This window comes from Mannheimia granulomatis (assembly GCF_013377255.1).
GTDB lineage: Bacteria > Pseudomonadota > Gammaproteobacteria > Enterobacterales > Pasteurellaceae > Mannheimia > Mannheimia granulomatis.
In genome coordinates this window covers 867,843-983,185 of the sequence record NZ_CP016614.1, presented here as the reverse complement: position 1 = coordinate 983,185, position 115,343 = coordinate 867,843, and the positions used below count along the sequence as shown (strand labels likewise).

Genomic DNA, 115,343 nt, shown 5'->3' with positions numbered 1-115,343 from the left:
TTTATATAACATTCCAAAAATATTGGGTAATCACAAATTTTTATTGTAGAATCCATAAGTTTTTTTAATTCAAACACAATAGGAAAAATTATGCAATTTAGAGAAATTAACCCTTCCCCGCGTTTATTAATGTGCCCCGGACCGACAGATGCTGATCCGCGTGTATTGCGTGCCATGTCAGCCCCGATTTTAGGGCAATTTGACCCGGAATTTACTTCTCTTATGAATGAAACCATGGAAATGGAACGCCGCCTTTTCCAAACCAAAAACGAACAAACCTATGTGGTAAACTCTACCTCCCGTGGTGGTTTAGAAACCGTTTTAACTGCGGCAATCTGCCCGGGTGATAAAGTATTAATTCCGGCATTTGGTCGTTTCGGTTATTTATTAAATGAAATTTTATCTCGCAGCGGTGCGGATATTACCGTGATTGAAAGAGAATGGGGAACCGTTTTCGAGCCGGAAGAAATTGAAGCAGAATTGAAAAAAGGCGGTTATAAAGCGGTCGCAATTATTCATGGCGAAACCTCAACCTCAATGATGCAGCCGTTAGAAGAAATCGGCAAAATCTGTAAGCAATATGATGCGATGTTAATTGTGGACACCGTTGCAACCTTAGGCGGTGTGGATATTCGCGTGGATGAATGGGGTATTGATGCTTGTATCGGCGGTACACAAAAATGTATTTCTGCCCCGTCAGGCACAGCATTAATTACTTATAACAAACGCATTGAAGAAATTATTGCAAAACGTAAACGTGTAGAACAAGGCATTCGCTCGGATTCTGATGTAGATGGCACCTTACCTCAAATTCCAAGTAACTACTTAGACTTAGCACAGTTACAAGATTATTGGAGTCCACGCCGTTTAAACCACCATACCGAAGCGACCAGTGCTCAGTACGGTATTCACGAAGCCTTACGCATTATTTTACAAGAAGGGTTAGAAAACCGCTTTGCCCGCCATATTTTAAACGATAAAGCCTTATGTGCAGGCTTAGAGGCAATGGGCTTAAAAATCTTTGGTGATCGCAAACACAAAGCTCCGGTTGTGACTGCATTCCACATTCCGGAAGGCATTACCGGCCCGGCATTACGTAGCGATATTTTAAACCACTTCGGCATTGAACTTGCGACCTCATTCGGCCCTCTAGACGGCAAAGTGATTCGTATCGGTAATATGGGCTTCTCCAGCCAAAAACGTAACGTGCTATTAACCCTCGGGGCGTTAGAAGCGGTATTATTAAGCCACAAAGTAAAAGTGCCTTCGGGCGATGCAGTTGCCGCAGCGTTAGCAGTGTATAAAGACGCGGAGAAATAATTCCCTCATAAACAACAAAACGGCTAATATTTTTAATACTAGCCGTTTTTTAATACTCAATTATCTTAATACAAGCGGTAAATTTTCATAAAATTTTACCGCTTGTATCGGTTATTTATGCTCTAAAATCGTGCCTTTACGGAAAGATTCTGAGCTTTTTAATGATTTCATTAAGATGTAGTAGCTTAAACCTGATGGAATCAAGCTGATATACCAAGAAAGATCAACAATGATAAGTGAGCAGAGCGAGCCGATAGCTATCGCAATAATCGCCGCCCAGTTGATACCTTTGAAGATGCCTTCTTTGTTGTAGAGATCGTTTACATTGAGTTTTTGTTTTCTCAAGATGTAGTAATCGACCACCATTACCGCGAAGATTGGGCCTAAGAATGCTGAATAGATTTTAATAAATAACGACAAACCATCAGCCGATTCTGCGGTGACTAATTTCCACGGCATTACACACATTGAAAGAATACCGACTAAAATGGTTGCGTGTGACCATTTCATTTTGAATGAGTCCATCAAAATGTAAGATGGCGGTACAATATTGTTTAGTACGTTGGTGGTGATTTGAGCAAAGGCAATAAATAATAAGGTGATAACGGTGAGAAATTTGTTATCCATTGCGGTCGCAAACACTTGGATTGGGTCACTGTTGCCTGTTGCTGCCGTGACTAATAAACCGATTAAACCCATAAAGAGGGTAACAGGTAAAATAGAAAGCACGTAGATAACCCCTGTGGTTACAGAGCCTGTACCTTCTTTAACATGGCGAGAATAGTCAGAGGCATTTAAGATCATGGTTGAGTAAATACCTAAGAACGCCGTGGTTGCTGCCCAGAATGGCATTCCCCATGAGCCTTCAATACTTGAGAAGCGGTTGCCGATTTCCACAGAGAATTGGGTTTGTACCACATAAAGCATATAGGCAAGAATACCGATTAAGAACACGCAAGAGACGTTTTCTAACCATTTAATGCCTTTGAAGCCATTAATTGATAATGCCACTTGTAATGCAGTAAATAGCACATAAACAACCGGTAAATTGTCAAAACCGAACAGAAGTTTTAAACACATATTGATTGCACCGGCACCAACCCAGCTTTGGAAGCCGAACCAAACAATCGCCGGCACACCCCGCAAAATGCCCGGAATTTTCACCCCTGTCGTACCAAAAGAGCTACGTAACTGAACCGGGAATGGAATACCGTATTTATGACCTCCATTACCAATTAGTACTAAACCGATAGCAATAACCACGCAGCCAATTGACATTGCCAAAATTGCTTGTGTTACTGTTAATGCCCCGATCAAACTTGCTCCCATTGAGAATGTCCCGATAGATACACAGCCTCCTAAGAAGCTTGCCCAATAGGAGAAATTATCCATAATTCGCTCCTTGGTTGGCTGAAGATCAGAATTCACGCCTCTAGCCAACTCAGGATTGAGTTCTTTGTTATCCATCATAGTTATACTCCTTGTTGTGTTTTGCGGATGAATTTACCAAAACCTTTACTGTCGGTTAATTTACCGTCTTGGGCGATGACTTTACCACGCACTATGGTGCAAACTGGTAAGCCTTTCCCTTTTTTACCCACATAAGCAGATATTTTATTAGCATACTGCAAATCTTCCGCTTTGATTTCCCACTCTTTATTTGGATCAATAATAGTGAAATCCGCATCAAAACCGATTTGAATATCGCCTTTTTGTCCATAAATGCCGAATGCTTTTGCCGGTAATTTTGCCATTGCATTGGCTAATACCGTTGGGGAAACACCGCGTTTTATGCAGCCTTCGTAGAAAGCAACTTGCACACAGCTTTGAATACCGCTGATTCCGCCCCAAACATCAAATACGTTTTCAATTTTTTGACCTAAAATTTCATTGTGTTTTTCATCGTAAGAGCATGGCGAATGGTCGCTCCCAATACCACTAAATGTGCCATCAACCACATAATCCCAAAGGCGATCTACATCAGATTTAGAACGTAATGGCGGAGCACATTTGAATAATGGACCTTTTTCAATCACATCATCTTCGCTAAAACAGAGGTAATGAGCACAGGTTTCGGCAGTAATATCATAACCTTCTTGTTGAGCTTCTTTAATTTTTTGGGCAACATCAGGGTGGCTAACATGACAGATGTGGGCTTTACAGCCGGTAGCTTTTGCAATTTCGATAATATTAATGGTTGCCAGCATTTCTGCGATAAGCGGGCGGGAATCTAAGAAAGCTCTCCAGTCTAAGCGACCTTCTTTTTTCATTCGTTGCTCTTGCCATTTAATCGTTGAGAAATCTTCACAATGGAAACCGGCACGGCCGCCGAATTTTTGGATAATTTCCATTGCTTCATAGGTTTGACCGTAGTTAAGAGAGGCATAATCAGGAGAGACAGGTCCGATAAAGGATTTTAATGCTACACAACCTTTATCGTTTAATTCACTTAAATATTCAAAATTCGTTGGAACCAAACCGCCCCAGAAACAGTAATCCACATAAGCATTTGGCGACACTTTGGCAATTTTGGCATCAAAAATTTTGCTGTTAGTTAAAGCCGGCTCATTTTGTAACGGCATATCAATAATGGTTGTATAACCGCCGACTGCCGCTGCTGCCGTACCGTGTGCATAATCCTCACGCCATTCATAGCCGGGATCATTTAAGTGTGCGTGGGTGTCAATCGCCCCCGGGAAAACATAGTTTCCTTTTACATCAATCACTTCCTTCGCATCAGGTACAGAACCATCTTCTAAGATCGCAGCAATTTTTCCTGCTTTGACCGCAATATTACCGTCAAAAACGGCATCGGATAAGACTATCTTCCCATTTTTTATGACGAGATCGTACATAGTCGAATACTCCTTATAGTTATGTTTGTATTAAATTTTTATTTAAGGGAAATTTGCAAGCTGTTAATTTTCCGAAAAAATTTGCAAATCCCCCTTACTTGAATACTACTCGTCCAACAACTTCTCTGCTAATTCTTGCTGCAACACTGCCGCTTTCGCAAAATAGTGATATTCAGTAAACTCCACCGGCGTATGGCTTCTGCCCTCTTTACTTGGTACGAAAATCATCACAGTTGGGATTTTTTGCCCGATTTCTAAGGAATCGTGCCCTGCTCCACTCGGTAAGCGTTTATAGCTGAATTGGTGAGCTTTGGTAGATTCTTCTAAAATACTGAGCATTTTTTCACTTAATGCTACCGGTTGAATAATCAATTTAGTTTCTTTCTCAAAAGTTGAACCGATTTTTGCTGTTTCTTCGGCTAATGCTTGCTCAATTTTAGCGGTAATATCTTCAACATTTGCCATATTTAGTGAGCGAATATCCACGCTGAAAACCACTTTTTCTGCAACAATATTAATCCCACCCGGCAACACACTCATATAGCCAACAGTTGCCACCGTACCATCATTTTTCTCTCTTGCCCAGTCGGCAATTTTTGAAATCACTTTTGTAGCAACATCAACCGCATCTAAACGCATATCCATTGGGGTTGTACCTGCGTGATCGGCACGTCCGTGAACTGTAAACATATGGCGGTGTAAGCCAACAATACCCGTTACCAAACCAATTTCAATGCTGTGCGTATCTAACACCGGACCTTGCTCAATGTGGGTTTCGATAAAATGACCGATTGAACCTTCTTCCCATTTCGCATTTTGTACTTTTTCCGGATCTAATCCGTAATTACGCATTGCTTCGTAAATTGAAACACCATCTTTATCTAGAAATTTTTTACAATACTCCGTATCGCGAAGACCTAACATTGCACCAGAGCCGAAATAGCCTGTGCCGAAACGCATTCCTTCCTCATCGTTAAAACCTACAACCACGAAATTGCGTTTAAATTTTTTGCCACTTTCTTTTAATAAACGGGCTGTTTCTAATGCTGTGATTACACCTGCAATACCGTCATAATCGCCACCGTGCAATACGCTGTCATAATGAGAACCAGACATTACACAAGGCAAATTAGGTTGTTCGCCCTCCAATACGCCGAAAATATTGCCTGCTTCATCTTCTTTCACTCGCAAGCCGGCTTCCACCATCAAATCTCTTAAATAATTGACCGCACTTCTGGCTTCTTGAGAGAACGGCAAACGAGTACAACCATTGCCTGGTGTAGCAGTAAATTGTTTCAAAGCTTCTAAATTTTGCGTAATACGTTGTGTAATTTGTTCCATTTTTGGCTTCCTCTTTCTATGAGCGAATAGTCATTCGCCCTGACATCATTTTTTTCGATTTAGAATAAATACATCAATAGGTGAATAGACCATAGCAGCTACCATCAATATAAATCCAATATAGATAAACATATTATTAGCTTGATCAATCCCAAACATAATCAATGCAAAGGCAAGCATCGTTACAATAAAAGCTAAGGTCATTTTACCTGCTTTGGTTTTAAAAAAGTTCATTAATCTAATCCTCTACTAAAGCGATGCAAAATACGCCACAACGCCGATTAATAAAGTCGGCAGTAACGTAATCCAAATAATAGCTTTCATTACATCACCTTCTTTACCTAAAATATTGGCGGTTGTGGTACCTAAAATAATTTTACTTGGGCTAATGGCACTACCAATTGCCCCACCTGTTGTTTGTGCCCCTAAAATTGCCGCTGAGTTGGCGTTCAGTAATTTTGAGGTGGTCATTTGGAAATCACCAAATAAAATATTTGAACTCATATTACTGCCGGTCATAAAGGTGCCGAGGAAACCGATAAATGGGGAAAGGATCACATAAGATTTACCTAACACCGCCGCCATTCCTTGTGCTAACACCGCCGTTTGCCCTGTTCCGCCCATAATTTTAGACATAATCACTAAGCCGACTACCGCAATACCGGATGGCATTGTCATTGAAATTGATTTTGCAAATACCGCTTTCGCACCACCTTTGCCGATCCAGCCTTTATATTGATAATAGAATAAGCCAAGAATAGAAGAGACAAATAAGAACATACTGGCATGAGTGAAAATCGCAATCGGCGAATAAGAGCTATGAGCCTTATTCACAAAGCCGTAACCTGTGACTGTTTCAGGGAAGGCAAAACCAAATTTAAATTGTGATAGGAATTGATTTACAGGGGTAATCACCAAAATCGCTAAAGTCATTACAGACAGCACAATATAAGGAATAAAGGCTTGTAGTAAATTCATATTTGGCAATTCTTCTGTACTTTCGGTGGTTTTGCTTCTATCCATAATTGGGCTGTCTTCCACACGCCAGTTGTCTTTATACATACTCATTTTGCTGATGAATACGATAGCTAAAATGGATAAACAGGCCGGAATAAAGGCAGAAATCGTGGTATTGACTTGGCTTAATACCAACTCGCCACCGCCTTGAATGGTGGCAATAATCACCGTTGCCAATAAACCTTTTTTCAACGCTTTGCCACGACCGTAAAACCAAGAAATCGCTAGCCCTGTGACGACAATCCAAAACCATAAAAAGGCAGCAGACCAAAGTGAGGTTAAGAAGTAATCTTCACTACCCACCTCTAAGCCAGCCGATACCGCCAATGCGTCCCAAGCTGCGGCTAAAGTACCGAACGTATTCCCCCAAGCCTGACCGAGCAACGGCAATACCACCGCCCATAACGGACGAACGCCAATACCGATTAATAACGGAGCCCCGACTGCCACTGGCACACCAAAGCCTGTGATACCTTGTAAGAAACTTTCAAAAATCCAGCCCATTGTCATCACAAGCAAAAGTTCATTTGGGAATAATTTACTCATTCCCGTGCGGATAACTAAAAAGGCTTTTGCCGCATCACTGACCTGATACATCAAGACAGCAGTCCAAACAATCAGCAAAATGACTAACGCATTCCAAATGCCTTTGGCGGATTCAATCGCAATGAGTGAAATATCTGCCTGATATAAGAAAAGACCACTAAAAATAGTGATGAGCAAACCAACAGGTGCTGCTTCAGTTGCTCCCCACTGGAATTTCACCATCAAAATAACTAAGGTGATAATTGGCAATAACGCCATAAACCACATAAAAAAATTAACCGGAATATCCATTTTTGATTGAAAAACCTAATTGTAAAAAATTTAAAAAATATGACCGCTTGTATATACCCCATACGAACCGTATGGGGTTAAATCAACCGAGCCACTCTGTGGCTCTCATTTCAAAAGTCGCAGAGCGACTTAGTTTATTTATCCTAGCACGGCTCGTGCTAGGTATTTTATGAATAAATCACCGTACCGGTTTCACCGGCAATACCTTCTGCCGCTTTATCCAATAAGGTAATTAATGCTCTGCGGTTTGCACCACTTTCTGCAAATTTCAGTGCAGCTTCTACTTTTGGTAGCATTGAGCCTTTGGCAAATTGCTCTTCTGCGATATATTGGCGAGCTTGTGCAGTGCTTAAATCTGCCAACCATTCTTGGTTTGGTTTGCCCCAGTTAATCGCCACTTTTTCTACTGCAGTTAAGATCACCAAATAATCTGCACCTAATTTTTGAGCTAATAGCGAGCTTGCGTTATCTTTATCGATCACCGCATTCACTCCGTTTAGACGACCTTGTTCGTCAGCCACCACCGGAATACCGCCACCGCCGCAGGTAATCACAATATGCCCTGCATTGACGAGAGTTTTGATGGTTTCTAACTCACAAATACGTTGTGGTTTTGGCGAAGGTACCACAATGCGATAACCACGTCCGGCATCTTCCATCGTGCGAATACCTTTGGCTTCCAACTCTTGAGATTCAGCTTCAGTTAAGAAACGGCCAATCGGTTTATCCGGATTTTCAAAGGCAGGATCTTTAGCATCCACTTCAATTTGCGACAAAATAGTGCTGACTTTTTGGTCAATGCCACGAGCAACCAATTCATATTTGATCGCATTTTGTAAATCAATACCGATATAACCTTGGCTCATTGCCACGCTGGTTGGCAATGGAATTTGATCACCTGAGGTTTTGAAAAAATCGTCCATTGCACGTTGGATCATTCCTACTTGCGGGCCGTTGCCATGGGTGATCACAATATTTTTACCTTGCTCTAAAATATCCACAATCACTTTTGCCGTTTTAGCTACCGCTTCACGCTGTTCTTTTAAATTATTGCCCAAGGCATTTCCACCTAAAGCTAATACGATGGTTTGTTTTGACATTATTCCTCCTTAACCGCCGCCCCATACGAGCCGTATGGAGTTCTATTATCTGAGCCACTCTGTGGCTCAGTAAAGTTCCATAGGGACTTGGCTTATACAGCCTAGCACTACTTGTACTAAGTCACGAAAGGTTATTCTTTAAACCCTACTTTTCTAGCATAAGCTAACACTGCTTTTTCAAAACAAGCAAGTGGCGGACGCACCGTACCCGCACCAATTTGACCGAAGCCGGCGACTTTGTGTGCAATACCGGTGTTAATAACAGGCGTAATGCCTTTTTCTACCACTAAACGTGCATCTATGCCTAAGCAAGCTCCTTGGAAGTTCCAGTTCGGCACAACGTAGTTCGGGTTACGGTCGATACAAATTTCCATCATATCGTTACTGGTACGAAGAGCATCTTCATAACCACCCGCTCCCACAAAGCGAGTTACCGCCGGAGCCGCAATCATCGCCATACCACCTACACCCACAGTTTCAGTAATAGCAGAGTCGCCAATATCCGGACAAGCATCTTCGCCGTCATAGCCTGTGAAGTATAGACCTTGTGGCGTATTCACCGGCCCAACGAACCATTCATCACCCATACCGGCAATGCGAATACCGAAATGCACACCGTTACGGCACATTGCTGTAACAACCGTACCATCAGTTACCGTTCTTGCACCGTCCATAATCGCTTTACTTGCCGCCATCATTATGTTCAAGAAGAACTGTTCTGTGTCGGCTAAGAATTTAATCACATCATATTTATCGTTTTCAGATAAATCGCTCATTGCAGTAATGCGTGGGGCAACCTCTTTAAAGAATGACATTGAAGCAGCAATGTTACGTTGGTGGAATTCATCACCCATCGCGATTGCTTTTGCCACAAGCGGATTTATTGCTAAGCCGTTTTCCATAGAGCGAATCGCTTTACCTAAAGTCGGGCCTAACACATCACGCATCCACTCTAAACGAGTGATCACTTCCTCAGAGTAAGCACCAAAACGCAATACCTTGCCGATACCTTCGTTCATCGTACAGTAAGCAAAGTTGCCGTCTGTGGCATTTTCCACTACCCAAACCGGCATATTAGCTGTAGTAATACCGCCCATTGGGCCAACTGCATTGACGTGGTGACAAGGCATAAATTTGATTTCGCCACTTTCTAATAATGCACGAGCTGAAGCTTCATCTGTTGCCCATTTTTCAAATAATACTGCCCCCACACAAGAGCCTTGTACTGTATGAGGCATATCTTTGTATTGAATCGGCGGGCCGGCGTGTAAAATCACTTTACCTTCGTTAAGCTCTTTAATCACGGTTTTCGCTAACACGTTATCACGAATGATTGGAGCTGCTGCTACCACTTTCGCAATCACTTTACGGTTGGCTTCATCAATATCCACCGCCTCATATTCATTTAAGAAATTCAACGCTTTGATTAGCTGGATATTACCGCCCGCCGGTGGTTGCCAGTTAAATTGCACCACTTGGCAGCCGAATTTTTCTGCCACGTCCGCAAAACTTTTCAGACCGATGTTAATAATTTTCGGTTTTTCAGATAATAAGCGTAACAACTGAGTTGAAGCAGGTGTGTTTTCACCTTGTATCACTGTTTTCACTTGGATTGTTTTTTCTGGCTCATCGAATTGTAAACCTAATAAGGCTAATGATTTTTCCACCGCAATTTTATTGGTTTCGCATACATCCACACCGGCTTCTTTTAATTTACGTACGGTTTCATCGTAGCCTTGATAGTCGCTGCGAGTACCGCATACGGTTGCCACAAAAGCCACATCACGATTTTGAGCTTTCGCCTTTTGTTGTAACTCTTGAATGGTTGGAATTAATGCGGTTGCCATATCTTCGTGCGAGCCGTAACCTAACACGATATCAAATAAAATCACGCCTGTAGTGGCATCATCTACTGCCTCACGCATACATTCGATACGTTTGGTTGGGTCGATCATCGGGTGCGGTTTGCCTTGGGTGTAAACATCGTCCCCTAAATCTACCACAATGTGACCGTCTTGTTTAAACATAAAGCCATCTGCTTTCGCACTTGAGCCTTCAACATTTAACGCATCTTTCAGCAACATTGCTGCTTCGCCCGCCAATGTACCACCTGAATAGTAAGCTTTTAAAGTCTTACCACAAGCGGTCGAATTTATATTATTTTTTGTAAAGGTTGGGATTGGCTCGTTACGCACTAAGGCTACTGCTAAACGAGCGGCCTCATCTAAAGTATAAGCGTGATAGAAATTTTCTTCGTGGAAAGTCGGTTTTTCGCCTAGAAATAAAGTAATTACCGGTTTGGTGTAACGACTTAAACGTGCAGAGATCTTTTCACGCACTGCTTTTGCAGGTGGTTTAGAGATCACAATCAGCACTTTCACTTTGTCGTTTTGCTCCATCGCTTCGATGGTGTCTAACATTGTGATACCACCGATGTCTTCATACAAGTCACGACCACCTGTACCGATAGCGTTTTCTACCCCTTCGCCTAGACGGTCAATAATAGTGGTTAATTCTTGGATACCTGTACCGGATGCACCAATAATACCGATAGTACCCGGCGTCACGCTATTAGTAAATGCAACAGGTACACCTTGGATAATGCCCGTTCCGCAGTCTGGTCCCATTACCACTAAGCCTTTGCTGTGAGCTTTTTCTTTTAACGCTTTTTCGTCTTCCACGCTCACGTTGTCGCTGAACATAAAGACGTTCAAACCTTCATCCAACGCACGATTTGCTTCTAATGCTGCATAAGCCCCCGGGATAGAAATCACGGCAAGGTTCGCATCCGGCAATTTAGAGGTCGCTTTGTCCCAAGATTTTACGATTTCAGTACCGGCTTGAGCGGAGCTTGCTTGTGATTTTTGTTTTAAAAATTCTTCTACTTTTTCCATTACGACATTGATCAATTCTTCTTGCTCAACGTCTGCCACCACCACCATATCATTGGCAGTCGCTTCTAATAATTCGGGGGTATCTAATCCGCTTTGGGCAAAAATATCTTTATTCGCTGGGGTTGCCATCATAACAGAGACTTTTTTAACCCCCTCTAAGCCTGAAATGGCATTGGTGAGTAACATTAATACCACCGAATCATGGTAGCTACCTTTTTTTACTACGGTTTTTAACATTCTATTTCCCTACTATTTCCCTATACGAGCCGTATAGGGATAAATGAACCGAGCCACTTTGTGGCTCTTGTTTATTTAACTAGGCAATAATCTGCCTAGTTATCCGATTAATCCGCAAAACGGTTTTTGTGGTCGTATCTATCAAAGTGGATATCATCACTAATTAAATATTCATACACTTTGTCTACAATTTCAATACCACCGGTTGCATAATATTTATCACGACGCATTTCGGCTCGTTGCCCCGGGTAATAAACCTTATCATTGCCAGGTGCAGGGGCCATTTCATTTAATTCATTGATAGATTGCGTCATATTTTCGCGGAATTGTTCTGCACCACAGAAACGTGCCGGGTCAATAACTATGTGCATTTGACCTAAACGGCGACCTTCCGATAAATCGTGGTACATAGATGAAACGTGCTTACCAAACGGCACACCTAATAAAATACCGGAGAAAATATCCACCATCATCATTAAGCCGTAGCCTTTCGCCCCGGCAATTGGCACTAACGCATTGACTTTGTTTGGATCAGTAACCGGATTACCCTCAGCATCTACTGCCCAATCATCTGGAATAGATTCACCACGAGAGCGTTTATCTAGAATTTTACCCCATGCCTGAACCGTTGTTGCCATATCAAATACCACATTTCGTCCTTCATCAGCAGGAGCCGCAAAAGAAATCGGGTTGGTACCATAATAAGGCTCAGAGCCACCATAAGGAACCGCCATTGGGTCAGATTGGCAGAATGAAATCGCTAGCAATCCCTCTTTTGCCGCCATTTCAGTATAGTAACCAATCGCACCACTGTGAGAGATATTACGGATTCCCACAATCGCAATACCTGATTTTTTCGCCATTTCAATGGCTTTTTCCATTGCAAAGGTTGCCGCAACATAACCACAACCGTTATCGCCTTCAAAAATCGCCGATGCTGGGCCGGTTTCTTTCCACTCAAATTTAGGATCGTGTGTAATCCCCCCTTTGAAGATACGCTCACAGTAATATTCCATACGCACCGCTCCGTGGGAGTGGTAGCCTCTCTCATCCGACCAAGTTAAAATTTCTGCCGTAATCTCTGCGTGTTGATCGTTTAAGCCGGCTTTCATTAATTTGGCTTTCATTAAGTCTTTTAATTCTTCTCTTGATAGTTTCATAGTCAATTCCTCAACGTTAAATTAAAGTTCTACATCACGATTACACTCTTTCGAGTAAATATAGACAAAATCTTCATCGCCAACGGCATAGCAGGCTTGTGGGCAATAGGAATCCATAAAGACATAATCATCTTTTTTCACCGGGATCCATTCATCGTCTAACCGGTACATGCCTTTACCGGAAAGAAATAGCATTCCGTGTTCTTGGAAATGGGTTTCAATGTAACCGTGTGAAGCACCCGGCTTAAATAATAAGATGTGCATATTCATATCAAAACCGAAATCGGTGGCAGAAGGGAGTAAATCTTTAATCAAGCAGGTTTTCATGCCTTCATATTCACTATATTCTATTTGATTTACATTGCCGACGTAGGTTTTCGCTTGCTGGCCTTCAAGCGGAGTATAACGGCGGCGGTGAATATAAATTTTAATCGGACTAGAAGAATGGTTAATAAAACTGAGTACTTTATCAGCAGGTGAGAAAATATAGCCTCCGGTTTCAAGAGTCGCTTCAGTATCGCAATTTTTTACCGATAATTGACCGCTTACACAGTAGACAAATACCTCAATGCCATTACCCCCTAATTGTGTACAGCCACCCGTTGGATGAACTGTTGCGATATAATCCGCAAAAGATGCACCTAATGCTGGTGAAGATAAAATACTAATATCGCAATGATGGTAGTTTGGAATACTGTTTTTCACTAAACCGTCCGTTTCCAAAATCACAAAGTTATTCTTACGAACTACCGAACGTGTTTCAAGTAATCCTTTGCGATAGCCTGTTTGAGCATTCAAATATCCCATGACATTCTCCTTTACCTTAAGTGAGTTTGATAACTTGAATTTATCTTGTACTATAATGCACAAAACCGTTGAGGATCCTTATGCTGAAAAAGACACAAATCACCCTAAACTCTATTGAAATTCAACACACTGTACTGCCTATTGAGGCAACACTTTACCAAGATGATGAAACCCAACCTGTAGCCAATCTTATCTATTTGCACGGGGGCGGTTTGCTGTATGGCAGTAAAGAGGATTTACCTGCACTTCATCTTAACCAATTTACTCAAGCAAGTTTGCAAATTTTTGCGATAAATTACCCGCTTGCACCACAGGCTCAGCTTGAACAAATTATGCAATCCATTTTATTGTCTTTAAAAACGTTACAAAATCAATTTGCAACTGAGCTTCCCTATTTTCTTTTCGGGCGTTCTGCTGGTGGCTATCTTGCTTTATTAGCTGCCACCAAATTAAGCCAACAAGATGAACTGATTCAGCCCAAGGGCGTGATTTCTTTTTACGGCTATGGTTTCTTAACCGATGGATGGTTTGATAGTCCAAGCCCTCATTATTTAAAATTGCCATTAGTGAGTGAAAGCACCTTTCAATCACTGATAACAACTCCCAGCCAAGAAGCCGCATTAAATACTCACTTCAGCACCTATATTTATGCCCGTCAAACAGGCAAATGGAAATCGCTTATTTATCAAGGCAGAGATAAATTCTTCTACCTTGATTACAGCTTACGCTTGGCTGAATTGAACCTACCGATATTTGCTGCTCACGCAACCAATGACCCCGATGTGCCATTTGCTGAATTTCAGGCACTGTGTGAAAAATTCAATCCAACTCGCTTTGTGATTGCTGCCGACCTCCACGATTTTGATCGTGATGAACAATCTGTGCATACGCAGGAATTGTTGAAGGCAACCATCGAGTTTATTCAAAATACCTAGCACGAGCCGTGCTAGGCTAATTAAACCAAATCCCGCAGGGACTTATTTTTCTGAGCCACAAGGTGGCTCTGTCTATTGCCCCCATACGGCTCGTATGGGGTTATTCAGAGATTACTTCTCCAAAATCGTCCCTTTTCTAAAACGTGCACTTGATGCCATATATTTCATACCGAAATAATAAACTAATGCAGTTGGAATCGTTGCTGTTAAGAATGAAATATCTGCATTAAATAAACCAATTACTGCACCAACCGAAATAGCCATAATTGCCGCCCAGTTAACGCCTTTGCGATTACCGTTTTCATCATACAACTCAGCAATATCAATTTTGCCTTTGTGTAAAATGTAATAATCCACTAATAACACAGAGAAAATCGGACCAAAGAACACCGTATAAGTTAAGACGAAAATATCCACGCCTTTTGAAGAGGCATCGGAGGTAATTAACCAAGGGCAAGTTGCAATTGCTAATAGCCCAATAAGAATAACGGAAGTTTTATGTTTGATCTTAAATGCATCCATTAATGCATAAGCAGGCGGTACTACATTACTCGCTAAATTAGTCGTCATTTGAGCAAATAAAATGAAGATTAATGTGATAACTACTAAGAATTTATTATCTGCTGCTTGTGCAAAGGCATTAATTGGGTTAGCAATACCTGTTGCAGAAGAAATCATTAAGCCTATAACCCCCATAAATACGGTAGTTGGCACCATTGCTAAGAAATACACTACACCACGTTTTACTGTAGAATAGCCCGGTTTTAATTCACGAACATAGTCGCCTACGTTTAACATTACCAGTACATTTACACCGAAGAATGCTACAATTGCACTCACAAATGGCAAGCCCCAAGTACCTTCTTTATTGATGAGGTTTTCTTCAATACGCCCACCAAACTTAGTCATACAAACATAGAACATATAAGCAAGAGAAGCGATAATAATAACCGCACCGATATTTTCTAACCATTTCAAACCATGGAAACCAGTGGTTGAAATCCAAATTTGCAATGATTGGAATAATAAGAAATAAAGAACTAAGTTATCATAACCAAATAAAAGAATAGAAATTTGGTTAATTGCTGAGCCACCTAGCCAGCTTTGCACCCCGTACCAAACAATTGCCGGAACACCTCGTAACATTGCCGGTAAAATACCGCCTTTTGTGCCAAAGGCACTTTTTAATTGAACTGCATAAGGCACGCCGCTTTTATAGCTCATTTGATCGTTTAAACATAAACACACAATCAGCAATAACGAACCAATTAACATTGCGACAAAAGCCTGCGTTAAATTTAGCCCTTTTTCTAGTTGACCCGACCCTAGGGCAAAGGTGCCGATAGATACACATCCTCCAAGCCAAAGAAAGAGGTAAGAAAGTAGATCCATAATCCGCTTATTTTCCGGAATAGGTTGTAGATTGTTTTTTTCAGACATGTTGTTGCTCCTGTAAATCGTATAATGTTATTTTTAATAATAAAAGTGCGGTCAGTTTCAAAAATTGACCGCACTTAAATCTTTAACGTTTGACCGGACGAATAAATTCACCGTATCCCATTGCATCTTGTTTATACATACCGTTTTCTGCCACTAAACGCCCACGAATAAAGGTATGGGTTGCTGCACCTTTTCCTTCTAAACCGTTAAAGCAAGTCACATGACCTTTAGTGAAGAGTTTTTCTTGCTCGACTTTCCACGGTTTTTCCGGATCGACAATCACGATATCCGCATCAAAACCAATTTCAAACGCCCCTTTACGACCGTATAAACCGAATAATTTTGCCGGGTTCACACCCATTACTTTCGCAATCAAAGTTGGGCTAAGTTTGCGTTGATGAACGACCATATCAAACATCATCGGTAAGAAGAATTGAATACCGTTTAAACCACCCCAAGCCTCCCAGATATCGTGAGTCTCGTTATTTTTTTCTTCATCCGCTGCCGGCGAGTGATCGCTACCCACGCAAGAAAGCGTGCCGTCAATCACATAATCCCAAAGTTTTTCCATATCTTCTTTTTTACGCAACGGAGGGGTACATTTTGCCGGACCGCCCTTTTCAAACACAAAATCTTCGGTAAAGCCTAAATAGTGTGGGCAAGTTTCACCCGATACCGGCAAGCCTTCATAAATCGCATCTTTAACAAGTTGTGCCACCATTGGGTGTGTTACATGGCAAATATGCACACGCCCTCCGGTTGCACGTGACATATCAATAATATTTTTAGTTGCGACATACTCCACCCACACATCGTGAGCATCTAAAAATTCACGGATCTTTTCTTGATTGGTTAAGCCTGTTTTCGCCTTTGCCTCTTTAACACGCTCTTTTACCTGACCAAATTCTTCACAATGAAAACCCGACAACGCATTAAACGGTTTTAAAATTTCCAATGCTTTACGCACGTTGCCTAAATTTACGGTTGGAAATAAATCACCGTTCGGGCAAGTAAAGCCTTTGAAGGCAGCAACACCGCAAGCTTCAAGATCGACTAAATCGGCAGAGTTACTTTTAATTGAAGTAGGGCTGTCATCATAATCACCGACAATACCGCCCCAAAGGGCAAAGTCGATAAAGGAATGTTTACTTACGTTGGCGTGTTTTAATTTAAAGACATCTTTATTGATGAGGGAAGGATCGTTATTCAGAGGCATATCGATGAGCGTCGTACAACCGGCGGCAACTGCGGCACGGGAACCTGTTTCAAAATCTTCTCGATAATCAAAGCCAGGTTCATTTAAATGGGCATGGCAGTCAATAATCCCGGGATAAACAAAATTACCTTTAGCATCAATAACTTCTTTGGCTTGAACTTCTATATCAGGCGAGAAAAATGCTGCAAACTTTCCCTCTTTCACTGCAATAGTAGCAGGATAAATTCTATCCGGCGTTACTAATTGTCCGTTTTTAACAATTAAATCATACATAATGAACCTTCTTTTTATTGACTTTTGATAGTTTGAAAGGAAAATGCAAAATATGAAACATCATTCCAAGCTTTGTTTATACTAAAGAATAAAATCATACGAAATCAATAGGTATTTTACAAACATGAATATAAAAGAACAAATAATAAACATCTCCCTTTCAGCCACCTCTGATTATGCCCAAGAGTTAGTTGGAAATATGCCGATTGTATATATTCATTCCATCTATAACAAAACTATTAACCTATTGATTCACAATAAAATTTTTGCTTTACAGCCCAAAGGCAGCTATCTTTCACCGGTTAGCTTGATTACCGGTTTATCGGTAGCACAATTTCAACAACTTTCACTATTTCCACAACAACAATATCGGCTTAATCTGCATTATCAAAATTGTGCAATTTTTTGCTCAAAATTGACCGCTTGTATTCCATCAGAAAAGAACTTACTTTCCCTGTATTCTAATACTGCACAACAAATTCTACAACAAACAAATACAGCAGGACTCACACAGATACTAAAAGGTAGTTCTGATGATCTGATTTTGTTCAGTTGCCAAAAATATCTATACGAGGTACAAAACCTCTACCACAACAAAGATATGTATAATGCTGCTTACAAACTGGCAAAATTTATTGGCTTAGGAATTGGACTAACTCCTAGCGGAGATGATTTTCTTTGTGGATTTTTAGCAATTTTTCAACGTATGAACTTGACGCAAAACGTTTTTTATCAAACTCTTACAGAGCAGATCCAACAAAACCTAGATAAAACAAATCTTATTAGCGCAAGATTTCTAGAATGTGCGTTAATGCAACAATTTTCTGCTACTGTTTTAGACTTTTTAAACTTAAATGAAAGCAAATCTATCAATATTTCTCACATCCAAACACAATTTGAAAAGATTGGTCACTCCTCAGGTATGGATACGCTTTTTGGTATTTATTATGCCTGTGAGTTATTGACTCATTCAGCAAAATAGCAAACAAAAAACCCAAAAGAATATCACTATTCTTTTGGGTTCTTCTTAACTAAATGGTGCCAGTGGTCGGACTCGAACCGACACGCTTTATGGGCGGCGGATTTTGAATCCGCTGCGTCTACCGATTTCGCCACACTGGCTTAAATTTTGCGAAATTATAGAAAAATATAACCGCTTGTGCAAGCATAAAAAGGGGCTTAAAAATCGGTTGATTTAAAAACCAGCAGTCAGTTCATCTTTACAAAAATAGTTATGCACACACTCTGTGGATAACTAAGTGCACAACCCTGTTTATAGATATTTAACCTACTGATTTTCATATATTTAATTTTCAAAATTCAGGGCGTTCAAAATTTCCCCTACAAAAAATCCACTACTTGACTTATTATTTTTCCTGTTTTTAGCTGGGTAGTAATTTTATCTCCCCGTTTCAAATCAGTGGTGGAAGTCAACATTTTTCCGTCTTCCGTTTGAGTGATGGAATAGCCTCGAGTCAGGATTTTCAATGGACTTAGCCCATCTAGCTTAGTGCATAATGACTGAAAGCGTTGACTATCTGTCAGCATTTTCTTCTCAATTGCATAATCTAAACGCTGAGAAAATGTAGTGAATAACGCTTGCTTTTCTTTAAGTTGATAAGGAAATGGATTTTTCTCAAACCTTTTGGCGCAATACGTCCACTGCTGTTGTTTTTTAAGTAACAATTGTTCTATTTGCCACTGTAAATTTTTCATAGCTTGGCTTAAAGTTTGCTTCTGACGCTCAATCTGCTTTTTAGGATGCTGACTCGCCAAGCGTAAGCCAAGCTCTTTGCTATACTGTTTTTTAGCGGCTAAAAGAGAGTTAATCGTATATTCCAAGCGGAATTTAATATGAGCGAATTTTTGCTGCTGCGATTGGAGCTGTCTGGTTGGATGCTGAGCATTTAAGCGTAATATTAACTGTTGGAAATGCCCAACTTTTCGACTCCAAACACGATCAAAAGCTAAATTAACTTTATCGAATTGGTGCTGCAATTGGCGTAATAATTCTCTTTGATCTCGGCTTACTAATTCTGCCGCTGCAGAAGGAGTCGGTGCACGAAGATCTGCCACAAAGTCAGCAATAGTGATGTCTGTTTCGTGTCCAACGGCACTAATGGTTGGAATTTGAGAACGATAAATCGCTTGAGCAACCACCTCTTCGTTAAAACACCAAAGGTCCTCCAATGAACCTCCAGCACGCCCTATAATTAATACATCGCACTCATTGCGACGATTTGCTAATTCAATCGCATTAACAATATCTTGTGCAGCCTCTTTACCTTGCACTAAAGTAGGATAAATAACCACAGATAAACTAGGATCACGGCGTTGTAGAATATTCAAAATATCTTGCAGTGCTGCACCACTTGATGAGGTAATAATCCCCACTCGTTTAGCAAAAGATGGAATCGTTTTTTTATGCTCTTGAGCAAACAAACCTTGAGCAGCTAACTTTGCTTTAAGTTGCTCGAATTGCTGTTGCAGTAAACCTTCTCCAGCCGGCTGCATACTTTCAATAATAATTTGGTAATCCCCTCTTGGTTCATACAAGGTAACACTTGCTCGTACCAAAACCTGCATACCGTTTTGCGGGCGAAAATGCACTTTGGCATTTTTCATTTTAAACATCGCACAACGTACTTGAGCCTTATCATCTTTTAACGTGAGATACCAATGGCCGGAAACAGGCTGGCTGAAATTGGAAATCTCACCGGTTAGCCAAATTTGGCTAAGTTCCATTTCAAGTAAATGACGGACAGAATAGTTCAGTTGAGTGACGGTTAAAATATTGCTCATAATCGTAAAATTGAAAGAATTTTTATGCAGTGTAGCGAGAAATTAAGATGAGAGAAAGGGCCAATAAGAAAACAAGCGGTTATTTTTTATGAAAAAATTGCAAAAAGAAAGCCTCCGATAAATCGGAGGCTTGAAATTTGGTTGCGGGGGCTGGATTTGAACCAACGACCTTCGGGTTATGAGCCCGACGAGCTACCAAGCTGCTCCACCCCGCGTCTGATGGAAGCTATAATATAGCAATACAGAATAATAACAAGTAAAAAAGTAGATATTTAGTTTAATTGATTTAAATTAGCACAAAAATAGTATAAAAATCCATTTATTGAGCTAAAATCATACAAATATATTCTTGTTTTATTTTAACTGCATTTTTGCTATTCTTCACCTTTATTTCAGATTTGATAGTTTATGAAACAAGGATTTTACATGAGTTGGAAAGCATATAAAAAAGCCATTGCATTCGCAACAATAGCAGTAGCTACTACTATTTTAGTCGGATGTTCATCGCCATCCGGTACCAAAACAAAAGCCGGTGGATACGATAGCGAAAAAATAAAATTTGGGGCTAAATATAGTGGCCGACAATTTATGCCTTATGGTATCCATTTCCAAAGCGGACGTTTAATTTTAAATACCGCACCGGTTAATCAGCGTGATTTTTTACAGCAGCTATCAAATGTTCGCGCTTATAGCAGCCTAGCGGATTCTCACTCTATTGCTTATGGTAAAGTAAGTCGCTGGATCGCCTCAGGATCGAATATCAACGATCTGGCAAAACATGGCATTACTACCCGTTTAATGCGTGGTGAAGATGGCTATCAAAATGTGCTGATGACCGGTTATTATTCACCGGTTATTAATGCACGCCGCACACCACAAGGAAAATATCAGCATCCAATTTATGCTATACCGGCTAATAAACGCTTCTCACGTGCTGACATTTATGCCGGTGCATTGCAAGGTCAAGGCTTAGAGCTAGCTTATAGTGATTCTATGCTTGATAATTTCTTATTAGGCGTACAGGGAAGTGGCTATGTCGATTTTGGTGATGGACGTTTAAATTATTTCGCCTATGCTGGTCAAAACGGCTTTAAATATGCGAGTGTTGGGCGTTTGTTAGTAGAAGATGGTGAAATTCCAAAAGAGAAAATGTCTGTGCAAGCCATTCGTGACTGGGGTGAGCGTAATCCAAGCCGCGTGCAAGGGTTGTTAGAACGTAATCCATCTTATGTTTTCTTTAAAAATGATCCTACCGGTCAAGTAAAAGGCTCTGCCGGTGTACCATTAGTTGCATTAGCCTCTGTTGCTTCAGACCGTAGTATTGTGCCTTCCGGCAGTGTCTTATTAGTGGAAATGCCACTTATTGATAAAAACGGAAACTGGACAGGAAAACACGAAATGCGTTTAATGATTGCTCTTGATGTGGGCGGTGCGGTAAAAGGTCATCACTTCGATTTATATCAAGGTATTGGCGATAAAGCAGGTCATGTAGCCGGGCTAATAAAACACTATGGTCGTGTTTGGGTACTAAATTAATTTTTAAGTAGGTAAATATGTTGAAAAAAGTCTTAGTTATTTTATTGCTCTGTTCAAATCTTGTATTTGCAAATGATCCGGAAAATACAACCGCTTCAACAGAGCCTAAATATAAAATATCCGATATGGATATGAAGATTTTTATCCGACAGCTTAACAATATTGAACAATGTATTTACCCTGACTTAGGTAAACATAATTATAAAGAGATTTACAGCAAATGGAGTGTCGCTGAGACACTCACTATCCAGTATTTTGAACACCAAATACTGAAAGAATTGTTAGGTGAGAAACATTTTAATATGATGCAAACAGATGACTCTTCAATGAATTATTTCAATTTATTGCATACTAAATTAAATCATCAAAAAGCAAATGTTGATAAAGAACTCTGTGAGGATTTTAAGCTTACTTATCAAGATGTGTATACACGAGTGCAAAATACACTACCTAAAGTCTATAAATAACAAAAAACTCGCAATATCTATTGCGAGTTTTCTTTTTATATTTGGCGTTTAGCTTTCGTTATGAATTTCCAAATTAGTGGCTTGTTTTGCCGCTTTCGCTTTTGCTTGGTCATTACGGGCATTGGCAATCGCATCTAAATAACATTTATCCACATCGCCGGTAATATATTCACCGGTAAAGACTGAAGCATCAAAGTGGTGGATAGTTGGATTTTCCATCTGTACCGATTGATATAAAGCTGATAAATCTTGGAAAATCAGTTTATCCACCCCAATCATTTCCGCTACTTCATCAACTGAACGATCATAGGCAACCAGCTCTTCACAAGTTGGCATATCAATACCATAAACATTTGGGTAGCGAATTTCCGGAGCGGCTGAAGCAAAATAGACTTTTTTCGCTCCTGCGGCTCGTGCCATTTCAACAATTTGCTCTGAAGTTGTGCCACGCACGATAGAATCGTCAACTAACAGTACACTTTTACCTTTAAACTCCGAAGCAATCGCATTAAGTTTACGGCGAACCGAGCTTTTACGTTGAGATTGCCCCGGCATAATAAAGGTACGGGCAACATAGCGATTTTTAACAAAACCTTGGCGATAAGGTTTATAAAGCACATTAGCAATACGCACGGCAATATCGTTTGACGTTTCCGGAATTGGGATAACTACATCAATATCATCAATAATACGACCCCATTCACGTTTGATCTTCTCACCTAATAACTCTCCCATATGCACACGGGCTGCATAAACGGATACTCCATCAATCACAGAGTCAGGACGGGCAAAATACACATATTCAAAAATACAAGGATGGAGTTTTGGATTATCTGCACAAATTTGCGAATATAATTGACCGTCAAAAGTGATATAAATCGCCTCCCCCGGTAATACATCTCGAACGAAATCAAAACCAACAACATCAAGAGCGACACTTTCTGAAGCAAACATATATTCGGTTCTGCCCTCAACTACCCGCTGACCTAATACCAACGGGCGAATACCAAACGGATCACGAAACGCTACCATACCATGCCCGATAATCATTGCAATACAAGCATAAGCACCACGAATAGTATTATTCGTTTTACGGATCGTTTCAAAAATATTATCTGGGCTTAAGTGTTGAGTTGAGTAAAGATCTAAAAAGTAGGCAAAAATATTAAGAAGAGATTCAGAGTCGGAATTCGTATTGACATGACGGCGGGCTTCATTAAACAAACGCTCTTTTAACTCGGCATTGTTAGTTAAGTTTCCATTATGCACTAAAGTAATGCCAAACGGTGAATTCACATAGAAAGGTTGAGCCTCCGATACGCTAGAGCTACCTGCAGTTGGATAACGGACATGGCCAACCCCCGCATTTCCTTGCAAGCGAATCATATGTTCTTGCTGGAAAACATTACTTACCAAGCCATTTGCTTTACGTAAGCGGAAGCGATTTTCATCATCTATTGTTACGATCCCTGCGGCATCTTGTCCTCGGTGTTGTAGTAATGTTAAACCATCATAAATCGCCTGATTCACCGGCGAGTTCCCAATAATACCGACAATGCCGCACATATAGAAAGACCTCTTTATTTAGTCGTTTGTAAAAAACTTGAATTTGTTTGTAACTGTTCAAAGAACCATTTCACAATAAAGTCAAAGTGCGGAATCAATAACGATGATTTCCATAATTCTGTCTGACTTGCTTGGGTAAAGGTATCTAAGAAAAATAAAATGGCTGAAACAATTAAAATACCACGCAATGCACCAAAAGCACCGCCCAAAATTCGATCCGTAATAGATAGCCCACTTAAATCAATAATTTTACTAAGCAAACCGTTTATTACACCGCATACAATTAAGGTTAAAATAAAAAGAATTGCTGCTGCCAAGCCATTACGTAAAAATTCCGAATTTTGCAGGTAAACCGAATTTATCTGGGTAAGATAACTACTGAGATAAGGGTAAAAAGAGCTTGCCACAAAAAATGCAATTACCCATCCAAGCAGCGATAATGCTTCATTAGTAAAACCTCGCCATAAACTGACTAATACAGAAAAAGCAATGATCCCGATAACAATTAAATCAACCATAAAACACCTTAAAGCTTAAAGCTCTCCTATTCTACAAAAAAAGAAAACGTTTGCGTAGCCCTATTTTGTTAAAATTTAGCAATCTACGCAAAATAACAAGCGGTTGCATTTCGCAAAAAATTTGCAAAATATGACCGCTTGAAAAGACTGTTTATTCTACAATATAGCCAACATCATCTAAAGTTGGATTATTCGCTCCATTTTTCGCCAGTTCATCACAAATTTCATTTTCCCGATGCCCTGAATGACCCTTAACCCACATCCACTCAATTTGATGACGTTGAATTTCTTTATCTAAAGCTATCCATAAATCTTTATTTTTAACCGGTTTTTTATCGCTCGTTTTCCAATCATTTTTTTTCCAGTTAAAAATCCATTTTTGAATACCGTTTTTCATATATTGGCTATCGCTATTCAATTGCACTTTGCAAGGCTCTTTTAGCATTGACAATGCTTCAATCACCGCACGCAATTCCATTCGGTTATTGGTGGTTTGAAAATAACCTTTGCTGACAGTTTTCTCGTGCCCATTGTAGCGAAGCAAAATACCGATTCCGCCTTTACCGGGGTTTCCTAAACAAGAACCATCTGTAAAAATTTCAACTAATTTCATCACTTTAATCTTTGAAAACAAAAGCCCCAAAGCATTAACTTTGGGGCAGCTTTTGTTAAATTCTAAAAGTTATTAGAATTTCGATCAACTTATTCTTTTGATCTAACTATTTTTTGCCTAATTGAGGAATAACGCTATTGTTAGCCGCCAATAAACCGGCATCGGTATAAACCGCTAATTTACCGCGAGTATCCACAATATCTAAATTACGCATGGTTAATTGACCAATACGATCAGCAGGTGTAAACGGTGCATCTTCCACTTTTTCCATACTTAAACGCTCTGCCTCGTAAGTTAAGTTTGGAGACTCTGTGTTCAGAATAGTGAAATCATTACCACGGCGTAGCTCAAGCGTTACTGTACCGGTAATCGCTTTCGCTACCCAACGTTGAGCCGTTTCACGTAGCATTAACGCTTGTGGATCAAACCAACGACCTTGATACAATAAACGACCTAAACGTAAACCGTTAATGCGGTATTGTTCAATCGTATCTTCGTTGTGAATACCGGTAACTAAACGCTCGTAAGCGATGTGTAATAACGCCATTCCCGGGGCTTCATAAATACCGCGAGATTTCGCTTCAATAATACGGTTTTCGATTTGGTCTGACATACCTAAACCGTGGCGACCACCAATGCGGTTCGCTTCCATAATTAATTCCACCGCATCATCAATACGTTTACCGTTTAATGCTACCGGCACACCTTCTTCAAAGGTCACAGACACAGTTTCTGCTTTAATTTCCACAGATTCATCCCAGAACGCCACACCCATAATCGGTTTTACGATCTTCATACCGGTGCTTAATTCTTCTAAATCTTTCGCTTCATGCGTTGCACCTAACATATTTGAGTCTGTTGAATAAGCTTTTTCCACTGACATTTTATAGTCGAAACCGTTGGCAATTAAAAATTGTGACATTTCTAAACGACCACCAAGCTCATCAATGAAAAGTTGGTCTAACCAAGGTTTATAGATTTTTAATTTCGGGTTGGTTAGTAAACCGTAGCGATAAAAACGCTCAATATCGTTACCTTTAAAGGTTGAACCATCACCCCAAATGTTTACATCATCTTCTTTCATCGCTGCAACCAGCATTGTACCGGTTACCGCACGGCCTAGTGGCGTGGTGTTAAAATAAGGAATACCGCCGGTTGAAATGTGGAATGCGCCGCACTGAATCGCTGCAATACCCTCGTGAGCTAATTGTTGGCGACAGTCGATTAAACGCGCATTTTCTGCCCCGTATTCCATCGCTTTTCTTGGAATTGCGTTATAATCATCTTCATCCGGCTGACCTAAATTTGCCGTGTAAGCATAGGGTACTGCACCTTTTTTACGCATCCAAAGTAATGCTGCTGACGTATCTAAACCACCTGAAAATGCAATACCTACTTTCTGACCTAATGGTAGAGCTTCTAAAATTGTTGCTGACATACGAATTCCTATAAATTTTGACTTGTAAGTTTTAAGATAACTAAACGCAAACAGTTGCATTCAAATAAAATATTCTAGCTGAAATACACTAAAAATTCATCTAAAATTTACTGACTCAATTTGCAAAGTTTTGATAAAATTCAACCGCTTACCCAAATACTTTAAATGAGTCAGACTGAGGTTCAAAATAGAGAAAAACAACAATGAAAAAACTGCTAGTTATCCGAAATGATAAAATTGGGGATTTTATGGTCTGTTTTCCGGCATTTGCGATGCTAAAACAATCCCTACCCGATGTTGAAATTACCGCGCTTGTGCCAAATTATACCGCACCTCTTGCCAAGCTTTGCCCTTCTATCGACAAAGTAATTATCGATACTGCTAATAAAAAAGATAAAACTGAATTTAACCGCATCTTACAAGCGGTCAAAAAAGAGCAATTTGATGCAGTAATTTGTTTTGTGTCGGATTGGTACAATGCTAAACTCACGTTCCTAAGTGGAATAAAATATCGCCTAGCTCCGGCAACTAAATTGTTTCAATTCTTATACAACCATCGCTTAACCCAACGCCGTTCGCAATCAGCAAAAGCGGAATCAGAATATAATTTAGATTTAGCTCGTGCTTTCTTAACCAAGCATAACATTCAAATTATCGAACCAAGGACACCTTATTTGCAATTTGGCGCAGATATCCTGCAAGCACAAAAAGCCAAATTATCCGAACAGTTAAAGATCTCATCAGATAAAAAATGGTTGTTTGTGCATAGCTCCACAGGTGGTTCTGCCAATAATCTCTCGGTTGAGCAATATGCCCAATTAATTCAGGGTATTTTGGCGGAATTTGATTGTTATGTGGTTTTAACGGCAGGTAAAGGAGAAAGTGAAAAAGCGAATGAACTCGCTCAGAAAATCAACCAACCGAATGTGGTGGTTTATGATAAAAATGAGGGATTAGCGGATTTTTCCCGCTCGCTTGCCTGTGCCGATCTCTTTATTGCCGGCTCAACCGGCCCACTTCATATTAGCGGTGCGTTGAATATTCCAACCGTGGGTTTTTACCCAAGCCGTTTATCGGCTATTCCACGCCGATGGAGACCTATTAATGATGCGGATAAGCATATTGCTTTTTGTCCTCCATCAGATAAAGCATCGCAAATGAACTTAACGCTAATATCTATTTCAGAAACATTAAAAACAGTCATTCCTTTTATTGAGAAAATGTGGAGATAAATCCCTCTCTCCCTTTGTGGGAGAGAGAAATTTTTCTTCGTTTAGAAGAAAAATCAGCGAGAGTGGAAAGTCCTATTTTCGAGTGCGATTCCATAAATCCGCATATTTCACAAAGGTAGAATGAGCAGAAAGCACCGCTAACAGAAAGCCTTGTTTTCCATCTAAAAAGCCGGCTTTTAATAAATACATTTTCACAAAGCAGCCTATAGCGTGGCTTACACCATCAAATAAAGTTGCGGTTTTACCGACATTTGCCCGTTGTATTGCCCATGCTTTGGCATAGCTTGCAGATTTCACTAAATAATGATGAATATCTTTGTAGGTAAAATGCAGCAAATCGCCCTGTAACTTCTCTACTTTAGCTTCTTTCGGGAAATGTACTTTTTCGTGAACCAACTCATCGCCATATTTTGCAAAGCCTGTTGGATACAATCTCACCACATAATCCGGATACCAGCCCGAGTGGCGAATTTGCTTGCCGAAAACTTCGCTTAAACGACTGACTTTATAAACGGTATTTTTTTCATCATTTTTGACCGCTTGTAAAATCGAATTTTTCAGCTCTTCGGTCACTCGCTCGTCAGCATCCAGCCATAACACATAATCGCCTGTAACATATTGCTGTGCAAGCTGCCGCTGCTTACCGAAGCCCGGCCAATCAGTATTAGTATAAAATTTCGCATTGTAGTGAGCCGCAATTTCAGCGGTTTCATCGGTACTGCCGCTATCTAAAATCACGATTTCATCCACCCAACCTTTTACGGTCTCTAAGCAAGCGGCTAAATCTTGGGCTTCATTTTTTACAATCATTGTAACACTTAACGTTGGCATAATCTTTCCTTAATCTTTTAATGAGATTCTCGCATTTTACTTTAAAAATAACTGTTTTTGTGCTATTTTCTACGCCAAATTTTATCAACGAATCAATGAATGGAAAAAATAATGTCAATTATATTAACAACCAAACAAAAACAATATTTAAAAGGCTTAGCCCATCATTTAAGTCCTGTCGTAATGCTAGGTGGCAATGGCTTAACCGAAGGTGTGCTGGCTGAAATCGACAATGCCTTGGAATATCATGAGTTAATTAAAGTAAAAGTTGCCGGTGCCGATCGTGAAACCAAACAACTTATCATTGATGCGATTTTGCGTGAAACTAAAGCGGCAGAAGTGCAAACTATCGGGCATATTTTAGTGCTTTATCGCCAAAGCGAAGAGAAAAAAATCAGTTTGCCAAAAGCGAAAAAAGCTGTTTAGTTGCAAATTTTTCTATTAATCCAACCGCTTGTATTCAGGCGGTTTTTTATATCGGTAACCTATTATGTTTAAAAAATTTTCTGCCTATACTTTAGCTATGCTCCTTATTCCTGTAGTCACCTGGCTGGCAAATTGGCAATGGTCTTTGGCGATTGAATACCCTGAATATGGTTTTGATTACTTTTTATTTTTAATTACTGAAACCGGTTCTGTGCCTTACGCTATAGCCACTTGTGTTATCTTTACTTTATTATTGACTTGGGTAGTCAGAAAGCACTATTCTTTGTTTTTTGTCATTACCGTTTGTGTTGCCTCAATGGTTGCAACACAAGTGATTAAAAGTGGAATGAAATCGGTGTTTCAAGAGCCTCGTCCTTTTGTTTCGGCACATTTCCAAGAAAAATCATTAGACTTTTATCAATTAACACGCGAGCAGCGTGGCATTGCCGTGATGGAAAAAATCGGGGCCAACCAAAACTTCGTAACCGTCCACCAAGCAAAAGAAGTCGGCTATTCCTTCCCTTCAGGCCACACAATTTTTGCCGTGTCTTGGTTATTATTAGTAGTGGGATTCTGCCGAAATATGCGTGGACAAGCGGTTATTTTTGCACATATTTTTGCAATTAGCTGGGCAGCCTTAATGCTTGTTAGCCGCCTACGTTTAGGAATGCACTACCCGATTGATTTGTTCATCAGTAGCTTACTTGCATTTGTGACAAATCTTGCGCTGTTTGTTTGGTTTGTGCCTTGGTTAGAAAAACGCAATCCATTTAACTTATTTCATAAGAGAGTCTAATTATGGCGATTTATTACGGTTTAGATATTGGTGGTACCAAAATTGAGCTGGCAGCATTCAGTGAAAAATTGGAAAAACTGTATAGCGAACGTGTGCCAACCCCACAAACTAACTATGATGATTGGCTTAATACCGTTGAAACTTTGGTGAATGATGCCGATAGCAAATTCGGTGAAAAAGGCTCAGTCGGCCTAGGCTTGCCGGGCTTTGTAAACCGAGAAACAGGCATTGCAGAAATTACCAATATTCGTGTTGCGGACGGTAAAGCCATTATTAAAGACTTGAGCACACGTTTAGGACGTGAGGTAAGAGCAGAAAACGATGCCAACTGCTTCGCCCTATCTGAAGCGTGGGATGAAAGCAATAAGTCTTTCTCAACCGTATTAGGCTTAATTATCGGCACAGGTTTTGGCGGTGGTTTTGTGTTTGACGGCAAAGTTCATTCAGGCAGAATCGGTATGGCGGGTGAAGTCGGTCACATGCAGCTCAACTACCATGCTTTAAAATTACTCGGTTGGGAGAAAGCGCCGATTTATGACTGTGGTTGTGGTAATCACGCCTGTTTAGATACCTATATTTCAGGGCGAGGTTTTGAGTTATTGTTTGCTGATCTGGTTGGCGAAAAGGTATCCGCAAAAGAGATTATCGAACGTTTTTACACTCAAGACACTAAAGTCGTCGAGTTTGTTGAAAAATATATTGAATTAATGGCAATCAGCATTGGTAATCTTATTACGATTTTAGATCCGGATATGATTGTTTTTGGGGGTGGTTTATCTAACTTTGATTATATTTATCAAGCCTTACCGAAAGCATTGCCGAAACATTTAATGCGTTCAGCTAAAGTGCCGGTCATTAAAAAAGCCATTCACGGCGACTCCGGTGGTACGCGTGGTGCAGCCGCATTATTTCTGAAATAATATCTATAAAGCTACATTAAAATATCCCCTTCTTTAAACTAAGAAGGGGATATTTTTTAAGATCATTTCTCTTCTTTCGGCAATTTGTATAATTGGTTTTTATATAAATAGCTACCTAACAAAGCATGAGCTAAGGCTTCTTTTTTAAATTCCTCAGGTAACGTTTTCGGTGTTAATTTATGCGTAGATTGATCATACTCAAAACCTTCAATCGGTAAATTAGGACGCATCACCACAACATCATTGCCCCTCATCATTGCCTGTGTGGCATCATATTGCATAAAAGCACGATTAGGGTCGATATTTTGAGTTAAATCGTAACCTATCATCGGATATTGACCGCTTACCCCCGCTACCGAAAGCAATGTTGTTGGCATATCCATTTGACTGACTAAGCGATTATCCGCTCTTGGTTCAATATGATCTGCTAATAAAAGTGCCGGAATATGGAAATGTTGAATCGGAACTAAATGTTCACCGACTGCACGAGAATCGTGATCGGCAATCACTAAAAATACTGTGTCTTTCCAATAATCTGATTTTTTAGCTAAGTCAAAGAAATGCCCGATAGCATAATCGGCATATTTTGCCGCATTATTGCGAGTCTGTTTTGGCTGTTCGTATAATTCAATTTTACCGTCCGGGAATTCAAAAGGATCATGGTTACTTGAACTAAAAACTAAACTAAAGAAAGGCTTACCCTGTTGATGAAGCTCGTTAAAAGTTTCATTGGCTTTATCAAATAAATCCTCATCGCTCACGCCCCAGGTTGCGGTGAATTTTGGATTCTTGTAATCCTTTTCATCAATAATTTGTTGAAAACCGTTGCCATAGAAAAAGCTTGCCATATTATCAAAATGCTTTTCACCACCATAAATAAACGAGGTGTGATAACCTTGGTGTTTCAACAATTCTGCAATGCTGAAAAAATTGTTTTGGCTTTTAGTCAATTTCACCACTGCACGAGCCGGTGTTGGGGTAAATCCAGTTGTGACGGCTTCAATCCCTCTGACAGAACGGGTTCCTGTTGCATAAAGATTAGTGAAATACCAGCCTTCTTTTGAAAGCTTATCCAGATTTGGCGTAAGATCCTTTCCACCTAATGAGCCGACAAACTGTGCGCCTAAACTCTCTTCTAGAATGATCACAATATTTTTTGCTTTGCTTTGATAGCTCGCCTTATTTTCGGTCAAGGTGGGAATTTCATCTGAAATATAATCAGACTCCGCTCGATTACGACTCTGCTTAACAATACTTAACATCTCCTCAACTGACATTTTTCCGTATTGTTCTGAGGATTTATCTTCATCTTTTAACTGCTGAACCGCATAAAGCACGGAATATCCGGAATTTAATACCAATGAGTTGACAAGAGGATCGCTTGAAAATGCCACCATTGCAGGATTAATGCCACGATGAGCAAAGCTTGAACGACCGCCTAAAAATACAATCGCTGCTATTAATAATGCAAGTAGCGGACGCATTTTCCAATTAGGAAAACGTAAATTCTGAGTTGCCCAGCCAGATAGCTTCCAATAAATAACCGATGAAGCAATCAAAGCCAATATACCACAAACTACACTGACTAAATGCCCGTTAATCAACATAGTAAAAACTTCTTTTGGATGAACAAGATATTCAATAAATAGGCGATTAGGGCGAAGGTCGAAGGTTTCAATAAAGTTAGGAGTTGCCACCTCCATAAAAAGAATAAAGGCACTGCCAACTGTCAGCCATATTCTTAGAATAGTACGCCAAATTGAGCCAATCTTATTTTTTTGAAATAACAATATACTAAGTAATGCCGGCAAGCCAAATAACCAACAAAGTGCTGAAATATCAATACGAATGCCCTGCAACATTAAGGGCAACCAGCCATTCACAGCAGATACTCTCTCAGCTTGCCAAACAGCCAGCCCTAAGCGGGCAATAGAAAATATGAGCAGATTGATCCCTACAAACACCAAAATAGGGAATAGCACAGTTTTTGATTCACTGCGTTGATTCATTAAAATTCTCCTTTTATATTTAAATATTATATTGTTATGCTTTTATGCTAATCACATCGCCAACTCTAATTACTCCACTATTTTGTGGCACAAGATGAATACCAAAAATCGGTTTGCCTTGTTCATTGGTATGCTTTTGTTTTAGAGTTCTAAATGGTTCTGCTTGAGGATCTAGCTCTAAAGTGGTTAAATCTCGGGTAATCAATACGCAACGGGTACACAATTCGGATTTGGTAAATAAGACTTCGCCTATTTGAATTTGTTCCCACTGCTCTTCTTCAAAAGCTACATTTCCATCGATAACAATATTCGGGCGAAAACGTGCCATTTCAAGCTTAATCGGCGACCATTGCTGAACTTGTTCAAGCGATTTCTCCGACATCAATGTTACCGGATTACTATCAGCAAAACTCAGCGGATTTCCCGGAAAACGATTAACCTCTCTTTGACTTTTAGCCCCGAGCCAACGAAGTTGTACAACCCTGTCAAAAATTTTACTCAGCCAAGCATTTACTGAATCTGCTGCAACTTTAGAAGCAAAATGTGTTCCCCAAACCTCACTGCTCTGTTCTTCTACAAAGTCTTGATAAAGTGCAACGCATTTTTCACCGCTTACATGACTAATCACTAAACCACTTGCAATCGGCAAAGCGGTTAAACGGTATAACTCCTTATCTTTACGGGCAGTAATAAATTTGCCGTCTGGCTCGGTAAGCATAAATTCACGGTCAAAGTTCAGCCCCTTGGCTTCCACAAAAGCTTGTGAAACAGCAGTACCAAGGGTGGATTTAATCGGGTAAATATTTAGTTCTGTCACCTTCATAGAAACTCCTTATATTGAAATAGATGCTACCATAACCGCAAGCGGTCAAAAAGTAAAAGGAATTTGCAAATCCCCTTACAGAACGGTAAACTTGAGCAACTTTAGACAATCAATAGAGAACACCAAATGGCTAAAAAACCCACTCAAGATTTTGAAACCACACTCAAAGAATTAGAAGAAATTGTAACCCATTTAGAAGCTGGTGATTTGCCGCTTGAAGAAGCATTAAATGAATTTGAAACAGCCATTAAATTAGTACAACAGGGGCAAGAACGCTTACAAAAGGCTGAACAACGTATTCAAATTCTATTGAATAAAGATGAAAACGCAGACTTATCAGATTACGAAAGAGAATAATACTATGAGCTATGATTTAGCCTACGATCTAAATACCCTACAACAGCGTATTAATCACTTTTTGTCTGATAAATTAAATCAATACCAAGAGGTAGGCTCCCCTTTGATTGAAGCCATGTCTTATGCTGTTTTATTAGGTGGTAAACGGGTTCGTCCCTTTTTAATCTATGCGACAGGCAGAATGCTTGGTGTTTGTCTTGAAAAATTAGATCATAGTGCCGCAGCCATGGAATCTATCCATGCTTATTCACTGGTTCATGATGATTTACCGGCAATGGATGATGATAAATTACGCCGTGGTAAACCGACCTGTCACATTGCCTTTGATGAAGCAACAGCTATTCTAGCCGGCGATGCCTTACAAAGTTTTGCTTTTGAGTTACTGGCAACCGATCCTCATTTAACAGATAGAGAAAAAATCACCCAAGTAGGTGAACTAGCCATAGCTTCCGGCGCAAAAGGAATGTGTTTGGGGCAAAGCTTAGATTTAATTGCAGAAAATAAATCAATTGGTTTGGAAGAACTTGAATTGGTTCATCGCAATAAAACCGGCGCATTAATTTTATCTTCTGTGATGATGGGCTTTAACCTTTCCGAGCATTCGCAAAATTTAGCGATAAAACAACCGCTTGAAAGCTATGCAAAAGCCATAGGTTTAGCTTTTCAAGTACAAGATGATATTTTAGATGTTATTGGCGAAACCGATAAAATTGGTAAAACAGTCGGCTCAGATGAAAATCTTAATAAAAGCACTTATCCCAAACTACTAGGATTAGAAGGAGCGAAACAAAAAGCAGAAGCACTTTATCAACTAGCATTAACTTCTCTTGCCAAGCTTCCCTTTGATACAACAGCATTAAAAGAGTTGGCCTCCTTTATCGTAAAACGAGAAAGTTAAGAGAAAATACCCGACACTAAGTGGTTTGCCCCAAAAGTTAAACTTATACATTATTACTATGGCAATGAACTTACTCCAAATAACATTAAGCTCTGTGGACATTGCAGAATTTAGCCATTGAATTATTTTGGGAAACATTTAATATTCAGTTTTTAGCTATATTTTCTCAACTAATTTCGACAGCAATCCGGCAAACCACAACTATTCTGCGGTGTGAGATAAATAGATTTAGAATGAAACTGCTGCAATGTGCAGCGATGTCCCACACTGATAATAATACTCTCCGGCAAAGTATTTCGTACTGTTTGATAAAGCAAAGCTTCCGTTGGTTCATCAAGAGCGGAAGTGGTTTCATCTAGAAAAATCAGCTCCGGCTTGCTGAGTAAAATCCGAACAAAGGCAATACGTTGTAATTCTCCCGGTGAGAAAATCACTTGCCAATCATTTTCTTGAGCTAAAGCGTGCTGATATTTTTCTAGACGACATTGGCTCATCACCTGTTTAATCTCATTATCACTTGCTTGAATATGCGGATAGCAGATCGCTTCTTTCAGTGTACCTTGTGGTACATAAGGGCGTTGTGGCAAGAAAAGTGGCTGCTCTACGCAAGCACGTTCGGCAATACCAATAGTTTCAAATGGATAAATCCCTGCCAACGCTTTAAGCAAAGTAGTTTTACCCGAACCGGAATCGCCTTGAATCAGCAGGGCATCACCTGCATTTAATTCAATATTTATCTGCCCAAACAGCACTCTGCCTTCGCTATCTTTCACACCAAAATCTTTCAGATAAAATCCTTTTGAACAAGCTAAAGGTTGATGCACCGGCATTGCATCAAGTTTATCCAGTGTAGTGAAAAAGCCATAAAGACGATTAAGTCGTGCTTGGTAGAGAGTAAAATCGTCATAAAATAGGCGGAAAAAGGATAATGCACGCATTAAACGATTGAAAGATTGCACGGTTTGGTGCATATCTCCAAGGGTTACTTGCCCTGTGAAAAAGCGAGGGGCTTGTAACATCAGCGGCAAAATCATCGCAATTTGAGTCACACCTGTGTTAAAGCCATCTAACCCTAACATTTTACGCACAATTTGCCAGCGGTTGGCAATCATAGTACGAAAACGCAGCTGTAAATGTTCCCGCTCACGGGCTTCGCCCGAATAAAAAGCAATACTTTCCGCATTCTCCCGCACCCGAATAAGTGAATAGCGGTAATTCCCCTGATATTTTTCTTTGTTGAAATTCAAGCGAATAAGCGGTCTGCCAATCACAACAGATAAAAGTGTTGCAAGAAGAATAAAAATATAGATAAAGAAAACCACGCCTTTCGGCACTTCAATACCAAATACTGCCAGAACTCCTGATAATCCCCAAAGAATAATGGTAAATTCAATGGTCGAAACAATCGCATTGATCACACCACGCACTGCATCAAGCGTGCCATGAATAAATTCCGTAGCATCTTGTTCAATCCGTTGATCGATGTTATCAGGCAACTCTTTTTCATACTTCACCAAATAGTAATTCTTATTGGCGAGCCAACGCGCCAGCATTTCTGAATTTAACTTTTCCAACCAGCGAATTTCCAGCACTTGTTGTAAAAAATAGTTGATGACCGAATGAACAATTTTAACGATCACCAACATTAAATTGATTAAGGCAAAAAACCAGAAAGACTCTACTTCCATTTTCTGCATTGAACTATACAGCCCATTATAGAAAAAGGTGTTCAGCACACTGATCCGCACTTCTGTCAGTACCATAAAAAGCAGCAACAAAATTAGTCCGATGATTTTGACTTTATTCGACTTTTGCCAAACAGGACGAGTGATATGCCAAAACCGCTGTCCAAATTCAGTAAATCCCAATAATCGACCAAAAAGATACAGCCCCAAAGAGGTACAAAAAAGTGCGGTGATTAACCATAAAAAACTATTATTTAATTCGGTTTGCCAGTTCATAATTTATAAATCAATGATTGCTTTTAAATTGCGACTCTACCGAGAATCGCCATTTAAAAACAACATAACAAGCGGTCATTTTTGCAGATTTTTTTGCAAAAATGACCGCTTGCTTTAGGCTTTAATTAGAATGAATATTCCACTTTTGTCCAGTAAGTACGAGGCATACCAACTACAGCAAAACTGCGGTCGTACTGACCACGTTGAATTTGCCAATAATGTTTGTTAAACAGATTTTCCACCCCCGCACGCAAAGTGAGTTCCTGTTTTCCAGCAAATTTCAGACTATATTTCCCGCCTAAATCTACCGTGGTGTAAGAGGGTAAGCGGTAAATTGCAGCAGTATCTTGGTAAGACTTGCCATAGTGTTGTAAGCCTGCATTCAACGTTAAGTTTTGAATGAATGGCGTATCCCACTCCACAGCTGCTTTGGCAATCCAGCGTGGGCTGGTCACTTGCACACCGTTTACGATAGTGTCGGCATAGGTTGGAAAATCAAACACTTTACCTTGATTATAACTGATGCCTAAACTTGGACGGAGCGTGTTTTTCAGCAATTTGGCATAAAGATTTATCTCTACACCACGATTACGTTCTTTTCCTTGCTCTTTACCTGCACTTGACGCAAGTGCCGCCGTATTACCACGAATAATCCCCGGACGGCTTAATTCATAAACACTTAAACTTGAACTAAAAGTTTCATTCCAATTTTTACGCATTCCTAATTCAATTTGCTTGGTTACGCGTGGGCTATTCATTTCACCTGTATCAGGGTCGGCATTACCCGGTTCTAAATCTTCCAAATAGTTAGCGTAATAAACCAGATCATTATTCGGTACATAAGCAATCGCTGCCATCGGGCTGAAGCGATCCGCTTTTAAACGTACATCGGTAGCACGGTTAAGTTGCTCAATCCATTGGAAGCGTCCACCAAGTGTTAAGCGAATTTGGTTATCAATCAAGCCGAGTGTGTCAGAAAAAGCGATACTTTGGGCAGTAAATTTATTATCAGCGGCTTGCTCAAGGCTACCGTGATTCGGTTCATTAATAAACTCTGGTGTATAGATATTGCTATTAAATCTGCCACCACGTCGTGTGGTTGGATTACTATCGTGATCTCGTTGGCGTTGAACTAAATCGTAAGCAATACTCCACGCATGAGAAATTGAGCCGGTTTCAAGCTCTCCTTGTAGTTTTAAATTGCCACTGGTAGTACGAGAGCGGAAATCCATTGCCGTCGCATTAACGGCTCGATAATTCCCTTTGCTATTTAGCATCGTTAATTGGGTAAAATTGCCGTAATATTTGGACTCCATATGCCCAATGCCCCCTGAGAGCATCATTCGCCAAGGTAAGTCGTATTCAAAGGTGATTAATGCGGTTTCATCATCAGTTGTTTGGCGAGACCAACTAGGCACTAAATTAATTTTACCATTCGGTGCAACCGGTAAAGCAAAAGTTAAATTTTGCATATCTTGTACCCTTGCACGTCCGCCTTTAGTCGCTCGTTTGCTTTGGAAATAATCCACACCGACACGCAATTTCTCACCGCTATAATCTGCACCAAGTGCAATTTCTTTTGCCAGTTCACTGTAATGTTGACGAGCAGTATTGCCATCACGATAAAGCCCACTAACACGTACGCCCCATTCGTTATTTGTCCCAAAACGTCTGCCAAAATCAAAGCTCTCTTGCAAACGACTATTTGAGAACCACGCCAAGCCGATTTTATTGATCGGCCCATCTGTTGCTCGTTTGGTTTCAATATTTACTGCCGCCCCTGCCGCACCTTCAGGATCCATGCCCACCGTTGCAGTTGAAGCCCCTTTGATTAACTGTACCGAACCTACCGCTGAAGTAGTAGTATTGTATGCTCCGTATAAACCCGACAAACCATTAACACTAAACTGACGGGCATCCAGCTGCAAACCACGTACATAAATGCCCCCCAGCGTATTGGTTTCACCACCAAAATTTATAATTGATGCATCCGTTTTTGCCAAGGCATCCACTACATTACGCGGCAATTTATCCGCAAACGCTTGTTCATCGTAATTCACAACTGTAATAGGTGAGGTAAAAGCCAGCTGTTTGCCGAGCAAACTTAAATCCACCACGGCTTTTTGATTATCCGTTGCTTTAATTTTTTCTAATTCAGCAATAACCTTAACCTCATCAAGTTGAACGTCTTTTTCTTGGGCAAAAGTAATAGGGGAAAGGAATAACGCAGAATAAATAAGGCTGTGTTTGAATTTCATGGAGCTTCCTTGTAGAAAGTTTAATTGAGAATTGTTTTTAATATAATTTATTCTCAACCAAAAAACAAGCTAAAACGGTTTAGTTTGAATGTATAGCTTTCTTTCAAACAAAAAAATCCCACAAATGTGGGACAGAAATAAGATGAATAAGAAAATAAATGATATGAAAAAGCATAATATTACTCTGTCCTAATAATTAGATTCAAAGCTAACTGATTAAGGTACAGATCAAACGCCATATTTTCTAAGATTAAACGTGAGGTTTCGCCTCAGGCAAAGTGCCTTCTATTTCATAAACTACATCACCATCTTTAAAGAAAACATAACCACCATTTTTCATTTTGGTCCAATTCTCATTTTTGGTGAGAGGCTGTGTTGTGATAACAGTCACCTTATCGGTAATTTTCGTATATTGGCTAAAATCAATAGAAACATCGTCATCACGCAGAGCCTTACCAAAAGGGGCTTTACGACAAACATAATGGAGATTTGTGGTACAACGAGCAATCATCCAATGTCCGTTAGAAAGAATAAAATTAAATACACCGTGTTCAGCAATTTCTGAGGTGATTTTTACCACCGCATCAAAAATCTCTTTTTCGCTTGGTTTAGCCGGATACATCTCTTTTAATTCAGAAACAATTCTGCAAAATGCAGCTTCAGAATCAGTAGTACCAATCGGTTGATAATGGCAATCTTCGCAAACACCAACCCCTTCTACTGTACCATTATGAGCAAAGACCCAGTTTTCGCCCCACAATTCTCGAATAAAAGGATGCGTATTTTCAAGGTTAACATCACCTCGCGTGGCTTTACGAATATGTGCCACAACATTTAAAGATTTAATCTGGTATTGACCGATTGACTCAGCCATAGGTGATGAGGCTCCCGGGCGGTTATCGCGAAAAACACGCACTCCCTTTCCCTCAAAAAATGCGATTCCAAATCCATCTGTATGATGATCAGTTAAGCCTCCACGGCGGCGAAAACCATCAAAAGAAAAAGTAATATCAGTTGGCGTATTACAATTCATTCCAAGTAATTGACACATAATAACTTCTTAAATAATAGGTAAGTAAAACACAAAAAATAATAATGCAATTTAAACGGATTAATGCTGAAATTCAATGGCATTTCGCTAAAATATTATGCTTTCTGTTTATATTTTATATCGTTATATATTCGTTTAACTATTCTCTTTCTTAAACAGCGATAATAAAAAGATAAAACCGGCACAAATCACAACAGAAGGCCCTGCCGGAGTATCTTTCCAAGCCGACAATAACAGCCCACCCGTTACTGCAACTATGCTCAATAAAATGGCAATAATCACCATTCTTTCAGGTGTTCTGGCAAATCGCCTTGCAGTAGCCGAGGGAATAATCAGTAATGAGGTAATAATTAATGCTCCGACAAATTTCATACTCAAAGCAATAGTTAATGCAGTTAAAATCATCAACAATAAACGTAGACGTACAACATTTAGCCCCTCAATTTGAGCTAATTCAGCACTGATGGTTATTGATAGTAAAGCTTTCCAATAGAGTGCTAAAATGGACAAAATAGCAGCCGCACCAAGAGCAATAAAGAGAACATCGTTGGAATTGATCGCCAATAAATCGCCAAATAAGTAGGACATTAAATCCACTCTGACATTATCAAGTAAACTAATGGTAATAACCCCAAGAGAAAGACTGATATGCGCAATAATACCAAGTACAGTATCTACCGAATAATGAGTTTTCTGCTCCAACCAAACCAGTAACAGCGCCAACACAATGGTCATCACAATAACAGCAAGATAGGGATCAATTTGCAAGAAAATGCCTAATGCCACCCCAAGTAAGGCAGAATGAGAAAGAGTATCGCCGAAATAAGCCATTTTTCGCCATACCACAAAAGCACCAAGCGGTGCAGTAATAAAAGCCAAACAAACGCCGGCAAGCCAAGCGGGAAATAAAATATCAAACATAATTCAATTTAGGTGAATAACAAGCGGTGATTTTTTACCAAAAATTTGCAAATTTTTTGCTAATTTCGACCGCTTGCAACTATTTATAACGTTGAGTCAGGCTAGCCTCATCTTGTGCTTTCAGCCATGCCATTTTTTCTTTAATTTGCTTTTCCATTCCCCTTTCTGTCGGAAAATAAAATTGAGTATCTTTTAATTCAGGTGGAAAATAATTTTCTCCGGCTGCGTAAGCATTTGGCTCATTATGGGCGTAGCGATATTCTTCACCATAGCCTAAGGATTTCATTAAATTCGTTGGGGCATTACGTAAATGCTCAGGTACATCGTAATCTTTCGCCTCTTTAGCCAACCGTTTTGCCTCATTAAAGGCTTGATAGACCGCATTGCTTTTTGGTGCCACCGCAAGATAAATAATCGCCTGGGCAATCGCTCTTTCCCCTTCATAAGCTCCCACTCGGGTAAAACAATCCCAAGCGGCAATAGCAATCTGCATAGCCCTTGGATCCGCATTTCCCACATCTTCCGAGGCAATCGCGAGTAATCTTCTGGCAACATAAAGCGGATCACCACCGGCCGTTAAAATTCGAGCATACCAATACAAAGCACCGTCTGGCGAAGAACCTCGAATAGATTTATGTAACGCAGAAATCAGATCATAATAACGATCACCACCTTTATCAAAACGGGCTTGTCGTTCACCTAAAACTTCGATCAGAAGAGCCTTGTTTAGCAACTTAGTCTCGCTTGTGCTTTCCGCCATATCCACCATTAACTCTAAGCAGTTGAGGGCAAAACGGGCATCACCATTAACATAGTCGGCCAGTAGTCTCAGCACATCATCTTCAAACTGCAAATTTTCATTGCCAAATCCTCGCTCTTTATCAGACACCGCTGTTTGCAAAACTTTTTCAATTTCAACCGCTTGTAAGGGCTTAAGAATATAAATTCTGGCACGTGAAAGTAATGCATTATTCAGCTCAAAAGAGGGATTTTCAGTAGTCGCCCCGATAAAGATAATGGTACCGTCTTCAATATGTGGTAAAAAGGCATCTTGCTGGCTTTTGTTGAAACGGTGAACTTCATCTACGAATAATAAGGTTCTTCTACCCGATTGACGATTCAGCTTTGCCTGCTCAATTGCCTCTCGAATTTCTTTTACCCCACTGGTAACAGCTGAAATACGTTCGACCTCAGCATCAAAATGGTGAGCGATAATTTCTGCTAAAGTAGTTTTACCGGTTCCCGGAGGTCCCCAAAAAATCATGGAATGGCTATGCCCAGCCTCTATAGCTCTGCGAAGCGGTTTGCCTTCGCCAATCAAATGAGATTGACCGATGTATTCGCTTAAATTCCGAGGCCGCATGCGAGCTGCAAGCGGTCGAAAATCTTCTGCGAAATCAAAAGACAAACTGTTCATTTAAACCTCATCTCTTAGCGTAACCGTAATTGGCGGCGAATATGACGCATCAACAAGAAAATCCATGGCCATAAGATACCGCTTATCACTGCACCTAAGAGCTCTTGAGAGTTAAATTCTGCACGATGCAACAGAAATTCAATAATAAAAATCGAGCAACGGATCAAAATAATATAAGCAATCACCAGTAAACTTTGTAACCAAAGGGAAAGGTTACGCAAAATTAAGTGATATTTCGCCACAAAGTAGATAGCGATCGATAATACCAAAGCATGTATGCCTAAAATGGAGCCAAGAATCAGATCCCACACAATACCGGCAATAAAAGCTGTACCGACACTGATTTTATCCGGCAATGCCAGTACCCAGTAAATTAATACTAATACAATCCAATTTGGACGTAAGCCTTGGAAACCAATAGGCCAAGGCATGATTTCCAATACAAATGAAACAACAAAAATGGCAATTAACACCAATAGCTGAAAAATCGGATTTGCTCTCATTTATTCAGCTCCTTGTTCGGTGTGATAATTTTCATGATTTTCGATATCCGGTTGCTCAGCCGGATTTTCAATAGTTTCATCTGCGTCTATTTGTTCTTCTTTTGCATCTAATTGAACTTCAACTTTCTTATTCGACATCTGTTTTAAACGTTCAAAAGGATTAATGCTATTACGTCTTTCCTCTACGACTTCACGTACTTGTTCCGGCGATAAACTTTGGCTGTAATTTTTCTCTTCTGACGTTGGCCAAAGCAAAAGTAAATAGCGTAGCCTGTCAAATGAAGCTAAAGGACGCGCCACAATACGTGCAAATTGGCTTTTGGTATCGTTTTCAACAGTTTCTACAATCGCCACCGGATAACCTTCTGGGAAACGCCCTCCCAAACCTGATGTAACTAATACATCTCCTTTCACCACATCAATAGAACGTGGCAGGTTATCAACAACCAGTTCATTATTTCCGCCTGTACCATTTGCGATACCACGTACATCATTACGTAATACTTGAATAGGAATTGCGTGGGTGATATCGGTTAAAAGTAGCACTCGGCTTGATTTCTCACCCACTGAAATGACCTGACCTACCACACCTCGTTCATCAATAATCGGCTGTCCGACAAAAGCACCATCCAAACGCCCTTGGTTTATCACGACTTGTTGGCGATATGCATCCATTTCGGCAGCCAATACTTCTGCTATTTTTTTATATTCATCTTGGCGAAGAGGAGAACTCAGCAACAGTCTTAAACGCTGATTTTCCACTTTAAGCTGATCAAGTAATAATAAATCCGCACTTTTTTCTCTTAATTGCTCTTTCAATAAATTATTTTCCATTTGCAATTTATTGTTATCGATAAAATTGCCACTAACGCCATCTAATATTGAGCGAGGAGTATTTGCAAAATAATATAATCCACTCACTGCAGTTTCAAGCATATTACGGGCTTGAATCATCAATGAGCTACGCCCATCAGAAAGAATAAGCGCAATAGAAAGTATTATCGCAATAATCAGACGCATGCCTAAAGAAGGCGTTTTAGCAAAAATCGGTTTCATTAGAGAAATATTATGTGAAATTTATGGGAATATATAATGAAAATTGACAATAGATAAGATCCATTGCCAACTTTCAATTTAATATCTGCTTAGACAAAATACTTAATCATCGCTACTAAACACATCGCCACCGTGCATATCGATCATTTCTAACGCTTTACCGCCACCACGAGCAACACAGGTTAACGGATCTTCAGCAACAATCACTTGCACCCCGGTTGAATCAGAAAGCAGGCGATCTAAATTATGTAATAACGCACCACCACCGGTTAGGACCATACCACGCTCAAAAATATCCGCTGCTAGCTCAGGAGGGCATTGCTCTAATACTGCTTTTACTGCTTCTACAATACCGTTTAATGGTTGCTCAATAGCTTCTAAAACATGTTTTGAGTTTAATTCAAATGTACGTGGAGCACCTTCTGCCAAGTTATGACCGTGTACTTCTATGGTTTTAACATCTTCATCAGACTCAATTTTTGCACTTGCGATTTCTTGTTTGATACGCTCTGCGGTAGCTTCACCGATTGCAGAACCGAAATGGCGGCGGACATAAGCGATAATCGCTTCATCTAATTTATCGCCACCAATACGAACTGAGGTTGAATACACAATACCGTTTAAAGACAGTACTGCAACTTCAGTTGTACCACCACCAATATCAATAACCATAGAACCCATTGCTTCGTGTACCGGTAAGCCGGCACCGATTGCAGCAGCCATTGGTTCTTCAATTAAATATACCTCACGTGCACCGGCACCAATTGCAGACTCTTTAATCGCACGACGTTCTACTTGCGTTGCACCGGCAGGCACACACACTAACACTCGAGGACTTGGACGCATAAAGTTATTGCTATGAACCTGTTTAATAAAGTGTTGTAACATTTTTTCTGTAACGAAGAAATCAGCAATTACGCCATCTTTCATCGGACGGATTGCCATGATGCTTTTCGGTGTACGACCTAACATTAATTTCGCATGAGTACCAACTGCTGCAATGCTTTTTAATGATCCCATTCTATCTTGGCGGACCGCAACAACTGAAGGCTCATCTAATACAATACCCTGCCCTTTTACATAGACTAAAGTATTTGCTGTTCCGAGGTCGATAGAAAGATCATTTGAAAATAATCCTAAAAATTTTTTAAACATAAAAGAATCCGTCAAAATAAAATTGTTTAATAAATCAGGCACGTTTTATCGTGCGAATATTGCCGTTAAATATAGCAAAAAATAGACCTATTCAGCAATGAAAAATTTAATTCTCTAAAAAATTTGCTCAATTAGCTGATAAGCATACACAATCAAACTAAAGGCAATAAAATACATAATTAGCCCTGTAATGGCATCTAGGATCTGCCAGGTTCTGCGTTTAGCAAAATAAGGTAAAAGTAACCTTACCCCATAACCAACGCCAAAAAACCAAAGAAATGAACAAATCAATGCTCCGGCTAAAAAATACATTTTTCCCTCAAAGCTTAATTTTCCTCCAATACTACCGACAATCACCACTGTATCAATATAAACATGTGGATTTAAAAAAGTGATCGCAAAGGTAATCATTAAGGCTTTTTGAAGACTTGTTGCAGTTTCTCCACTTGCCGTTAAATAGTCTGTACTTTTAAATACGCTGATAAAAGAACGGCTGCCATAAGTCAATAAAAACAGCGCCCCTAATAGAGAAATAATTAGACTTAATATCGGCAATTCAGAAATAATCATTCCAAGTCCTAATACGCCAACAGTCATTAACAACACATCACCTAAAAAGCAGAGAGAGGCAATCCAAAAAACGTGCTGTTTTAAAATACCTTGTTTCAGTAAAAAAGCGTTTTGTGCCCCGATAGAAACAATTAAACCAAAGCAAACCATAAAACCTTGAATAAAAATATCCACTTTTTTCTCCAAAATGTATAACAAGCGGTCGATTATACAGAAAATTTTGCAAAAATTCGGTATAATTTCTGCAGAAACTCTTTTGACTTAATAGGAAATTTTTTATGAGTAATATTATTCAGACCCCATCCTGCGTTGTGATTGCCATTGCCGGAGCCTCAGCTTCAGGAAAAAGCTTAATTGCTTCAACCATTTATAAAGAATTAAAAAACGAATTGGGGACGGATAATATCGGTATTATTTCTGAAGATGCCTACTATAAAGACCAATCTCATCTCAGTATGGAAGAACGCATCAAAACCAATTATGACCACCCTAATTCAATGGATCATCATTTATTGGTTGAACATTTACGCCAATTAAAACAGGGTAATGCCATCGAAATCCCTGAATATGATTATACCGAGCATAACCGCAAAACTACCACCCGTCATTTTGAACCTAAAAAGATCATTATTTTGGAAGGAATTTTGTTATTAACAGATGAAGAAATTCGTAATGAACTCAATGTGTCAATTTTCGTTGATGCACCATTAGATATCTGCTTTATCCGTCGCTTGCAACGAGATATGGTAGAACGTGGTCGCTCAATGGACTCGGTGATTACCCAATATCGCAAAACGGTTCGCCCGATGTTCTTACAATTTATCGAACCATCTAAGCAATATGCCGATATTATTGTGCCAAAAGGTGGAAAAAACCGTATTGCGATTGATATCCTCAAAGCACAAATCAAGCAACTACTGAAATAGGAGTGACCTATGCGTTTATGTGATACAGATATTAAACGTTACCTAGATGAAGGCAAAATTACCATTACCCCTCGCCCGGCTGATGACAAAATTTCCGGTGCAACTGCTGATGTGCGTTTAGGTAACTCATTTCGCGTATTTCGTGAACACAACACCCCCTATATTGATTTAAGCGGTCCACGAGAAGAAGTTGCCGCCCAACTCAATAAAGTTATGAGCGATGAAATCATTATTGAAGATGGCGAAGCCTTTTTTCTACACCCCGGCGAACTCGCTCTTGCAACAACACTTGAATCCGTCAAACTACCGGCAAATATTGTCGGCTGGCTGGATGGGCGTTCATCTTTAGCAAGGCTAGGCTTAATGGTTCACGTTACCGCACACCGTATTGACCCGGGTTGGGAAGGTAAAATTGTGCTGGAATTTTTTAATGCCGGCAAATTACCCCTTGCCTTACGCCCTAATATGGCAATCGGGGCATTAAGTTTTGAAATCTTAAGTGGTGATGCAGTCAAACCATACAATGCCCGCAAAGATGCAAAATACAAAAATCAACAAAGTGCGATTTCAAGCCGAATTAACCAAGATTAAAAAAATCATATTATTTGCAATAATATTACAATTATGTTAATTTCAAGTTGTTTGATTAAAACACAATAAGGAGAAACAGTATGTTACATTATGCAGTTGTATTTTTTATTATTGCCATTATCGCAGCGTTTTTAGGCTTTGGTGGTATTGCCGGTAGTGCCACAGAAATTGCGAAAATTCTCTTTTTCGTATTCCTTGCGATCTCTGTTATCTCATTTTTCTTCAAGAGAAAATAGCAAGAATCAAAACACTATTTTAAACCACAGCCTTGGCTGTGGTTATTTTTTTGCAAAAAACCAGAAAAAAATAACCGCTTGTAAGCAAAAAAAAGCGGACTTTTGTCCGCTTTCTCTTCAAGAATAATTAGCTGTTTAACGCTCTTAAAATATCGTCCACACGCTCTTTCGCATCACCAAATAGCATTTGGGTATTTTCTTTAAAGAACAGTGGGTTTTGCACACCGGCATAGCCTACTGCCATTGAGCGTTTGAATACGATAACGTTTTGCGCTTTCCAAACTTCAAGCACCGGCATGCCGGCGATTGGGCTTGATGGATCGTCTAATGCTGCCGGGTTCACGGTGTCGTTTGCACCGATAACGAGTACAACATCGGTATCTTCAAAATCGTCATTGATTTCATCCATCTCCAATACCACATCGTAAGGCACTTTGGCTTCCGCCAATAAGACGTTCATGTGCCCCGGTAAACGGCCTGCAACAGGGTGAATACCAAAACGGACGTTCACGCCTTTTTCACGTAATTTAGCGGTGATTTCTGCAACCGGATATTGAGCTTGGGCAACAGCCATACCATACCCCGGAGTAATAATAACAGAGTTTGCGTTTTTCAACATTTCTGCCACTTCTTCTGCGTTGGTTTCACGGTGTTCGCCATATTCTTCATCGCCTTTGCTTGATTGCACGTCATTACCGAAGCCGCCTGCAATCACACTGATAAACGAGCGGTTCATCGCCTTACACATAATGTAAGAAAGAATTGCACCTGAAGAACCTACCAATGCACCGGTGACAATTAATAAGTCGTTGCTAAGCATAAAACCAGCCGCAGCCGCAGCCCAACCGGAATAAGAGTTAAGCATTGACACCACAACCGGCATATCTGCACCACCGATAGAAGAAACCAAATGCCAACCAAACACTAAAGCAATGATCGTCATAATCAATACCGGGAAAATATTCTCCGGATGATTAAGGAAGACAATCATCAAGAACACAGATACGACGATTGCCGCTAAGTTCCATTTGTGTTTGTGTGGAATATTTAACGCCGCAGAAGAGACTTTGCGACCAAATAATTTGCCGCTTAATTTACCGAATGCAACAAGTGAACCGGAGAAGGTCACTGCACCGATAAAGATACCTAAGAACACTTCTACATTATGAATGTTCGCAAGAGTCGCTTGCTCGGCTAAAAATGCTGCTTGTGCTACCTCATCTAAATTTGCCGGCATTAAAGCATTGGTATGTAAGCCGTAGCTGTTAAAACCAACTAATACGGCAGCTAAACCAACAAAACTGTGAAGAATCGCAACCAGCTCAGGCATTTCGGTCATTTCCACTTTAAGAGCTTTTTTCACCCCAATGAAGCCACCAATTGCCATTGCAATTAAGATCCAAACGGTGCCGTGTGATTGTGGTCCAAAAATTGTTGCCACTAAGGCAATTCCCATTCCCACAATACCATACCAGCAGCCTGCTTTTGCCGTTTCATGTTTAGAAAGACCGGCTAAACTCATAATAAAGAGAATAGCTGCGATAATATAAGCAGCGGTAACAAATCCAAAAGACATAGTTTCGTTTCTCCTTAACCTTTTCTAAACATTGCAAGCATACGTTGCGTCACTTTAAAGCCACCAAAAATATTAATGCTGGCAACTAATATTGCAATAAATGCTAAAATATCAATAAAGAAATTACCGGTAGGTTGAGCAATTTGTAAAACCGCACCTACGATAATAATGCCTGAAATCGCATTAGTTACCGCCATAAGCGGAGTATGTAATGCGTGGCTAACATTCCAAACCACATAGTAACCCACTACACAGGCTAATACGAATACGGTAAAGTGCGATAAAAATGCAGCCGGTGCAACTGAAGCCAGCCATAGGAATAATGCACCCGCCCCTGCCATTACGCCATATTTCACACGTGGATCTGCAGGTTTCTCTTCTTTTTTGACCGCTTGTGAATTATCTGTCGCTTGTTTTTGAGGCTGAGCTGAAACTTGAATAGGTGGGGCCGGCCAGGTTAATTCGCCATCACGCACAACGGTTACGCCACGTAATACCACATCTTCAAAATTGATGTCGATTTGACCATCTTTATTCGGCGCTAACAGTTTCAATAAATTCACTAAGTTAGTGCCGTAAAGTTGGGACGATTGTGTTGGCAAACGTGCCGGAAAATCCGTATAACCAATCACTTTCACTTGGTTATCGGTGACAAACACTTCGCCTGCTTTCGTATATTCACAGTTACCACCTGTAGCAGCAGCTAAATCTACAATCACTGAGCCAGGTTTCATAGAATCCACCATTTCTTTGGTGATCAAACGTGGAGCCGGCTTACCCGGAATCGCTGCCGTAGTAATGATAATATCCACCTCTTTTGCTTGAGCGGCATAAAGCTCCATTGCACGGCGATTAAACTCTTCCGACATCACTTTTGCATAGCCGTCACCGGAGCCACCTTCTTCTTCAAAATCAATTTCTAAGAAGTCAGCGCCCATTGATTTCACCTGCTCTTTTACTTCCGGACGGGAGTCAAAAGCACGCACAATCGCACCAAGGCTATTTGCCGCACCAATTGCCGCTAAACCGGCAACACCTGCACCAATAACTAACACTTTCGCCGGTGGTACTTTACCTGCTGCGGTAATTTGACCGGTAAAGAAGCTGCCGAAGGAATTTGCTGCTTCAATCACAGCACGATAACCCGAAATATTTGCCATTGAGCTTAAAGCATCCAAGGCTTGCGCTCGCGAAATACGTGGTACTGTGTCCATTGCCAGCACATTAATTTTTTTAGACTGCAACTTTTCCATCAATTGTGGATTTTGCGCCGGCCAAATAAAGCTGACTAAAGTTGCACCTTCTTTGATTAAATCAATTTCAGCCTCAGTTGGGGCATTTACTTTAAAGATAATGTCCGCATTCCAAACCTCTTGCTGAGTGCCGATACTCGCGCCTGCATTAACAAATGCATTGTCTTCAAAACTGGCTTTAAAACCCGCATTCTCTTCAATGAGGACATCAAAGCCAAGTTTTTTAATCTGCTCAACGGTCTTTGGCGTTGCCGCCACTCGAGTTTCACCGTCTAACAGCTCTCTTGGTACACCAATAAGCATAAAGACTCCTGTATGTTGTGATTTAAAAGCTAAATGAATAGCCCGTTTAAGTTTAAAGAATCTCTTAAATGTACCACTAAATAAAGCAGATTGGTAAAAAAATCTCTAAATTTAAAGGGATATTACTGATTTTTTTCAAATTTCCAGCGATAACAAATTTTGCTACACTATTGGAAGATAAAAATTTAACAAAAAAGAAACAAACTCCAATGCAGATTCTCGATCAAATTCACATTATTCTTGTTGAAACGTCACTCCCGGCCAATATAGGCTCAGCAGCCCGAGCAATGAAAACAATGGGTCTAGCTCAGCTACGTTTAGTTGCTCCAAAGCATCCGATAGATGAACAAGCATACGCCCTTGCTGCCGGTGCTAAAGATGTGCTGGATAACGCCCAAATTTTCTCTTCTTTTGATGAGGCAATTGCCGATTGTCAGCTGGTAATAGGCACCAGTGCCAGACTTCGTCATTTACAAAGCACCTTAATTGAGCCGAGAGATTGCGGTGAATTGGCACTACAGCGAGTAAAAAACGGCAAAGTCGCGGTCGTGTTTGGGCGTGAACGTGTTGGACTAACCAATGAAGAATTGCTGAAATGCCACTATCATCTGAATTTCCCAACCAATCCGGATTATGGCTCGCTTAATTTAGCCATGGCAGTTCAATTGGCAAGTTACGAAATCCGAATGGCGTATTTGCAAAATCCTCAAGAAAAACGACCGCTTGCAGAACAAAAAGAGTACCCTACCGCACAGGCATTAGAACATTTTTTTGATCACACTGAACGCTTGTATAAAGAGTTAGGCTTTATTCGTAATGAAGCTGTAATGCTAAAACTTCGCCGTCTTTATCAACGAGCAGAATTAGAAAGTAATGAACTGAATTTATTGAGGGGAATGCTCACTGCGGTTGAGAAATCCAAATAGACACTAACAAAAAACGGTAAGGAGTGCACCTTACCGTTTTCTCATTTTTTAATACATTATTTCTTTAAATTCAATAGTTTATTTGAACTCTCTAGAATACTATCAAAGGTCGAATCGCCTTTTAGCTGTTCTTCACTCATCGGCTCGATTTTCCAGATATTTTGTGCGTAATCCATTACTGAGCGGTCTGATGAGAAGTAACCCATATTCGCAATATTGATGATTGCAGAACGTGTCCACGCTTTCTTATTACGGTAAGCTTGAACCACTTTTTCTTGAGCTTCTACATAGCTGCGATAATCTGCACAGGCTTGGTAGTAGTCGCCTGAATTTAAGATTAAATCTTGGTAACGGTACGGATCTTCCGGTGAGAATTTGCCGTTTAAGATTTGTGAAATCGCTTCATTCAACTCACTGTCTTTTTCGTAGTAATGATATGGCGAATAGCCGTTGCGGCGAAGTTCTTCCACTTGCTCGACTTCGTTACCGAAAATAAAGATATTCTCTTTACCTACACACTCTAAAATTTCGACGTTTGCCCCATCTAGTGTACCAATGGTTAAAGCACCATTGAGAGCAAATTTCATATTAGAGGTACCTGATGCTTCAGTACCGGCAAGTGAAATCTGCTCAGAGACATCCGCTGCCGGAATAATCATTTGAGCTAGAGATACACCGTAGTTCGGGATAAAGACTACTTTGATTAAATCATTAATGCGAGGGTCGTTATTCACCACATTTGCCACATCATTGATTAAGCGGATCACTTTTTTTGCTGCATAGTAGGCACTTGCCGCTTTGCCGGCAAAGATGAATACTCGTGGAGTCCAATCAGCACCCGGATTTTTCAAAATGCGGTTATACAATGTGATAATGTGTAACACATTCATTTGTTGGCGTTTGTATTTGTGGATACGCTTAACTTGCACATCAAAAATCGCATCCGGATTTAATTTAATACCTTGGGTTTCTTCCACATATTTTGCCAAGCGGCGTTTATTCTCAGTTTTCACTGCCGCAATTTCTGCTTGCACGTCCGCATCGTCCACAAACACATTGAATTTCTCAAGCTCGCTTAAATCAGTCAGCCATTTATCACCAATATGTTTATCTAAAATATTCGCGAGTCCCGGGTTAGCAATTTTGATCCAACGGCGAGGCGTTACCCCGTTCGTTACGTTAGTGAAACGGTTCGGGAAAATGCGGGAGAAGTCAGCAAAAATTGATTCAACCATTAAATCTGAGTGAATTTTCGCCACACCGTTTACTTTTGTTGAAGCCACAACCGCAAGCCAAGCCATACGCACACGACGATCGCCTTGCTCATCAATTAATGAGACACGAGAGATAATATCGTTATCATCCGGAAATTGGCTGCGAACTTGCTCTAAGAAATGTTCGTTGATGTCAAAAATAATCTCTAAATGACGAGGTAAAATGCGACCTAACATCTCCACCGACCAAGTTTCTAACGCTTCGCTCATTAAAGTGTGGTTGGTGTAGAAGAAAATTTTGTGTGTCATCGCCCACGCTTGTTCCCAAGAATAGCCTTTTTCGTCAATTAAGATGCGCATTAATTCAGGCACGGCAAGGGTTGGGTGAGTATCGTTTAAGTGAATCGCTACTTTATCGGCTAAGTTGATGCAAGAGCCGAACTCCGCTTCGTGACGGCGGACAATATCTTGCACCGATGCCGAGCAAAGGAAATATTCTTGGCGTAAACGTAACTCACGGCCGTTATAGGTGGAATCATCCGGGTAAAGCACACGGGAAACATCTTCCGAGCTGTTTTGTTTTACCATTGCCGCAAAATAGTCACCACGGTTGAAATCAGATAAACCAAAACCTTTACCAGATGCGTGAGCAGACCATAAACGTAAGCTGTTGGTTGATGTGGTTTCAAAGCCTGGAATTAATTGGTCATGAGCTTGTGCAGTAATCTCTTCTTCCGGCTGCCAAACTACTTTTTTGCCTTCACGCCATGTTTTGCCGCCAAAACGCACAGGAAAACGCTTACTCGAACGTAGATATGGCCATACAAATTCATTTTCCAACCATTCATCAGGCTGCTCAACTTGCTCGCCGTTGCGAATTTCTTGACGGAACATTCCATATTCATATTGAATGCCGTAACCGATAGCCGGAATCTTCATCGTAGCCAAACTATCCATATAGCACGCTGCCAAACGCCCCAAACCACCATTACCTAAGCCCGGATCGCCCTCTTCATTAATTATCGCTTCCAGATCTTGCCCTAACTCTTTTAACGCAGCACCAACAAGCTCATAAACTCCTTCTGAAATCATCGCATTACTGAAAGTCCGCCCCATCAAAAATTCCATTGAAAGATAATAGACTCGACGACTTCCATTCGCCACTTGGCTACGGCGGGTTTGTAACCAATCTTCGGTAGATAAATCACGCACCACTCGAAGTGTAGCATTTAGCCAATTGCGTTTGCTTGCATCACGAGGCTCCACCCCTAATGCAAAAACCATTTTGTGTAAAATGGCATTTTTGACATTTTTAATCATTTCAGGACTTAATGACTGACTGCCCATTTGATACATTCCTCTCACTTTTTATACAATTACAAGCGGTCAAATTTGCAAGATTTTTTGCCAATATGACCGCTTGTTGCGATGTAAATCTAAATTAAATAATTTCGTGATATAAATTTTGATACTGCTCTGCCACTTTTGTCCAACCAAAATCTTGTGCTAACGCATTTTGGCGAACACTTGACCATAATTTCTGTTTCTGCCATAAGCTAATGGCTCGCATGGCAGCATCTAAAAATGCAGATGCATCTGGATAATCAAACACAAAACCTGTTGCCGTGCGGTTTTCAATGCTTTCTTTATGGCTATCCAATACCGTATCGGCTAAGCCACCGGTGCGACGAACAAGCGGTAAGGTGCCGTATTTCAAGCCATAAAGTTGAGTTAAGCCACAAGGCTCAAAACGACTTGGGACTAAAATCAGATCGCCACCGGCAATAATTTGATGAGATAAAGCTTCATCATAACCAATTTTCACGCCGATTTGGTTCGGATATTTATGTTGGAAATAGCGTAACGCATTTTCTAAATCCGGCGAGCCACTACCCAGCACTACGATTTGCACATTATGCTGCATTAAGGTATCAATATTAGCCAATAAGAAATCCGCTCCTTTTTGCTCGGTTAAACGGGTTACCATTACCATCAGTAGAGCTTCTTTATCTTCAGGTAAACCAAAAATACGTTGCAATTCTGCTTTGTTTTTCGCTTTACCGTGCATATAGTTCGGGCGGTAATTGGCAATAATATTTGGATCGGTTTCCGGATCCCATACCTTACCGTCTACCCCATTTAAAATACCACGTAACCTACCTTGATATTGACGGGTTGCCAATAAACCATGCAAGCCTGCACCGGCAATTTCTTCAGTAATTTCACGAGCATAGGTCGGGCTTACAGTAGTAATGCGATCGGCAAAATATAAGCCGGCTTTTAGGTAGGAAATTTCACCGTAAAACTCCAGACCTTCAGCATGGAAAAACGCCCACGGTAAACCAAGCTCCGCCAAATGGAAAGCGTTAAAATGCCCGAGATAAGCAATATTGTGAATGGTAAATACACTTTTTATCGAACTTCCCCAGCTTTTTAGGTAAGCACAGGCAAGGCCTGCCTGCCAATCATGAGCGTGTAGAACATCTACGCCTCCCCACCAATGATCTAGCCCTTGTGCTAACTGCGCACCAATATAGCCCAACAAAGCAAAACGTTTATAATTATCGGGATAATCTTGATAATTACTGTCGTGATAAGGGTTACCCTCACGCATAAATAGATGTGGAGCATCAATTACATACACACCTAAATCATTAAAATAAGCAAATCTAACCGTTACTAAACCGGCAAAAGTCCCGATTGTGGCAACTTCTACTGTTTCACCCAATGTTTGGGTAACTTTAGGATAGTAAGGAATTAATACTCTAACATCATTACCCACTTGTTGTTGCGCAAAAGGTAATGCCCCCATTACATCAGCAAGCCCGCCGGTTTTAATAAGAGGGTACATTTCAGAGCAAACATGTAAAACTTTCATTTTATAACCATTGCAAATTTTTTATAAAAAAAGACCGCTTGAATCACAATACTTCGGGTGTTCCAACCCCGAAGCATTATATCATCAATATTTAAATTGTATATTTAATATCCGAACACACCTCTTTTCCGGCAAGCTTATCCAGCATTTTTTGTGTAACTAACACAATACCTTCTTTACTCACACGGAAATGTTTCACATCATCTTCCAAGTTCACACCGATTTGTAATCCATCAGGCAGCACACAATGACGGTCAATCACTGCACGTTTGATAATACAGTTTTTCCCGATTGTTACCTGTGGCAGAATCACCGCATGTTCGATCACCGATTCTGCCTCAACATGAACACGGTTAAACAGTACCGAGTTACTGATTTCTGCATCGGTAATCACACAGCCACCGGCAATGAGGGAGTTGTCTAGGGTTCTGGCACGAGCTCGATTATAGAAGAAACGAGCCGGTGCGGTTTGCTGCGGGCGACCATGAATCGGCCAAGATTCATCATATAAGTCTAATTCCGGCTCCTCAGAGACTAAATCCATGTGAGCAGCCCAATAGCTATCAATTGTTCCCACATCACGCCAATAAATTGCCCCACTCGCGTTACGTCCTTTGCAAGAACGCTCAAATGGGTGAGCATATAACACGCCTTGCTCTACCGCTTTTGGGATGATATCTTTCCCGAAATCGTGAGAAGTTCCCGGTGTTGAAGCTTCTTTTTCCAGCATTTCATAGAGATAATCTGCATTAAAAACATAGATTCCCATTGAGGCAAGCGATGATTCAGGCTTGCCCGGCATTGATGGTGGATCAGCCGGTTTTTCTACAAATTCTTTGACTTTTAATTTTTCATTTACCGCCATCACACCAAATTCTGAAGCTTGTGAGCGAGGTACTTCAATACAGCCGACAGTACATTTCGCTCCTTGATCTACGTGGTCTTTTAACATCTGGGTGTAGTCCATTTTGTAGATATGGTCTCCGGCTAAGATCACCACATATTTCGGACGATAGTGCGATTTCATCATCGCCATATTTTGATAGACAGCATCAGCCGTGCCACGATACCACGTGTTTTCATCTAATTGTTGGCGAGCCGGCAACATATCAATATATTGATTACGTTCATAAGGTAAAAATGACCAACCACGTTGTAAATGACGCAACAATGAGTGAGCAGCATATTGGGTGATCACGCCAATTTTCAATAAGTTAGAGTTAATACAGTTCGATAAAGCGAAGTCGATAATACGGCGACTCCCGCCAAAATAGACTGCAGGTTTTGCCCGTTTATCAGTCAATTCATACAAACGAGAACCCCGTCCACCGGCTAAAATTAAAACTAAAGTATCGTTAGTCAGATCCTGTCTGGCAACTAGTGCCGTTGATTCTTGATTAAGCATGTTGTGTCTCCAATGTTGCTGTGTGAATTGCATCACTTTTTTGAAGTACGCATACTCCCATATCATTGAGTGTAACTGCTTGCGTGTCTGTCATCAAAGTTCCTGTTATTTGCCCTAAAACCACTGTCCAGTTGCCTTCAGGCAATCGAAATTGCTGTTTTTGGTGTTTGGCATTAACCAAAATCAACCATTTATCCTGTAATAAAATTGCTATTTCTTTTAATTCATTATTATGCCAATCATGGACTTGCATAGACTGTGCCGAAACATTCAGCCAACTGACCGATTGGCTATCCCACCATTTATTTTGTTTTGAGAGTAACGGGATTTTTTTGCGTAGCGCAATTAATGCCGCTACATAATCTATTCGTGCTTGATTGGCTTTTTCCCAATCCAACCAAGCGGTTTCATTATCTTGGCAATAACAGTTATTATTACCCTGCTGGCTATGTCCCATTTCATCGCCGGCAAGCAGCATCGGCACACCGGCAGATAGAAATAACGTTGCCAATAGCCCACAAGCGGTCATTTCTCGCTGATTTTTTACCGATTCATCATCGGTTTCGCCCTCAACACCATGGTTGTAGCTGTAATTCTCATTATCTCCGTCACGATTTTGTTCGCCGTTAGCCAAGTTATGTTTTTGGTTATAGCTGACTAAATCTTGCAGATTAAAACCATCGTGCGAGGCAATAAAATTAATGCTTTTAGAAGATGTATACTTAGAAAAAATATCATCGCTGCCGGCAAAACGGCAAGCAAACAACCCTAAATTACCTTTTTGTTGTAGCCATAAACATCGCATATCATCACGGTAACAATCGTTCCATTGATAAAAGGATTCCGGAAATCTGCCTAATTGGTAACCTCCTGTACCGATATCCCAAGGCTCAGCAATCAATTTAGTATGGGCTAATCTCGAACAACTTCTGATTGCTTTAAAAACATCTGCTTTTTCGGAAAAATGAGGTGTTCTACCTAAAATTGAAGCTAAATCAAAACGGAAACCATCGATATGACACTCCTCCACCCAATAGCATAAGCAATCGATTGCCCAACGAAGTATATAAGGATTGGTTAAATTTAATGTGTTGCCACAGCCTGTCCAATTCTCATATTCACCGTGCTCATTTTGCCAATAAGCGTGGTTATCAATCCCCCGAAAACTCAGCATTGGACCATTTTTATCGCTTTCTGCGGTATGGTTAAACACCACATCCATAATCACTTCAATATTCTCTTGATGAAGCGTTTTCACCATTTGCTTAAATTCTAGCAACGGATTTTGTTTATCTGCCGCTAAGCTCGGATCTACCGCAAAATGTCCTAACACGTTGTAGCCCCAATAATTCACTAAACCTTGCTTCTGCAAATGGGTTTCATCGATATGGTAAGTAATCGGCAATAATTCCACTGCAGTAATGCCAAGTTTTTTCAAATGTGCGATCGACGCCGAGTGTGCCAAACCGGCAAAAGTGCCTCTTAATTTTTCAGGAATCTCAGGATTCAGCTTACTAAAGCCTTTAACCTGCAACTCATAAATAATGGTTTCCGCCCAAGGGGTAAAAAGCTGACAATCCTGTTCCCAATCAAATTTTTCATCAACAACAATTGATTTTGAGGCGAAATGGGCATTATCACGCTCATCGTTCCAAATATACCATGAGGCTGCTTCAACGCTACTTAAATCAGGTGTGCCTGTAATCGCTTTAGCGTAAGGATCGAGTAATAATTTATTTTCATTAAACAAAAAGCCGCGATTTTCATCCACTACACCTTTTACCCGATAACCATATTTTGTGCCGGTACCGATTCCTGGCACAAAAACATGCCACGTACCCTCTGTGCAGTACATTGGAATACTGTGTTCTTGGTTATGCTCATCAAAAACAGACAATGTTATAGCGGTCGCATTTTCAGAAAAAATTGCAAAATTTGTGCCAAATTTACCCGTTTGTACAGAAGTCTGACTGCCAAATGGAAAAGGCTTTCCTCTAAAATAGTGCATCATCTTTTATTATTTCTTATGATTTTTTAACGGCTTTCTTGCTTTAATCACTTTTGTCTTAGTGATAAAGATAGTTGAAAGCGGTGGTAAAGTAATATTGATTGAATAAGCTTTACCGTGTGATGCTACCGATTGACTTTCAAATCTGTCAGTATTGCTCACGTTACTGCCACAGTAACAGCCTAAATCAGAATTTAAAATCTCTTTATATTCCGCCAATTCATTCACCCCAATCCGGTAATCCTTACGGACAACAGGGGTAAAATTACTGACTACTATCACGCTATTGCCGTTTTTTGCTTTACGCTCAAAGGCAAAAACAGAATTGTCGTAGTCATCCACTACTAGCCATTCAAAGCCATCGGGGGAATAATCTTGCTCAAAAAGTGCCGGTGTCTCTGTATATAAACGGTTAAGTGCTTTTACCCAGCCTAACACACCTTTATGCCACTTACCCCCGTCTTCTCCAAGCAGATGCCAGTTCAAGCTTTCTTCAAAATTCCACTCTTTACCTTGTGCAAATTCATTGCCCATAAAGAGTAATTTTTTACCCGGATAGCCCCACATATAGCCATAATAAGCCCGTAAGTTAGCAAATTTTTGCCAGCAATCTCCCGGCATTTTACTCAGTAGTGAGCCTTTACCATGTACCACTTCATCATGCGAAAGCGGTAGCACAAACTTCTCGCTATATTGGTAAGTCATCCCAAAGGTCATTAAATTGTGATGATAACGGCGATAAATAGGATCTTTTTGCATATAGCGCAAAGTATCATTCATCCAGCCCATATTCCACTTATAGTTAAAGCCAAGTCCTCCTTGTTCGGTTGGATGCGATACACCGGCAAAGGAAGTCGACTCCTCTGCAATCGTCGCCCCTCCATGACTTTCCTCTCGTAAAATCTTGTTAGTATGGCGTAAAAAATCGATCGCCTCTAAATTTTCACGTCCACCATATTTATTAGGGATCCATTCACCATCTGCACGGGAATAATCTCGGTAAATCATGGAAGCAACCGCATCAACACGCAAGGCATCAATGCCAAAACGCTCAATCCAATAAAGTGCATTACCGGATAAATAATTATTTACCTCATTTCTGCCATAATTAAAAATCAAGGTATTCCAATCTTTGTGATACCCCTCTTTGGGATCAGAATGCTCATATAGATGTGTTCCGTCAAAATAGACTAAACCATGTTCATCGACAGGAAAATGCCCGACGACCCAATCTAAAATCACGCCGATGCCTTTATCATGTGCTTTTTGGATAAAATGACGTAACCCTTCAGGGCTACCGAAACGGCTGGTTGGAGAATAAATTCCGGTGGTTTGATAGCCCCAAGAGCCATCAAATGGAAATTCTGAAATCGGGAGCAATTCAATATGGGTAAAGCCCATATCTTTTACATAAGGAATGAGTTCATCGGCTAATTCTTCGTAACTTAACCAGTAATTATTGGCGATATTTCGTCGCCAAGAACCTAAATGTACTTCATAAATAGAAATCGGCTTATCTATTGCATTACCTGCGCGACAGGTTTTCTCAGCAGGTATCACACTAGGTAAACCTGATACAACAGATGCGGTTTCGGGTCGGAATTGAGATGCAAAAGCATAAGGGTCGGATTTTAAGCGTAACACGCCATTGTTATCCAGTATTTCAAATTTATAACAGGCACCTTTAGTAACATTCGGAATAAAAATATCCCAGATGCCTGAATCCGGGTGGAACCGCATAGAATGAACAAGCCCGTTCCACTGGTTAAAATCGCCCACCACAGACACCCTCTTTGCATTCGGTGCCCAGAGACTAAAGTGAACGCCTCCCACTTCGTTTTGGGTAATTGGATGAGCGCCTAATTTTTCATAAGGACGAAGCTGTTTCCCTTCGGTAAACAACCAGTTATCCAACTCTTGGATATGGGTTTTGAAGCGATAAGGATCTTCAATATCAGCTTGGGTGTGTGGATACTGCACCAACAAGCGGTAAGAAAAATCAATTTTTTTACCAATCAATTCAGCAATGAAAAAACCTTTATCATCAATTTTCTGCATAGCCGAAATAACTTTGCCTTGCGGATCGATAACTTGACAAGAAAGGGCGGAAGGAAGAAAAACTCTAATAATAACGCCATTATCAATTGAGTGAATACCTAGATAGGAAAAAGGATCCTTGCAATATCCCTCAGATAGTTGCGTAATAAAAGTTAAATCTTGCTCAGAATAACTGTAATACTGCATAGGCACTCCCTGCTTAACGCTATCGTTAATTTTACGTTCTACTCTACCACTAAATAACAATAAAAGAAGTAGATTTATTCTATTTTTTGACTCAGATCACAAAATATTTTCATGGCTAAATCGTTTTAGCCAATTAACTCAAAAGCATAAAAACTTTATAAATTTGTGAGCTAGATCACATTTTTAACCATGTTTATCTGTATTTAGCTATAACGGTTTAGCAAAAAATAGAGTAAACTAGCCCGCAAATTTACAATTTAAATCCACCTGAATTGAAGGAGCTAAAATGCTTAATTTATCGGCAAAAAATATCCGTTTAAATGGCTCGGCAAGCAACAAAGAAGAGGTTATCCGCCTTGTTGCAGCTGAATTAGTCGCAAACGGCAATGTAGCAGAAGGTTATGAAACCGGCATGCTTGCTCGTGAAACCCAAACCTCTACATTCTTAGGCAATGGTATTGCTATTCCTCACGGAACTTTAGATACTCGCCACCTTGTGAAAGACACTGGAGTGCAAATTATCCAATTCCCGCAAGGAATTGAATGGGGTGAAGGCAATATCGCCTATGTTGTTATCGGTATTGCTGCTAAATCAGACGAACACTTAGCCTTACTTCGCCAACTTACCAGCGTCTTAAGTGACGAAACCGCCGCCGACACTCTCGCCAAAACCCAAAATCTTGATGAATTTATTGCCGTACTCAGCGGTAGCAAAAATCTTCCAGTCCTATCTGAAACCTTAATTTCATTGAATGTGGAATCTTCAAGCCTGATTACCCTATCCGCTATCAACGCAGGCAAATTACAAGAACAAGGTTATGTTTCCCAAGCTTTTATCAGCGATGTAGTTTCCTCTAACCCATTAAATTTGGGTGATAATCTATTTATCGTCGATTCTTCTAAAGGCAACCAAGCCAGTGGTTTAGCACTTGCTCGTAATAGCCAAGGTCAAACCTTAGTGACGGTGGCAGACACAGCGAATCAATTACAATCTGTGGTAGCACAATTCTTGAAATCAGAGGTTCGCCAACAACTTTCAACCGCAACTACCGCTCAATTAATCGCTCTTTTAAAAGGCGAAACTACAGACACTACAACTGCTGCACCAACCTCTGAGGCATCAAATGCCAATCAAGTCATCGGCACATTCACTGTTCGTAACGATAACGGCTTGCACGCTCGACCGTCTGCGATTTTAGTACAAACGGCAAAAGCCTTTAGCTCACAAATAATGGTTGAAAACTTAGATCGTGGCACTGCACCGGTGAGTGCGAAAAGTGCAATGAAAGTGGTGGCATTAGGGGCAAGCAAAGCCCACCGTTTACGCTTTGTAGCAGAAGGCGAAGATGCTCAACAAGCCATTGAAGCCTTACAAAACGCCTTTGCCGAAGGTTTAGGTGAAAGTGTTTCTTTTGTGCCAAGCGTTGAAGATACGATTGAATATGCTGCCTCAAATACTGCTCCAGCAGCTCAAACTGAAGCCGCAACAACCGTTGCAGAAAATCAAAAAGAAGCTTGTTTTGTGATTAAAAATGAACACGGCTTGCACGCTCGCCCAAGTGCGGTATTAGTCAATGAAGTGAAAAAATTCAATGCAAAAATCGAAGTGCAAAATGTTGATAAAAATTCACCGCTTGTCAGTGCTAAAAGTTTGATGAAAATTGTGGCTCTTGGCGTAACCAAAGGCACTACATTACGCTTTGTTGCCACCGGTGAGGATGCCGAAGCTGCCCTTGCTGCTATCGGCAAAGCCATTGAATCAGGTTTAGGTGAATAAGAGGAATCATTATGCGTATCGCAACTGTTACCCTAAACCCAGCATTTGACTTAGTCGGTCGTTTAAAACGCATTGAAATTGGCGAAGTGAACACCGTTGAGACCTTAGGCTTATACCCTGCCGGTAAAGGTATTAATGTAGCAAAAGTATTAGCAGATTTAGGCTTAAGTCTTTCTGTTACCGGTTTTTTAGGTGCTGAAAATCAAGGCGATTTTGTGAATGCTTTCGAGCAAAATAAGCTCAAAGATGAATTTTATCGTATTCAAGGCAAAACCCGCATCAACGTCAAAATTACTGAAACCGAAGCGGATGTCACCGATCTGAACTTCTTAGGCTTTGAAATTTCCGCCCAAGATTGGCAGAACTTTATTGCCGAATCGGCTAAATGGAAAGATAAATTTGACTTAGTGGCGGTTTGTGGTTCTCTCCCTCGTGGCATTACGCCCGAGCAATTTGCCTATTGGTTGGAATCTCTCCATCAACAAGGTTTAAAAGTGGTATTAGACACCAGCAATGCAGCATTAACGGCAGGCTTAAAAGCTCACCCATGGTTAATAAAACCTAACCGTCGTGAGTTGGAAGTATTTGTCGGTAAAGAACTCAACTGCGCAAAAGAAATCATTCAAGCGGCACAAACCTTACGTTTACAAGGCATTGAAAATGTCGTGATTTCAATGGGTGAAAAAGGCTCATTTTGGCTAAATAGCGAAGGCGTGCTGCAAGCTCAACCTCCTCGTTGCGAAAATGTAGTCAGTACCGTAGGAGCCGGTGATTCTATGGTTGCAGGCTTAATTTACGGTTTATCGCAAGGCTGGAATAAAGAAAAAACCTTACGTTTTGCTTCGGCCACCTCTGCCCTTGCCGTATCACAGAGCAATGTCGGTATTTCAGATCGCAATGCGCTAGATCAGATCTTTAACGACACCCAAATTAACGTGGTTTCTTAGCCAAAATACAATTTTATTTAAACAAAGGAATACAAAATGAACATTTCTTTTATTTTCCCACAAACACTCGGCAACGCTCGCCGTTTCTTAGTGAATGAAGTGCTATCTGCGGCTGCAAAACAGCAAGGTCATCAAGTAGTTTCTGCCAGCCAAGCAGATTTCGTGGTGTTATTTGATAACGCAGTTCCGGCAGAAGCGGCAGGTAAACGAGGAGCGGTTTTAGATTTAGACCAAGCCTTCGCTCAACCTGAATCCAGCCTTAAACAAGCGGTCGAAAATGCAAAAACTTTTGCAAGTGCTACTTTCTCAACTGATTTCTCATCCGGCTCGGCATCCTCTGCGGTAAAAAATATTGTTGCTGTAACTGCCTGTCCAACTGGCGTGGCTCATACCTTTATGTCGGCAGAAGCAATCGAAAACTACGCCAAAGCCCAAGGTTGGAATGTGAAAGTCGAAACCCGAGGTCAAGTGGGTGCAGGCAATCCTATTTCTGCGGAAGAAATTGCTGCTGCTGATTTAGTTTTCGTTGCAGCCGATATTGATGTAGATTTAGATAAATTCAAAGGCAAACCAATGTACCGTACCTCAACAGGCTTAGCCTTGAAGAAAACTGCTCAAGAGTTTGAAAAAGCCTTTGTACAAGCAAAAGTGTATGAAGGCGGAGCAACCAAAGCGGCAAATACCGAATCTGCAACAGGTGAGAAAAAAGGCTTGTATAAACATCTAATGACAGGTGTTTCCCATATGTTACCGCTTGTAGTTGCTGGTGGTTTGTTAATCGCCATTTCCTTTATGTTTGGTATTGAAGCATTCAAAGATGAAAGCATTGCCGGTGGCTTACCAAAAGCGTTAATGGACATTGGTGGCGGTGCAGCATTCCACTTAATGATTGCCGTATTCGCAGGCTATGTGGCGTTCTCGATTGCTGACCGTCCGGGTTTAGCCGTTGGCTTAATCGGCGGTATGCTTGCGACGACCGCTGGTGCAGGGATTTTAGGCGGTATCGTTGCCGGTTTCTTAGCCGGTTATACGGTTAAATTCCTAAATAGTGCAATTCAACTTCCACCAAGCTTAACCTCACTCAAGCCAATCCTTATTTTACCGTTATTAGGCTCAGCGATTGTCGGCTTGGCAATGATCTATATCATCAACCCACCAGTGAAAGCCTTAATGGATTCATTGGTTGAATGGTTAAATACAATGGGTCAATTAAACGCGGCATTTTTAGGTATTGTGTTAGGGGCAATGATGTGTACCGATATGGGCGGTCCGGTAAACAAAGCAGCTTATACCTTCGGCGTCGGCTTAATTGCTTCACAACAATACACGCCAATGGCAGCAGTTATGGCAGCCGGTATGGTGCCACCAATCGGTATGGCAATTGCTACTCTGATTGCGCGTAATAAATTTAATACCAACCAACGTGATGCCGGTAAAGCTTCATTTGTCTTAGGGTTATGCTTTATTTCAGAAGGAGCATTACCATTTGTTGCAGCAGACCCAATTCGTGTAATTGTAAGTTCAATCTTAGGTGGTGCAACAGCCGGAGCAATTTCCATGTCATTAGGCATTACTTTACAAGCTCCGCACGGTGGTTTATTCGTGATTCCGTTTGTATCACAACCATTAATGTACTTAGCAGCTATCGCAATCGGTTCATTAGTTACCGGCGTAGTTTACGCAACCATCAAACCAAAAGCGGAATAATCCATTTCAACTAAAAAAACGGAGCCTCTAGGTTCCGTTTTTTTATCTTTTAATACCAGCAAGCGATCATTTTTCTGCAAAATTTTGTAAGTTCGCTAGCCATAGCTTATTTTTAACTATACAATGCCATCAATTTTTCACTTTCTTTTCACATCATAGGACTTAAATAATGAAAAAGATTTTATGGATTTTAGTGATCGCTGTAGTTGCAATCGGTGGTTATTCATTAACGAAATATAACGACTTAATGCGTGCAGAAGAAGACATCAACTCTGTATGGGGAAATGTTGAATCAGCTTATCAACGCCGTGCGGATTTAATTCCAAACCTAGTGAACACCGTTAAAGGTCAAGCTAACTTTGAAAAAGAAACTTTAACTTCTGTTATTGAAGCGCGCGCTAAAGCGACAGCAGTAACCATTGATCCAAGCAATGCCACCGAAGAGCAAATGGCAAAATTCCAAGAAGCGCAACAAGGGGTAAATTCTGCACTTTCCCGCTTATTGGTTTCTGTTGAGAAATACCCTGAGTTAAAAGTGCACGAAGCCTTCTTAAACCTTCAAGCTCAATTAGAAGGTACAGAAAACCGTATTAATGTTGAACGCAATAACTTCAACGAAAAAGTGAAAGAGTACAACAAACAAGTGCGTGAATTCCCGACTAAATTAGCTGCGATGATTATGGGCTTTAAAGCAAAACCACAATTTAAGTCCGAAGCAGGTTCGGATAAAGCACCGGTTGTAAATTTTAACTAAAATTTGACCGCTTGTATTAACCTAACTTAAAGCAATAAGCCTCTCAATTCAGCGCTTATTGCTTTATTTTTAAGAGGAACAAATGGGATTATTTTCTTTTCTTTCCAATAAATTGCCTATTGATACAGCCATTATTGAACAAGCAATCGCGCATTTAGAACAGCAAACATCGGCAGAATTACGTGTTGTTGTTGAACAAAAAGCAAACATTGATAAAGTTGAAAATGCTGCGATTTTATGTGCAAACCAACTCTTTGATGAATTAAATATGCGAGAAACTGCAGAACGTAATGGTGTGTTACTTTATCTTTCATTTAAGCCGCATTATGTAGCAGTGATTGGCGATGAAGGCATTCATCAAAAAGTGGGTGAAGCTTTTTGGCAAGATGTTTACAAAGCAATGTGTATAGATTGCCAACAAGGGGATTACACTCAAGCTATTTGCCATGCAATACAAACACTAGAAAGCCCGTTAGCCCGCTATTTCCCTTATCAAGCAAGTGATCGAAACGAACTTTCCAATGAGGTGGTGATTAAATGATAAAATCCATTTGCAAAACTCGTCACTTTTTTGACCGCTTGTTATTTCTCTGCTTAGCATTATTTAGCGTGAATGCTTCGGCAGTGACCTACCCTGAAGCGCCAAATCCGTTTTATTACATTACAGACTACACAAAAGACACCTTGAATCAGCAGGAATGGCGGATATTGGAAGACGCGTTAATTGCTAATCGTGCCAAAACCAGCTCACAAATTATTGTAGTCATTGTGCCAACTACCGAGGGAGAAGCAGTTTCTACCTACGCTCATACCCTTTTTAATAAATGGGGAATTGGCCGAACTAAAAATAATGAGAACAATGGTATATTGCTATTAATTGCTAAAAATGACCGTAAACTCTTTATTGCAACCGGTCGTGGTTTAGAAGGCGTATTGCCGGATGCGATTGCCTCAAGCATCATTCGCAATGACATTACCCCATTCTTCAAACAAGAACAGTATGCAGCCGGTATAGCGCGTGGCTTATCAGCAATTATGGCAGCCATTAACGGTGAATATGCTCCTTATGCCAGCTATGGTGAAGAATCCCAAGAATTTGAAGATATTGAAGGACTACTATTCTTCCTATTTGCTGCTATGGTGATTTTTCTTATTTTCCGCCCTCGTAGAAACACGACTTACATCAGCCCCGGAATAGATCAATTAGGGCAAATACTAAAAGAAAACCAACGCAGAAATGGAGGATTTAATGGCGGATTTGGAGGCGGATTCGGTCGAAATTCAGGTGGATTTGGCGGAGGCTTCGGTGGCGGTTTCGGTGGAAGCCGAGGCAGCGGTGACAGCTTCGGTGGAGGTTCCTCCGGTGGTGGCGGTGCAGGAGGAAGTTGGTAACTCCTGCTAACTTGATAAATTTATTTAGTCATAAAAATCTGCGCCTTTAATCAGTTAGTTGTTTAACCAACTTTTGGGGTGCAGATCAATCTTGCTTTAAACAGTGATAAAAATTAAGGATTAATCCTTAATAACTCAATATGGTACTTAACAGCTTGCTTTACTTTTTTTCCTTCTTCTTGATACCCCAAATGAGCGGGAATATAAAATTCATAAATAGAGCCAACAGGCATTAGCAATAAACTTTGTTGCAAGCCGGAAAACATCTCACTAATCGGTAAAATCACCGGAACATTATTCAGCGTCCCTTCTAACAATTCACCTTGGCTACTGTAAGAAGTAAAGCGAATTTCCACTTCATTCCCTAAAACAGGTCTTTTTCCATTGCTCTTTTTGATGACTTTATATTTTAAACCTTGCTCGGTAGAGTGATAAGTAGAACCGCTCAATGCCATGGCAGGTAAGCTTATAGTGCTTATCAATAATGCCACACTTAATGTATCAAGTATTTTCATTATATTTAATCTCCTTCTTAAGAGTATAAAGCAAAAGTATTGTTGCTTTCGACAATGCTTTTAATTTAAAGTTTACTATGTGGCTAAATATTAAAATTCCCATTATTTAAGTCTTGGAAAGTACAAGCGGTGATATTTGTAATATTTTTTGCAAATATCACCGCTTGTTTTGTTTTATATCATTTAATTCAAAAATTTAATTAAATCTATTTGCTATTTTTGTCGATTTTCGGCATATTTAGAAAGAGTTAGAGATTATTTTATTTTATGTTTACCATAGGAATTTTTTATGAGTCATCCATATTCAACTATTCAGCATAATATCCATATGCTAGGCGAGTTTTTAGGAGAAACTATTCGCGATGCACAAGGTGATTATATTCTTGAGCTGATTGAAAGCATTCGTGTGCTTTCCAAAAAATCCCGTGCCGGTGATGAAGCGGCCCGTGAGCAACTATTAGATAAATTGGCAAATATTTCTAACGACGATGTACTGCCGGTTGCCCGTGCCTTCAGCCACTTTCTGAATTTAACGAATATTGCTGAGCAGTACCAAACTATTTCCCGCCATCATATTGATGAATCGTTAGGTAGTCGTTCATTAGATTCACTTTTCCTACGTTTAAAAGCACAAAATATTCCTGTTGAAAAAGTGATAAAAACCGTTGAAGGCTTAATGATTGATTTGGTACTCACCGCCCATCCAACCGAGGTGACTCGCCGTTCACTCGGGCATAAGCACGTTGAAATTAATAAATGTTTGAACTTGTTGGAACATGATGATTTAACTGAGGCAGAATCGTATAAAATCAAACGCCGCCTAATGCAGCTTATTGCACTGGCTTGGCATACCAATGAAATCAGAACACAACGTCCTACCCCTGTTGATGAAGCGAAAAGTGGTATGGCTGTCATTGAAAATAGCTTATGGAAAGCCGTACCTGAATTTTGCCGCCAGCTTAATTTTTATCTGGAAAAACATTTTGGCGTACAATATCCTGTCAGTTTAGCGCCTGTTCGTTTCTCTTCTTGGATGGGAGGAGACCGTGACGGGAATCCGTTCGTGACCGCCGAAACAACTCGCCGAGTATTAAGAATGAACCGTTGGAAAGCGGCTGAATTATTTTTACAAGATATTAAAGCTTTGGCGGAAGAGCTTTCAATTACACAATGCACTCCGGCATTTCGCTCAAAATATGGGGATCATTTAGAACCGTATCGCGTCTTACTCAAACAACTTCGCCAAAAATTGATCAATACCGGTATCTATTATGCCGAATTATTGGAAGATAAAATCTCAACCGTTGATGAAGATGATATTCTCACCTCTGATAAACAACTCTGGGAACCGCTATTTGATTGCTATCAATCACTACAAGCCTGTGGAATGCGAATTATCGCCAATGGTGCATTGTTGGATTGCCTACGCCGAGTTGGCTGCTTTGGTTTAGGTTTATCTCGTTTAGATATTCGCCAAGAAAGTGGTCGTCATGAAGCAGCAATTGCAGAAATTACCCGCTATATTGGCTTAGGCGATTATTCTCACTGGACCGAAGATGATAAACAGGCTTTCTTAGTACGAGAATTAAGCTCTCGTCGTCCACTCATTCCTACAAACTGGACACCAAGCCCGAAAACTAAAGAAGTATTAGATACCTGTAAAGTAGTTGCAGAGCAACCTGAAGGTGTCATTTCTGCTTATGTGATCTCTATGGCTCGTGAAGCTTCCGATGTACTAGCCGTGCACCTTTTATTAAAAGAAGCCGGCTGCAAATTTACTATTCCGGTGGCACCTCTGTTTGAGACATTAGGGGATTTAGATCACAGTGAAAAAGTGATGACCGATCTCTTTAATATTGGCTGGTACCGTGGTGTGATAAATAACTACCAAATGGTCATGATCGGCTATTCCGACTCCGCTAAAGATGCAGGAATGCTTGCTGCAAGTTGGGCGCAGTATCGTGCACAGGAATCTTTAGTGAATCTTTGTGAAAAATATAATATTGAGCTGACCTTATTCCACGGACGTGGTGGTACAATCGGTCGTGGCGGCGCTCCGGCTCACGCAGCCCTTCTCTCTCAGCCCCCTCGTTCATTGAAAAATGGGTTACGTGTAACCGAACAAGGTGAAATGATCCGCTTTAAATTAGGCTTGCCTGCAGTTGCAGTCGAAAGCTTAGAGTTGTATGCAAGTGCAATTCTTGAAGCGAACATTTTCCCACCTCCGGAACCAAAACAAGAATGGCGAGATGTACTGGCAAAAGGGTCGGATATTTCCTGCCAGATCTATCGTAATATGGTGCGTGGCGAGCCGGATTTCGTACCATATTTCCGCTCGGCAACGCCGGAATTAGAGCTTTCTCGCTTACCTCTAGGCTCCCGCCCGGCAAAACGTAATCCAAATGGTGGAGTGGAAAGTTTACGTGCTATTCCTTGGATCTTTGCTTGGATGCAAAATCGATTAATGTTACCGGCATGGTTAGGTGCAGGACAAGCATTACAGCAACTCATTAATGATGGTAATGAAAATTTACTTAAAGAGATGTGTAATGAGTGGCCATTCTTCTCTACCCGAATTGGGATGCTGGAGATGGTATTTAGTAAAGCGGATGAATGGTTGGCGGAATATTACGACCAACGTTTGGTCGAGCCAAATTTACACCGTTTAGGTAAAGCACTGCGTAGCCAGCTACAATCAGATATTAAAACGGTTTTAGCTCTTGCCCACGATGGTCAATTAATGGCTGATTTACCTTGGATTGCAGAATCTATTGCACTACGTAATGTATATACCGACCCGCTAAACTTACTGCAAGTTGAGCTTCTACACCGTATCCGTAACCAAGGCGAAAATGCTGATCCGGAATTAGAACAAGCTTTGATGATTACCATCACAGGGATTGCAGCCGGTATGCGTAATACGGGTTAAATTGCATTGCAAGCGGTTAAATTTGGTAGAAAATTTGCAAAATTTCAACAATATCTGACCGCTTGGTAGAAACACAAACATGAAAAAAGCGAGAACATTGTTCTCGCTTTTATTTTAGTTAATACCGTAAGGCTCAGTATAAGGAATGATGCCTCGTTTTAACATTCTTGATACGCTATTGCTATAACTCGTCCCGAAGCGTAACTCAAAGTTAATGCCGAATTTATTATCATAGTACAAATCGTTGATGGTGTCCGGCGAACCTACCGGAGTAGAAACCAACCTACGAGCAACATAAACATTCGCAGCCCAACAGCAAGTGTTATAATTTAGTGAAATCTGCCCTTCAACCGGCTTATTCAATGCAATATCTTGGTAGTAACTTGTCATCATTGAGATCTTATCCGTTAATTCCCAAGCAAAAACTGCACCTACCTGCTTAATAGATTGACCATACTTATTCGTATTTAAGTTCTGATTAATATAATCTTTACTTGCATAACGATAATTTAATTGAATCAACTTATCCGATTGAGGCTTATATTGTAAGGACATATTCGCCAAAGAGGTCTGCTTCAGACGAGTGTCATATTGATAGCTACCATGCCAATTCCAATTTTTATGAAATTTCCAGTTAGACTCTGCTGACCATGAGGCAGTACGTTTATTGATACTATTCTCTACACTGTCATCAATTTTTGATGGACTCAGATAATAAGTTTGCCCTAAACTGAAGTTAAAAACCTCTTCCCCGCTTTTATCATTAAAGAAGCGGGTTGTTCCACCAGCCGTAACTAAATTTGCAGATGAAATACGGTCTAAACCACTATAACGGCGATCATTAAACAGTGAGAAATAATCATTTTGTAACAGCGCAGAATCATAGCCTAAGCTTACACTTTGGTGCCTCTTTGAACCAATATCGCTTTGATTTTTATATGGGCGGTAAATATATTGCACTCGAGGTTCAAGTGTTTGGTTAAAACCTGAAAATAACTGTTTATCCGACTCTAAAATCGTTTGGAAATCCAATTTAAATTGAGGGATTACACGACTTACACTTTTCTTTATTTCCTCTGTACTCTCACTTCCTTTATTTTGCATATAGCGAGTCGCATATAATTTTGTTTCTACATTCAAACTACCATAGCGGTTTGCTAGAGGGAAATTAAGTGTTGGTTCTGCATGAAAACGCCATGCTTTTGGCATCAACCTGCTATCATTTTCAAAACGTGCCACTTGAGCAAAAAATTTAAAATCACCACCTTGAATTAAATCATTTTTGTAGTAATTAAAATCAATTTGCGGTAATACTCGGTAAGGTCCGATATTTAAATTATCGAATGTCTGGAATTTTTTACCTGAAATCGAGATATTGTAGTTGGGTTGATAGTAGCCTAACTTGAAGTTTTGAGTCGCATAACCATCAGTACTGTTACCATAAGCCGAATCAAAATCCGAGAAATAACGTCTATCACTTACTTTGGTGTAATCAACCGAAAAACGCCAATCAGTTAAAAAGCTCATGCTATGACGCCAATGTAACAAATAACGTTTACGATCTTTATCTTCCGGCTGATACTCGGTTAAACGATCTCTTGCCATATATTCACTGGCTACCAAGCCTTGACCGATTTTCGTTAAATATCTAAACTCCGGACTGATTTGCCAACCACGACGTGAGTAATAAGTTGGAGTAATGGTTGCATCCATATTAGGTGCAATATTCCAATAAAATGGTTGAGAGTAAGTCCAACCGTTTCTACTTGAACGCTCAAAACTTGGAATTAATAAACCACTACGGCGGCGATCACCAATTGGGAATTGTAAATACGGAGAATAAAACACCGGCACACCTAATACTTTAAAGCGAGCATGCCACATTTCGGCATATTCATCTTTGACATGCTGAATCATCTCATTGGCTTCAATCGACCATGAGTTATCATCCGGTAAGCAAGATGTGAAACTTGCATTTTTTAACGTTCGCTTCTCATTACCAAACTCGCCCGACTCTGCCGTACCACGACCTTGTCTGCCAACTAATTGATAGTTAGCATTAGCAAGATTAGACTCTTTGGAAAGTAGATTGATGGTTGCATCAGCGCCCGTTGCTTGAATCAGATCATCTTGATAATTAAAATTACCTTGTAAATATGCCATACGGGCATTTTCGCCATCTTGTTCCACACGAACTTGATCTGCAACAATAGAGCGATTCCCCTGCTTGATACTGACATCACCGCTGTAAGTCGCATCTCGTGGCTGATTAATCACAGCACTATCTGACTCAATGGTTACAGGAATGCTAAGTTGCTCGCCTTCTACCAATTCACCTTGAAATTGAGGCACGCCAAGTAAACATTGTTGCCTTAAATCAGCGACTGTATAGTTGCTATAACAAGCTGCCATCACAGCAAGAGAAAGTAAGCTATAACGCTGTTTCATACTTTTTCCTTTATGAATTAGGGAACAAGCGGTCAAAAAACGGAGAAATTTTACAAATAGTTCAAGGTTTAGAGATTGGTAAAATTTCGCCTAAAAACGACCGCTTGTTCGTTAAATAATACGAGAAAATTGCTGTCTTCTCGCTAATTGTCTTGAATACACATCAAAACATAAGCAAATATTGCGAATAAGTAAACGTCCTTGAGGTGAAACCACAATTTCATTATCACTCAGTGTTAACAAACCATCTTCTGCCAATGGTTTGAGTAAGTCCAAGTCTTCAGCAAAATAGGTCTTGAACTCAATACCATATGCGTTTTCAATGGTAGTGAAATCCAATTTAAAATTGCAGATTAACGCTTTAATCACATCACGGCGAATACAGTCATCTTGACTGAGTGCAATCCCTTTATGCAAGGCAATGCCAGTTGCTTCAACATCTGCATAATATTGCTGTAACTCTTTTTGGTTTTGGGCATAAGTATCGCCTAATAAGCTTATCGCAGATACCCCCATACCTAATAAATCACACTCTTCTTGAGTCGTATAGCCTTGGAAATTACGGTGTAAAATGCCTTTTTCTTGTGCAATCGCCAACTCATCATCCGGCTTAGCAAAGTGATCCATGCCAATAAATTTATAACCGTTTTCCCCTAAAAATTCGATCGACTTTTGCAAAATCGTTAATTTAGTTTCAGGCCCGGGCAACATATTTTCTTTGATTTTAATTTGTGCCGCAAAACGACTTGGCAAGTGCGCATAATTAAAGACACTCATACGATCCGGATTCAGCTCAACTACCCTCTTTAAGGTATACATAAAGCCCTCTACGTTTTGCTTTGGCAAACCGTAAATCAAATCCACATTCGTAGAAACAAAACCTAACTCTTTGGCTCGTTTCATTAAATCAAAGATAAATTCCTCATCTTGCTCACGATTTACCAATTGTTGAACTTCTTTATCAAAGTCCTGAATCCCCATACTGATACGGTTAAAGCCGATTGCTTTTAGGTGATCAAGCATATTTAATTCAATTTCACGCGGATCCATCTCAATGCTGATTTCGGCTTCATCACTAACTTCAAAATTAGAACGAAGCATTGCCATTAAACGGGCAGATTGATCTTCATCTAAGTAGGTTGGTGTACCACCGCCCCAGTGAATTTGAGTCACCAGTCGATTTTTAAATAACGGTGCACGTGTTTTGATTTCCCGTTCAAGATAGTCTAGATAAATTTCAACTTTGTGACGATGGCGTGTAATGACTTTATTACAGCCACAGAAATAACAAAGCTTATGACAAAACGGAATATGTACATAAAGGGAAAGCGGTCTCTCCGGATAGCGAGCCGCTGCTGCTTTAAAATCATCGTTAGTATAATTCTCATTAAACTCCAATGCTGTCGGATATGAAGTATAACGAGGTCCAGATTGATTATATTTTTGAATAAGGGCTAAATCCCAAATAATTTCTGACATTAGATTGCCTTTTTCATTTCTTCAATATCTTGTAATAATTGGTAACACTCAATTTTGATATCTGATTCAAGTTCAACTTCTTTGGCTTCACGCTCCAAATCCAGCTTCATCCGTTCATTACGTTTTAGTTTTTTTCGCTCGTCTAAAATCGGCATATTTTCCACCACTTGGTACAACGCCCACATCGCTGTATATTGGCTTAATTTTCTACCTAAAACGTCTAATAACGGTTTTAACCTTAAAACCCCTTCAGATAAATCACATTGTTCTGACATCATTGCTTTGGCAATCACATCAATACTTTCTAATATACGCAAATAACGTTCTTTTTGTGCCTGTTTCGCTTCTTCAAGCAGCGCTTTTTCTCGCCTTTTTTGAATTCGCAATTTCAGCATTAAATGTATGGCATAACCTGCCAATGAAATGAGAATTAAAGCAGCCAACACAATAAGAAATATTTTTAGCATCATAATCGGCTATCATCCTTGCTGATAATTAGCGAAATTTATTAATATCCATTGTTTCAAATTGACGAAGTAAAGCATCTCCTGCATCGCCGTCCTCATCTTCAAATTCGATACCCAATTCAGTCATCAACTCATCAATACGATCTAAACACTCATTCATAAATTTCTGATCTTCAAGAGACAACGTTTTACCGGCTTCTAAATCGTCTAACAGCTGATTTAAACATTCATTATTTTCTAACTGCTCTAACTCTTGCTCTGGCGAAAGTGTTGGTTTTTGAGACTCAATCGGCACAGGCTTGATAGTACGCCCTTTTTCCGGCTGATTGACAAACTCCACCATTAACGGCACTTTTTTACGACTGCCGATACGCGGATCTTTTACCTCTTTCACGCTTTCCTTTTTCTTCTCCGCTAGGTCTGCATTACGAGAACCCGTCGGTAACCCCTTGTGCTTACGTTTACGCTTTTCCTCACGTGCTTGAGCATCTAGCTCATAACGAGTAAGTTTACGCTTTTTACCGCCACCTAATTTTGGCGTAGGCTGTGTTGGCTTATCACTTTTTCTAGCCGGCATAATATCGGTAATACGACGTGTTTTTTTAGTACGACTCATAATTTGTTCAATGTTGCTTAAAATTAATATAAAAGATTATTCTACAAGGAATTGCTGTCTGTTGATAGTCTAGATTTACAATCCAAAAAATAAAAGCATGGCTCATCCATGCCTTTATTTACTATTTAATGATAGGTTTGCATAAAAAGCTTGTAGGCTGTTAAAAACTTTTCAAAATCATCCAAACCACAAAATGCGATGCTTTCTTGATTATAAAACTGAAATCCGTCCTCAATTTCATCTTCTTCAAAAGCAGTATCTAAATTATTTGCCTTTGCCATCACTTCGTCATAATCGAAATAAATGCTGTATTCTTTGCCTTCAAAAACGCATTCATAATGATTAGGGAAAGCGGCGCGACATTTTTCTATTTCCGCAAAAATGGTGTCCAGATCTTTCTGATTTTCTGTAATTTCACAGTTTAACCAACGAGCAAAAGCCTCGTGATCCATTGAGCATTTCGCAACAACCCCGTGAATACTGTGTGTAAATTGATATTCCATACACCTTCTCCTCTTATTTTGGCTATTATAGCCTAACAAGCGGTCATTTTTGCGAAAAATTTTGCAAATCAATTCAATAATAAATGCCACATCTTCGCAACAAAATTTCGCTCAGCCTTAAATTCCGTCCCCGCTACAACACCCTGTTTGCGCAACAAATTTAAATGATGAATTTGATTACGTAATGAGGTGTAGCAACGTTTTAGTTCTTCTCCATCTTGCCGGCTTAAAATGCCGGATTCTACTGCGCTGTCAAAAATTCTGACATTATCCGACCATACTGCCATTTGCGGTTTTTGATGGCTATGTGCCAACACTAAATACTGGGCGATAAATTCAATATCGGTAATGCCGCCTTGGTCGGTTTTAATATGGAAACTATCCAATGAAGAAGACGATAAATGCTGGTACATTTTTTGCCGCATTTCGCAAATTTCTTGCCGTAATTGACCTCTTGCACGAGGTAAGCACAGAGTTGTTTGGCGAATTTGCTCAAATTCTTGTTTAAGACTCTCTGAGCCAAACACACATCTTGCTCGTACTAACGCTTGGCTCTCCCAAGTCCATGCTTCGTTTTTCTGGTAGTTATCATAGGCCTTAAATGTGCTAACCAAAAGCCCCGCCTCTCCTGATGGACGAAGTCGCATATCTACTTCATACAAAATGCCGGCACTGGTATTCAAATTAAAAATCGAGTTGATTTTCTGTGCCAATTTTAAATAAAACTGATGGCTGGAAATGGCTTTTTTACCGCCTACCGTTTGGCTATCTTCAGGGGAATTATGCAAAAAAACTAAATCTAAATCCGAATTATAGCCTAGCTCAATCCCACCTAATTTTCCGTAGCCAATTACCGCAAAGCCTTTCTCACCGGCTTCTAAATGTTCCGGTTGCCCAAAACGATAGGCAACTTGTTTCCACGCCATATTCACCACCGCATCAATAATCGCTTCGGCAAGATAAGTGAGATGGTCGCTGATTTTCATAACAGGTAACACCCCTAAAATGTCTGCTGCCGCAATACGTAAAATATAGCTCTGTTTAAATTGTCGTAAACCGTCAATTAAAGCTTCTTCATCTTCTTCAGGAATCCGTATTAAGTAATCTTGTAGAGCCAAACGGTAATTTTTCAATTCCGGCACTTGGCTCAATCCACGATAACTAATTAACTCATCCAACAACATCGGATAACGGGCAATTTGCTCAGCAATCATAACCGACTGCCCACAAAGCGTTAAAAGTTGAGGCAGAATTTGATCGCCTTCCAGCATTAGCTCAATATAGGTAGTGCGGGTCGTGATTTTATCTACAATATTGATAATACGAGGCAATAGCACCAGATAATCTTCACGTTGAAAAATGCTGTCAGCAATTTTGGGCATTAAATTACGCAACACATTTCGCCCACGTCCGCCAATCGGGCGTTTCACCCAATCTTGGAAAGTGGTGGAAAACAGGTGATAAATTTCCGCATAATCATTTTCTGCGACCAACGGATAACTTTTGAGCACCACCGCTAAATCTTCATACGAAATCTCATAGTGCAGAATATCTTTCCATTCAGCGAGTTTTTCACTCAGCGGATTATTCTCTTCACTCTCTTCCTCGCCGATAATTTCATTAAAAATTTGGCGAACATCATGTTGATAAGCAAAAAGCACCGCTAAAAACTGCTGCCAGTCAGCAAAATCGTGTTTCACCAAACGGCTTTCGCCACTGATTAAATCTTGCTGCCAGTAGCTTTGGCAGGCAAACATAATGCGAATTTGATCATCAGGATCGGTTGGCAATGTTTGGGTTTGTTTATCATCAATCGCCTGCAATACATTTTCGATTTGGCGATAAAAAATATAGGCGTTGTGGAGCTTTAATACCTTTTCTTCACTCAATAAGGCTAATTGGCTTAGGCGTAACAGTACGGTCAAAAGGCTACGTTCTTGCAGAATTTTATCTCGCCCGCCACGAATCATTTGGAAGGTTTGGGCGATAAATTCTACTTCACGAATACCACCGGCTCCGAGTTTAATATTGTCGGTTAAATGACGGCGAACTACTTCTCGGCTAATTTTTTCTTTCATTTCTCGCAGAGATTGAATCGCACTAAAATCCAAATAACGGCGATAAACAAAAGGCCTCAGCATCTGTTTAAGATAGCGATGATTCAGGTTTTGGTTATCTTCACCTAAAATTTTGGCTTTAATCATCGCATAGCGTTCCCAATCCCGACCTTGTTCTTGGTAGTAATCTTCCATGGCGGCAAAACTTAGCACTAAAGCGCCGCTGTCGCCAAAAGGGCGAAGCCGCATATCAGTACGGTAAACAAATCCATCTGCGGTAATATCGTCCAACGCTTTAATTAAACGCTGCCCCATTCGCATGAAAAATTTGCTGTTCTCAATCGGTTTTCGTCCACCTTCCGTTTCGCCGGCATCGGGATAAGTAAAAATCAGATCAATATCGGAAGAAAAATTAAGTTCTCGCCCACCTAATTTTCCCATGCCTAAAATCAGTAGCTCTTGCTTCTCACCAAGGCTATTCATCGGTGTACCATATTCTTCACAGCACTTATCAAACAGCCAATCTCGGGCCGCTAAAACTAAGCTTTCGGCTAAATCGGATAGGCGTTGGAACACAAATTCTACCGTCGCCAACTTATTAGATTGAATAAAGCTTAGTTTTGCCATTTCACGGTGGCGGAACAGGCGTAACTCACGAGCAAGAGATTGTCCATCTTCAATCTGAGCCAAGATTTCCGTTAAATGCTCAGAATAATTATCACAGTCTTGCGCTGTAGGTGCCTGTGTTAGCCATTCATGTAATAAATCGGGCTGTTTTTGTAAGGTTTTTTTAACGAAATTTGAGAGAGAGATGGCTGTCACAAGCGGTTGAATTTGCTCAGAATTTTGCAAATCCACCGATTGTTCATTTAGACATAACTGAGATTGAGCAAGAAGATTGGTGAGCATAAGAATAAAACGTGTATTAGTGAGAGATTGTATTTTTTATTTGGAAGAGCTGCTCCCCTCTTTAGAAAAGAGGGGAACTAGATCAAGATAATTTGCAAAAAATCTGCAAAATATTACCGCTTGTTAATTAAAATACTCTTTTAAACGGCTTGATAATTACCTCACCATATACGCCTGCCTCAACATAAGGATCTTGGCTTGCCCACTGTTGGGCCTCTTCAAGAGAATTAAATTCCGCAATTACTGTTGAGCCTGTCACACTTGAGCCATCTTCAGACGGATTAGGGCCTGCAATTAATAAACGTCCTTCTGCTTGTAGCTTTTCCAAACGGGCCAAATGAGCAGGGCGAACTTCCAAACGTTTTTCCAACATATTCGGGTTATCTTGTGCAAAAATCACATAGTACATAATATTCTCCTTATGTAATATCAGTTGAATTAATTAATGATAGTGCTTCCTCAAGCTCCGGATTATTCTCTCTCGGTACTGCACGAGGTTTTCCATCTTTATCAATAGCAACATAGGTAAATAACGCTTCTGTAACACGAAAACGCTCACGAGCGCCTTCATAAACTTGTTTGATAAAAACTTCCACTTTTACCTGCATAGACGAGCGACCTACATGAATTAACGTGCCGTAGCAACACACAACATCACCGACTGAAATTGGCATATGGAAAATCATTTTATCGACAGAAACCGTTACCACTCTGCCTTTAGCCAATTCTTTTGCTAAAATCGCTCCGCCTAAATCCATTTGCGACATAATCCAGCCGCCAAAAATATCCCCATTGGCATTAGTATCCGAAGGCATTGCCAAGGTTCTTAAAATTAACTTCCCCTGTGGGTCTTTTTCGTAAGGTTTATTTTTCATTTTGCTGTTCCTGTTTTTCAGCATTTTTTAAATAAGGGTAAATCACAAATCCGGTTGCAATAGTTGCAACCAACGTTAAGCCGATAATGCCGAAAGATTTAAAATCAACCCAAATCTCTTCAGAGAAATATTGACTGATATAAATGTTCAACAACATACAGAGTATAAAGAACAACGCCCAGCCTAAATTGAGCTGATTCCAGACTTTATCCGGTAATTGAAGTTCTTTTCCTAATAATTTTTTAATTAATGGGGTTTTAAACCCAAACTGGCTCACCAATAAAACCAAAGCAAAAAGGGAATAGACAATCGTCACTTTCCATTGTAAATATTTGACTTCATTAAAATAAGCACTTAATAAGCCAAAGAAAACAACGGCTCCTCCCATAATAGCTTGCTGCTTTTCTATTTTTCCATACAACACTTTTAAGGCAACCATTTGAGCAATGGTCGCAACAACCAGCACAATAGATGCCATCTGAATACCTGACATTTTGTACACAACAAAAAATAGAATCAGCGGAATAAATTCAAGTAACTGCTTCATGAAATCTCCTAGTGATTTTTTGGTGATTGACGATAAACTTGATAAAAGCGGAAGCTGAAAATTGCTATAAACACACTAATTAACGTACTTAAAATGATTGTAATAAGCACACCAACAAAACTGTTCCCAAAACCTGAGATCATTCTAGATAAAATCCCCGGTACTACATAAGAAATTACGCAGAATAACACCAATGGTAGCATTCGCCCACGCGATAGTTGTAGGGTAAATTTAATCGTTTCCATGAACCCTTTTTGTGGTTTTTCCAGCAGATAAACATAAATAACAAGGCATAATTTAAAAAACCAATAAAAGCCGATTATAATCATCGGGAATGCCAAAATCATCATTTCAGCACTTCCAATTACAATACTCCCCCCTAACGAAAGTGGTAAGATCATCGCAAAATTCAATAACAACACCGGAAAAAATGCTTTTAATGCCTCTGCTGTATGCTGGAAAAAGTGCCGATAATATCCATTATTAATCGCTTGAATATTTAAAATCATTAATAAGCTGATAAAAAAATTAGCTACACCTAATAAAATAGTTGGCAGCATGTTTGGCAGCTCAATTTGTTGTTGAGAAATAGAGCTCGGTTCATGAGGAAATAAAAAAATTACAGCAAGTTGTATAATCACAATAATAGCAACCGCTGTCAGCGAGAAACGTTGCTGATTACGCATAAAATTCCAGCTATCTTGTAATAAATCCGCAAATTTAATTTGCATAAAATATCCTTTCAATTGGTGTAAAAAAAGTTAACCTAAAGTATAGCAATTGTTAGACAAGACTGCATTAATCTATTGTAGATTTTCGTTAGTTAGATAAAATGAGGAAAAATTTTTAAGAGAATGCTATGTTAAATCTATTTGAAGCCGGACAACGTTATCTAAATACGCTACCCAATCAAAAAAAATTAGCGAATTTTATGCCTGACTATCACATTATTCGTTTGGTTAAGTTTTCCTCTAAAGTGATGCCGGCTTTTGCCTGCTTTGCTATAGTCTGGCAATATCTCTTTTCTGATCCGACTCAATCTATCTTAGCTAACGCAGTGATTACTGCAATATTCGCTATTTCAATTCCTTTTCAAGGGCTTTATTGGCTGGGGAAAAGAGCAAAATCCCCACTCTCACTCTCATTATTGGCATGGTATGAGTCCCTCAGACAGAAGCTGATTACCGCTCATGTCAAACTAGAGAAAGAGCAAGCACTTCCATCTTTTCAAGATTTTGCCAATTTGCTCAAGCTAGCAGAAGAGACTTGGGGAAATGCTTATTTTGATGAACTTTGATAAAAAAAATCCCCTTTCATCATGAAAGGGGCAAAATACTTTTGTTCTAATTCTGGAGGTTTGAATTACTGTTTTATAAAAGGAGACAAATAAAACAAGAACAAAAGAAAATCTAAATTTTGGCTCCTCCTGCGGGACTCGAACCTGCGACATATGGATTAACAGTCCACCGTTCTACCGACTGAACTAAGGAGGAATAAACATTTTGAATAATAAGCTAAAGCGTTTTAGCCGTCAAACAAAATAATGAACACAGGTTCATAATTTACATTTCTTGACTTTGAATTTACATTATATCAGCACAAACCGAGCAATTCGCTTGTTTTGGCAATACCATCTCTCTCACTGAGAAATGTAGACCATCAATCATTAATAATTTACCGGATAATGTTTTACCGATATTCAATAAAACTTTTATGCTTTCTAATGCTTGGATACTACCAATTACCCCGACTATGGGTGCAATAACACCGGCTTCCACACAACTTAAAGTACCATCCCCAAATAATTGACTTAGGCAAAGGTAACAAGGTTGCTTGTCTTGATAAGTAAAGACACTTACTTGTCCTTCGAAACGAATAGCTGAACCTGATACAAGCGGTCGTTTTTGTCTAAAACATTGCAAATTAAGCTGATTACGCACAGTCACATTATCAGTGCAATCCAAAACTAAATCAACTCTCTTAATCAATTTTACCCAATCATCATCACTACATTTTTGATTTATTGCCTCAATTTGAATAGTTGGATTAATCGCAGTAAGCCTTGATTTGGCAGATTCAACTTTAGGCTGACCAATTGTTTGATCTGTATGTAAAATCTGACGTTGCAAATTAGAAAGCGACACCGTATCAAAATCCACTAAAATCAAATGCCCGATACCGGCAGAGGCAAGATATTGTGAGGCAGCACAGCCCAAACCACCAAGCCCTACAATTAGCACCCGACTGGCTTTAAGCTTTTCTTGCCCGTCAAAATCCACATTTTTTAGGACAATTTGGCGGTTATAACGCAGCATTTCTTGATCAGTGAGTTCCATAACATTCTATGATTATTAGCTTAACAACGAATTAAACGGCTGAATCGTGACTTTCTCTCCGACTTCCACATTGCCTCGCTCCGCCTCTAATACAATAAAGCAATTACTTTCATTAAAAGCGCTAAAAATATGTGAGCTCTGCAGACCAACCGGGCGAACTTCTAATTCACCATTTGTATTTACATAAAAATAACCACGCTGGAAATCTTGTCGACCAGCTGCTTTTTTCAGTTTTTCCGCGCTACAAGCGGTTAAATTTTGCGTTAATTTTGCAATTTTATCTGCAGATAGCCCCGATAATTTAGCTAATGCAGGTTGCACTAGCTGGTAAAACGTAACCAAGGCAGAAACCGGGTTACCCGGTAAGCCAAAAAACCAAGCTTTCTCTAATTGCCCAAATGCAAATGGCTTGCCCGGTTTCATTGCAATTTTCCAAAAACCGATTTTACCTAATTTTTCCAATACCGCTTTGGTAAAATCTGCCTCACCGACAGAAACTCCACCGCTGGTAATTAATACATCCGCAGCATCTTGTGCAGCCCTAAAGGTTTGTTCAAATTGAATAGGATCATCGGGTAAAATACCGTAATCTAAAATATCACAGTTTAATTTTTCTAGCATTAAACGAACTGCAAAGCGATTGGTATCATAAATTTTCCCCTCACTCAGAGGTTCGCCAACACTGGTTAATTCATCACCGGTTGAAAGAATTACCACTTTTAATTTACTAAAGACAGGCACGGTTGCAATACCAAGCGATGCTAAAAGCGGCAAACTAGCTACATTCAACGGAGAACCTTTCGCTAATACTAATTCGCCTTGCTTAATATCTTCTCCAACTTTACGAATATTACTGCCCTTTTGGACAATATTGTTAAATGTAACGGTACCATCAGCATTCAGAGCAGTCTCTTCTTGCATCACCACAGCATCACACCCTTTTGGGATAATTGCTCCAGTCATAATACGTACACATTCGCCTGCTTTTATTTCACCTTGAAAAGGATTTCCTGCAAAAGACTTACCAATAACCGTTAAAGTCGAGTTTTGCTCTAAATCAGCTACTTTCAGTGCATAGCCATCCATCGCCGAATTATCAAAACCGGGTACATTAATTGGTGAAAAGATATCCTCCGCTAAAATGCGATTCGCACAAGCATTTAAGGATAATCGCTCTATAGCGGTAGGTTGAGGTAAAGTCTCAAGCATGTTTGCCAGAGCATCAGAAAGAGGTAAAAGTGCCATATCTCTCATCCTATAAGTAAAACAGCCTAACTAATTTGAACAAAGAAATCTCTCACACCAATCAATAAATTATTCATAGCGATTGCCGCTAAAATTAGTCCCATTACCCGGCTAATAATTGCAGCACCGGCATTACCGATTAAATGCTGAATACGATTTGCTGCCATTAAAAGCAAATAAGTAATAAATAACACCAATAGCATAATACCTGCTGTTGTTGCTTGCTCAAATACATTGAAACGGTGATTGTCTGTTAATAAAACTACCGCCATCATTGCGCCTGGTGATGCAATTGAAGGAACAGCTAACGGATAAACTGCTAATTCATTTAAATTACTGCTCATCTTCATTTCTTTTTCAGGTTTACTTTCCCCGAAGATCATTGTTAAAGCAAAAAGGAGTAGCACCAAACCACCGGCTGCTTGGAAAGCAGGTAATGGAATCTGCATAGATTCTAAAAGAATTTGCCCACCGATTAAGAAAAAAATCAAAATACCAGCAGAAATTAAAACTGCATTGAGAGCAATTTTATGACGAGCTTCAATAGGCAGACCAATTGTTTTAGCCAAATAAACAGGAACGGAACCAATAGGGTCAATAACCGCCCACAGAACCACAAATTGTACAGCTAATGAATCAAACATATTTCCTCCTGTTATATACACTGCATCTTGCAAAATATTATCATAAAACAACCGCTTATCTATAAGCAGCTCTATCAAATTTGTGATTTAAATTTAAAAAGAAAAAATTTGAATTTTTTAGACCCTTTTATGAAAAATTCAGTTTAATTCAATATGTCATGTTGAATTAAACTGAATTTTCACACTAACATTTTTCTAGGCTTAAATTTACTATGCTAAAATATTGTGAAATTTTAACATAAATAGACCGCTATAATGATTTTTTTTACAGACTTAATTTTAAAACGCGGACATTCTGTCCTGATCGATAATAGCTCTGCCACTATTCACACTGGGCAAAAAGTGGGCTTGGTAGGCAAAAACGGCTGTGGAAAATCCTCCCTTTTTGCGTTACTGAAAAATGAATTACTACCAGAAGGTGGTGATGTTTCACTACCAAAAAATTGGGCAATTTCTTGGGTGAATCAAGAAACGCCGGCACTGGATATTTCTGCTCTTGATTATGTGATTCAAGGTGACCGTGAATATACACAATTAATGACTCAGCTGGGTGAAGCTAATACTCAAAATGACGGCAACCGTATTGCCACTATTCACAGCCATTTAGATACTATTGATGCTTGGACAATTCAAGCCAGAGCCTCAACACTACTGAACGGCTTGGGCTTTAGCACCGACCAACTACAACTGCCGGTAAAATCCTTTTCGGGCGGATGGCGTATGCGCTTGAATTTAGCCCAAGCCTTAATTTGCCGTTCTGATTTGTTGTTACTCGATGAACCGACCAACCACTTAGATTTAGATGCGGTGATTTGGCTGGAACGTTGGCTCACTAACTATCGTGGCACATTACTGCTCATTTCACACGACCGCGATTTTCTTGACCCGATTATCGACCGTGTGATTCATATCGAACATCAAAAACTCAACGAATACACAGGAAATTACACCTCCTTTGAAATTCAACGGGCGACCAAAATTTCACAACAAAATGCGGCTTATCAGCAACAGCAACGCAAAGTCGCCCATTTACAGAGCTTTATTGATCGCTTCAAAGCCAAAGCCACCAAAGCAAAACAGGCTCAAAGCCGAATTAAAGCATTGGAAAAAATGGAGCTAATCGCTCCGGCTTATGCGGATTCGCCATTTGAATTTGAGTTCCGCCCGCCGCTTGCTTTGCCTAGCCCACTGTTGATGATGGAAAAAGTCAGTGCCGGTTACGGTGAAAAAACAGTGTTGGAATCGGTCAAGCTTAATCTTGTACCCGGTTCTCGCATTGGCTTGCTTGGGCGAAATGGTGCAGGGAAATCAACACTGATTAAATTATTAGCGGGCGAAATTCCGGCGCAGACAGGCAAAATGCAACTGGCAAAAGGCGTGCAACTTGGCTACTTCGCCCAACATCAGGTGGATACTTTACGCTTTGATGAAAGCCCGCTATGGCATTTACAAAAAATCGCACCGGAAAAAACCGAACAAGAACTGCGGAATTATTTGGGCGGTTTTGATTTTAAAGGCGATAAAGTGGTGCAAGCAGTGCAATCCTTTTCAGGTGGAGAAAAAGCTCGCTTAGTGCTTGCCTTAATCGTGTGGCAACGCCCGAATTTATTGTTATTGGATGAGCCGACCAACCATTTAGATCTTGATATGCGACAAGCCCTAATTGATGCCCTCACCTACTACGAAGGTTCATTAGTGGTAGTTTCGCATGACCGCCATTTGCTTCGTAGTACAGTGAATGAATTTTATTTGGTACACGATCATAAAGTCGAAGAATTTAAAGGCGATCTGGACGATTATCAAAAATGGCTGAATGAGCAAAATGCCCTCGCTAACGAGCCAAAATCGGTACTTGCAAAAAATTCGGAAAATTTAACCGCTTGCTCCACCCCAAACACCAACGAGAACAGCTCGGCAAACCGCAAAGAGCAAAAGCGTTTGGAAGCCGAGCTCCGCCAGCAAACCGCCCCACTGCGTAAAAAAATCACCCAGTTGGAAAAAGAGTTGGAAAAAGCGACCGAAAAACTGAATAAGTTAGAAACAATGCTTGCCGACAGTGAGATCTACGAAGCAGAAAATAAAGCAAAATTAACCGATACTCTCGCCAAACAAGTCGAAGCGAAAAAACAGGTAGAAGAGATTGAAATGCAATGGCTAGAGGCTCAGGAAGAGTTAGAAGGGATGCTTTCAGAATAGCCTCATACAAAATAAGGCATTGAGCGATTAACTCAATGCCTTACTTGTTGTATCCAAAAATTAGATCAAACCCGCTTGTTGTAATGCTTTTAAAACTACCGGTTGTGCAGATTCAGATAAGGTAGTTAACGGTAAGCGTAAGTTTGGCTCACTGATTAAGCCTAATTTATACGCTGCCCATTTTACCGGAATTGGGTTAGATTCAACGAATAAATCGTGATGTAATGCCATTAAACGGTTATTGATCTCTTCTGCTTCATCAAATTTTCCGGCTAGAGCTAAATTGCACATTTTCGCCATATCAGCTGCTGCAACATTATTCGTGACAGAAATTACACCTTGACCGCCTAATTTCATTGATTCAAAGCCTGTTGCATCATCTCCACTTAGGAAAATAAAATCTTCACCGGCTAGTTGTTTGATAAGCGGTAAACGACTTAAATCCCCCGTTGCTTCTTTTACTGCAACAATATTTTCAATTTTTGCCAATCGACCAATGGTTTCAGGTTTTAAATCGCTGCCTGTTCGACCCGGTACGTTATACAAAATTTGCGGTAAATCGGTACTTTCTGCAATTGCTTTATAATGCAAATACATTCCTTCTTGAGTTGGTTTATTATAGTAAGGAACAACACTTAAACAGCCGGCAACACCACTATTAGCTAAAAGTTTGGTCATAGTAATTGCTTCGCTGGTTGCATTTGAACCGGTACCTGCAATCACAGGAATACGACCATCAGCAAATTCGACTGTTTTCTTGATAACCTTAACATTTTCATCAATGCTTAAAGTGGTTGATTCGCCGGTTGTCCCCACAGATACAATACCGTGAGATCCTGCTTGAATATGATACTCAACTAATTTTTTCAAATCTTGATAATCTACTTCACCATGTGTCATAGGTGTTACTAAAGCAACAATGCTGCCGTGAAATAAAGGGGTTGCCATAATCATCTCCTGTATTTTTTATTATGTTTAATATGCTTTGCTAGATTGCAAAATTCAGCCTCAATATGCAAGCATTTTTTGCAATTATTCTCAAAATTAATCGTAAAGGCTTTTATCCTGTTCATGCGGTCTGGTTTTAAAACGACGATGTAGCCACATATATTGTGCCGGGGTGTTCATAATTTCCCTTTCCACCACTTTATTCATCAAGGCTGCCGTATCAACCTCATTTTCACATTGACTGAAATCTACTACCGGACTGATTTTTATGGTATAACCGGAATAATCTGCATTGCGAATCGGGCTAAAAGGAATCACCGCTGTTTTTGGTGCTGAGCGAAGCAACATATAAGTTCCACCTGTTGTACAAGTCTCATTTACCGCAAAAAACGGCACAAATACGCTATTTCGTCTACCGTAATCATGATCAGGGGCATACCAAATGGTCTCTCCGGCTTTTAATGCCCGAATCATCCCTCTTAAATCTTTTCGGTCAATCATCGCCTTATTTGAGCGAATACGCCCTCGATACTGTAACCAATCTAAAAGTGGATTATCATTAGGTCTATAAATACCTATTCCTTGATGATGCAAACCAATAATTCTTGCGCCCAATTCCAAGGTTAAAAAATGAACACCAACCAATAAAATCCCTGTATCACTCCCCTGCTGCTTTAAATATTCAACACCTTCAATTTTCGACCATTTCAAAATGCGTTTATCTGACCAGAACCAGGCCATTCCCGTTTCAATAATTGCCATTCCAACCGATTTCATATTTTCTTGCACTAATTTTTCAATTTTTTCGGCAGAGTAATCAGGAAAACAGAGTTCTAAATTACGACGTGCAATTCGCATACGTCGCTTACCAAAGCCTAGGCTTGCAAATAACTTCCCTAAAGCTAAGCCAATCTTCACCAAAATTGGATAAGGCAAGCACAAAATTAATTTAAAAACACCTAACCCAATCCATAGCATCCAATATTTCGGGTGCAAAAATTGTTTTTGGAAAGGAGGTAATTTTTTCTTCTCGTTCATAATCTTCTCACATATTAACTTACTGAAACATTATATCGAAAAACAGGTAAAAATGTTAACTAGATCAAATTTTTAGAAACTTATTTGAATTTATACTTGAATTTTAGAGATGAACCGCATATTTTGAATATAGAAATTCATCGGCTAAAGCCTTAACTAAACAAAGAGGAAAATGTTATGTCATTAAATATTTCAAGCAAACAAATGGACATTACCCCTGCAATCCGTACTCATATTGAGGAGCGTTTAGCTAAGTTAGAAAAGTATCATACCCAACTTATAAATCCACATTTTATGCTTGTAAAACAACCAAATACTTTCCAAGTTGAAGCAACTATCGGCACTCCACTAGGGGACTTAGTTGCGAAAGCCGAACATGAAGACTTATACAGTGCAATTTTCGATGTGAAGAAAAAATTAGAAGGCCAGTTAATTAAACTTAAAGAGAAAAATGAACATTAATTTTTCTTAAACATTTTAGGGCTAAATGAGAAATCATTTAGCCTTGTTTTTTTATGCAAGAACAAGCGGTATAAAAAAGAATATTTTTTGCATAAATTTTCTACTAAATAATTGCTAAACCTGCCACTTATTTGATAAAGTAAATAAAAACCATTATCAAATAAGGAAGTTAAATATGTCTCGCTCTTATCTTCGCTTTACTCCATCCAAATTGGCAATGTTAGTTGCCGTTTCATGTACATCACAATTTGTGATGGCTCACGATGTTGCCCATCTAGATGAAATCAAAGTTTTTGCTGTAGAAATCAGTGATACGATTGTAAACACTACCGTTAAACAACGCCAAATTCAACAGCAACAAGCCCGTGATTTAAAAGATCTGTTTAAAGGTAAAATGGATGTCTATGCTACTCAAGCCCAAATGACCAGAGCTAGTGAGGGCGTAAATATTAGAGGGTTGCAAGGCAACCGTGTGACGACAACAATAGATAATATTCCGCTACCGGAAACCCAAGAAGCAAAACACTTTATGGCATATGGTTCAGAATTTGGCCGTGGCGATTATGTGGAAGTCACCGCATTACGTAATGCATCTGTCCAATATGCAGGCTCAGCAAACAGCTTGTCTGGCAGCGTAAATTTCACAACACTCACTCCACAAGATTTACTCAAAGGTAAAACTTACGGTGGATTTATCGGTACCGGCTATAATAGTGTAGATAATTCTCTTTATGGCACAATTGGCGGTGCCATTGAGGTGGGTGCTTATCAAGGTATGTTAATGACAACCTTACGAGATGGCGATCACACTATTAACAAAGGTAAAAACGGAGGCACAGGAGATAACCGTACTGAACCCAACCCGTCCGATTATAAAAGTCAGTACGTACTAACCAAACATAACTACAAACTTAATGAGCAAAACACGCTAAATTTTGGCTTTGAACATTTAAGTAAAAAAGTGGATTCAAATTTACTTGCTCAAACCAACACCCGTATTGATGCCGGCAGCGGTGTACAACTTTACGGCAATACTCAAGATAAAATCAGCCGTAATCGTTTTTCTATCGGCCATGAATACCACAATGAAAAAGGTTTTGTGCAAACGGCTCGCAGCCAACTTTACTATCAAGACAGCCAAACAAAAAATCATCGTTTCCGCCAAGGTAGCAATAATTATCGCCAAGAAAATACCACTTCAGGGCATAAAATCTTCGGCTTTAATACCGATCTAATGAGTTATATTGATGCCAATATTCCACACGTATTACGTTATGGGCTCGGTTATAGCCACGCTAAAGCCACCAACCATTTACGTTATGAACGTCCGGGCTATATTGGCTCAACATCAGGTCCAGCCTACTTTAACGGCAAACCAACGGCAGACACTACACAACATAAATTTACAGCCTATTTGGAAGATGAAATTGGTATTGGATCATTCTTCATCACGCCACAAATTGGCTTAGTACACTACCGTGTGAGCCCAACATCAGCAATGTCTTCTCAAGTGGATGAATTTACTCCAACTAAACGTAGCGAAACCAAATTCACACCGAAAGTCAGCCTAGAATGGCGAGTTTCAAATGAATTTACTCCATATGTGCAATATTCTCGTGGCGTACGCACACCATCGCCACAACAGCTAACCTCTTATTTCTTTGAAAATCCAACTTACCGATACTTCGACCCGAGAGCCAATAGAATAGTAACCGGCTCCAGCACTATTGCGGTAATTGGTAATCCAAATCTGAAATCAGAAACAGCTGACAACTTTGAGTTAGGAATTAAAGGTAAATCAGATACTATTGATTACTTACTCACCGGTTACTACAACCGCTACAAAAACTTTATTGACTGGCAAGCAAATTCCACACTAGGTTGTATGCGTGGCTGTAAATACACCAGCTTCGTACAATACCAAAACCTAGACAAAGCTAAAGTCTATGGTGTTACCTTTGATGCGAAGTGGAAATTCTATGAAGATTATTACCTCTTAGGTGGTGTTACTTATATGCGTGGCAAAGCGGAAAACAACGGCGTGAAAACGCCAATCAACAGTGTTCTGCCACTTAAAACCAAACTTGGCTTAGGCTATGAAGGCGAAAAATTTGGGGCAAATGTAGTTTGGAGCTATACCCGAGCTAAAGCAGGTAAAGACATCGAGCAATCTTCCGCTTACCTCTACAACCCAAGTAATAGCTATGGTTTAGTGGATATTGGGCTTTACATTAAACCTATTAAAAATTTAACGCTGACTGCTAATATCAACAACGTATTTGATAAAAAATATTGGAACTGGAATGATATTTCTTATCTTGCCTTGTTAAGCAAAGCAAGCGTAGATCAAGGACGTGGTGCTAACGGCATTCCATTGGCAATCAATCAAGCTAATGCAGACCGCTACTCAGCACCGGGACGTAACTTTAATGTAGGCTTACGTTACGAGTTCTAATGAAAAAGAAAGCCATCTACTGAAGATGGCTTTTTCTTGCGTAATACAAGCGGTCATATTTAGCTATTTTTTTGCAAAAAAATTGAAAAATCCGACCGCTTGTTTTATTTCACACGGAACACTTTTACGTTGCTATAACCGTTTTCTTTTAGATAAAGGGCTTGCAATTTACTCATCACACCACGTTGGCAGTAAAGCAGGTAATTTTTGCTTTGGTCTAAAGCTGCAAATTGGCTGGAAAGTTTATAGAACGGGAGTTCTTTCACATCTACACCCTCTAAACGAAATGGTTTTTCGTCCACTTCTTCTGGGCTACGGATATCCAAAATCACATCGTTCTCTCCAAGCTCGGTGGTGGTTTCAACAGACACTACCTCTTGTTCTGTCTGCTGTGCAATTTCGCGAATATCCAAATAGCTCGCATTTTGCACTGCTTGCTCAAGAATCTCGAAATTGAAGTTGCCCTCTTCTTCCACAATTTTGCTTTCAATCGCTTTTACTGTCGGATTTTTGGAAATCACACCGCAAAATTCCGGCATTGATTTAGCGATGTCGTCCGTGCCTATCACTTTCGCCATTGCAATGATCTGTTCTTTGTCGTGTGTGATAAGCGGACGTAAAACTAAAGTATCAGACGCTTTATCAATCAAACGTAAATTCGTAAGAGTTTGGCTCGAAACCTGCCCTAACGCTTCACCGGTAACAATGGCTTGAATATCGAAACGCTCAGCAATTTTGCTTGCCGCTCGAACCATCATACGCTTTAACACCACGCCCATTTGACCGTTATCGACTTTTTCTAAAATCTCGCCAACCACATTTTCAAAATTAATCGCCACAAAGCGAACCTTGTGGGAGGTGCTGTAACGGCTCCAAATATGGTATGCCATCTGCTTCACGCCGATTTCATGTGCTGCACCGCCTAAATTAAAGAAACAATAATGAACGCGAGAACCGCGGCGAATCAACATATAGCTTGAAACGCCCGAGTCAAAACCGCCCGAAATCAGCGAAAGCACATCTTCTTGCGTGCCAATCGGATAACCACCTAAACCTTGATAACGAGCTTTAATTAACAACATTTTGTCGTATTCAATATCAATGCGTACCGTCACTTCAGGATCTTTTAATTTCACCTTAGCCGTTTCAATACGCTGATTTAAACCACCACCGACATAACGTTCCACATCTAACGAGCGGAAATCATGCTTACCTTTACGGCGAACTCTTACGCTGAACGTTTTTCCTTCCAATTCATCTTTTACCGCTGAGTACGTTTGCTCAAAAATATCGTGCATATCGGTAAATGGGGTTTCTTCTACCTCTAAAATATGATGAATCCCCGGTGTACGTTGCAATAATTCCAATACCATCGGGGCTTCTTCCACTACTTTGGCCCGCACTTCAATAAAGTCCCAATTACGGACAACCGAAACATTTTCCGTTTCTTTTAAAAGCACATTACGAATATTGGAGGTTAAAATTTTGATAAAGCGTTTACGCACCGAATCGCTTTTAATCATAATTTCAGGGAATAGTTTAATAATAAATTTCATATAAAATCAGTTTGCTCTCAAAAAAATGGAAGCTATTTTAGCTTTTTATTGATAAAAAGCCTAGAAAGTTAGAAAAGAAAATCCCCAACTGAAATTGGGGATTGGTAAAAAATCTTGAATTTTAGACCGCTTGTAAGTGATTTTCATAGGCTTGCAAGGTGTTTTGCATCAACATTGCCACCGTCATAGGACCCACACCACCCGGTACAGGGGTAATAAATGAGGCTTTTTGTGATGCCACAGCATACTCTACATCACCTTTTAATTTGCCATCTGCTGTGCGGTTAATACCAACATCAATTACAATCGCCCCAGCTTTAATCCAATTGCCAGGAATAAATTCAGGCTTACCAACTGCCACCACCAAAATATCGGCTTGGCGAATATGGCTCTCCAGATCTTTGGTAAAACGATGGGTAACCGTAACCGTACAACCTCCAAGCAATAATTCCAATGCCATTGGACGCCCCACAATATTAGAAGCCCCAACAATGACAGCATGTTGGCCATATAAATCTACACCTGTTGTTTCAAGTAATTTCATTACACCGTATGGGGTACAAGAACGTAGAGTCGGAATACGCTGAGCCAAACGACCAACATTATAAGGGTGGAAGCCATCTACATCTTTATGTGGTACAATTGCATCAATTACTTTGCTGGAATCAATTTGTTTTGGAAGCGGTAATTGCACCAAAATGCCATCGACACTCTCATCTTGATTTAACTGCTCAATCAAAGCCAATAATTCTGATTCTGTCGTCTCTGCCGATAAATCATAAGATTTTGATTCAATGCCGATTTCTGCACAACTTTTACGTTTACTCCCTACATAAACTTGAGAAGCCGGATCTTCCCCCACAAGAATAACTGCAAGCCCTGGCTTACGCTTGCCTTGCTGAACATATTGAGCGATTTTTTCACTTATATTAAGTTTAATTTGCGATGCAATAGCACTACCGGAAATAATTTGTGCAGACATTTTTCTTCCCCCCAATAATCGATTTCAAGAAAACGTTTGCTATTTTCTCAAAAAATTAACATTTTGATAAGTTAAATTTGAATAGCGAATAAACTTCCATCATTTAAACGTAGTTTGATAAAAAAAGATTGACTGTTTAATAAAGAAACCTATAATCAACCACATCTGTCGGCGAGTAGCGCAGCTTGGTAGCGCAACTGGTTTGGGACCAGTGGGTCGTAGGTTCAAATCCTATCTCGCCGACCACTTCTTTTATTTTATTCTCATCTGCGCCCTTAGCTCAGCTGGATAGAGCAACGCCCTTCTAAGGCGTGGGTCAAAGGTTCGAATCCTTTAGGGCGTGCCATTAAATTCCTTTAAATTCAATCACTTATATGCTACGCAACAAGTTTTAATCTTGGTTCATTTTGCGAATGTTCCGTAAATGTACCGTAAATTTCAACCTTGTTTGCGTGTTCCAGCAGGTGATCTGCATTTAAATGGGCGTATTTTTTAACCATTTCTAAGGTTTCCCAACCGCCTAATTCTTTTAATGTAAAAAGTGGCGTTCCCGCTTGAACGTGCCAGCTCGCCCAAGTGTGGCGGAGGTCGTGAAAGTGGAAATCAGTCAGTAAGCATTTTTTTGTAGCCAAATTAAATGCTTTTCGGTTAATATCCTGTAAAGGATTACCGTTCCTGCCCACAAATACATATTTAGAATGACGGTGGCGGATAGATTCAAGCAGTTTAATCGCTTCTTGATTCAGTAATAGTGATCGTGCCTTACCTGATTTTGCGACATCATTAGACACGATTGCTACCTTCCTTACAAAATCTATCTTATCCCAAGTCATTGTTAAAATTTCGGTACGTCTTGCCCCAGTCATCAAGGCAAACAAGCAGATAGATTTCATCCAGTCTGAGCTTAATTTGTCTATGAGTTGTTTTGCTTGTTCTTTAGTGATCCAACGTACACGAATTGGCGGTTCTTTCTTTTTCGGTATATGCGGGACAGCATCTAACATACCGAGTTTATGAGCAATATTTAATACTCTCGATAAAGATTTAACGTACTTATTCTGCGTACTATGAGAGAGTGGCTGTTTAGTCTTCGCATGCTTTTTCGGAATATTTAAGATAATTTCTTGAGCTGTTAAAGAACTAAGTTCTCTACCGGCGAATTTAGATAACCAATATTTAGCATGTCGCTTTTTAGTGGATTTATCCTTTAATTCTTCAGCGGAACGAACATAATGTAACAAAGCATCTTCAAAGATATATTTTCTCTTCTCTTCGAGTTTATCTTCTGCCCACATTTCTTGCTTGAGTTTATCGTGATATTGTTGTGCTTCACGTTTTACAAGCGTGCGAGTGCTTCTCTTAATTCTCTTGCCGTTTGGGGTTGTGATATCAACCCACCACGGGCCGTTTTCTTTTCTTCTGTAGATCGACATTTTCTTTTCTCCTCGACCGACAGAGATACCCCACGGCCATTATTCGCTTGTTTTTTTACTAGGTCAAGATCGGTTCGCTTAACTCGCCAAACTTTAGATCCTTCCATTTTGAAAAATCCCCAATCGGCTAAATGTTGGCGGACTGTATTTGGGTGGCAATTTAATTCTTTGGCCACTTGGTTAATTGTGAGATGTTCCATTCATTACTTCCTCCAGATAATAAAAAAACCGCTTGAGTTACAAGCGGTCAATTTTGTTAAAAAAATTGCAATTAATTTTGTGTAGAACAAGGTTTGCCATCGCAGTCGTTGCGTAACTCTAAGTGGTCGGCGACTATCACGAAAGCGGTTAAAAATAGAATAATTTTTGCGTATTTCATCGTCTAATCCTCAAAATTTGGGTGCAGAAATCCGCCGCACGGTTTGGGAAGTGCGGTCGGTTTTGGGCTATGTTTTAGCTTGTGGCTAATTCAGCTTTTAGCGTGAAACTTTCATTGAGTTTTTGAAACGGACGGCTCTCGAACTCAATCCCTTGAGTTATGCGGTGAATAAGTTTGCCGATACGTTTTAAGTGCATACCGTATTCGTGGTGCATTGAATAAGCCTGAGGATATAAATTCGAGCCGAGTACTTGAAGTGCCGGTTTAAGGTTTCCGATAAACTCGCACATTTGGTTTGCCTCAAACCAACACCAAGCAATATCTTCAAGTTCAGATTTGGTGAATTCTCGTTGGTATTTCTTTTCAGGCAATGCAAGCGGTAGATTTTGCTGAGAATTTTGCGAATTTTCCAACTTGTCTAAAAACGCTCGCAGAACGACTAAATGGAACTGTGGCGAAATCCACGCGGCGTAGGCTATCACAAGTTCTTTACATGCGTAGGTGCTTGGATTTGTACCGCCTCGAACGGTTTTAACAGCCAAAGTACAGATCTGTACTTTGTCATTTTCAATTTCTGAAATAAGATCTTTGGTTTGATCTAAACGCAAAAATAAAACAGGCTTATGCTTTTCATTTCCGCCACTAGCTTTATGCAGATCAGTTAAAGAGTAAAGGTTGTCAATTTGACGAATTGAATTTGATAAGATTTGTAGATTTGACATTTTTATGCCCCTAGAAGTTTTGTTAATGTATCGTCCAACTTTTGTAGGGTTGGACGGGCTTCAACAACCGCTTCTAGACGGCGGAGCTTATTTCCCGAAGGTATTGTATTAGGCTCTCTCGACCCGTCCGCAGAAAACCACAGATCTGTGGTTTTAGGGATTTAGCAAATTTTAGGCATAAAAAAACCGCTATGCTGTCGGGTGCGGATAGCCGCTAGAAGAATTGTTGTGCGGTTATCTTAGCCGATGGTAGCGGTTTTTGTCAATTAGATTTTATTCATTGAACTGTTAAGTTTAAGAATTTTATAAATTACAGGCTCATCTTCGATATATTCCACTAAAACATCAACTAAAAAGATTTTATGGTAAGGATATTCTTCATTGATAATCATCGTGTCTTTTAGTGATTTATCTTCAAAGCGTACTCTTACCGGCTTGGATGATATGGCAGGAATGATCGCTCTGTCGTGGGCTTTGCTTTGTGCGTCTGCGGTGGATGACCAATAGAGTGTGGTGTTTCGTAAGGTATTTTCTTCTCTCTCTTTGAGGAGTTTCAATTCTCTGTTCATATTGTTTTGAGCTAGTCCAGCCATTGCATTATCGGCGTGTAAATGGATATGGACATCGCCTTGATTATTCGATACTTGCAGATTGAATTGTGCTTTTGGATCGATAGCTATTGGCTCTAAAATGTTACTGGCATTTTTTAGCATTGCCGGTGTGAGTCGTTCGGGCTTTTCGCCTTTATTCATTGCCCAGTCTAAAATCATTTTGAGATGTCCTCCAAATTCGAGAATGGCATTACCTTGTTCAATCAATGGGTAGGTACTTGAAACCAGTGCGGCGAGTTCAACAAGAAAACAACCTTGTGTGATTTTTTCGACATAAATATGCTGTTCGCACGGCTCAATTTCAATTTTGTTATCTTGGATAAATTGGCGGTATTCGGCAGCAATTCCTTCCATACTTTGGCAAAAGGTGGAGAGTTGTAGCGGTTCACTATTATCAATTTCGATGAGTAATTTCATATTTTTGTCTATTGTGTACTGTGTTTCCGCAACCATATTTCACCTCAAATTTAAGATACAAAAAAAGCCGTTGGTGGACGGCTTGGAATTGAGGGCATATTAGCCTGAATTTGGGGCGGTTGTCAAATCATTGCCGTAATAATTTTTGTTGCAACAGTTTTGATTACATCAAAGCTCAAATCTAGGCTTTTACTTTGGACAGTGGATTTTACTTTATTCCATACGCTGTCATTGCGGATTTTGTCTAAAAATTCGTGTCCTTGCCAAGTCAAGCTAGTTGCAGAAAAATCTTCCTCTTCCAAAGAAGAAATATCTATTGCCTCAATCAGCCCAGCATTATTTAGTAATTTGTAATGATAGGCAACCGTTTTTGCATCATAGCCCTTAATATCAGTAGATTCTAGCCAACTGGTGCTGTCTGCTTTTTCTTCCAGTTTGAGTAGTATTTTACGGATTAAATCCCAGTTGCGTTTCATATTACTCTCCAAATTTTATATATAAAAAAAGCCACTAATAAATTGTGGCTTACTGACTTTCTGTTGAAAGTGGGGATATATTACGCTGAATTTGGCGGTGGTGTCAAATAAAAAAGCCTCAACAATATGAGGCTTATTCTTCGTTAATATGTCTATTGGCGTAATTGGTAAGAGAACTAGATAGAATTGCAGTAACAACGAAAGTTCGAATCTGCTCTAGCTGAGTTTGGTTTAGAAAATGCAAACATTCAGGAGAAAGCATATGGTATAAATAAAAAACACCACTCAACAAAACAGCTACAACAACTCCCCATAATCCAATTAATGCCACAATATTAACGTGGTTTTTAAATGTTTGATCTCGAGAATGTTCGTTCTTTTTTGCTGAACGTTTTAATTCTTCTTCAAACTCATTGTCTGGTTCATTATTTGTTATTGGTGTAGTGTTACGAATAACCTCGGATTCAAATGGCTCCATTTATCATCTCCGTATCAGAGATTACTGTTCCTAATGTATTCATTGCCCAAGCACCTTTTGCATTATGTGTCATATCAGATAACTGCCAACCTCCATATTCCCCATACGTAGCAATGATACGATCAAGAAATTGATTATCAGCCATAGATAATTGAGGTGGCACTGGTGTTCCAAAAGCATTCTTAGCAGGACTTTCAATGATACGCCCACCATTTGCTGAAAACTCATAATATACAGATTGAATAACTGGTCCATGTCGCCAACGGACAAACTCATCATTTATGAGCCGGCAATTATAAAGCCGTAAATACCAAGATTGTGCAAAAAACATTAGTTTCTGCAATTTCATTGGTGTTAAAGCGGGAATACTCCCCTCTTGTGCTTTCTGAATAAAAGCATTTGCGACCTGCATTGCTGAATAAGCCATACAAACCTCCTTAAATAAACAGTTTAAGGTAGAAAAATAGCCCGGGTAATGAAATATTTACACAGGCTGTCAAAGATCAATTTACAATTTATTATATTGTGCCACAAAGTTAAATATCAAGAAATACTGTATATTTAAAAAGTCAAGAAAAAGTGATTAATTTTTCGTAGTTCTTTTACCTGTTAAAGCCTCCAACACCGCCACCGCCTGTTCCTTCTCCTCAAATTCCAAATCCAGTCGCCAAACAGAGCTTTTATTAAGATGTGATTCTGGGTAAATACTATTGGTTAAGGGCTTAGGTAATGATTTTGCGTTTATTGGAATGTAAAGCTCACCGCCTAAGGTTGCATATCCGGCAATATCTTGCCAGTTATCTTGGTGATTGGCTCCGTTATTTAGGATTCTTGCCAGTTTAAGTAACACCATTTCTACCACGGTTTGCTTTTGCCAAGTGAGCTTTTCTGCGTGTTGGTCGCTAACTTTGCGTAAACCGCCATAAATCTTCGCAAAGGAGTCATAACTACCGTGTTGTTGTTCACGTTCATCTAAAATATCTTGGGTTGTTTTCATTATATGTTTTCCTCACTTTTAATCCTACCAAACTCTATAGTAATTAAATCAACTAACTGATTTTCTTAATTGCCAATGCTGTTTCTTGGTGAAATATTGGTTTTTTAACTTTAGTCGCATTTAATAGAGATAAATAATCTAATACTGGTAAAGACTTTTTAAATTTTTTAATTAACTTAATAGCTTCCATTTCTTCATTTCCAAGCGTGTAACGACAAACTTGAAAACTAGCCACCATTTTTTCAAAAAGAGTATCTTGATCGTATATGCCAAAAAAGTAACCTTTTTTATCAAAACGCAAAACAACATTATTGGGTTTATACAATAAGAAAATTCCAACTCTCATATCTAGGAAATCGGAATACACCAGATCAAGTTGCTCTTGTTTTTTCATTGTTTTTGAACAAAATAACTTTTCTCTCATTCTCTTTCCTTATCTCAAAACGGAATATCATCATCAAAATCTCGTGATTCTGATTCTGTCATTACGTGGTTATATGGATTAGTTGGCGGTGAGTTGCCAGCTGGTTCGGTTGCCCAATTATTATTGCTGTTTCCGTTGTTTGGGTTTCCGAGCATTTGTAACTGGTCGGCGATGATTTCGGTTGTCCAGCGGTCTGTGCCGTTTTGGGCTTGCCATTTACGAGTGCATAGTTTGCCCTCAACATAAACTTGAGAGCCTTTTTTCAAGTATTTGCCGATAATGTCCGCTAAATTCCGAAAGGCGATAATGCTATGCCACTCTGTGGCTTGTTTTTTCTCGCCTGAGGTTTTATCCGTCCATTCGGTCGAGGTTGCTACACTGATTTTGGCGACTGGGTCGCCGTTTGGCATTGCTCGTAATTCCGGGTCGTTACCTAAGCGGCCGACAATAATCACTTTGTTAATTCCTGCCATTGTTATTACTCCTTATAAAGTGAAATTGGTTTGTCTCTGCCAACGTTGAACCGCTCAATTTTGCGGTTAATCAACATAATTGCGTTTTTACGGCTATATTGTGGGTAGGTTGAATGTTGTAGTTTGCCGTCATAGTAAAACTTGGCGACAAATTGTTTGCCGATCTCCACAATTTCCACGCCGGCATCAATTTTTTTAGCCATTTTTACCTCCGCAATATTGATCGCCATTACTCTCAACTTACCAAACACCTTGATTGCGTTCGCATTTGTAACGTTGCATTTGTAGGTGGTCGTCATAATCCATTCGCCCGACAATGCCTAAGATCGCAATCATAAAAATGATGGGTAACGATTTTTTTATTATGCTCATAGCTGTTTACCTTATGATGATTTCTATTCGTGGTAACTCGTGCTATATTTTGGCTCTACCCAAATAGGAGTTTGTATGAATAGAAGATTAACTTACGCACAAGCAGTACAAGCGGCAGCTGCATTGCTTGCGAATGGAAAAGAGAATGTAAAACGATTGGAAAATGGCGATCACGCTGACATTGTGAATGAACTATTTGAGTTGGCGGATCGCATTTTCATTTTTGCCGAAGGTTCATCAGATGATGAAACAACCGGTTTTTAAAATTCATCGTTGAAAATTTGTTGGCGGAGTAATGCTTGTTTCTTCCGCTCTAACAATTTGCTTTCAGCCTCGATAAATGGGGTAAGGAATGGCTTCAAGATTTCGTGAATTGAAACTTTGCTTGCCCCTTGTTGGGGCTTGAATGTAAAGTTTTCAGTTTGTACACATTGGTCATCAATTCTGATGGTTAATAGCACTTCAATTTTGTGTTCTTGAGTAGCTTTCGTATTAGACATTTGGTTTTCCTCTGAAGATAGCAGTGAAAAAAGTCCACGTTTTACAGTGGGCAAATGGAGCGACTTGCGTCTAGTTATAGGTATTCCGAAACACACTTGGTGAAATATGCTTTGGAATAAATGCGTGTCTGCCCACGCCGTCGCCCGCCCGGCTTGTGCCATTCCGTCGGGTGCTGCTTGTATCCGTAGCTCTCATAACTTGAGAAGCGAATTAATGTGATTGCTTAGGACTAATACCAGTGCTTCGCTTTCAGCTCTCCACACCTCGCGAGTGTGTTGCCTAAACTGCCATCCCCTCTATTAGACGTTTCGTTGAGTTAAACTCTTGCGATCTAACCAACCTTGCTGAGTTATTAAATTTTATTTAATAGCTGCTCGAGATTGTTAATATCATCCGCACAAGCACCGATTTTTTAAAGAGCATTGAGCCGTAGCTCGTTTTGATGGGTTTATGATATCTATTTGATATCTATAAATCAATATCTATTTGATATTTGTTTTGTAGTCAAAATAATATTTTTGTGATATCTTATTGATTTTAAAAGAGAATAAAATTTTGAAAGGTTGTTTAATTGCTTAATAAATAAACAATGCGAATTGTAAGCGGTCATTTTTGGTGGGAGTTTTACAAAATTGAGGTGTATTACTAATGTATGTGAATTATAGTTAACATTTTTAAATAAAAGTATTATAATAAGACTACTGGAGGGGATATGATTCAGATTAAATCAACAACGGTTTTTAAAGAGTGGCTTGATGATTTAAAAGATTTACGGGCAAGGGCAAAAATTCAAACTCGCATTAAGCGTTTGCAGCTGGGTAACTTTGGCGATGTAAAAGCAGTTGGAGAGGGTATTTCTGAATTGCGTATTACTGAGGGTAAAGGTTATCGGGTTTATCTAAAAAATCAGAATGGCGTTATTGTGATTTTATTGTGTGGTGGTGATAAATCGACACAAGAAAATGATATTAAAAAGGCGAAAGCATTAGCAAAAGAATTAGGAGTTTAATATGGCGGAACTACAAGATTTTGATATGGCGGAACATTTAAGAAGCGAAGAGGAAATTCAGCTTTACTTGAATGAAGTGTTAAAAGAAGATGATGTGGACTTAATTCTTTCTGCATTGGGGGATATTGCCAAAGCACGAAATATGAGCCAGTTAGCTAGAGAAGTGGGAGTAAGTCGAGAAGGGTTATATAAAGCCTTTTCCGGCAAAGGTAATCCAACATTTTCTACCGTGCTAAAAGTGATGAAGGCACTTAATCTTACTTTTGAAGTAAAGCAAGCTGCACACGCATAATTAAGCCCTCTTCAGAGGGTTTTATTTTTGCAAAAAAATTGCAAATTTTGACCGCTTGTTATGATGTTAATAAATTCAGTTTCGGCGAGGTTAAAAAAACCGCCACGAGGGCGGTATAAGATAATTAGGTTAAAGGAAGTGATTCATTATCCAGAATACGAATAGTTACTAGATCTGACATTTCTCCCTTTTCCTTTTTAATAGATAGCTTTCCGACAAGTTGTAATAATTTACCTTCATTAGTTGCTTGATTTGCAAGCTTATACTCATCAGGGTTTAAGTTGATATAAATGTTACGGGATTTCCCATAAATTTCCATTTTAACTGTAATTTTTCCCCCCTCTTCAATATTTCCACTTAAGCTATGACGCTCAATCACTTTACCGATTACTTCATATTTTTCAAAAAAATATTCATCTCTAGCAAGTTTCTTAGCAATATACCTTATCTTCTCAACTTGTCCATTTTGCAAACTAAATATCTGATTTGAAACATTATTTTCTATTGAATGTAGTGTTATTTCCAAATCACGATGTTGATGTTTCCCTGAGAAACTTACCAAAGTATTACATAAATTTGTGCTAATTCCTTTTTGGATAAAATCTCCAGCACTTTTTGGTGCATCAGGTTGTTCAGCTAAATAGCTGGATAAAGCAGATAGACCAGAAGAAATGTTTTGACTCACAATCTCGGAAAAACTAGTTTGGGAGAAATCATCTTCTATTGATAACTGTTCTATTGGGTAGAATATATTGATAATGTAACTTCCGTGGGCTGTTTGTCCTAACTTTACATTATTGATAAAGTCGGTAACATATTCAGGTTTGTAGGAAGTTAATACTGCACTTTTTTTCCACGCCGATTTTGAAAAATCCTCAATAAAACGCTTTGTTGATTTGAATAATTCTATACCATCTTGAAAAGATATTTGCCCATTTTCAACATCATCGGCAATAATACGGAAACTGATTCTCCCAAGTTTTGCTGGGACTTTAGTATCTAAAATAGCTTGTAATACCAGTTCAGTTGATGAGTTAAGGTAGCTTGCCAACTTAGATAAGGCAATATTAGTAAACTCTACATCATCTTCTGCAATATTATTTGGATTAGGTAATCGAATAGAGATTTGGTTCTTAGGCGATCCCCAAATAGACACGATATCATTGTCTTTTAATAAACGCCAATGTTGTGACTCTAGGTATTGTGTGAACTTTGGAACAAGCGTTTGAATATCGCTTTTTTCTAAGAGGCTATTCATAAACTTTTCCTTCTTCTGAATACTGTAATAACTTGGTTAATGTTTCTATTGTTAATATTTGTGAAAGTGGGATTTTTATTGTAACATTTTTTTGTTGTTTCTTGCTCAGTGGTTCTAATTTACTCAGATTCACCCAATAGCAACATCCAGTAATAAAAATGCCATTTTGGTATTCTTGTATCCATTGTTCTTTAATAGGCGGAAGAACCATAACAACTAAATATCTTGGTATTTTTCGGTTGCCTATTAGATCACGATAATTGTTACTTGGCAATGAAAATCTAAGGATAGTCTTCTTTTTATCGTACTTAGGTACAATAGTTGTCTTAAGCTGTAACTGAATTTCGCTATCAATAGCTATATTGAGCTCATTATCAATTCGGTTAGAGCAAATGCTAAAATCAATACTCCCTCTATCTGGTGTTGTTCCCTCTTTAGTCATAAAATGGCACGCAGATGCAATGGCTTTTAAGTAAGCCTTTTGATACTGTTCAGCATAATCAAAATCAACATTTTGATTTGCCATATATCCTCCATTATTATCTACAGATATTTTTACATTTTACTTTTCGTAGCTTAATAAGCTTGGAAATTTTGCTTTTAATTTCTACCCAATAAAATTCAACTGTTGGCTTTGGTGGACTTTTACTCTAGCGTGAATAAATAGCTGATCTTGATTTTCTTCTTTGATACTCCACTTTTCATAGAGTTTGTTATCTGAAATAACTAATAATTGATCACCTGTATTTTGTAATCTTTTAACATATAAATGTCCTTTATATGTAAATACATAAACACCATCGCCGGTAAACTCATTTACGCTAATATCAACGAAAAGCATATCTCCTGAGGAAAAGGTCGGATACATAGAATCACCACTTAAATTGATAATTCTGATGTATCGAGGAGCCATATTCCGAAAGAGGGAATAAAATTGCTCAGGCACATAACGCATTTGATTGACTACTTCAACTAATTCACTGCTTGAGCCGAAGCCTGCACTAGCACTGACATCTAATACATCAATGATGACAAAATCATTTAAATCTTGCTCCTGTACTTCTTGCTCTTCATTGCCTCTCATTGCATTAATGACGAGGGATTGATCGGAATGTATTTGATCCAACCATCCTCTAGGCTTATTCATACCATCTTCCAGTTTAGCAGCAATTTTGTCGCCAATTCCTTTAGGCTTACCATTCTGAATGGCATTTTTGTTTTTTATTTGTCTTAAATAATTAGCCGTGACGCCAGTCTTTTCTTCTAGTCTTGGCACGCTTCCAGCCTCTTCAATCAAGAGCAATAAATTAGCATATCTGTTTTCTTTTACTGTACTCATACCAACCTCCACAGTTTCTATTATTTTAATATCAAATTGATATCAAATCACACAATATTTAGATATTGCTTAGATTTTGTTTTTAAGATATCATTTAGATATTCTTTAGATTTCAAAGGTAAGATATGCAATTACAAGAATATTTAGAATCCTCAGAGCGAGGAGAAATGGCTCGCCTATCGAAAGCAATCAAAGTTGCTCAGCCCATAGTGTCATTTTGGGTAAATGGAAAACGCCAAGTACCGGCAGAGCGTTGCCCAGAAATTGAAAAATTTACAGAAGGGAAAGTAACCTGTGAAGAATTACGCCCCGATGTAAATTGGGCTGTTTTAAGAAATTCAAGCAAATAAAAAACCACCGCTGGAACGGTGGAAATAATGGCTTAAGTTTTCTTGAAAAACTTATCTAGAACAACAGGAAGTAGGATCAAACTCCAGAAGAAGAAAGACAATTTAAGGGCGAAATAAGCCCAAATTGATTCAGTCAGCAAGAATCGAAAGCCAAACTCAATGAGTTCTTCTTTGCTAAACGAGCCAAAAGTAGTTAATACCGTAATACACATAATGGCAGGGAGATAAGCAGGATTATCAAAATCTTGCTTAATGTATCGGTGAATAAGGATTAATAGCAATGGTATTCCATTTACAAATACACCAGCGAGCCAGAATGGTATTTCGCTTAAATAGAATAGTCTTGGTAGTGCAAGGAAAACAAAAAAGCACAGACCGAAAAACAATTCTCTCAAGTTCAAAGAGGACATAAAAACGATGAATAAGTTGAAAAAAGGATTACACATTATGGCACAGGTTTGGCGGAAAAATAAGGAACTCTGTCTGGTTTGTCTTTGTGCTGTCGTGTTGTATTTGAACAGTATTATTTATTGATGAGAAATAAAAAACCCACGCTGTCACGTGGGCTAATTACAACCTAAGGAGGTTTGCTTTGAAATCCCAATCATTATTACCGATAACCGCTCAAAATGCAAGCGGTTCAGAAATTAAAATTAGTAGCATTGAAATCTCCCAACTTTGTGAGAAAGAGCATAGAAATGTGATGGCGGATATTCGTCAGATGTTAGATGTGCTTAAAATTCAATCTGCTGATTTTTTAGCAGATTACAAAGACAGTAAAGGACGCACATATCCGTGCTTTCTCTTGCCTAAACGTGAAACGTTAATTTTAGTCTCTGGCTATCGCATTGACCTACGCGCCAAAATTATTGACCGCTTAGATGAGTTAGAGAACCAGCAACGTCCAAAGCTCCCTCAATCCCTCCCCGAAGCCTTGCGTTTGGCGGCTGAACAAGCCGAAAAAGCGGAGTTACTTGCTTTAGAGAATAAAGCCCAAAGTGAGGAAATCACTGCTTTAAAAGGTTATTTTCAGAAAGGCTTGACCCCACCGCAGTTTGTGAAAAGTCTGAATGGCGTGAATTGTCAGCAGATAAACGAGTTTTTACGCTCGAAAGGGTGGCTCTATAAAGATAACTCGAAGTCTTGGCGGGTGTTTGGGCATATTCGGGATAAGTATTTGACTGAGCAATCTCGTCGAATTGAAGTCGATCCTATTGAGCGTGTGGAGATGACAACCTACAAGCCGGTGCTGTTGGAAAAAGGTGCAGTGCGGATTTTTGAATTTTATATGAAAGGCGAATTGCCAATGCGTGCCGATTGGGACGGGAAGTATTATCACAGTAGTAAGGTGGCGGTATGAGTAAATTTATTCCTAATTCATTTCAAATCCCGAATGCGTTCGTTGATGACTTGTTAGGGGAATTATCAGGTAATGCCGTGAAGTGCTATCTGTTGATTGCTCGTAAGACTACTGGCTGGCAAAAAGAGAGTGATTTTATTTCTGTATCTCAGTTTATGGAGGTCTGCCACATTAAAGACCGTAAAACTGTGTACAAAGTTTTAGCAGAGTTAGAAGAAGTTGGATTAATTCTCTCACAAAAAAATAACGGTACTACCACGGAATTTTTCCTTGTGCGTGAATTGCCTGAGCGTGGGAATACAGTAGAAACCAGTACCAAAAACCCCTACCAGTGCCAAAAAACCACACCAGTGGAAAAAAATGGTACTGCACCAGTGCCAAAAAACCACACTACCACCAGTACCAAAAATTGGCACACTACAAAAGACAATAATATAAATACAAAAAATAATACCCCCCTTAATCCCCCCGAGGGGGAGCCTGCCCCGGCTGAAGTTGTGTTGAATTATCTCAATTCGGCTTTGGTAACGTTGGCAACACAACTTGACGAGCGTAAGCCTGTGGGGTATTCGCTTAAGCCGTGGGCGAAAAACATCGCTGCACGCATTCGTGAAAGTTCGGTGGCGGACTGCTGTCAGGTAGTGGACTACCTTGTCGCTAAATGGGGGCGAGACGGCAAAATGCGTGAATACCTCTGCCCGAAAACGATTTTCCGACAATCCAATTTTGCAGATTATTTGCCAAAATCGACCGCTTGGGCGAGCAACGGCAAACCGGTTTGTGTAAATGGCAAGTGGATTGCACCGGCAGAGCTTGAAAAACGCTTGATTATGCCAACGGTGGATGAAGTGCGAACCTTATTCCAAAAATCACTCAGTGGCAATCCGTTTAAGGCATTGGACTTTACCGACAAACGCAATTTAGTGATGTACCACGCCACCATCAACACCAAAAACAAGCGACCACTTGAGCGTGATTTGCCGATGATTATTAGCCAAGAAATTAAAAATGCGGTTGAGCATATTGACCAGCTTAGAGTGCCAACATTTTAGTAAGGATTAGCCAAATGGCAGAAGGATTATTACTCACCCCCTATTTTCAGACTGAGGTCGGCATTGTGTTTTACCGTGTGCCGAAAGATGTTTCTCCTGCCGCGTTCGGTGAGCGGACATTATTGCAACCGGCACCGACCGATTTGGCGACGGCTAAATCGGGTAAGGTTGCAAATTTTTCGGGTAATTTGACCGCTTGTAAAGAGTTGGTGGCATTTGCGAAATCGGAAAATGTGAGAAAAAAACTCAACGAGCTAGATAAATACAGCAAAGAACCTCCTTATTTGCGTTTTGTTAAGTCAATCCAAACTTGCCAATGCCGAGATGGTAAATACTGCCACCCGGAAAGAGTAATGGCAAATACCGAAAATGGTGCAGTACTGCTTTGTTGGCATCACGACAAAATGAGAATGGACGGTGAAATCCCAACTGAAAAATTAGAAGAATTGGCGGATGAAAACTGGGAAAAATTTATCGCCCAACAAATACGCCTCACGTTGCGAAAAAACCAATCCACCGCGATTGAATTTGCTGATTTAGTGCTATTTGCCGGTATTAAAGAGTTACTTGATGAATTAGACAGTAACGCATTACAGCAGCTTCTGGGTTATCCGCCACTGAATAATAGCGGTGTAAGTAAAGAAAGCAATATCGGTTTTGATGATGTCCCCAATGCTCGAGTCAATCTAAAACAATGGGCTAAGGCATTAAAGCTGAGAGTCGAACCTGAACCGTTAGCCTCATTTATGGCAATTCCGAAGCTACAACGCTTCGAGTGGCGGAAGTGGTTACAGTTTGTTAAGTCGCAACCCTGTATGTGCTGTGGTAAACAAGCAGATGATCCACATCATATTATCGGTTATGGCGGCAAAATGGGAAGTAAGCAACACGATTTATTTGTAATACCATTCTGCCGAATCCACCACGATGAGTTACATCGCAATGTTGGTAAGTTTGAACAGGATTACGGCTCGCAATTAGAGTTATTGATTAAGTTTTTAGACAGAGCGTTAGGTTTGGGGGCATTAGAAATAGATGGTTGAATTAATACTGCCCTATCCGCCAAGCGTAAATAACTATTGGCAACGTGTCGGCAGAAACAAAATGGCGGTTAGCCCTCGTGGTAAAAGTTATCAATGGGCGACTTTCCTAGCTGTCCAAAATAAACCGAAATTTGGCGGACAAGTTGAAATAGAGTGCGATGTTTACTTCCCCGATAACCGAGATCGGGATTTGGATAACTTAGGCAAATGTATTTTAGATTCGTTGGTATATAGCAAAATCATTGTTGATGACTCCCGAAAATATGTGAAAAAGCTCACATTTGAGGACAAAGGTAATCAAAAAGACGGTGCGGTAATTGTAAGGATTAAGGAGCGATTAGATGTTAATTGATATTAAAGGTATTTTACGTTTTTGGGGTTATTCAGCCAACGGCAGACTCGGCACCGAATTTCCATGCGTGGCGGCAGGTATGGCACAAGCTGTACCAACAAGCAATCACAGGATATTACGTTTGACCGATGATTCGATTTTTGAAATTGACCGCTGTGTTAAACAACTCAAACAGCAAGAACCTCAACAATATGAGGTGCTAATTGGTCGATATGCGGCAAGGGTGTCTGATAGCCAAATCGAACAAGTTTTGGGAATTAGCCATACAACATTCAAACGAGAGCTAGCCCAAGCGGAAATGTATGTTTTAGGTGTAGTGGTTGGGTTAAAATTAGCATTGGTGGTTTAACAGGAGAAATAGTATGAAACGTAACTGGGATTTAATCCGCAAAATTCTTATTAAGTTAGAAGAAAAAGCTGACAGTACCAGTTGGCTACAATCTGATGAAATCAAAGGGTTTGATGCACGTACAGTGGCTTATCACTATGCCTTATTAACTGAAGCAGGATTAATTAAAAGTATTGATATATCAGGTATGGAAGAAGAGGACTATGCTGCACTTTCTCTGACTTGGCAGGGACATGAATTTTTAGATAAGATTCGCAATGACAGTGTGTGGAATAAAATTAAATCAACTTTACAGCATAAAAGCCTTGATTTGAGTTTTGAAACGATTAAAACGATAGCCTCAACCATTATTACAGGAATGTTGAGTTAGATTTTAGATTGAAGTACGCATAAACAATGTGATCTACATCACAGTATAATTTACAAAAATACGATAAAGTATAGGCTCTTTTTACCTATGGGAGATTTTAAAAATGAGTCAAAATATATTCAAAGAAAAAGTACTATCTCATATCCAGCATGTTATTAAGGTTGGTTCACATTGCACAACTGAAGAAACAACTAAACAAGCGTTAATTCTACCTTTATTAGATATTTTAGGCTTTAATCCATATGATCCAACTAAAGTACGAGCTGAGTATGGAGCTGACTTTCCAGGTGTTAAGAATGGTGAAAGAGTCGATTATGCTTTATTTTGCCATAATGTGCCGGTTATGTTTATTGAAGCAAAATCATATAATGAAAATTTAACAAATCATTCTCCACAGCTATCTAGATATTTTAATGCGACACCTGAGGTTACTGTCGCAGCAGTTACTAATGGACGAGAATGGCGTTTCTTTACTGATTTAAAAGATAAAAATATTATGGATGAATCTCCATTTTTACGTATTAATTTTGAAAACGTAGATGACTCTAAAATTAATCAATTAAGTCAATTTTGTCATGACCGTTTCCAGCCTGAGGCATTACGAACTTTAGCCGAAGAAAGCGTGTACCTATCTGCCTTTACTAAAACAATTAGTGAGAGTTTAAAAGATGTTGATCACGAATTTGTAAGGTATGTTGCAGGTCGTTCAAATGTAGGTAGACAATTAAATCAACGTTTTATAGAAGCAATAACACCTATTGTTAAACAGGCTGTAGAAAAAGCGGTTAGCGCTATGGTTGTTTCGGGATTATCTCGTAAAATACAAGAGCCTGAACCACAAGAAAGTGTGAATGTAGATATTGACGAAAAAGCTCCAATTGTTGATGAAACAAATAGCAAAATTATCACTACATATACGGAACGATTGCTGTTTGATTATGTTGTATTAATTCTTGGCGAGAATGCGGAATTAGTCGCAAAAGATACTGAAAGTTATTTTAGTGTTTTATATCAAGGGAAATCAAATAGATGGGTTCTAAGATATTTTGATAATAAACAGCAACCTTGTATCAATGTGCCATTAGAACTACTTGATATCCATCAAGCAGAAATCCAACGAGCTGGTTTGGAAGTCAATGGTAACAACATTATAATTAACAGACCTGAAAATATTCTAAGAATCAGTGGCTTAATTCGAGATTGTTTAGAATATTGCCAAAATGATGAAAATTTCTCAAGAAAGAAATAATCATAACGCCCCTTGACACCCAAGGGGCTTTTTTATTATGATGTTTTCAAGGTCTCAAAAGCCTTTTACATTCAGCGGTTAATTCACCCCGTCAGCGTGATTTTTTTGTACCTGCGATTTACAAGCGGTCAAAAAACAACAATTTTTTACAATGGTCGGCAGTGCGAAGAATACAATACCCACAAGGGGAATAATTCCGCCTGACTGAATGCAGGTTTTGAGCTGCCGACCGCCCTAACTCAAAATTAGGGATTTCTCTCAAAAGGAACATTCAGAATGACAACTCAAACTTCTACTCAATCTCAACTTTCTACATTCAACTTTGAAAATTCAGCAATCCGTGTAATCGCAATCAATGGCGAGTCTTGGTTTATCGCAAAAGACGTATGTGATGCTATCGGCATTGATAATAATCGTAAAGCGTTACTAGCATTAGACGATGACGAAAAGGGTGTAACTTTAAGTAACACCCTTGGCGGACAGCAGGAAATGAACATCATCAGCGAAAGCGGAATGTATACCTTAATCCTACGCTGCCGTGAAGCTGTGAAAAAAGGCTCAGTACCACACCGTTTCAGAAAATGGGTAACTTCAGAAGTTTTACCCCAAATTCGCAAAACCGGGCAATACAGCACACAAACACAATTAACCTTGCCTGATGACCAACTACCACTCTCATTGCGTAAGAAAAAATACGCAAAAGAGCTCACGGAAGAGCAATGGCTAAGATTCGCGTCAATGTGGTTCGCACTTTACAACAATTTAGAATTGTTGAGAAAAATTCATAAACCGCTTGAAATGCTTGGTTCACGCCACGGCATAGAAGCCTATACCCACGTAACAGAATACCAGACCACTCTTGGAGCGATGAAAAGGCTTCTTGAACCACTCTTAGAAGAATTTGATGTCGATCCGAAAGAAGAGGCTCACTACCATTTAGCCCTGCAAACCTTACGAACCTATAAACCTAAAAGGCTTAGGTGGAATAGTCCGAATTTAATTCGCAAAAAATTAATGAAATCTGACCGCTTGTGAAACATCAAGTGGCGGATTTCTACACACAAAATTTGGTTGAGGTGCATTATGCTGAAATATGTATTGATATTTTTTCTCTGTGTTGGCGGCTACGTATTAGATTTAGATAACGACTGCGATGGGCATTATTGTGGCGGACGTGTTCAAATGATTAAAAAAGATTGACAAGGTCGCCCTAAAAGTATAGCATTTATGTAATCCTTGCGATTATTGCAAGTGCATTACGCAACACTATTGTTATAGCCCTGATTGGTTTACCAATCGGGGCTTTTTTATTATCACGGTTTCATTGGAGGTTTAAAAAATGAACGAGTGCAAAAATATTCCCACATATTCAAAGCCTTTAGATAAAGGTGAAAGTATCCTTTATAAATCATTCTTTCCAAATTTAAATCTGGCTACCACTAAGGAAACCAGTATTGCTACCCAATGCTATAACTGTGTAGCTTGGACTTTAGGTGTTACTGATGATTGGCTATGGCCTTTATATCATCCATATCTTACAGATAAAGATACAACCTTAGCGGACTTTGATAGATTTTATCAAGAGGCCGGGTTTACAAGAGTATCTCATATAAATGAGGCTCATATTATTGCTTGGGGAAATACATTACCAAATGGCAAGTTATATATGACGCATGCTTGTATTGCTTATCCTCAATCAAAACAATGGGAATCGAAATTAGGTGCTTATATTCGCATAGCTCATGATTTAGACGGCTTAAAAGGCGAATCTTATGGACAACCTGTAGCATATTATAAAAAATCAGCCGGTGAAGCAGTACAGCAAAACCGCCCGAAACTACAAAGACAACAGCCTACCATTACTCATTCAGACCTGATAAAACTTAGTAAAGCACTGTCTTTATTATCTAAGAATGTAATTCATGATTTTGATACATTGTATGAGAATTGGATTCAGTTTTGGCAGGATTCAGCAGATAAAAACTCACTGCTTAGCTCTAATCCTGTTTCACGGAAACAATCAACCACATACAAAGAGCTTATTCAGTTTGGGCAAACAAATAACATTTTGCCATTGCTTATTCTTAGACTTTATGTCGGTGATTATTGGGCTTTATTAGCTTATGATGAGCTTCAATCAACAGAAAGCCTTAAAGTCTTCCATGGTACAGAATGCCATGTTTTGGAAGGACAACATGGTAGAACACGCCGAACAGTCAAGAAATACATAGATTCATTGACATAAAGCAGTTCAGAGATAAGGCCCTTAAATAGGGGCTTTTTTATTGCCCCAAATTAAGAGGGGGTGGAGTATGTAAATGCCAGATAAAGATCCGAGTGTATGGCTAATTATTGGAGCCTACATTCAGCAAAACTACAATGCTATCACAGGATTTGTGATGGCATTTTTTATGTCCATGCTGCGAGCTTGGTTTCTTCAACAAAAAAGCACCTACCGACAGCGTCTGCTTGATGGCGCAATTTGCGGAGCGTTAACTCTATCCTGTATGTCGTTATTAACGCATTTTGGAGTAGGTGAGAGTTTGTCCACGTTTACCGGTGGTATGATTGGTTTCGTTGGTGCGGAGAAGATTCGTGAATTTTTGTTTGCCCTTATCCGTAAGAAGATTGAAGTTAATGACATCAATATTGGAAAGCGTGGAGATGAGTAAATGCGATTAGTTAGTTTAGTGGTAGATATGGCTAAGAAGGTAACGAATATGACTATATCAAAATCTTTAACTGTAACAGGTTTAACTTATACTCAAACAAAAGCGTTACTTTTGGCATTAGCTAAACGTGAGAGTAACAGCAATTACCAAGTCGAAAATAAATTTGGCTATTTAGGTGCGTATCAATTTGGTGCAGCTGCATTGGTTGATGTTGGGCTAGTAAACGCTGAACATTATAAAAAAGCAGTATCTTTGAACAGTGGGATATCTAATGGTTCAAATGCTAAAAATCATAAGTGGTTTTTAGCACAAAATGAGTTTTGGGATTTAAAGGGCGGTAAATCTGCGTTTCTTAATTCTCCCCAGGTACAAGATGAGGCTATTATCAAACTAATGAATCGCAATGCACGCACAATGACAGCTAAAGGTGTTTATGTTGGTAATGCTGAGCATAAAGCAGGGTTG

Annotated in this window: 111 protein-coding genes and 5 tRNA genes (1 of these 116 only partly in view); 43 read left to right on the top strand and 73 right to left on the bottom strand. The window is 39.7% G+C overall.

Annotated features, from left to right (window positions below):
• The first annotated feature begins 90 nt into the window (after positions 1–90).
• Positions 91–1,320: a pyridoxal-phosphate-dependent aminotransferase family protein gene (locus A6B41_RS04630; RefSeq protein WP_027074794.1), complete on the top strand. Its 1,230-nt coding sequence runs from the start codon at positions 91–93 to the stop codon at positions 1,318–1,320.
• A 111-nt stretch (positions 1,321–1,431) separates the two neighbouring features.
• Here the strand turns inward: A6B41_RS04630 and A6B41_RS04625 are convergent, their stop codons facing one another.
• The 9 genes from A6B41_RS04625 to allE all read right to left on the bottom strand — a co-directional run bounded on the left by A6B41_RS04625 (position 1,432) and on the right by allE (position 13,568).
• A complete protein-coding gene (locus A6B41_RS04625) occupies positions 1,432–2,790 on the bottom strand; it encodes an NCS1 family transporter (RefSeq protein WP_237052499.1) in 1,359 nt (452 codons plus the stop codon).
• 2 nt (positions 2,791–2,792) lie between these two features.
• The gene (gene allB, locus A6B41_RS04620) at positions 2,793–4,175 is read right to left on the bottom strand and encodes an allantoinase AllB (RefSeq protein WP_027074796.1); all 1,383 of its coding nucleotides are present in this window, start codon (positions 4,173–4,175) and stop codon (positions 2,793–2,795) included.
• A 105-nt stretch (positions 4,176–4,280) separates the two neighbouring features.
• Positions 4,281–5,516, bottom strand: a complete 1,236-nt coding sequence (locus tag A6B41_RS04615) for a M20 family metallo-hydrolase (protein WP_027074797.1) — start codon at positions 5,514–5,516, stop codon at positions 4,281–4,283.
• A gap of 45 nt (positions 5,517–5,561) precedes the next feature.
• A complete protein-coding gene (locus tag A6B41_RS04610; RefSeq protein WP_032847492.1) occupies positions 5,562–5,750 on the bottom strand; it encodes a hypothetical protein in 189 nt (62 codons plus the stop codon).
• A gap of 15 nt (positions 5,751–5,765) precedes the next feature.
• Positions 5,766–7,370 (bottom strand): L-lactate permease, encoded by a 1,605-nt coding sequence (locus A6B41_RS04605; protein WP_027074799.1) that lies wholly within the window; start codon positions 7,368–7,370, stop codon positions 5,766–5,768.
• Between the two features lie 167 nt (positions 7,371–7,537).
• Positions 7,538–8,470: a carbamate kinase gene (gene arcC, locus A6B41_RS04600; RefSeq protein ID WP_027074800.1), complete on the bottom strand. Its 933-nt coding sequence runs from the start codon at positions 8,468–8,470 to the stop codon at positions 7,538–7,540.
• Positions 8,471–8,601: 131 nt separating this feature from the next.
• Positions 8,602–11,601: a bifunctional FdrA/YlbE family protein gene (locus tag A6B41_RS04595; RefSeq protein ID WP_032847493.1), complete on the bottom strand. Its 3,000-nt coding sequence runs from the start codon at positions 11,599–11,601 to the stop codon at positions 8,602–8,604.
• A 107-nt stretch (positions 11,602–11,708) separates the two neighbouring features.
• Positions 11,709–12,761 (bottom strand): ureidoglycolate dehydrogenase, encoded by a 1,053-nt coding sequence (gene allD, locus A6B41_RS04590; protein ID WP_027074802.1) that lies wholly within the window; start codon positions 12,759–12,761, stop codon positions 11,709–11,711.
• A gap of 21 nt (positions 12,762–12,782) precedes the next feature.
• Complete coding sequence (gene allE / locus A6B41_RS04585; RefSeq protein ID WP_027074803.1) at positions 12,783–13,568, bottom strand: (S)-ureidoglycine aminohydrolase; 786 nt, start codon at positions 13,566–13,568, stop codon at positions 12,783–12,785.
• An 80-nt stretch (positions 13,569–13,648) separates the two neighbouring features.
• Between allE and A6B41_RS04580 the strand changes: the two genes are divergently transcribed.
• Positions 13,649–14,503 (top strand): alpha/beta hydrolase, encoded by an 855-nt coding sequence (locus A6B41_RS04580; RefSeq protein ID WP_027074804.1) that lies wholly within the window; start codon positions 13,649–13,651, stop codon positions 14,501–14,503.
• Positions 14,504–14,614: 111 nt separating this feature from the next.
• Here A6B41_RS04580 and A6B41_RS04575 read toward each other — a convergent pair whose 3' ends face one another.
• Together A6B41_RS04575 and allB (A6B41_RS04570) are read right to left on the bottom strand one after the other, a co-directional pair.
• A complete protein-coding gene (locus tag A6B41_RS04575; RefSeq protein WP_027074805.1) occupies positions 14,615–15,943 on the bottom strand; it encodes an NCS1 family transporter in 1,329 nt (442 codons plus the stop codon).
• 82 nt (positions 15,944–16,025) lie between these two features.
• Complete coding sequence (gene allB / locus A6B41_RS04570; protein WP_027074806.1) at positions 16,026–17,432, bottom strand: allantoinase AllB; 1,407 nt, start codon at positions 17,430–17,432, stop codon at positions 16,026–16,028.
• A 124-nt stretch (positions 17,433–17,556) separates the two neighbouring features.
• Between allB (A6B41_RS04570) and A6B41_RS04565 the strand changes: the two genes are divergently transcribed.
• Entirely contained in the window at positions 17,557–18,414 is an 858-nt protein-coding gene (locus tag A6B41_RS04565; protein WP_027074807.1) for an oxamate carbamoyltransferase subunit AllH family protein, read from the top strand.
• 54 nt (positions 18,415–18,468) lie between these two features.
• On the opposite strand, the gene A6B41_RS04560 is transcribed toward A6B41_RS04565, so the two are convergent.
• The 3 genes from A6B41_RS04560 to A6B41_RS04550 all read right to left on the bottom strand — a co-directional run bounded on the left by A6B41_RS04560 (position 18,469) and on the right by A6B41_RS04550 (position 20,449).
• Positions 18,469–18,554: transfer RNA gene (locus A6B41_RS04560), tRNA-Leu, on the bottom strand.
• Between the two features lie 219 nt (positions 18,555–18,773).
• On the bottom strand, positions 18,774–20,234 hold the full coding sequence (gene xseA, locus A6B41_RS04555) for an exodeoxyribonuclease VII large subunit (protein ID WP_027074808.1): 1,461 nt from the start codon (positions 20,232–20,234) through the stop codon (positions 18,774–18,776).
• A 138-nt stretch (positions 20,235–20,372) separates the two neighbouring features.
• Positions 20,373–20,449: transfer RNA gene (locus A6B41_RS04550), tRNA-Met, on the bottom strand.
• Between the two features lie 211 nt (positions 20,450–20,660).
• Between A6B41_RS04550 and mltA the strand changes: the two genes are divergently transcribed.
• Both mltA and A6B41_RS04540 read left to right on the top strand, forming a co-directional pair.
• A complete protein-coding gene (gene mltA / locus A6B41_RS04545) occupies positions 20,661–21,770 on the top strand; it encodes a murein transglycosylase A (RefSeq protein WP_027074809.1) in 1,110 nt (369 codons plus the stop codon).
• Between the two features lie 17 nt (positions 21,771–21,787).
• Positions 21,788–22,237, top strand: coding sequence for a DUF5358 family protein (locus A6B41_RS04540; RefSeq protein ID WP_027074810.1), 450 nt, complete (start codon positions 21,788–21,790; stop codon positions 22,235–22,237).
• A 48-nt stretch (positions 22,238–22,285) separates the two neighbouring features.
• Here A6B41_RS04540 and purF read toward each other — a convergent pair whose 3' ends face one another.
• The 4 genes from purF to argG all read right to left on the bottom strand — a co-directional run bounded on the left by purF (position 22,286) and on the right by argG (position 26,372).
• On the bottom strand, positions 22,286–23,803 hold the full coding sequence (purF, locus tag A6B41_RS04535) for an amidophosphoribosyltransferase (RefSeq protein ID WP_027074811.1): 1,518 nt from the start codon (positions 23,801–23,803) through the stop codon (positions 22,286–22,288).
• 14 nt (positions 23,804–23,817) lie between these two features.
• Positions 23,818–24,321, bottom strand: coding sequence for a CvpA family protein (locus tag A6B41_RS04530; RefSeq protein ID WP_027074812.1), 504 nt, complete (start codon positions 24,319–24,321; stop codon positions 23,818–23,820).
• 151 nt (positions 24,322–24,472) lie between these two features.
• Positions 24,473–24,934, bottom strand: a complete 462-nt coding sequence (gene rnhA / locus A6B41_RS04525) for a ribonuclease HI (RefSeq protein ID WP_027074813.1) — start codon at positions 24,932–24,934, stop codon at positions 24,473–24,475.
• A 106-nt stretch (positions 24,935–25,040) separates the two neighbouring features.
• Positions 25,041–26,372: an argininosuccinate synthase gene (gene argG / locus A6B41_RS04520; protein WP_027074814.1), complete on the bottom strand. Its 1,332-nt coding sequence runs from the start codon at positions 26,370–26,372 to the stop codon at positions 25,041–25,043.
• 203 nt (positions 26,373–26,575) lie between these two features.
• Here argG and A6B41_RS04515 point away from each other — a divergent pair, with 203 nt between their 5' ends.
• On the top strand, positions 26,576–27,604 hold the full coding sequence (locus A6B41_RS04515; RefSeq protein WP_027074815.1) for a glycosyltransferase family 9 protein: 1,029 nt from the start codon (positions 26,576–26,578) through the stop codon (positions 27,602–27,604).
• Between the two features lie 72 nt (positions 27,605–27,676).
• On the opposite strand, the gene A6B41_RS04510 is transcribed toward A6B41_RS04515, so the two are convergent.
• Entirely contained in the window at positions 27,677–28,435 is a 759-nt protein-coding gene (locus A6B41_RS04510; RefSeq protein ID WP_027074816.1) for a glycosyltransferase family 2 protein, read from the bottom strand.
• Positions 28,436–28,546: 111 nt separating this feature from the next.
• Between A6B41_RS04510 and yhbY the strand changes: the two genes are divergently transcribed.
• The 3 genes from yhbY (at position 28,547) to nagK (ending at position 30,577) form a co-directional block, all read left to right on the top strand.
• Positions 28,547–28,861: a ribosome assembly RNA-binding protein YhbY gene (yhbY, locus tag A6B41_RS04505; protein WP_084493761.1), complete on the top strand. Its 315-nt coding sequence runs from the start codon at positions 28,547–28,549 to the stop codon at positions 28,859–28,861.
• A 64-nt stretch (positions 28,862–28,925) separates the two neighbouring features.
• Entirely contained in the window at positions 28,926–29,657 is a 732-nt protein-coding gene (locus A6B41_RS04500) for a phosphatase PAP2 family protein (protein WP_027074818.1), read from the top strand.
• Positions 29,658–29,659: 2 nt separating this feature from the next.
• Positions 29,660–30,577, top strand: a complete 918-nt coding sequence (gene nagK, locus A6B41_RS04495; protein WP_027074819.1) for an N-acetylglucosamine kinase — start codon at positions 29,660–29,662, stop codon at positions 30,575–30,577.
• Positions 30,578–30,639: 62 nt separating this feature from the next.
• Here nagK and A6B41_RS04490 read toward each other — a convergent pair whose 3' ends face one another.
• The gene (locus A6B41_RS04490) at positions 30,640–32,586 is read right to left on the bottom strand and encodes an LTA synthase family protein (protein WP_027074820.1); all 1,947 of its coding nucleotides are present in this window, start codon (positions 32,584–32,586) and stop codon (positions 30,640–30,642) included.
• Between the two features lie 34 nt (positions 32,587–32,620).
• Positions 32,621–33,409 carry an MOSC domain-containing protein gene (locus A6B41_RS04485; RefSeq protein ID WP_027074821.1) on the bottom strand — a complete coding sequence of 263 codons (789 nt, stop codon included), beginning with the start codon at positions 33,407–33,409 and terminating at the stop codon, positions 32,621–32,623.
• Between the two features lie 126 nt (positions 33,410–33,535).
• On the opposite strand from A6B41_RS04485, the gene xseB reads away from it, so the two are divergent.
• Complete coding sequence (xseB, locus tag A6B41_RS04480) at positions 33,536–33,766, top strand: exodeoxyribonuclease VII small subunit (protein WP_027074822.1); 231 nt, start codon at positions 33,536–33,538, stop codon at positions 33,764–33,766.
• 4 nt (positions 33,767–33,770) lie between these two features.
• Positions 33,771–34,664 carry a (2E,6E)-farnesyl diphosphate synthase gene (gene ispA / locus A6B41_RS04475; protein WP_027074823.1) on the top strand — a complete coding sequence of 298 codons (894 nt, stop codon included), beginning with the start codon at positions 33,771–33,773 and terminating at the stop codon, positions 34,662–34,664.
• 170 nt (positions 34,665–34,834) lie between these two features.
• Here ispA and A6B41_RS04470 read toward each other — a convergent pair whose 3' ends face one another.
• The 9 genes from A6B41_RS04470 to A6B41_RS04430 form a co-directional block, all read right to left on the bottom strand.
• Positions 34,835–36,625, bottom strand: a complete 1,791-nt coding sequence (locus A6B41_RS04470) for an ABC transporter ATP-binding protein/permease (RefSeq protein ID WP_027074824.1) — start codon at positions 36,623–36,625, stop codon at positions 34,835–34,837.
• 125 nt (positions 36,626–36,750) lie between these two features.
• On the bottom strand, positions 36,751–38,883 hold the full coding sequence (locus A6B41_RS04465) for a TonB-dependent receptor (RefSeq protein WP_027074825.1): 2,133 nt from the start codon (positions 38,881–38,883) through the stop codon (positions 36,751–36,753).
• 250 nt (positions 38,884–39,133) lie between these two features.
• Positions 39,134–39,934: a class II glutamine amidotransferase gene (locus A6B41_RS04460; protein ID WP_027074826.1), complete on the bottom strand. Its 801-nt coding sequence runs from the start codon at positions 39,932–39,934 to the stop codon at positions 39,134–39,136.
• A 135-nt stretch (positions 39,935–40,069) separates the two neighbouring features.
• Positions 40,070–40,855, bottom strand: a complete 786-nt coding sequence (gene znuB, locus A6B41_RS04455; RefSeq protein ID WP_027074827.1) for a zinc ABC transporter permease subunit ZnuB — start codon at positions 40,853–40,855, stop codon at positions 40,070–40,072.
• A gap of 79 nt (positions 40,856–40,934) precedes the next feature.
• A complete protein-coding gene (locus tag A6B41_RS04450; protein ID WP_027074828.1) occupies positions 40,935–42,272 on the bottom strand; it encodes a replication-associated recombination protein A in 1,338 nt (445 codons plus the stop codon).
• 14 nt (positions 42,273–42,286) lie between these two features.
• Entirely contained in the window at positions 42,287–42,775 is a 489-nt protein-coding gene (gene mreD / locus A6B41_RS04445; protein WP_027074829.1) for a rod shape-determining protein MreD, read from the bottom strand.
• Positions 42,776–43,831 (bottom strand): rod shape-determining protein MreC, encoded by a 1,056-nt coding sequence (gene mreC / locus A6B41_RS04440; protein WP_027074830.1) that lies wholly within the window; start codon positions 43,829–43,831, stop codon positions 42,776–42,778.
• Between the two features lie 102 nt (positions 43,832–43,933).
• A complete protein-coding gene (locus tag A6B41_RS04435) occupies positions 43,934–44,986 on the bottom strand; it encodes a rod shape-determining protein (protein ID WP_027074831.1) in 1,053 nt (350 codons plus the stop codon).
• 114 nt (positions 44,987–45,100) lie between these two features.
• Positions 45,101–45,730 (bottom strand): LysE/ArgO family amino acid transporter, encoded by a 630-nt coding sequence (locus A6B41_RS04430; protein ID WP_027074832.1) that lies wholly within the window; start codon positions 45,728–45,730, stop codon positions 45,101–45,103.
• Between the two features lie 104 nt (positions 45,731–45,834).
• Between A6B41_RS04430 and udk the strand changes: the two genes are divergently transcribed.
• The 3 genes from udk (at position 45,835) to A6B41_RS04415 (ending at position 47,309) form a co-directional block, all read left to right on the top strand.
• A complete protein-coding gene (udk, locus tag A6B41_RS04425) occupies positions 45,835–46,482 on the top strand; it encodes a uridine kinase (RefSeq protein ID WP_027074833.1) in 648 nt (215 codons plus the stop codon).
• A 9-nt stretch (positions 46,483–46,491) separates the two neighbouring features.
• Positions 46,492–47,073 carry a dCTP deaminase gene (gene dcd, locus A6B41_RS04420; RefSeq protein ID WP_027074834.1) on the top strand — a complete coding sequence of 194 codons (582 nt, stop codon included), beginning with the start codon at positions 46,492–46,494 and terminating at the stop codon, positions 47,071–47,073.
• Between the two features lie 80 nt (positions 47,074–47,153).
• Entirely contained in the window at positions 47,154–47,309 is a 156-nt protein-coding gene (locus A6B41_RS04415) for a DUF1328 domain-containing protein (protein WP_027074835.1), read from the top strand.
• Between the two features lie 127 nt (positions 47,310–47,436).
• Here A6B41_RS04415 and pntB read toward each other — a convergent pair whose 3' ends face one another.
• Together pntB and pntA are read right to left on the bottom strand one after the other, a co-directional pair.
• The gene (gene pntB / locus A6B41_RS04410; RefSeq protein WP_027074836.1) at positions 47,437–48,885 is read right to left on the bottom strand and encodes a Re/Si-specific NAD(P)(+) transhydrogenase subunit beta; all 1,449 of its coding nucleotides are present in this window, start codon (positions 48,883–48,885) and stop codon (positions 47,437–47,439) included.
• A gap of 14 nt (positions 48,886–48,899) precedes the next feature.
• Positions 48,900–50,441: a Re/Si-specific NAD(P)(+) transhydrogenase subunit alpha gene (gene pntA, locus A6B41_RS04405; protein WP_027074837.1), complete on the bottom strand. Its 1,542-nt coding sequence runs from the start codon at positions 50,439–50,441 to the stop codon at positions 48,900–48,902.
• 209 nt (positions 50,442–50,650) lie between these two features.
• On the opposite strand from pntA, the gene trmJ reads away from it, so the two are divergent.
• Positions 50,651–51,367: a tRNA (cytosine(32)/uridine(32)-2'-O)-methyltransferase TrmJ gene (gene trmJ, locus A6B41_RS04400; protein WP_027074838.1), complete on the top strand. Its 717-nt coding sequence runs from the start codon at positions 50,651–50,653 to the stop codon at positions 51,365–51,367.
• A gap of 56 nt (positions 51,368–51,423) precedes the next feature.
• On the opposite strand, the gene A6B41_RS04395 is transcribed toward trmJ, so the two are convergent.
• The 5 genes from A6B41_RS04395 to glgB all read right to left on the bottom strand — a co-directional run bounded on the left by A6B41_RS04395 (position 51,424) and on the right by glgB (position 61,116).
• A complete protein-coding gene (locus A6B41_RS04395) occupies positions 51,424–53,928 on the bottom strand; it encodes a glycogen/starch/alpha-glucan phosphorylase (protein ID WP_027074839.1) in 2,505 nt (834 codons plus the stop codon).
• A 94-nt stretch (positions 53,929–54,022) separates the two neighbouring features.
• Entirely contained in the window at positions 54,023–55,459 is a 1,437-nt protein-coding gene (glgA, locus tag A6B41_RS04390) for a glycogen synthase GlgA (protein WP_027074840.1), read from the bottom strand.
• 91 nt (positions 55,460–55,550) lie between these two features.
• On the bottom strand, positions 55,551–56,864 hold the full coding sequence (glgC, locus tag A6B41_RS04385) for a glucose-1-phosphate adenylyltransferase (protein WP_027074841.1): 1,314 nt from the start codon (positions 56,862–56,864) through the stop codon (positions 55,551–55,553).
• Positions 56,857–58,872 (bottom strand): glycogen debranching protein GlgX, encoded by a 2,016-nt coding sequence (gene glgX / locus A6B41_RS04380; RefSeq protein WP_027074842.1) that lies wholly within the window; start codon positions 58,870–58,872, stop codon positions 56,857–56,859. The genes glgC and glgX overlap by 8 nt, the downstream gene beginning before the upstream one ends.
• A gap of 9 nt (positions 58,873–58,881) precedes the next feature.
• Positions 58,882–61,116, bottom strand: coding sequence for a 1,4-alpha-glucan branching protein GlgB (gene glgB / locus A6B41_RS04375; RefSeq protein ID WP_050436796.1), 2,235 nt, complete (start codon positions 61,114–61,116; stop codon positions 58,882–58,884).
• Positions 61,117–61,402: 286 nt separating this feature from the next.
• Here glgB and fruB point away from each other — a divergent pair, with 286 nt between their 5' ends.
• From fruB to A6B41_RS04345, 6 genes are all read left to right on the top strand, one after another.
• Positions 61,403–62,893 carry a fused PTS fructose transporter subunit IIA/HPr protein gene (gene fruB / locus A6B41_RS04370; protein ID WP_027074843.1) on the top strand — a complete coding sequence of 497 codons (1,491 nt, stop codon included), beginning with the start codon at positions 61,403–61,405 and terminating at the stop codon, positions 62,891–62,893.
• A gap of 11 nt (positions 62,894–62,904) precedes the next feature.
• Entirely contained in the window at positions 62,905–63,840 is a 936-nt protein-coding gene (gene fruK / locus A6B41_RS04365; RefSeq protein WP_027074844.1) for a 1-phosphofructokinase, read from the top strand.
• A 36-nt stretch (positions 63,841–63,876) separates the two neighbouring features.
• Positions 63,877–65,547 carry a fructose-specific PTS transporter subunit EIIC gene (locus A6B41_RS04360; protein WP_027074845.1) on the top strand — a complete coding sequence of 557 codons (1,671 nt, stop codon included), beginning with the start codon at positions 63,877–63,879 and terminating at the stop codon, positions 65,545–65,547.
• Positions 65,548–65,716: 169 nt separating this feature from the next.
• Positions 65,717–66,301 (top strand): LemA family protein, encoded by a 585-nt coding sequence (locus tag A6B41_RS04355; protein WP_027074846.1) that lies wholly within the window; start codon positions 65,717–65,719, stop codon positions 66,299–66,301.
• A gap of 82 nt (positions 66,302–66,383) precedes the next feature.
• Positions 66,384–66,842: a TPM domain-containing protein gene (locus A6B41_RS04350; RefSeq protein ID WP_027074847.1), complete on the top strand. Its 459-nt coding sequence runs from the start codon at positions 66,384–66,386 to the stop codon at positions 66,840–66,842.
• Positions 66,839–67,693: a TPM domain-containing protein gene (locus tag A6B41_RS04345; protein WP_027074848.1), complete on the top strand. Its 855-nt coding sequence runs from the start codon at positions 66,839–66,841 to the stop codon at positions 67,691–67,693. Before A6B41_RS04350 ends, A6B41_RS04345 begins: the two co-directional genes overlap by 4 nt.
• 113 nt (positions 67,694–67,806) lie before the next feature.
• Here A6B41_RS04345 and A6B41_RS04340 read toward each other — a convergent pair whose 3' ends face one another.
• Positions 67,807–68,208 (bottom strand): FKBP-type peptidyl-prolyl cis-trans isomerase, encoded by a 402-nt coding sequence (locus A6B41_RS04340; protein ID WP_032847496.1) that lies wholly within the window; start codon positions 68,206–68,208, stop codon positions 67,807–67,809.
• Between the two features lie 289 nt (positions 68,209–68,497).
• Between A6B41_RS04340 and ppc the strand changes: the two genes are divergently transcribed.
• On the top strand, positions 68,498–71,137 hold the full coding sequence (gene ppc, locus A6B41_RS04335) for a phosphoenolpyruvate carboxylase (RefSeq protein ID WP_027074850.1): 2,640 nt from the start codon (positions 68,498–68,500) through the stop codon (positions 71,135–71,137).
• A 114-nt stretch (positions 71,138–71,251) separates the two neighbouring features.
• Here the strand turns inward: ppc and lptD are convergent, their stop codons facing one another.
• The 10 genes from lptD to A6B41_RS04285 all read right to left on the bottom strand — a co-directional run bounded on the left by lptD (position 71,252) and on the right by A6B41_RS04285 (position 81,769).
• Positions 71,252–73,585, bottom strand: coding sequence for an LPS assembly protein LptD (lptD, locus tag A6B41_RS04330; protein WP_027074851.1), 2,334 nt, complete (start codon positions 73,583–73,585; stop codon positions 71,252–71,254).
• Positions 73,586–73,696: 111 nt separating this feature from the next.
• Positions 73,697–75,064, bottom strand: coding sequence for an oxygen-independent coproporphyrinogen III oxidase (hemN, locus tag A6B41_RS04325; protein WP_027074852.1), 1,368 nt, complete (start codon positions 75,062–75,064; stop codon positions 73,697–73,699).
• Positions 75,064–75,531, bottom strand: a complete 468-nt coding sequence (locus A6B41_RS04320) for a DUF2489 domain-containing protein (protein ID WP_027074853.1) — start codon at positions 75,529–75,531, stop codon at positions 75,064–75,066. Before A6B41_RS04320 ends, hemN begins: the two co-directional genes overlap by 1 nt.
• A 28-nt stretch (positions 75,532–75,559) precedes the next feature.
• Complete coding sequence (gene yihI, locus A6B41_RS04315) at positions 75,560–76,147, bottom strand: Der GTPase-activating protein YihI (protein WP_027074854.1); 588 nt, start codon at positions 76,145–76,147, stop codon at positions 75,560–75,562.
• Positions 76,148–76,272: 125 nt separating this feature from the next.
• The gene (locus A6B41_RS04310; RefSeq protein WP_027074855.1) at positions 76,273–76,650 is read right to left on the bottom strand and encodes a YacL family protein; all 378 of its coding nucleotides are present in this window, start codon (positions 76,648–76,650) and stop codon (positions 76,273–76,275) included.
• A gap of 68 nt (positions 76,651–76,718) precedes the next feature.
• Entirely contained in the window at positions 76,719–79,616 is a 2,898-nt protein-coding gene (glnE, locus tag A6B41_RS04305; RefSeq protein ID WP_027074856.1) for a bifunctional [glutamate--ammonia ligase]-adenylyl-L-tyrosine phosphorylase/[glutamate--ammonia-ligase] adenylyltransferase, read from the bottom strand.
• Positions 79,617–79,743: 127 nt separating this feature from the next.
• Complete coding sequence (locus tag A6B41_RS04300) at positions 79,744–80,025, bottom strand: YciI family protein (protein WP_027074857.1); 282 nt, start codon at positions 80,023–80,025, stop codon at positions 79,744–79,746.
• 10 nt (positions 80,026–80,035) lie between these two features.
• A complete protein-coding gene (yciA, locus tag A6B41_RS04295; protein WP_027074858.1) occupies positions 80,036–80,491 on the bottom strand; it encodes an acyl-CoA thioester hydrolase YciA in 456 nt (151 codons plus the stop codon).
• Entirely contained in the window at positions 80,481–81,038 is a 558-nt protein-coding gene (locus A6B41_RS04290; protein WP_027074859.1) for a septation protein A, read from the bottom strand. Before A6B41_RS04290 ends, yciA begins: the two co-directional genes overlap by 11 nt.
• An 8-nt stretch (positions 81,039–81,046) precedes the next feature.
• Positions 81,047–81,769, bottom strand: a complete 723-nt coding sequence (locus A6B41_RS04285) for a hypothetical protein (protein WP_027074860.1) — start codon at positions 81,767–81,769, stop codon at positions 81,047–81,049.
• A gap of 128 nt (positions 81,770–81,897) precedes the next feature.
• Here A6B41_RS04285 and yfbV point away from each other — a divergent pair, with 128 nt between their 5' ends.
• Entirely contained in the window at positions 81,898–82,335 is a 438-nt protein-coding gene (yfbV, locus tag A6B41_RS04280) for a terminus macrodomain insulation protein YfbV (RefSeq protein WP_027074861.1), read from the top strand.
• Between the two features lie 120 nt (positions 82,336–82,455).
• Here yfbV and A6B41_RS04275 read toward each other — a convergent pair.
• The 4 genes from A6B41_RS04275 to A6B41_RS04260 all read right to left on the bottom strand — a co-directional run bounded on the left by A6B41_RS04275 (position 82,456) and on the right by A6B41_RS04260 (position 85,263).
• Positions 82,456–82,531, bottom strand: a tRNA-Asn gene (locus tag A6B41_RS04275).
• Between the two features lie 90 nt (positions 82,532–82,621).
• Complete coding sequence (moeB, locus tag A6B41_RS04270; protein ID WP_027074862.1) at positions 82,622–83,374, bottom strand: molybdopterin-synthase adenylyltransferase MoeB; 753 nt, start codon at positions 83,372–83,374, stop codon at positions 82,622–82,624.
• 15 nt (positions 83,375–83,389) lie between these two features.
• The gene (gene moeA, locus A6B41_RS04265) at positions 83,390–84,619 is read right to left on the bottom strand and encodes a molybdopterin molybdotransferase MoeA (protein WP_027074863.1); all 1,230 of its coding nucleotides are present in this window, start codon (positions 84,617–84,619) and stop codon (positions 83,390–83,392) included.
• Between the two features lie 26 nt (positions 84,620–84,645).
• Positions 84,646–85,263, bottom strand: a complete 618-nt coding sequence (locus A6B41_RS04260; protein WP_027074864.1) for a MarC family protein — start codon at positions 85,261–85,263, stop codon at positions 84,646–84,648.
• Positions 85,264–85,518: 255 nt separating this feature from the next.
• On the opposite strand from A6B41_RS04260, the gene A6B41_RS04255 reads away from it, so the two are divergent.
• Positions 85,519–87,459: an ABC transporter ATP-binding protein gene (locus A6B41_RS04255; protein WP_027074865.1), complete on the top strand. Its 1,941-nt coding sequence runs from the start codon at positions 85,519–85,521 to the stop codon at positions 87,457–87,459.
• 60 nt (positions 87,460–87,519) lie between these two features.
• On the opposite strand, the gene dapA is transcribed toward A6B41_RS04255, so the two are convergent.
• The gene (gene dapA / locus A6B41_RS04250) at positions 87,520–88,413 is read right to left on the bottom strand and encodes a 4-hydroxy-tetrahydrodipicolinate synthase (RefSeq protein WP_032847512.1); all 894 of its coding nucleotides are present in this window, start codon (positions 88,411–88,413) and stop codon (positions 87,520–87,522) included.
• 90 nt (positions 88,414–88,503) lie between these two features.
• A complete protein-coding gene (locus A6B41_RS04245; RefSeq protein ID WP_027074867.1) occupies positions 88,504–89,445 on the bottom strand; it encodes a Kdo(2)-lipid IV(A) acyltransferase in 942 nt (313 codons plus the stop codon).
• A gap of 177 nt (positions 89,446–89,622) precedes the next feature.
• Between A6B41_RS04245 and hpf the strand changes: the two genes are divergently transcribed.
• Together hpf and A6B41_RS04235 are read left to right on the top strand one after the other, a co-directional pair.
• Complete coding sequence (gene hpf / locus A6B41_RS04240; RefSeq protein WP_027074868.1) at positions 89,623–89,907, top strand: ribosome hibernation-promoting factor, HPF/YfiA family; 285 nt, start codon at positions 89,623–89,625, stop codon at positions 89,905–89,907.
• Between the two features lie 175 nt (positions 89,908–90,082).
• On the top strand, positions 90,083–92,362 hold the full coding sequence (locus tag A6B41_RS04235) for a TonB-dependent receptor domain-containing protein (RefSeq protein WP_027074869.1): 2,280 nt from the start codon (positions 90,083–90,085) through the stop codon (positions 92,360–92,362).
• A 104-nt stretch (positions 92,363–92,466) separates the two neighbouring features.
• On the opposite strand, the gene thiI is transcribed toward A6B41_RS04235, so the two are convergent.
• Both thiI and folD read right to left on the bottom strand, forming a co-directional pair.
• Positions 92,467–93,918 (bottom strand): tRNA uracil 4-sulfurtransferase ThiI, encoded by a 1,452-nt coding sequence (gene thiI, locus A6B41_RS04230; RefSeq protein ID WP_027074870.1) that lies wholly within the window; start codon positions 93,916–93,918, stop codon positions 92,467–92,469.
• Positions 93,919–94,039: 121 nt separating this feature from the next.
• Positions 94,040–94,900, bottom strand: coding sequence for a bifunctional methylenetetrahydrofolate dehydrogenase/methenyltetrahydrofolate cyclohydrolase FolD (folD, locus tag A6B41_RS04225; protein ID WP_027074871.1), 861 nt, complete (start codon positions 94,898–94,900; stop codon positions 94,040–94,042).
• Positions 94,901–95,069: 169 nt separating this feature from the next.
• Here folD and A6B41_RS04220 point away from each other — a divergent pair.
• Together A6B41_RS04220 and A6B41_RS04215 are read left to right on the top strand one after the other, a co-directional pair.
• Positions 95,070–95,146, top strand: a tRNA-Pro gene (locus A6B41_RS04220).
• A gap of 23 nt (positions 95,147–95,169) precedes the next feature.
• Positions 95,170–95,246 (top strand) — tRNA-Arg (locus A6B41_RS04215).
• Positions 95,247–95,277: 31 nt separating this feature from the next.
• Here the strand turns inward: A6B41_RS04215 and A6B41_RS04210 are convergent.
• The 12 genes from A6B41_RS04210 to A6B41_RS11255 form a co-directional block, all read right to left on the bottom strand.
• The gene (locus A6B41_RS04210; protein ID WP_027074872.1) at positions 95,278–96,333 is read right to left on the bottom strand and encodes a tyrosine-type recombinase/integrase; all 1,056 of its coding nucleotides are present in this window, start codon (positions 96,331–96,333) and stop codon (positions 95,278–95,280) included.
• On the bottom strand, positions 96,237–96,533 hold the full coding sequence (locus A6B41_RS04205) for a helix-turn-helix domain-containing protein (RefSeq protein WP_027074873.1): 297 nt from the start codon (positions 96,531–96,533) through the stop codon (positions 96,237–96,239). The genes A6B41_RS04210 and A6B41_RS04205 overlap by 97 nt, the downstream gene beginning before the upstream one ends.
• A 253-nt stretch (positions 96,534–96,786) precedes the next feature.
• Positions 96,787–97,434: a P22AR C-terminal domain-containing protein gene (locus A6B41_RS04200; RefSeq protein WP_050436797.1), complete on the bottom strand. Its 648-nt coding sequence runs from the start codon at positions 97,432–97,434 to the stop codon at positions 96,787–96,789.
• Between the two features lie 266 nt (positions 97,435–97,700).
• The gene (locus A6B41_RS04195) at positions 97,701–98,462 is read right to left on the bottom strand and encodes a hypothetical protein (RefSeq protein ID WP_237052498.1); all 762 of its coding nucleotides are present in this window, start codon (positions 98,460–98,462) and stop codon (positions 97,701–97,703) included.
• A gap of 122 nt (positions 98,463–98,584) precedes the next feature.
• The gene (locus tag A6B41_RS04190) at positions 98,585–98,938 is read right to left on the bottom strand and encodes a DUF2513 domain-containing protein (RefSeq protein ID WP_027074875.1); all 354 of its coding nucleotides are present in this window, start codon (positions 98,936–98,938) and stop codon (positions 98,585–98,587) included.
• Between the two features lie 133 nt (positions 98,939–99,071).
• Positions 99,072–99,416, bottom strand: a complete 345-nt coding sequence (locus tag A6B41_RS04185) for a hypothetical protein (protein WP_027074876.1) — start codon at positions 99,414–99,416, stop codon at positions 99,072–99,074.
• Entirely contained in the window at positions 99,403–99,843 is a 441-nt protein-coding gene (locus tag A6B41_RS04180; RefSeq protein WP_027074877.1) for a Panacea domain-containing protein, read from the bottom strand. The genes A6B41_RS04185 and A6B41_RS04180 overlap by 14 nt, the downstream gene beginning before the upstream one ends.
• 156 nt (positions 99,844–99,999) lie before the next feature.
• Positions 100,000–100,413, bottom strand: coding sequence for a DUF6378 domain-containing protein (locus tag A6B41_RS04175; RefSeq protein WP_027074878.1), 414 nt, complete (start codon positions 100,411–100,413; stop codon positions 100,000–100,002).
• 52 nt (positions 100,414–100,465) lie between these two features.
• The gene (locus A6B41_RS04170; protein ID WP_027074879.1) at positions 100,466–100,837 is read right to left on the bottom strand and encodes a hypothetical protein; all 372 of its coding nucleotides are present in this window, start codon (positions 100,835–100,837) and stop codon (positions 100,466–100,468) included.
• A 14-nt stretch (positions 100,838–100,851) separates the two neighbouring features.
• Complete coding sequence (gene ssb, locus A6B41_RS04165; protein ID WP_027074880.1) at positions 100,852–101,310, bottom strand: single-stranded DNA-binding protein; 459 nt, start codon at positions 101,308–101,310, stop codon at positions 100,852–100,854.
• Positions 101,311–101,315: 5 nt separating this feature from the next.
• Positions 101,316–101,513: a hypothetical protein gene (locus tag A6B41_RS04160; protein WP_027074881.1), complete on the bottom strand. Its 198-nt coding sequence runs from the start codon at positions 101,511–101,513 to the stop codon at positions 101,316–101,318.
• A 37-nt stretch (positions 101,514–101,550) separates the two neighbouring features.
• Positions 101,551–101,682 (bottom strand): hypothetical protein, encoded by a 132-nt coding sequence (locus A6B41_RS11255; protein ID WP_257792932.1) that lies wholly within the window; start codon positions 101,680–101,682, stop codon positions 101,551–101,553.
• 75 nt (positions 101,683–101,757) lie between these two features.
• Between A6B41_RS11255 and A6B41_RS04155 the strand changes: the two genes are divergently transcribed.
• On the top strand, positions 101,758–101,946 hold the full coding sequence (locus A6B41_RS04155; protein WP_027074882.1) for a hypothetical protein: 189 nt from the start codon (positions 101,758–101,760) through the stop codon (positions 101,944–101,946).
• Here the strand turns inward: A6B41_RS04155 and A6B41_RS04150 are convergent.
• Positions 101,943–102,182 (bottom strand): hypothetical protein, encoded by a 240-nt coding sequence (locus tag A6B41_RS04150; RefSeq protein ID WP_027074883.1) that lies wholly within the window; start codon positions 102,180–102,182, stop codon positions 101,943–101,945. The two genes, A6B41_RS04155 and A6B41_RS04150, sit on opposite strands and share 4 nt — an antisense overlap.
• Before the next feature lie 713 nt (positions 102,183–102,895).
• On the opposite strand from A6B41_RS04150, the gene A6B41_RS04145 reads away from it, so the two are divergent.
• On the top strand, positions 102,896–103,192 hold the full coding sequence (locus A6B41_RS04145; protein ID WP_027074884.1) for a type II toxin-antitoxin system RelE/ParE family toxin: 297 nt from the start codon (positions 102,896–102,898) through the stop codon (positions 103,190–103,192).
• A gap of 1 nt (position 103,193) precedes the next feature.
• Positions 103,194–103,484, top strand: a complete 291-nt coding sequence (locus A6B41_RS04140) for an addiction module antidote protein (RefSeq protein ID WP_027074885.1) — start codon at positions 103,194–103,196, stop codon at positions 103,482–103,484.
• A 124-nt stretch (positions 103,485–103,608) separates the two neighbouring features.
• Here the strand turns inward: A6B41_RS04140 and A6B41_RS04135 are convergent, their stop codons facing one another.
• From A6B41_RS04135 to A6B41_RS04125, 3 genes are all read right to left on the bottom strand, one after another.
• Complete coding sequence (locus A6B41_RS04135; protein WP_027074886.1) at positions 103,609–104,742, bottom strand: hypothetical protein; 1,134 nt, start codon at positions 104,740–104,742, stop codon at positions 103,609–103,611.
• A complete protein-coding gene (locus A6B41_RS04130; RefSeq protein ID WP_050436798.1) occupies positions 104,735–105,268 on the bottom strand; it encodes a DUF4365 domain-containing protein in 534 nt (177 codons plus the stop codon). The genes A6B41_RS04135 and A6B41_RS04130 overlap by 8 nt, the downstream gene beginning before the upstream one ends.
• Before the next feature lie 81 nt (positions 105,269–105,349).
• Positions 105,350–106,081, bottom strand: a complete 732-nt coding sequence (locus A6B41_RS04125) for a S24 family peptidase (RefSeq protein ID WP_050436799.1) — start codon at positions 106,079–106,081, stop codon at positions 105,350–105,352.
• A 125-nt stretch (positions 106,082–106,206) separates the two neighbouring features.
• Between A6B41_RS04125 and A6B41_RS04120 the strand changes: the two genes are divergently transcribed.
• A complete protein-coding gene (locus A6B41_RS04120) occupies positions 106,207–106,431 on the top strand; it encodes a transcriptional regulator (RefSeq protein WP_027074888.1) in 225 nt (74 codons plus the stop codon).
• 32 nt (positions 106,432–106,463) lie between these two features.
• Here the strand turns inward: A6B41_RS04120 and A6B41_RS11125 are convergent, their stop codons facing one another.
• A complete protein-coding gene (locus A6B41_RS11125; RefSeq protein WP_237052496.1) occupies positions 106,464–106,712 on the bottom strand; it encodes a hypothetical protein in 249 nt (82 codons plus the stop codon).
• A 311-nt stretch (positions 106,713–107,023) separates the two neighbouring features.
• Here A6B41_RS11125 and A6B41_RS04110 point away from each other — a divergent pair, with 311 nt between their 5' ends.
• The 11 genes from A6B41_RS04110 to A6B41_RS04055 form a co-directional block, all read left to right on the top strand.
• Positions 107,024–107,791 (top strand): Rha family transcriptional regulator, encoded by a 768-nt coding sequence (locus A6B41_RS04110; protein ID WP_027074890.1) that lies wholly within the window; start codon positions 107,024–107,026, stop codon positions 107,789–107,791.
• Entirely contained in the window at positions 107,788–108,843 is a 1,056-nt protein-coding gene (locus A6B41_RS04105; protein WP_084493765.1) for a conserved phage C-terminal domain-containing protein, read from the top strand. Before A6B41_RS04110 ends, A6B41_RS04105 begins: the two co-directional genes overlap by 4 nt.
• A gap of 14 nt (positions 108,844–108,857) precedes the next feature.
• Positions 108,858–109,886, top strand: coding sequence for a DUF968 domain-containing protein (locus A6B41_RS04100; RefSeq protein ID WP_027074891.1), 1,029 nt, complete (start codon positions 108,858–108,860; stop codon positions 109,884–109,886).
• Positions 109,879–110,238 carry a RusA family crossover junction endodeoxyribonuclease gene (locus tag A6B41_RS04095; protein ID WP_027074892.1) on the top strand — a complete coding sequence of 120 codons (360 nt, stop codon included), beginning with the start codon at positions 109,879–109,881 and terminating at the stop codon, positions 110,236–110,238. The genes A6B41_RS04100 and A6B41_RS04095 overlap by 8 nt, the downstream gene beginning before the upstream one ends.
• On the top strand, positions 110,228–110,587 hold the full coding sequence (locus A6B41_RS04090; protein ID WP_027074893.1) for an antiterminator Q family protein: 360 nt from the start codon (positions 110,228–110,230) through the stop codon (positions 110,585–110,587). Before A6B41_RS04095 ends, A6B41_RS04090 begins: the two co-directional genes overlap by 11 nt.
• Before the next feature lie 13 nt (positions 110,588–110,600).
• Positions 110,601–110,957, top strand: a complete 357-nt coding sequence (locus A6B41_RS04085; RefSeq protein WP_027074894.1) for a DUF2513 domain-containing protein — start codon at positions 110,601–110,603, stop codon at positions 110,955–110,957.
• 103 nt (positions 110,958–111,060) lie between these two features.
• A complete protein-coding gene (locus A6B41_RS04080; protein WP_027074895.1) occupies positions 111,061–112,206 on the top strand; it encodes a type I restriction endonuclease in 1,146 nt (381 codons plus the stop codon).
• Positions 112,207–112,482: 276 nt separating this feature from the next.
• Positions 112,483–113,241, top strand: coding sequence for a BRO family protein (locus A6B41_RS11120; RefSeq protein ID WP_084493767.1), 759 nt, complete (start codon positions 112,483–112,485; stop codon positions 113,239–113,241).
• 304 nt (positions 113,242–113,545) lie between these two features.
• Positions 113,546–114,451, top strand: coding sequence for a DUF7689 domain-containing protein (locus A6B41_RS04065; RefSeq protein WP_050436800.1), 906 nt, complete (start codon positions 113,546–113,548; stop codon positions 114,449–114,451).
• A gap of 73 nt (positions 114,452–114,524) precedes the next feature.
• Positions 114,525–114,878: a phage holin, lambda family gene (locus tag A6B41_RS04060; protein ID WP_027074896.1), complete on the top strand. Its 354-nt coding sequence runs from the start codon at positions 114,525–114,527 to the stop codon at positions 114,876–114,878.
• On the top strand, positions 114,879–115,343 hold the 5' portion of the coding sequence (locus A6B41_RS04055; protein WP_050436801.1) for a hypothetical protein. It continues 135 nt past the right edge of the window; only the first 465 of its 600 coding nucleotides appear in the window; it begins with the start codon at positions 114,879–114,881; its stop codon lies beyond the right edge, outside the window.

Bases quoted from the DNA above. Each gene is read 5' to 3' on its own strand.
- A6B41_RS04630 (WP_027074794.1), top strand. From the start codon at position 91: ATGCAATTTAGAGAAATTAACCCTTCCCCGCGTTTATTAATGTGCCCC.
- A6B41_RS04625 (WP_237052499.1), bottom strand. From the start codon at position 2,790: ATGATGGATAACAAAGAACTCAATCCTGAGTTGGCTAGAGGCGTGAAT.
- allB (WP_027074796.1), bottom strand. From the start codon at position 4,175: ATGTACGATCTCGTCATAAAAAATGGGAAGATAGTCTTATCCGATGCC.
- A6B41_RS04615 (WP_027074797.1), bottom strand. From the start codon at position 5,516: ATGGAACAAATTACACAACGTATTACGCAAAATTTAGAAGCTTTGAAA.
- A6B41_RS04610 (WP_032847492.1), bottom strand. From the start codon at position 5,750: ATGAACTTTTTTAAAACCAAAGCAGGTAAAATGACCTTAGCTTTTATT.
- A6B41_RS04605 (WP_027074799.1), bottom strand. From the start codon at position 7,370: ATGGATATTCCGGTTAATTTTTTTATGTGGTTTATGGCGTTATTGCCA.
- arcC (WP_027074800.1), bottom strand. From the start codon at position 8,470: ATGTCAAAACAAACCATCGTATTAGCTTTAGGTGGAAATGCCTTGGGC.
- A6B41_RS04595 (WP_032847493.1), bottom strand. From the start codon at position 11,601: ATGTTAAAAACCGTAGTAAAAAAAGGTAGCTACCATGATTCGGTGGTA.
- allD (WP_027074802.1), bottom strand. From the start codon at position 12,761: ATGAAACTATCAAGAGAAGAATTAAAAGACTTAATGAAAGCCAAATTA.
- allE (WP_027074803.1), bottom strand. From the start codon at position 13,568: ATGGGATATTTGAATGCTCAAACAGGCTATCGCAAAGGATTACTTGAA.
- A6B41_RS04580 (WP_027074804.1), top strand. From the start codon at position 13,649: ATGCTGAAAAAGACACAAATCACCCTAAACTCTATTGAAATTCAACAC.
- A6B41_RS04575 (WP_027074805.1), bottom strand. From the start codon at position 15,943: ATGTCTGAAAAAAACAATCTACAACCTATTCCGGAAAATAAGCGGATT.
- allB (WP_027074806.1), bottom strand. From the start codon at position 17,432: ATGTATGATTTAATTGTTAAAAACGGACAATTAGTAACGCCGGATAGA.
- A6B41_RS04565 (WP_027074807.1), top strand. From the start codon at position 17,557: ATGAATATAAAAGAACAAATAATAAACATCTCCCTTTCAGCCACCTCT.
- xseA (WP_027074808.1), bottom strand. From the start codon at position 20,234: ATGAGCAATATTTTAACCGTCACTCAACTGAACTATTCTGTCCGTCAT.
- mltA (WP_027074809.1), top strand. From the start codon at position 20,661: ATGAGTTGGAAAGCATATAAAAAAGCCATTGCATTCGCAACAATAGCA.
- A6B41_RS04540 (WP_027074810.1), top strand. From the start codon at position 21,788: ATGTTGAAAAAAGTCTTAGTTATTTTATTGCTCTGTTCAAATCTTGTA.
- purF (WP_027074811.1), bottom strand. From the start codon at position 23,803: ATGTGCGGCATTGTCGGTATTATTGGGAACTCGCCGGTGAATCAGGCG.
- A6B41_RS04530 (WP_027074812.1), bottom strand. From the start codon at position 24,321: ATGGTTGATTTAATTGTTATCGGGATCATTGCTTTTTCTGTATTAGTC.
- rnhA (WP_027074813.1), bottom strand. From the start codon at position 24,934: ATGAAATTAGTTGAAATTTTTACAGATGGTTCTTGTTTAGGAAACCCC.
- argG (WP_027074814.1), bottom strand. From the start codon at position 26,372: ATGTCAGCAACAATTTTAGAAGCTCTACCATTAGGTCAGAAAGTAGGT.
- A6B41_RS04515 (WP_027074815.1), top strand. From the start codon at position 26,576: ATGAAAAAACTGCTAGTTATCCGAAATGATAAAATTGGGGATTTTATG.
- A6B41_RS04510 (WP_027074816.1), bottom strand. From the start codon at position 28,435: ATGCCAACGTTAAGTGTTACAATGATTGTAAAAAATGAAGCCCAAGAT.
- yhbY (WP_084493761.1), top strand. From the start codon at position 28,547: ATGTCAATTATATTAACAACCAAACAAAAACAATATTTAAAAGGCTTA.
- A6B41_RS04500 (WP_027074818.1), top strand. From the start codon at position 28,926: ATGTTTAAAAAATTTTCTGCCTATACTTTAGCTATGCTCCTTATTCCT.
- nagK (WP_027074819.1), top strand. From the start codon at position 29,660: ATGGCGATTTATTACGGTTTAGATATTGGTGGTACCAAAATTGAGCTG.
- A6B41_RS04490 (WP_027074820.1), bottom strand. From the start codon at position 32,586: ATGAATCAACGCAGTGAATCAAAAACTGTGCTATTCCCTATTTTGGTG.
- A6B41_RS04485 (WP_027074821.1), bottom strand. From the start codon at position 33,409: ATGAAGGTGACAGAACTAAATATTTACCCGATTAAATCCACCCTTGGT.
- xseB (WP_027074822.1), top strand. From the start codon at position 33,536: ATGGCTAAAAAACCCACTCAAGATTTTGAAACCACACTCAAAGAATTA.
- ispA (WP_027074823.1), top strand. From the start codon at position 33,771: ATGAGCTATGATTTAGCCTACGATCTAAATACCCTACAACAGCGTATT.
- A6B41_RS04470 (WP_027074824.1), bottom strand. From the start codon at position 36,625: ATGAACTGGCAAACCGAATTAAATAATAGTTTTTTATGGTTAATCACC.
- A6B41_RS04465 (WP_027074825.1), bottom strand. From the start codon at position 38,883: ATGAAATTCAAACACAGCCTTATTTATTCTGCGTTATTCCTTTCCCCT.
- A6B41_RS04460 (WP_027074826.1), bottom strand. From the start codon at position 39,934: ATGTGTCAATTACTTGGAATGAATTGTAATACGCCAACTGATATTACT.
- znuB (WP_027074827.1), bottom strand. From the start codon at position 40,855: ATGTTTGATATTTTATTTCCCGCTTGGCTTGCCGGCGTTTGTTTGGCT.
- A6B41_RS04450 (WP_027074828.1), bottom strand. From the start codon at position 42,272: ATGAACAGTTTGTCTTTTGATTTCGCAGAAGATTTTCGACCGCTTGCA.
- mreD (WP_027074829.1), bottom strand. From the start codon at position 42,775: ATGAGAGCAAATCCGATTTTTCAGCTATTGGTGTTAATTGCCATTTTT.
- mreC (WP_027074830.1), bottom strand. From the start codon at position 43,831: ATGAAACCGATTTTTGCTAAAACGCCTTCTTTAGGCATGCGTCTGATT.
- A6B41_RS04435 (WP_027074831.1), bottom strand. From the start codon at position 44,986: ATGTTTAAAAAATTTTTAGGATTATTTTCAAATGATCTTTCTATCGAC.
- udk (WP_027074833.1), top strand. From the start codon at position 45,835: ATGAGTAATATTATTCAGACCCCATCCTGCGTTGTGATTGCCATTGCC.
- dcd (WP_027074834.1), top strand. From the start codon at position 46,492: ATGCGTTTATGTGATACAGATATTAAACGTTACCTAGATGAAGGCAAA.
- A6B41_RS04415 (WP_027074835.1), top strand. From the start codon at position 47,154: ATGTTACATTATGCAGTTGTATTTTTTATTATTGCCATTATCGCAGCG.
- pntB (WP_027074836.1), bottom strand. From the start codon at position 48,885: ATGTCTTTTGGATTTGTTACCGCTGCTTATATTATCGCAGCTATTCTC.
- pntA (WP_027074837.1), bottom strand. From the start codon at position 50,441: ATGCTTATTGGTGTACCAAGAGAGCTGTTAGACGGTGAAACTCGAGTG.
- trmJ (WP_027074838.1), top strand. From the start codon at position 50,651: ATGCAGATTCTCGATCAAATTCACATTATTCTTGTTGAAACGTCACTC.
- A6B41_RS04395 (WP_027074839.1), bottom strand. From the start codon at position 53,928: ATGGGCAGTCAGTCATTAAGTCCTGAAATGATTAAAAATGTCAAAAAT.
- glgA (WP_027074840.1), bottom strand. From the start codon at position 55,459: ATGAAAGTTTTACATGTTTGCTCTGAAATGTACCCTCTTATTAAAACC.
- glgC (WP_027074841.1), bottom strand. From the start codon at position 56,864: ATGCTTAATCAAGAATCAACGGCACTAGTTGCCAGACAGGATCTGACT.
- glgX (WP_027074842.1), bottom strand. From the start codon at position 58,872: ATGCACTATTTTAGAGGAAAGCCTTTTCCATTTGGCAGTCAGACTTCT.
- glgB (WP_050436796.1), bottom strand. From the start codon at position 61,116: ATGCAGTATTACAGTTATTCTGAGCAAGATTTAACTTTTATTACGCAA.
- fruB (WP_027074843.1), top strand. From the start codon at position 61,403: ATGCTTAATTTATCGGCAAAAAATATCCGTTTAAATGGCTCGGCAAGC.
- fruK (WP_027074844.1), top strand. From the start codon at position 62,905: ATGCGTATCGCAACTGTTACCCTAAACCCAGCATTTGACTTAGTCGGT.
- A6B41_RS04360 (WP_027074845.1), top strand. From the start codon at position 63,877: ATGAACATTTCTTTTATTTTCCCACAAACACTCGGCAACGCTCGCCGT.
- A6B41_RS04355 (WP_027074846.1), top strand. From the start codon at position 65,717: ATGAAAAAGATTTTATGGATTTTAGTGATCGCTGTAGTTGCAATCGGT.
- A6B41_RS04350 (WP_027074847.1), top strand. From the start codon at position 66,384: ATGGGATTATTTTCTTTTCTTTCCAATAAATTGCCTATTGATACAGCC.
- A6B41_RS04345 (WP_027074848.1), top strand. From the start codon at position 66,839: ATGATAAAATCCATTTGCAAAACTCGTCACTTTTTTGACCGCTTGTTA.
- A6B41_RS04340 (WP_032847496.1), bottom strand. From the start codon at position 68,208: ATGAAAATACTTGATACATTAAGTGTGGCATTATTGATAAGCACTATA.
- ppc (WP_027074850.1), top strand. From the start codon at position 68,498: ATGAGTCATCCATATTCAACTATTCAGCATAATATCCATATGCTAGGC.
- lptD (WP_027074851.1), bottom strand. From the start codon at position 73,585: ATGAAACAGCGTTATAGCTTACTTTCTCTTGCTGTGATGGCAGCTTGT.
- hemN (WP_027074852.1), bottom strand. From the start codon at position 75,064: ATGTCAGAAATTATTTGGGATTTAGCCCTTATTCAAAAATATAATCAA.
- A6B41_RS04320 (WP_027074853.1), bottom strand. From the start codon at position 75,531: ATGCTAAAAATATTTCTTATTGTGTTGGCTGCTTTAATTCTCATTTCA.
- yihI (WP_027074854.1), bottom strand. From the start codon at position 76,147: ATGAGTCGTACTAAAAAAACACGTCGTATTACCGATATTATGCCGGCT.
- A6B41_RS04310 (WP_027074855.1), bottom strand. From the start codon at position 76,650: ATGGAATATCAATTTACACACAGTATTCACGGGGTTGTTGCGAAATGC.
- glnE (WP_027074856.1), bottom strand. From the start codon at position 79,616: ATGCTCACCAATCTTCTTGCTCAATCTCAGTTATGTCTAAATGAACAA.
- A6B41_RS04300 (WP_027074857.1), bottom strand. From the start codon at position 80,025: ATGTACTATGTGATTTTTGCACAAGATAACCCGAATATGTTGGAAAAA.
- yciA (WP_027074858.1), bottom strand. From the start codon at position 80,491: ATGAAAAATAAACCTTACGAAAAAGACCCACAGGGGAAGTTAATTTTA.
- A6B41_RS04290 (WP_027074859.1), bottom strand. From the start codon at position 81,038: ATGAAGCAGTTACTTGAATTTATTCCGCTGATTCTATTTTTTGTTGTG.
- A6B41_RS04285 (WP_027074860.1), bottom strand. From the start codon at position 81,769: ATGCAAATTAAATTTGCGGATTTATTACAAGATAGCTGGAATTTTATG.
- yfbV (WP_027074861.1), top strand. From the start codon at position 81,898: ATGTTAAATCTATTTGAAGCCGGACAACGTTATCTAAATACGCTACCC.
- moeB (WP_027074862.1), bottom strand. From the start codon at position 83,374: ATGGAACTCACTGATCAAGAAATGCTGCGTTATAACCGCCAAATTGTC.
- moeA (WP_027074863.1), bottom strand. From the start codon at position 84,619: ATGGCACTTTTACCTCTTTCTGATGCTCTGGCAAACATGCTTGAGACT.
- A6B41_RS04260 (WP_027074864.1), bottom strand. From the start codon at position 85,263: ATGTTTGATTCATTAGCTGTACAATTTGTGGTTCTGTGGGCGGTTATT.
- A6B41_RS04255 (WP_027074865.1), top strand. From the start codon at position 85,519: ATGATTTTTTTTACAGACTTAATTTTAAAACGCGGACATTCTGTCCTG.
- dapA (WP_032847512.1), bottom strand. From the start codon at position 88,413: ATGATTATGGCAACCCCTTTATTTCACGGCAGCATTGTTGCTTTAGTA.
- A6B41_RS04245 (WP_027074867.1), bottom strand. From the start codon at position 89,445: ATGAACGAGAAGAAAAAATTACCTCCTTTCCAAAAACAATTTTTGCAC.
- hpf (WP_027074868.1), top strand. From the start codon at position 89,623: ATGTCATTAAATATTTCAAGCAAACAAATGGACATTACCCCTGCAATC.
- A6B41_RS04235 (WP_027074869.1), top strand. From the start codon at position 90,083: ATGTCTCGCTCTTATCTTCGCTTTACTCCATCCAAATTGGCAATGTTA.
- thiI (WP_027074870.1), bottom strand. From the start codon at position 93,918: ATGAAATTTATTATTAAACTATTCCCTGAAATTATGATTAAAAGCGAT.
- folD (WP_027074871.1), bottom strand. From the start codon at position 94,900: ATGTCTGCACAAATTATTTCCGGTAGTGCTATTGCATCGCAAATTAAA.
- A6B41_RS04210 (WP_027074872.1), bottom strand. From the start codon at position 96,333: ATGTCGATCTACAGAAGAAAAGAAAACGGCCCGTGGTGGGTTGATATC.
- A6B41_RS04205 (WP_027074873.1), bottom strand. From the start codon at position 96,533: ATGGAACATCTCACAATTAACCAAGTGGCCAAAGAATTAAATTGCCAC.
- A6B41_RS04200 (WP_050436797.1), bottom strand. From the start codon at position 97,434: ATGTCAAATCTACAAATCTTATCAAATTCAATTCGTCAAATTGACAAC.
- A6B41_RS04195 (WP_237052498.1), bottom strand. From the start codon at position 98,462: ATGAAATTACTCATCGAAATTGATAATAGTGAACCGCTACAACTCTCC.
- A6B41_RS04190 (WP_027074875.1), bottom strand. From the start codon at position 98,938: ATGAAACGCAACTGGGATTTAATCCGTAAAATACTACTCAAACTGGAA.
- A6B41_RS04185 (WP_027074876.1), bottom strand. From the start codon at position 99,416: ATGGAGCCATTTGAATCCGAGGTTATTCGTAACACTACACCAATAACA.
- A6B41_RS04180 (WP_027074877.1), bottom strand. From the start codon at position 99,843: ATGGCTTATTCAGCAATGCAGGTCGCAAATGCTTTTATTCAGAAAGCA.
- A6B41_RS04175 (WP_027074878.1), bottom strand. From the start codon at position 100,413: ATGAAAACAACCCAAGATATTTTAGATGAACGTGAACAACAACACGGT.
- A6B41_RS04170 (WP_027074879.1), bottom strand. From the start codon at position 100,837: ATGAGAGAAAAGTTATTTTGTTCAAAAACAATGAAAAAACAAGAGCAA.
- ssb (WP_027074880.1), bottom strand. From the start codon at position 101,310: ATGGCAGGAATTAACAAAGTGATTATTGTCGGCCGCTTAGGTAACGAC.
- A6B41_RS04160 (WP_027074881.1), bottom strand. From the start codon at position 101,513: ATGGCTAAAAAAATTGATGCCGGCGTGGAAATTGTGGAGATCGGCAAA.
- A6B41_RS11255 (WP_257792932.1), bottom strand. From the start codon at position 101,682: ATGAGCATAATAAAAAAATCGTTACCCATCATTTTTATGATTGCGATC.
- A6B41_RS04155 (WP_027074882.1), top strand. From the start codon at position 101,758: ATGAATAGAAGATTAACTTACGCACAAGCAGTACAAGCGGCAGCTGCA.
- A6B41_RS04150 (WP_027074883.1), bottom strand. From the start codon at position 102,182: ATGTCTAATACGAAAGCTACTCAAGAACACAAAATTGAAGTGCTATTA.
- A6B41_RS04145 (WP_027074884.1), top strand. From the start codon at position 102,896: ATGATTCAGATTAAATCAACAACGGTTTTTAAAGAGTGGCTTGATGAT.
- A6B41_RS04140 (WP_027074885.1), top strand. From the start codon at position 103,194: ATGGCGGAACTACAAGATTTTGATATGGCGGAACATTTAAGAAGCGAA.
- A6B41_RS04135 (WP_027074886.1), bottom strand. From the start codon at position 104,742: ATGAATAGCCTCTTAGAAAAAAGCGATATTCAAACGCTTGTTCCAAAG.
- A6B41_RS04130 (WP_050436798.1), bottom strand. From the start codon at position 105,268: ATGGCAAATCAAAATGTTGATTTTGATTATGCTGAACAGTATCAAAAG.
- A6B41_RS04125 (WP_050436799.1), bottom strand. From the start codon at position 106,081: ATGAGTACAGTAAAAGAAAACAGATATGCTAATTTATTGCTCTTGATT.
- A6B41_RS04120 (WP_027074888.1), top strand. From the start codon at position 106,207: ATGCAATTACAAGAATATTTAGAATCCTCAGAGCGAGGAGAAATGGCT.
- A6B41_RS04105 (WP_084493765.1), top strand. From the start codon at position 107,788: ATGAGTAAATTTATTCCTAATTCATTTCAAATCCCGAATGCGTTCGTT.
- A6B41_RS04100 (WP_027074891.1), top strand. From the start codon at position 108,858: ATGGCAGAAGGATTATTACTCACCCCCTATTTTCAGACTGAGGTCGGC.
- A6B41_RS04095 (WP_027074892.1), top strand. From the start codon at position 109,879: ATGGTTGAATTAATACTGCCCTATCCGCCAAGCGTAAATAACTATTGG.
- A6B41_RS04090 (WP_027074893.1), top strand. From the start codon at position 110,228: ATGTTAATTGATATTAAAGGTATTTTACGTTTTTGGGGTTATTCAGCC.
- A6B41_RS04085 (WP_027074894.1), top strand. From the start codon at position 110,601: ATGAAACGTAACTGGGATTTAATCCGCAAAATTCTTATTAAGTTAGAA.
- A6B41_RS04080 (WP_027074895.1), top strand. From the start codon at position 111,061: ATGAGTCAAAATATATTCAAAGAAAAAGTACTATCTCATATCCAGCAT.
- A6B41_RS11120 (WP_084493767.1), top strand. From the start codon at position 112,483: ATGACAACTCAAACTTCTACTCAATCTCAACTTTCTACATTCAACTTT.
- A6B41_RS04065 (WP_050436800.1), top strand. From the start codon at position 113,546: ATGAACGAGTGCAAAAATATTCCCACATATTCAAAGCCTTTAGATAAA.
- A6B41_RS04060 (WP_027074896.1), top strand. From the start codon at position 114,525: ATGCCAGATAAAGATCCGAGTGTATGGCTAATTATTGGAGCCTACATT.